Origin of the sequence: Paraburkholderia sp. MM5482-R2, from assembly GCF_050436125.1 — a bacterium.
GTDB lineage: Bacteria > Pseudomonadota > Gammaproteobacteria > Burkholderiales > Burkholderiaceae > Paraburkholderia > Paraburkholderia tuberum.
Map to the genome: position 1 here is coordinate 1 of NZ_JBNDLP010000001.1, position 115,343 is coordinate 115,343.

66 protein-coding genes and 14 pseudogenes (1 of these 80 running past the window's edge) are annotated in these 115,343 nt (G+C 60.3%); 43 read left to right on the forward strand and 37 right to left on the reverse strand.

The window, feature by feature from the left end; all coding sequences use genetic code 11:
- Positions 1 to 1,805 precede the first annotated feature (1,805 nt).
- A complete protein-coding gene (locus tag OKW37_RS00005; RefSeq protein ID WP_184061688.1) occupies positions 1,806 to 2,555 on the reverse strand; it encodes a response regulator transcription factor in 750 nt (249 codons plus the stop codon).
- A gap of 303 nt (positions 2,556 to 2,858) precedes the next feature.
- Positions 2,859 to 4,721, reverse strand: a complete 1,863-nt coding sequence (locus OKW37_RS00010) for a hybrid sensor histidine kinase/response regulator (protein ID WP_429401209.1) — start codon at positions 4,719 to 4,721, stop codon at positions 2,859 to 2,861.
- 1,276 nt (positions 4,722 to 5,997) lie between these two features.
- Between OKW37_RS00010 and OKW37_RS00015 the strand changes: the two genes are divergently transcribed.
- Positions 5,998 to 6,645, forward strand: a complete 648-nt coding sequence (locus OKW37_RS00015; protein ID WP_429401211.1) for a hypothetical protein — start codon at positions 5,998 to 6,000, stop codon at positions 6,643 to 6,645.
- A 300-nt stretch (positions 6,646 to 6,945) separates the two neighbouring features.
- On the opposite strand, the pseudogene OKW37_RS00020 reads toward OKW37_RS00015, so the two are convergent.
- The 3 genes and pseudogenes from OKW37_RS00020 to OKW37_RS00030 all read right to left on the reverse strand — a co-directional run.
- A pseudogene (locus OKW37_RS00020) lies at positions 6,946 to 7,122 on the reverse strand (sigma factor); the annotation flags it as partial.
- A 28-nt stretch (positions 7,123 to 7,150) separates the two neighbouring features.
- Positions 7,151 to 7,294 (reverse strand): hypothetical protein, encoded by a 144-nt coding sequence (locus OKW37_RS00025; RefSeq protein ID WP_184052630.1) that lies wholly within the window; start codon positions 7,292 to 7,294, stop codon positions 7,151 to 7,153.
- Positions 7,295 to 8,046: 752 nt separating this feature from the next.
- A pseudogene (locus tag OKW37_RS00030) lies at positions 8,047 to 8,259 on the reverse strand (hypothetical protein); the annotation flags it as partial.
- 499 nt (positions 8,260 to 8,758) lie between these two features.
- On the opposite strand from OKW37_RS00030, the gene OKW37_RS00035 reads away from it, so the two are divergent.
- Both OKW37_RS00035 and OKW37_RS00040 read left to right on the forward strand, forming a co-directional pair.
- Positions 8,759 to 8,950 (forward strand): hypothetical protein, encoded by a 192-nt coding sequence (locus OKW37_RS00035; RefSeq protein WP_429401213.1) that lies wholly within the window; start codon positions 8,759 to 8,761, stop codon positions 8,948 to 8,950.
- A complete protein-coding gene (locus tag OKW37_RS00040) occupies positions 8,943 to 11,012 on the forward strand; it encodes a recombinase family protein (protein WP_429401215.1) in 2,070 nt (689 codons plus the stop codon). Before OKW37_RS00035 ends, OKW37_RS00040 begins: the two co-directional genes overlap by 8 nt.
- Before the next feature lie 27 nt (positions 11,013 to 11,039).
- Here OKW37_RS00040 and OKW37_RS00045 read toward each other — a convergent pair.
- Positions 11,040 to 11,825 (reverse strand): annotated as a pseudogene (locus OKW37_RS00045) (IS3 family transposase); the annotation flags it as partial.
- Between the two features lie 237 nt (positions 11,826 to 12,062).
- Here OKW37_RS00045 and OKW37_RS00050 point away from each other — a divergent pair.
- Positions 12,063 to 13,412 carry an IS110 family transposase gene (locus OKW37_RS00050; RefSeq protein WP_184056253.1) on the forward strand — a complete coding sequence of 450 codons (1,350 nt, stop codon included), beginning with the start codon at positions 12,063 to 12,065 and terminating at the stop codon, positions 13,410 to 13,412.
- A gap of 2 nt (positions 13,413 to 13,414) precedes the next feature.
- Here the strand turns inward: OKW37_RS00050 and OKW37_RS00055 are convergent.
- From OKW37_RS00055 to OKW37_RS00065, 3 genes and pseudogenes are all read right to left on the reverse strand, one after another.
- Positions 13,415 to 13,672 (reverse strand): annotated as a pseudogene (locus tag OKW37_RS00055) (transposase); the annotation flags it as partial.
- Between the two features lie 80 nt (positions 13,673 to 13,752).
- Positions 13,753 to 14,183: pseudogene (locus OKW37_RS00060) on the reverse strand (transposase); the annotation flags it as partial.
- Positions 14,184 to 14,676: 493 nt separating this feature from the next.
- Positions 14,677 to 14,895 (reverse strand): hypothetical protein, encoded by a 219-nt coding sequence (locus OKW37_RS00065; protein ID WP_429401217.1) that lies wholly within the window; start codon positions 14,893 to 14,895, stop codon positions 14,677 to 14,679.
- Positions 14,896 to 15,623: 728 nt separating this feature from the next.
- Here OKW37_RS00065 and OKW37_RS00070 point away from each other — a divergent pair.
- The gene (locus OKW37_RS00070) at positions 15,624 to 16,025 is read left to right on the forward strand and encodes a hypothetical protein (RefSeq protein ID WP_429401219.1); all 402 of its coding nucleotides are present in this window, start codon (positions 15,624 to 15,626) and stop codon (positions 16,023 to 16,025) included.
- Between the two features lie 709 nt (positions 16,026 to 16,734).
- On the forward strand, positions 16,735 to 18,750 hold the full coding sequence (gene rpoD, locus OKW37_RS00075; protein ID WP_429401221.1) for an RNA polymerase sigma factor RpoD: 2,016 nt from the start codon (positions 16,735 to 16,737) through the stop codon (positions 18,748 to 18,750).
- A gap of 154 nt (positions 18,751 to 18,904) precedes the next feature.
- Here the strand turns inward: rpoD and OKW37_RS00080 are convergent, their stop codons facing one another.
- From OKW37_RS00080 to OKW37_RS00090, 3 genes are all read right to left on the reverse strand, one after another.
- A complete protein-coding gene (locus OKW37_RS00080; RefSeq protein WP_429401223.1) occupies positions 18,905 to 20,290 on the reverse strand; it encodes a hypothetical protein in 1,386 nt (461 codons plus the stop codon).
- A gap of 394 nt (positions 20,291 to 20,684) precedes the next feature.
- Positions 20,685 to 20,921, reverse strand: coding sequence for a hypothetical protein (locus tag OKW37_RS00085; protein WP_429401225.1), 237 nt, complete (start codon positions 20,919 to 20,921; stop codon positions 20,685 to 20,687).
- Between the two features lie 269 nt (positions 20,922 to 21,190).
- Entirely contained in the window at positions 21,191 to 21,892 is a 702-nt protein-coding gene (locus OKW37_RS00090; protein WP_429401227.1) for a sel1 repeat family protein, read from the reverse strand.
- A gap of 280 nt (positions 21,893 to 22,172) precedes the next feature.
- Here OKW37_RS00090 and OKW37_RS00095 point away from each other — a divergent pair, with 280 nt between their 5' ends.
- On the forward strand, positions 22,173 to 22,577 hold the full coding sequence (locus OKW37_RS00095) for a hypothetical protein (RefSeq protein ID WP_429401229.1): 405 nt from the start codon (positions 22,173 to 22,175) through the stop codon (positions 22,575 to 22,577).
- Positions 22,578 to 23,290: 713 nt separating this feature from the next.
- On the opposite strand, the gene OKW37_RS00100 is transcribed toward OKW37_RS00095, so the two are convergent.
- On the reverse strand, positions 23,291 to 23,644 hold the full coding sequence (locus tag OKW37_RS00100; protein ID WP_429401231.1) for a DUF1428 domain-containing protein: 354 nt from the start codon (positions 23,642 to 23,644) through the stop codon (positions 23,291 to 23,293).
- Positions 23,645 to 23,817: 173 nt separating this feature from the next.
- A complete protein-coding gene (locus OKW37_RS00105) occupies positions 23,818 to 24,222 on the reverse strand; it encodes a VOC family protein (protein WP_429401233.1) in 405 nt (134 codons plus the stop codon).
- Between the two features lie 836 nt (positions 24,223 to 25,058).
- Between OKW37_RS00105 and OKW37_RS00110 the strand changes: the two genes are divergently transcribed.
- The 5 genes from OKW37_RS00110 (at position 25,059) to OKW37_RS00130 (ending at position 33,748) form a co-directional block, all read left to right on the forward strand.
- A complete protein-coding gene (locus OKW37_RS00110) occupies positions 25,059 to 25,487 on the forward strand; it encodes a VOC family protein (protein WP_429401235.1) in 429 nt (142 codons plus the stop codon).
- 619 nt (positions 25,488 to 26,106) lie between these two features.
- A complete protein-coding gene (locus OKW37_RS00115) occupies positions 26,107 to 27,720 on the forward strand; it encodes a hypothetical protein (RefSeq protein ID WP_429401237.1) in 1,614 nt (537 codons plus the stop codon).
- Positions 27,717 to 29,555, forward strand: coding sequence for a DEAD/DEAH box helicase (locus OKW37_RS00120; protein ID WP_429401239.1), 1,839 nt, complete (start codon positions 27,717 to 27,719; stop codon positions 29,553 to 29,555). The genes OKW37_RS00115 and OKW37_RS00120 overlap by 4 nt, the downstream gene beginning before the upstream one ends.
- A 334-nt stretch (positions 29,556 to 29,889) precedes the next feature.
- Positions 29,890 to 30,297: a hypothetical protein gene (locus OKW37_RS00125; RefSeq protein WP_429401241.1), complete on the forward strand. Its 408-nt coding sequence runs from the start codon at positions 29,890 to 29,892 to the stop codon at positions 30,295 to 30,297.
- On the forward strand, positions 30,290 to 33,748 hold the full coding sequence (locus OKW37_RS00130) for a WD40 repeat domain-containing protein (RefSeq protein ID WP_429401243.1): 3,459 nt from the start codon (positions 30,290 to 30,292) through the stop codon (positions 33,746 to 33,748). Before OKW37_RS00125 ends, OKW37_RS00130 begins: the two co-directional genes overlap by 8 nt.
- A gap of 880 nt (positions 33,749 to 34,628) precedes the next feature.
- Here the strand turns inward: OKW37_RS00130 and OKW37_RS00135 are convergent.
- The gene (locus OKW37_RS00135) at positions 34,629 to 35,912 is read right to left on the reverse strand and encodes a TIR domain-containing protein (RefSeq protein WP_429401245.1); all 1,284 of its coding nucleotides are present in this window, start codon (positions 35,910 to 35,912) and stop codon (positions 34,629 to 34,631) included.
- Between the two features lie 570 nt (positions 35,913 to 36,482).
- Positions 36,483 to 37,091: a hypothetical protein gene (locus tag OKW37_RS00140; protein WP_429401247.1), complete on the reverse strand. Its 609-nt coding sequence runs from the start codon at positions 37,089 to 37,091 to the stop codon at positions 36,483 to 36,485.
- 824 nt (positions 37,092 to 37,915) lie between these two features.
- On the opposite strand from OKW37_RS00140, the gene OKW37_RS00145 reads away from it, so the two are divergent.
- Positions 37,916 to 41,782, forward strand: a complete 3,867-nt coding sequence (locus OKW37_RS00145) for a DUF4062 domain-containing protein (RefSeq protein WP_429401249.1) — start codon at positions 37,916 to 37,918, stop codon at positions 41,780 to 41,782.
- Positions 41,783 to 44,446: 2,664 nt separating this feature from the next.
- Here OKW37_RS00145 and OKW37_RS00150 read toward each other — a convergent pair.
- The 4 genes and pseudogenes from OKW37_RS00150 to OKW37_RS00165 all read right to left on the reverse strand — a co-directional run.
- Positions 44,447 to 44,637: pseudogene (locus OKW37_RS00150) on the reverse strand (SOS response-associated peptidase family protein); the annotation flags it as partial.
- A 726-nt stretch (positions 44,638 to 45,363) separates the two neighbouring features.
- Positions 45,364 to 45,477 (reverse strand): annotated as a pseudogene (locus tag OKW37_RS00155) (IS110 family transposase); the annotation flags it as partial.
- A 934-nt stretch (positions 45,478 to 46,411) separates the two neighbouring features.
- Complete coding sequence (locus OKW37_RS00160) at positions 46,412 to 47,425, reverse strand: DUF3800 domain-containing protein (protein WP_429401251.1); 1,014 nt, start codon at positions 47,423 to 47,425, stop codon at positions 46,412 to 46,414.
- A gap of 609 nt (positions 47,426 to 48,034) precedes the next feature.
- Complete coding sequence (locus OKW37_RS00165; protein WP_429401253.1) at positions 48,035 to 48,481, reverse strand: hypothetical protein; 447 nt, start codon at positions 48,479 to 48,481, stop codon at positions 48,035 to 48,037.
- 94 nt (positions 48,482 to 48,575) lie between these two features.
- Here OKW37_RS00165 and gmtY point away from each other — a divergent pair, with 94 nt between their 5' ends.
- From gmtY to gmtX, 3 genes are read left to right on the forward strand one after another with little or no spacing between them, the layout of a single operon-like run.
- Entirely contained in the window at positions 48,576 to 49,553 is a 978-nt protein-coding gene (gene gmtY / locus OKW37_RS00170; protein ID WP_429401255.1) for a gamma-mobile-trio recombinase GmtY, read from the forward strand.
- A complete protein-coding gene (gene gmtZ / locus OKW37_RS00175) occupies positions 49,550 to 52,156 on the forward strand; it encodes a gamma-mobile-trio integrase GmtZ (RefSeq protein WP_429401256.1) in 2,607 nt (868 codons plus the stop codon). Before gmtY ends, gmtZ begins: the two co-directional genes overlap by 4 nt.
- Entirely contained in the window at positions 52,153 to 52,815 is a 663-nt protein-coding gene (gene gmtX / locus OKW37_RS00180; RefSeq protein WP_429401258.1) for a gamma-mobile-trio protein GmtX, read from the forward strand. Before gmtZ ends, gmtX begins: the two co-directional genes overlap by 4 nt.
- An 856-nt stretch (positions 52,816 to 53,671) precedes the next feature.
- On the opposite strand, the gene OKW37_RS00185 is transcribed toward gmtX, so the two are convergent.
- The 5 genes from OKW37_RS00185 to OKW37_RS00205 form a co-directional block, all read right to left on the reverse strand.
- Positions 53,672 to 55,513 carry a hypothetical protein gene (locus tag OKW37_RS00185; protein WP_429509730.1) on the reverse strand — a complete coding sequence of 614 codons (1,842 nt, stop codon included), beginning with the start codon at positions 55,511 to 55,513 and terminating at the stop codon, positions 53,672 to 53,674.
- A gap of 214 nt (positions 55,514 to 55,727) precedes the next feature.
- The gene (locus OKW37_RS00190) at positions 55,728 to 61,010 is read right to left on the reverse strand and encodes a neuraminidase-like domain-containing protein (RefSeq protein WP_429509731.1); all 5,283 of its coding nucleotides are present in this window, start codon (positions 61,008 to 61,010) and stop codon (positions 55,728 to 55,730) included.
- A complete protein-coding gene (locus OKW37_RS00195; protein ID WP_429509732.1) occupies positions 60,982 to 67,062 on the reverse strand; it encodes a hypothetical protein in 6,081 nt (2,026 codons plus the stop codon). Before OKW37_RS00195 ends, OKW37_RS00190 begins: the two co-directional genes overlap by 29 nt.
- Before the next feature lie 72 nt (positions 67,063 to 67,134).
- Positions 67,135 to 67,458: a hypothetical protein gene (locus tag OKW37_RS00200; protein WP_429401264.1), complete on the reverse strand. Its 324-nt coding sequence runs from the start codon at positions 67,456 to 67,458 to the stop codon at positions 67,135 to 67,137.
- Positions 67,459 to 67,628: 170 nt separating this feature from the next.
- Positions 67,629 to 75,470, reverse strand: a complete 7,842-nt coding sequence (locus tag OKW37_RS00205) for a SpvB/TcaC N-terminal domain-containing protein (RefSeq protein ID WP_429509734.1) — start codon at positions 75,468 to 75,470, stop codon at positions 67,629 to 67,631.
- Between the two features lie 1,627 nt (positions 75,471 to 77,097).
- On the opposite strand from OKW37_RS00205, the pseudogene OKW37_RS00210 reads away from it, so the two are divergent.
- Positions 77,098 to 77,274, forward strand: a pseudogene (locus tag OKW37_RS00210) (transposase domain-containing protein); the annotation flags it as partial.
- An 88-nt stretch (positions 77,275 to 77,362) separates the two neighbouring features.
- Positions 77,363 to 77,623, forward strand: a pseudogene (locus OKW37_RS00215) (IS6 family transposase); the annotation flags it as partial.
- A gap of 1,104 nt (positions 77,624 to 78,727) precedes the next feature.
- On the opposite strand, the gene OKW37_RS00220 reads toward OKW37_RS00215, so the two are convergent.
- A protein-coding gene (locus OKW37_RS00220) for an IS3 family transposase (RefSeq protein WP_429401723.1) occupies positions 78,728 to 80,298 on the reverse strand; the annotation gives its coding sequence in 2 pieces (ribosomal slippage) (positions 78,728 to 79,818 and positions 79,818 to 80,298; 1,572 coding nt in all).
- Positions 80,299 to 80,441: 143 nt separating this feature from the next.
- Here OKW37_RS00220 and OKW37_RS00225 point away from each other — a divergent pair.
- From OKW37_RS00225 to OKW37_RS00245, 5 genes and pseudogenes are all read left to right on the forward strand, one after another.
- The gene (locus OKW37_RS00225) at positions 80,442 to 81,434 is read left to right on the forward strand and encodes an IS5 family transposase (RefSeq protein WP_090812378.1); all 993 of its coding nucleotides are present in this window, start codon (positions 80,442 to 80,444) and stop codon (positions 81,432 to 81,434) included.
- Between the two features lie 492 nt (positions 81,435 to 81,926).
- Positions 81,927 to 82,370: pseudogene (locus OKW37_RS00230) on the forward strand (reverse transcriptase domain-containing protein); the annotation flags it as partial.
- Positions 82,371 to 82,455: 85 nt separating this feature from the next.
- Positions 82,456 to 83,161 (forward strand): IS6 family transposase gene (locus OKW37_RS00235; RefSeq protein WP_429401268.1). Its coding sequence is split into 2 segments (ribosomal slippage): positions 82,456 to 83,001 and positions 83,003 to 83,161, totalling 705 coding nucleotides; the frame shifts between segments, so codons are not numbered across the junction.
- Between the two features lie 123 nt (positions 83,162 to 83,284).
- The gene (locus OKW37_RS00240; protein WP_429401270.1) at positions 83,285 to 83,755 is read left to right on the forward strand and encodes an abortive infection family protein; all 471 of its coding nucleotides are present in this window, start codon (positions 83,285 to 83,287) and stop codon (positions 83,753 to 83,755) included.
- A 21-nt stretch (positions 83,756 to 83,776) separates the two neighbouring features.
- The gene (locus OKW37_RS00245; RefSeq protein ID WP_429401272.1) at positions 83,777 to 84,292 is read left to right on the forward strand and encodes a hypothetical protein; all 516 of its coding nucleotides are present in this window, start codon (positions 83,777 to 83,779) and stop codon (positions 84,290 to 84,292) included.
- A gap of 76 nt (positions 84,293 to 84,368) precedes the next feature.
- On the opposite strand, the gene OKW37_RS00250 is transcribed toward OKW37_RS00245, so the two are convergent.
- Positions 84,369 to 84,626, reverse strand: a complete 258-nt coding sequence (locus OKW37_RS00250; protein WP_429401274.1) for a hypothetical protein — start codon at positions 84,624 to 84,626, stop codon at positions 84,369 to 84,371.
- A gap of 119 nt (positions 84,627 to 84,745) precedes the next feature.
- Between OKW37_RS00250 and OKW37_RS00255 the strand changes: the two genes are divergently transcribed.
- The 4 genes from OKW37_RS00255 (at position 84,746) to OKW37_RS00270 (ending at position 87,327) form a co-directional block, all read left to right on the forward strand.
- The gene (locus tag OKW37_RS00255; protein WP_429401276.1) at positions 84,746 to 85,081 is read left to right on the forward strand and encodes a hypothetical protein; all 336 of its coding nucleotides are present in this window, start codon (positions 84,746 to 84,748) and stop codon (positions 85,079 to 85,081) included.
- Positions 85,082 to 85,149: 68 nt separating this feature from the next.
- Positions 85,150 to 85,833, forward strand: coding sequence for an AlbA family DNA-binding domain-containing protein (locus OKW37_RS00260; protein WP_429401278.1), 684 nt, complete (start codon positions 85,150 to 85,152; stop codon positions 85,831 to 85,833).
- Positions 85,834 to 85,854: 21 nt separating this feature from the next.
- Positions 85,855 to 86,238: a hypothetical protein gene (locus OKW37_RS00265; RefSeq protein ID WP_429401280.1), complete on the forward strand. Its 384-nt coding sequence runs from the start codon at positions 85,855 to 85,857 to the stop codon at positions 86,236 to 86,238.
- 429 nt (positions 86,239 to 86,667) lie between these two features.
- A complete protein-coding gene (locus tag OKW37_RS00270) occupies positions 86,668 to 87,327 on the forward strand; it encodes a TolB family protein (protein ID WP_429401282.1) in 660 nt (219 codons plus the stop codon).
- A gap of 93 nt (positions 87,328 to 87,420) precedes the next feature.
- Here OKW37_RS00270 and OKW37_RS00275 read toward each other — a convergent pair.
- Positions 87,421 to 87,516: pseudogene (locus OKW37_RS00275) on the reverse strand (IS6 family transposase); the annotation flags it as partial.
- Positions 87,517 to 87,575: 59 nt separating this feature from the next.
- On the opposite strand from OKW37_RS00275, the gene OKW37_RS00280 reads away from it, so the two are divergent.
- The 6 genes from OKW37_RS00280 to OKW37_RS00305 all read left to right on the forward strand — a co-directional run bounded on the left by OKW37_RS00280 (position 87,576) and on the right by OKW37_RS00305 (position 96,413).
- Positions 87,576 to 88,277, forward strand: coding sequence for an IS6 family transposase (locus OKW37_RS00280; RefSeq protein WP_429401284.1), 702 nt, complete (start codon positions 87,576 to 87,578; stop codon positions 88,275 to 88,277).
- 65 nt (positions 88,278 to 88,342) lie between these two features.
- Positions 88,343 to 89,650 (forward strand): MFS transporter, encoded by a 1,308-nt coding sequence (locus OKW37_RS00285; RefSeq protein WP_429401286.1) that lies wholly within the window; start codon positions 88,343 to 88,345, stop codon positions 89,648 to 89,650.
- A gap of 2 nt (positions 89,651 to 89,652) precedes the next feature.
- Positions 89,653 to 90,585: an amidohydrolase family protein gene (locus OKW37_RS00290; RefSeq protein WP_429401288.1), complete on the forward strand. Its 933-nt coding sequence runs from the start codon at positions 89,653 to 89,655 to the stop codon at positions 90,583 to 90,585.
- Between the two features lie 194 nt (positions 90,586 to 90,779).
- The gene (locus OKW37_RS00295; protein ID WP_429356463.1) at positions 90,780 to 91,940 is read left to right on the forward strand and encodes an IS30 family transposase; all 1,161 of its coding nucleotides are present in this window, start codon (positions 90,780 to 90,782) and stop codon (positions 91,938 to 91,940) included.
- Between the two features lie 578 nt (positions 91,941 to 92,518).
- On the forward strand, positions 92,519 to 95,698 hold the full coding sequence (locus tag OKW37_RS00300) for a bifunctional diguanylate cyclase/phosphodiesterase (protein ID WP_090812208.1): 3,180 nt from the start codon (positions 92,519 to 92,521) through the stop codon (positions 95,696 to 95,698).
- Positions 95,699 to 96,224: 526 nt separating this feature from the next.
- Complete coding sequence (locus tag OKW37_RS00305) at positions 96,225 to 96,413, forward strand: hypothetical protein (protein WP_429401291.1); 189 nt, start codon at positions 96,225 to 96,227, stop codon at positions 96,411 to 96,413.
- A 217-nt stretch (positions 96,414 to 96,630) separates the two neighbouring features.
- On the opposite strand, the pseudogene OKW37_RS00310 reads toward OKW37_RS00305, so the two are convergent.
- Positions 96,631 to 96,866, reverse strand: a pseudogene (locus OKW37_RS00310) (integrase); the annotation flags it as partial.
- Positions 96,867 to 97,020: 154 nt separating this feature from the next.
- On the opposite strand from OKW37_RS00310, the gene OKW37_RS00315 reads away from it, so the two are divergent.
- The gene (locus OKW37_RS00315; protein ID WP_429401293.1) at positions 97,021 to 98,133 is read left to right on the forward strand and encodes a CapA family protein; all 1,113 of its coding nucleotides are present in this window, start codon (positions 97,021 to 97,023) and stop codon (positions 98,131 to 98,133) included.
- Here the strand turns inward: OKW37_RS00315 and OKW37_RS00320 are convergent.
- The gene (locus OKW37_RS00320) at positions 98,130 to 98,777 is read right to left on the reverse strand and encodes a dienelactone hydrolase family protein (protein WP_184041157.1); all 648 of its coding nucleotides are present in this window, start codon (positions 98,775 to 98,777) and stop codon (positions 98,130 to 98,132) included. The two genes, OKW37_RS00315 and OKW37_RS00320, sit on opposite strands and share 4 nt — an antisense overlap.
- A gap of 84 nt (positions 98,778 to 98,861) precedes the next feature.
- Positions 98,862 to 99,185, reverse strand: coding sequence for a four-helix bundle copper-binding protein (locus tag OKW37_RS00325; protein WP_184041155.1), 324 nt, complete (start codon positions 99,183 to 99,185; stop codon positions 98,862 to 98,864).
- Positions 99,186 to 99,842: 657 nt separating this feature from the next.
- Between OKW37_RS00325 and OKW37_RS00330 the strand changes: the two genes are divergently transcribed.
- The gene (locus tag OKW37_RS00330; RefSeq protein WP_429401295.1) at positions 99,843 to 100,547 is read left to right on the forward strand and encodes a hypothetical protein; all 705 of its coding nucleotides are present in this window, start codon (positions 99,843 to 99,845) and stop codon (positions 100,545 to 100,547) included.
- A gap of 229 nt (positions 100,548 to 100,776) precedes the next feature.
- On the opposite strand, the pseudogene OKW37_RS00335 reads toward OKW37_RS00330, so the two are convergent.
- Positions 100,777 to 100,960: pseudogene (locus OKW37_RS00335) on the reverse strand (EamA family transporter); the annotation flags it as partial.
- Between the two features lie 111 nt (positions 100,961 to 101,071).
- Here OKW37_RS00335 and OKW37_RS00340 point away from each other — a divergent pair.
- The gene (locus tag OKW37_RS00340; protein ID WP_260335711.1) at positions 101,072 to 101,206 is read left to right on the forward strand and encodes a hypothetical protein; all 135 of its coding nucleotides are present in this window, start codon (positions 101,072 to 101,074) and stop codon (positions 101,204 to 101,206) included.
- A gap of 141 nt (positions 101,207 to 101,347) precedes the next feature.
- Here OKW37_RS00340 and OKW37_RS00345 read toward each other — a convergent pair.
- A pseudogene (locus OKW37_RS00345) lies at positions 101,348 to 101,576 on the reverse strand (DUF1488 domain-containing protein).
- On the reverse strand, positions 101,577 to 101,864 hold the full coding sequence (locus tag OKW37_RS00350) for a hypothetical protein (protein WP_429401297.1): 288 nt from the start codon (positions 101,862 to 101,864) through the stop codon (positions 101,577 to 101,579).
- Between the two features lie 708 nt (positions 101,865 to 102,572).
- On the opposite strand from OKW37_RS00350, the gene OKW37_RS00355 reads away from it, so the two are divergent.
- A complete protein-coding gene (locus OKW37_RS00355) occupies positions 102,573 to 103,445 on the forward strand; it encodes a transglutaminase family protein (RefSeq protein ID WP_429401299.1) in 873 nt (290 codons plus the stop codon).
- A gap of 42 nt (positions 103,446 to 103,487) precedes the next feature.
- Positions 103,488 to 104,291 (forward strand): transglutaminase-like domain-containing protein, encoded by an 804-nt coding sequence (locus OKW37_RS00360; RefSeq protein ID WP_090812139.1) that lies wholly within the window; start codon positions 103,488 to 103,490, stop codon positions 104,289 to 104,291.
- Positions 104,292 to 104,507: 216 nt separating this feature from the next.
- Here the strand turns inward: OKW37_RS00360 and OKW37_RS00365 are convergent, their stop codons facing one another.
- Positions 104,508 to 105,425, reverse strand: a complete 918-nt coding sequence (locus OKW37_RS00365; protein ID WP_429401301.1) for an AraC family transcriptional regulator — start codon at positions 105,423 to 105,425, stop codon at positions 104,508 to 104,510.
- Between the two features lie 94 nt (positions 105,426 to 105,519).
- On the opposite strand from OKW37_RS00365, the gene OKW37_RS00370 reads away from it, so the two are divergent.
- Positions 105,520 to 106,269, forward strand: coding sequence for an SDR family oxidoreductase (locus OKW37_RS00370; protein ID WP_429401303.1), 750 nt, complete (start codon positions 105,520 to 105,522; stop codon positions 106,267 to 106,269).
- An 84-nt stretch (positions 106,270 to 106,353) separates the two neighbouring features.
- Entirely contained in the window at positions 106,354 to 107,112 is a 759-nt protein-coding gene (locus OKW37_RS00375) for an SDR family oxidoreductase (RefSeq protein ID WP_429401305.1), read from the forward strand.
- Between the two features lie 385 nt (positions 107,113 to 107,497).
- Here the strand turns inward: OKW37_RS00375 and OKW37_RS00380 are convergent, their stop codons facing one another.
- Both OKW37_RS00380 and OKW37_RS00385 read right to left on the reverse strand, forming a co-directional pair.
- Positions 107,498 to 109,900 carry a filamentous hemagglutinin N-terminal domain-containing protein gene (locus OKW37_RS00380; RefSeq protein ID WP_429401307.1) on the reverse strand — a complete coding sequence of 801 codons (2,403 nt, stop codon included), beginning with the start codon at positions 109,898 to 109,900 and terminating at the stop codon, positions 107,498 to 107,500.
- 951 nt (positions 109,901 to 110,851) lie between these two features.
- Positions 110,852 to 112,075 (reverse strand): ROK family protein, encoded by a 1,224-nt coding sequence (locus tag OKW37_RS00385; RefSeq protein WP_429401309.1) that lies wholly within the window; start codon positions 112,073 to 112,075, stop codon positions 110,852 to 110,854.
- Between the two features lie 179 nt (positions 112,076 to 112,254).
- On the opposite strand from OKW37_RS00385, the gene OKW37_RS00390 reads away from it, so the two are divergent.
- From OKW37_RS00390 to OKW37_RS00400, 3 genes are all read left to right on the forward strand, one after another.
- Complete coding sequence (locus OKW37_RS00390; RefSeq protein ID WP_429401312.1) at positions 112,255 to 113,397, forward strand: Gfo/Idh/MocA family protein; 1,143 nt, start codon at positions 112,255 to 112,257, stop codon at positions 113,395 to 113,397.
- Between the two features lie 260 nt (positions 113,398 to 113,657).
- Entirely contained in the window at positions 113,658 to 114,695 is a 1,038-nt protein-coding gene (locus OKW37_RS00395) for a hydroxyacid dehydrogenase (RefSeq protein ID WP_429401314.1), read from the forward strand.
- Positions 114,696 to 114,704: 9 nt separating this feature from the next.
- A protein-coding gene (locus OKW37_RS00400; protein ID WP_429401316.1) for a hypothetical protein crosses the window boundary here: on the forward strand, positions 114,705 to 115,343 show its 5' portion. Its footprint extends 321 nt past the window's final position; only the first 639 of its 960 coding nucleotides appear in the window; the start codon lies at positions 114,705 to 114,707; the stop codon falls past the right edge of the window.

Genomic DNA, 115,343 nt, shown 5'->3' on the forward strand with positions numbered 1-115,343 from the left:
GGCGGCCAGGAAGCGTCATTCGCCCGTCGCGTCGCTCGGACGTTCAGACGTCGGGTCCGCCCAGTAAACAGTCATTCGACTGGCGAAGGCGAATGTTGCTTCGTCGGCCATAGCCGACGTGGGACCGGGGTTCGGTTCTGCGTCAGCTAGGGGCATTGCCGTCAGCGGCGGCGTTGAGCAGTCCGACGGCAGCTTCCGCGACCGGTGCCCTTGCACTTTCGACCCATTCGGCATCTCTTTTATCAATCGTATCGGTCGTCCCGGTCGTTTCAGAGAGCGAGTTGGCTTATCGCGACACAGCCGCCAAGTTAACTACCCTGATAGATATCGCACGACAGGCCGACCACGCACGGTTGACCGTCTCGGGCTTTGCCGTAACCATCTCGTCCGCCAGGTTGGGCTCCATGGTCCCACGGACTGTCGCCGTCCGTCGGCATCGCCCGCTGCGATGAATTTATTGCTTGCTGGCTGGAGGAGTGGCTAGTGGCGTCTAACGGTTGCATTTCCTGAGAGTAGGCAGCGCCGGCCGCGGTGAGCAGGAATAGCACGATGGTTACGGCCGAGGGTTTCACTTTCATTTCTTCACCTTTCGTCATCAATGGATTGCGTTAGCGACGCCGAACTCGCGGCCGGGGAAGGAATTCCAGAAATGCGCGGCCCAGACGTCGTCTTAAGTGAGCGTTCCCGCGAAGGTTGAATTGACGCGAAGAAGAGTTGGCCGTGGCCCGCACCACGCTGACGTCCTGCCAGCTGCAACTGGCGCGGCGATTTCGAACTCAAGCTTCGCGACCGCCCAAATGCTCGTTATGACGCCCCTTTCACTTGCTCCTGAAGCGCCGTCGGGCCTCTCGCGTGTCGTGGCGCCTCCCCTCTCAGGAGGCGCCACCTGAAAGAGTGACAGCGAACTCGGTAAGCCGGACCACTTTCCAGTCATGGCTCGCGCGCCGTCAGATCGGTGTTAGCTCCCTCCAAAAAAAACGTTGCATTGTGGATCCATCCGGCACGGTCTGGCATGTTTTGCACCGGCTTGTACCCGTGTGTCGGGCGTACCGCCGTATGCTTCCATCCCCGCACTCGGGTCAGCGGCTTGTGTTGCGGCGCTTTCTTGCGGGGCGGGTTGAGAGGCTTCCGGTGTGCCTTGCGAATGGGCAACACCGGCCACGGCAAACAGCACGACGGCGGATGCGACTATCAGTGGTGATTTCATGCTGGTTCCTTTGTGTACGTTGAGTTTTCCATTCATGCGATTCGTTATTTGCGTGCCCCGAGCTCGAAGTCCACGCGCATCGAGCGTGTCGCGCACGAGCCGCAACACCGGTGGTGATTGATTGATAAGGTTTCGTGAGAGGGCTCGTTGGAGTTAAAGCAATCAGCCTGTTCACTTCATGTCGACCTGCAGCAGTCGTCGCACGAGCCAAGGCCGGTTCAGCTCTTCACGACGACCAACCGCTCTGGGTACACTCGGCGAATGCACCCTCTGCGCTGCTGTCATACTCATTCTTGGTCAGGCGAAACGCCGTCGCAACGCACATGCGTAGGCGGTCGACAGCAATCGTCGGCGAAAGATGTATGCACTGTTATCGTCCGATCCCGGTGACATGTCGGATACTCGCCTCCCGACGCAGCTCGTTCCTGAAGTGGTCAGGCGCTGGGCGAGCGCGCGTCACCTGGCTGATACATTTGTGGCTGTTAGTAGGGATAGCGACCTGTTATTTTGCTTTTTTTTCGCGCTGCGGCCACGCACGAGGCGTTGTGCATCGTGCTGTTAAGCAAGTCTTCCACTCCAGAAAGCACGCTGCCTGAAGTCAGTCGGTTGATTGTCCCCCAGCAGCCGGTAGTCTTCGGTCAAGCGCCGGATCCGTGACCGGCGGGACGCCGAGCTTGATCCCGCTATTCGCCAGCATGACGATGAGTTCCGTACGGCGCCGGAGATTGAAATGCGCAAGCAGATGACTGATGTATTTCCGTACCGTAATGTCCTCGAGGCCCATTCTCAGGGCAATGGCCTTGGACGGAAGTCCGCGCACCAGCCACGCCAACGTTTCGAACTCTCTCGGTGTGAGTCCCAGCTCGGATGCATTGCTCGTTTCCGATTTAACGCGCGGCTCACGATCCTCAGGTCCATTTGCCGGAGTCTCATCAGTGTCCATCTCACGACTGAGGCTGGCGATGCTGGAGGCTGGTAGGAATACGCCCCCCGCAAGCACCGCGCTTATCGCCGCACGAAGCGCTTCAGGCGGCGACGATTTGGGCACGTATCCCATGGCGCGAAGTTGGATGCATCGACTGATGGTTTCCACTCGCTCATCGGCCGATATCACGATCACCGGTAAGGACGGTCGCGATTCCTTCAATTCGGCAAGCGCGTTGCAACCGTTGCCATCGGGCAGGTCGAGATCGAGAAAAACGATGTTCAGGAGGTCACAAAGCGCATGATTCAAACCCTGCGACAACGTGCTCGCGTGCAGCAACTCGATGTTCGGAAAGAGTTCCGTCAGTAGAAGCGCCAATCCGGCTCTGAACAGCTCATGGTCGTCGACGATCAGTACGCGCATTCCATCGTCTCCCGGAATCGTATTCGAGCCAGGCTGCGATTACACATCGGAGGAGGGTTCAATCGACAGTGATCGTCCGATGTCCCAGGTCAGATAGTACACACTAGCGGTGGATCTACATGGCGCCGCCTGAAAAGTGGCGGTTTTCATCCACCATTAGACGAATCGAGCGTATCAAGGGGACCACCGGGCCTTGCATGGGCCAATACATCAGTCATCTGTTCGCATACTTCAAGTTGCGGCGCCGTGCAGCACTCACCGTGATGCTGGCAGAGAAGGGCGTTACGCTCGGGACGCTTTCAGTCACTGATCGTTCGCGAGATCGAGATTCACCTTCCGTCGAGCGGTCACGAACCGGCTAATCTCGGCCAGCAGGTCTTTCGGGGCGGAGGACTTGCGCAATAGCACGAACGGTTCGGGAAAGTCGCGAAGGATGTGATCGGACAGCAGCTCGCCGGTGATAAATGCGACGGGAATCACGCCGGCCCACGCGAAATGACGCCTGAGCCGATCAGCAACCTCCTTGCCGGTTACTCCCTCGCGCAGACGAATATCGGCGACGATGAGATCGGGAATGCGGCTGTCATCGGCAAGGACGGCTTCGAATCCAGCCATCGACTCGGCGGCGTGCACGAGCGCGCCCGCGCTCGAGAAAAGACGCCTCAGGCCTTCGAGCACGGTAGGTTCATCGTCGCACAGGAGCATGAACGTGCCAGCGAGATCGGGCATGCAGACGTCGCCATCCTGAGCATTTTCGCCGACTGTCGGGGCGGATGCCGAAACCGTCGCGTAAAGCGAAAATCGGGATCCGCGCCCTTCCACGGACGCGAGACTCATGCCATGTCCCGGCAGGATATGGATCGCACGCTGCACGATCGACAGCCCCAGTCCCAGTCCTTTCGAACGGTCGCGCCCCGGATTGTTGATCTGATAGTACTCGGAGAAGATCGCGTCGCGATGTGCGGGCGCAATGCCGATGCCGGTATCCCATACATCGATGCGCAGCCGTTCATTCAGTTGCACCCAGCCAAGCACAACGCCACCCGATGATGTGTTCTTGATCGCGTTCGATACGAGATTCGATACAGCCCGCTTGAAGAGCGACCGGTCGGTCGCGATAGACGGGGGGTAGCCTCGCCGTCCCGCGATCCTTAGATCGATGCCACGCAATCGGGCCGTCTCCCGGTACTGCTCGAAGACCTCGGTCAACAGGCCGTGGGTGTCGACCGGTACGACATGGGGAACATATGAGCCCAGCTCGCTGTAGTCCTGAATGTCCTTGAACATGTCGAGGATGTCGGACGCGGTCTCCTCGACGACATCGAGCTCGCGATCCACGGCGTATCCGTCCCTGATCCTCGTCCGGGCGCTTCGGATGAAAAGGTTGATTGCGGCCAGAGGCTGCTGGATGTCGTGATACGCCGATGAAAAGAATCGCTCTTTCTCCCTGACGAGCTCTTGCATGCGTCGGTTCTGCTCGTTGACCACACGCGAAGCCGCTTCGACGCGCGCCTTGGCCGCGCGCAAGGTGCGCCGGTACATGAATTCGCGCCTCGCGGCACGTTCCAGCGGGATACTGACGAGCAAACCGACGATATACATCATCGGCACCATCGTGGCGTGCGCGATCACCGACTCCATGCGCGCGCCGACGCTCTGGCCATCGGGCTTGAGATAGAGCATCACCAGATAACTGACGACGCATAGGCCGACCAGCCACGCCGCCGTAATTACTCGAAGCCGGAAGGCCATGAATATCATGAAAAGGGCAAACGTGAGGATCGGATAGGCCTCCCGCCAGGCCAGGTCGCCCGGATAGATCTGTACCATTCTCAGGACCGCGAACCAGCAACTGAGCGTCCAGACACTGAGCAGCCCGACGCTCCAGCGCTCGTCGAGTGCGTGTCGGCTCCACAACAGAACGGGCACCGTCATGCCGATCGTCCCGGCGATTCTCAGGACACAGAGTTCTTTGTGGTGCAAGTGGGCGGGATCGAGTATGTCTAATCGCCCGAGGTCGTGGACGGAAAACACGACCCACAGCACGGTGAAGATTGTGATGGCGAGCCTGCGCTGTCCGAAGAAGCGCCGCGCATAGTCCATCCGGAACGCGCGTTCCTGAGCCGCCGATCTGAACCTGCGCACCGTGAGGCCTGACGATCTCATGACGACGCTCGATCAGGAAATTCGCCGTCCGCGGATAGGGCAGCGTGCAATTCAAACAGAATAGCAGGCCGCCATCCAGAGTCATACACACAAATGTAGCGGTCTCGATGCGCCTGCCCGCCCAGGAACGCCTACGTTTCCAGACTCGGTTCCGGGCCGGCAAACGAGAAATGCGCTTTCTTCGTAACTGTCATCGCCTCGGTACGGCCTCTTCTTCCGGACTTTCATTCGCATTATTTTTGTTCTTGAGGCGGTTCGGGCGTTTGCCTCGCCTCATCGCAACCGGACGTTACGGCAACGCTCGTTAAAGGAGATTCTCGTGAAAACAGGGGCTCAATACCACCACCGTCAGCAATCTGCCACATTGCTGACGTAGAGCCCAACGGTCCCAGTGGCAGCAATGCCGATCGACCTGCCGTGCGACCCGCGAGATTGAGCGGCCGTTGCACCTCGCAAACGGCCATTGGGGGCGTGTCGAGCCGACAGGCAGTTGTGGGTCGATCACGGCCTTCGGCATCGGGCAGTAGTCGGTCATGAGCGCTCGTCCGGACAGGTGCCACGATCGCCAATAACATGTAACCTCGGCTAGCCCACCTACACTGCCAAGGAGTTGTTGGGCTCGGTGCGGACATACGGGCGCAGATCACTTCATGAAACAGTTGAGGAACACCTCGGTCGTCGTGCAGGCGGATCCACCGCGCGCGTTACGCGTCTGTTGCGCATCACTCGCTGACTGTGCGCAGTGAAGGCGAGGAGTGGCAGATGGATTTCGCCAGCGAAATTGACGACCTTGCCAAGGCGCTGGAACGGCTCGGGATCGATACAGGCCAGGGGCTCATTACTCCGATGAAACGAGACGATGAAGACGACGAATGATGCTCTTGACGTGTCGCCTGTGGCGCTTCCGGATGTCCATGATGGGCTCACCAAGGGACTGTTCAAACGTACAGTAGCGGGCGCTTCACGTAACGGCCTAGACTTAACACGTGGACAAGAACGCGGAGTGAGTTATGGTCACCAGGACTGTCCGACGGACACTTTCCGGTCTGACTTCAGCGATTGCGCAAGCGCCGAAGAGTAAGCATCGGATCGAACATACCGTGAAATCGGCTCAGCAAATGGCCGACGAGGCCTGGAGACGGACGACTCACGGACTGCACAACTCCCTGATGCGTAAGGATCCGAAAGGGTGATTTTCGCAAGCCAGACGCGAGACTGAGCTCGCCGGGTTGGACGCATATGCTGTTTCTCCCAGAACCGGATGCGGAGGCACACTATGTCGAGCAAAAGCGATAGGGACAACAGATCCAATCAATTGAATCCCAACAATCCAGCGTACGCGAGTTCTCGCGCGGGCAACTTCCGCGATGATGATGACGATTGGGAACCCGTCTCTTATGTCGATCGATACTTTTATACTCCGCCTCGCGCGGCCACGTTTCAGGCGATAGGGCAGTACGGAGTTGGGGTGGTTTCGCAAGAAGGGGAAGCGAGGTTCGTTACATTTCGTCTGGAAGCCACCACTAGCGCGACCCTCCTTTATACCCACGCAAGCTTGCAGTCGCGCGTAGAGGACTATTTCGAGCGTTTCGCGATCCATGTACATGGGCTGTTCCACACGCACTTCAAAGCTCCGCCGGTCTTGTATGTCCAGTTTGATGGAACATCTGGCCGGCTACCGTGGCACGTTCCGCTCAACCTGGAACAACCCGAGACGATGCAGACGTTTCTGATGTCGCACAAGCCGCACATGAACTGTGCACCCGCTCCGGATGCAGTTATCGAACTGTTATGTGACCGCCTCAGTGAACCAAGCGAGGATTGGGGTACTTTCGAAGCCCTGGATCGAGACACTTCGGATCTGACATTCGTCTACGCCAGGCGCTGCAACGCTGAGATTCAGAGAAATTCCAAAGGATTGTGACAAAGCAGCAGGTGCGCTCAATCGGCCTAATGCCCTACATCCTGTCGCGCGATGCACCGTGCGCTTCTAGCCGGAACCCCGGGATCGGTCGTCTTCTGTCGAGTGCGGTCGGGCCGATTGACAGCCGCCGTCGTCGGTTCAGGATCGGACCGTGTGCGGGCCACCTACGGTCGTTCGCCCTTGCGCTTAGATGGTCATTCAACCGGCTGCTCTGCTAAAGAAGCGGCCCGAAAGCCAGATTCGTCCCAGAAGAAGATGTCGGCATTTTCCTCACGAGCCTGTCAGACAATGTGTCGCAGGGATCGTCAGCAGCCACGCACGCAGATTGCAGTTGGGCCAAAAGCCTTTCCAGCGCGCGAGCGCCCGCTCGGCCGTATCGTGAACCAGATGGTCAGCCCGGACTGAGTCGCCCGTCAGCGCACGCGCATAGCGCCGTGGCTGCGGGAGCCGCGATATCACTTCCGCTTCGAAGTTCACGCGGCGCTGACGGCCGCGCGAGCGCGCATCAATAGCCGCTGCTGCTGCTGGTGCCGCTGCTGCTGCCCGACGAGCTCGTGTCGCCCGTGGACTGGCACGCGGCCAACGACAACGATGCGACTCCTAGCGCGATGATCACGAATACGGCCGATAGCAGTCTTGATACTTTCATGTAGAACTCTCCTGCACGGCCAACGCGACTGACTTGTCGCGCGGCCACGCGTTGAGCCGGCGAGTCGCGGATCGCTCGCGGCAAGTGCCGCGACGCCGGTGAACTTTTACAAAAAGGACAGACAAACCCCCTGCAAAACGGGGACGCAAGCGCTGTGCGCGGCCGACGATTCCGTTTCGCGGCTTCGCGGTCTTGCACGCAACGCCTAATCTACAAACGCCCACGGCGCGGCATTATTCCACCGCATTGATTATTTGTGACACGTATCGCCTCGGGACGATGCACGCTCGACGCGGCACGGATTTTGCGCAAGCTCCGCGACCGTTGGCTGGCATAGCCCCGCATCGCTAGAACGGTGTTCGCGCGTTGCCGACGATACCTTGTTCGTGAAGCGCGGCGGATGTCCGAAGCCCCAGGAAGCGGCCGATGGTATCGCAGTATCGCAACCCCATGACCGGCTGATGCGGGTCGTTCAGCGCCCGTCGACGGCGGTAGTGTGGAAGCTGAGACTGCGGCACGGCCATTGGAGCACCGGACGTTCATTGCTTGTGGCGCCACCGGAGGGCATCAGGCTTCGAAAGCCTATACGCAAGTAAGGCATTCCTGCTCGCACCAGCCAAACGTCGCGATCGGCATCGTGTTCGACGCGGGGAAGAACTGCGTGAAATATTGGCGGCGGGGCCGATCAGCGTGAATGTCCCCGCCGCAGGTCGCTCACGCACGCGGCGACCGCTCACATGACGTGAATGAGATTAATGTAGCTGTTTCTTTAGATCGCTCAGTTCGGCGTGAACCGAACTGACTGCTTTCCTGATCCTGGCATTGACATTCGCAGCGCGTTCGCACGCTTTTTCCGCGCTGTCGCCGATCCGCTCAAGATCGTCCACCCATTGGCGCATGCGATCCTGATCGTTCGAAGCCATCACTTTCTTTGCCGACGCGGATTGTTGATCTAGCTCATCAACAGAGGTGGCCTCGTTCGTTCGGACAGGATCAGCGAGTTTTTAAGTGGAATCGCTGAGGCAATCAAGCTGCCGATTTTATCGCTGGCAGCGTGGCGAAGTATGCTTCATCCGGTGTCTGATCGGCCAGCCTGGAATGAGGCCGGTTCTGGTTATACAAGCCGTCAACACAACGCCCATATCAGCGAATCAAAGGAGGTTCTCTACCGCTGGCATCCGTGGTACGGGCACACGGTATGGATTTTCACCACGATAGAGAGGAAGAACGCCGAGTCAGTGTTGCGCTGTGGGCGAGAGCCGTTCGATACGGCAGGCTTGCTGGAGGTGCCGCAATGGATGTTCGATCCCGTTGCCTGCTGTCGCATTACCTCGGCAACGTCTCCCGCCGTCAGCTGTGAAGCATTGAGGGAACTGAAGTACCTGCTGGCGCAGGCGCCTGCTGCCAAGCCGCGCGGTATGGTACAAGCCGAGCACCATCCTTTGCTCCGTACAGGAGGTGCTGATGCGACGCCAGACAAACCCCCAACCGGGCGGTCAACTCGACCTGTTCCGTCCCTTTCCGAAGACACCACAATGGGCGCGCCTGCCGCAGGAGGTCCGGCAGCAGACGGTGCGTTTGCTGGCGCAACTGCTGCGGCAACACCGTCGCGGGCTGCTCGCCGCCGTACACGAGCCGGAGGTGCGCGATGAGTGACAAGATTCGGGCGCAGCATCTGGCGCGCAAGGCCATGCTGTACGTGCGCCAGTCGTCGGCCTATCAGGTCAGCCACAATCTGGAGAGCCAGAAGCTGCAGTATGCGATGCAGGATCGTCTGCATCAGTTGGGCTGGAACGAGATCGAGGTGATCGACGAGGATCTGGGACGCTCTGCGGCCGGAACGCAAACGCGCACGGGCTTCGAACGGATGGTCGCAGAGGTCTGTCTTGGGCACGTCGGCGCAGTTGCCGCTCGCGAGGTTTCACGATTCGCGCGCAACAGTCGCGAGTGGCAGCAACTGGTTGAGGTGTGCCGCGTCGTCGACACGGTGCTCGTCGATCAGGAGACCGTCTACTCACCACGGCAGAGCAACGATCGTTTGCTGCTCGGCTTGAAGGGCAGCCTGAACGAATACGAGCTGGATCTCTTGCGTCAGCGTTCGCTCGAAGCTCGTCGGGAGAAGGCCAAACGGGGCGAACTCATTGTCGCGGCGCCGGTGGGTTACTGCAAGACCGAAGACCAGCGCCTGGAGAAGGATCCGGATTTGCGCGTGCAGGACGCCATCCGCTCGGTATTCCGCCAGTTCGGCGCGATTGGTTCGGTGCGTCAGACGTTGTTATGGTTCCTGGAGCACGGCCTGCAGTTGCCGGCATGCATGCCGCGCGGCGAAATCCAATGGAAACGGCCGAGCTACGGCACGGTGTACCGGATCCTGACCAACCCGATCTACGGTGGCACGTATGCCTACGGCAAGACCGAATGCGCGATCCATTACGAGGCTGGGGAACCACGCAAACGTGATCGCCGCAAACCACGGGATCAGTGGCTTGCGCTCATTCCGAATGCCCACGAAGGGTACGTTGACTGGGACGAATTCGAACGGATCCAGTGTGCCATTAGCGGCAACCTGCGTCTGGCCGGACACGCTGGCGCCCCGAAGAACGGTGAGGCCCTGCTGGCGGGACTGTTGCGCTGCAGGCGCTGCGCGAGCAAGCTGACGCTACACTACACGGGTAACAGGCACGACGCCTTGCGCTATAGCTGTCATCGCGGCTGGATGGACAAGGGGCAACCGCGTTGTATTGCGTTCGGTGGCACACGCGCGGACGCGGCCATCGCCGAGGCGGTCTTGCAGGTCGTTCAACCGGCGGCAATTGAGGCAGCAATCGTGGCGCGCGAAGAAGAGACCCTGAAGCAGGACGAAGTGCTGGCCGCGTTGCAGCGGGATCTTCAGGCTGCACGCTACGCCGCGCAACGCGCGCAGAAACAGTACGATGCTGCTGACCCCGAGAACCGGCTTGTCGCCGACGAACTGGAGCGGCGCTGGAATCATGCGCTACTACGCGTAGAGGAACTGCAATCGCGTATCGAGCAACAGTCGGGCACATCCGGCCAGATACCGCCTACCCAGCCAGAGGAGTTTGCCGATCTTGCCACTGCATTGGAATCGATCTGGCCGCAGGCCGACGCCCGCCTGAAGAAGCGCATAGTGCGCACCCTGATCCACGAAGTCGTCGTTGACGTTGACGACGCAACGAGCGAAATCGTGCTCGTCATTCACTGGAAGGGCGGAGTACATACCGAGATTCGCGTGCCGCGGCGGCGCCGCGGAGAGAACACTACGCATACGTCACGTGAAGCAATTGATGCCGTGCGCCAGCTTGTCCGTATCTGTCCGGATCTGGTGATCGCCGGCGTACTCAATCGCAATGACCTGCGAACCGGCCGGGGTAACTTCTGGACCCAGGAGCGAGTCACCGCGTTGCGCAGCCACCATCAGATCCCGGTCTATTCGAGCGAACGACGTGCTGCTGAAGGATGGATGACGTTGACCGAGGCATCGGCGTTCATCGGTGTGAGCCCCGGAACGCTCAGGCTCGCAGTTGAGCGCAACAAGATCCCCGCCGAACATCCGTTACCCAACGGGCCATGGATCTTCAATCGCAATTCGCTTACCGGGGACGCAGTTACCGAACTCGTCGGACGGGCTCGCGCACGGCGTGGACACCCCACAATACCAACGACACAACAGGGCTCTCTAGATTTATCAACAACATAGCGAGGTTGGGCAGTATGAAACGCACTTGTACCAGTTCAGGTAATTGCCGATTGAGCGGCGGGCGTGGCTGACCGAGTCGTAGGCTTTCAGATAGACCTCTTCATATTTGACGCTTCGCCACACCCGTTCGACGAACACGTTGTCACGCCAGGCGCCCTTTCCATCCATGGACAGAAGAACGTTCCGGCTGAGCACCGCGTCGGTGAATTCGGTTGCGGTGAACTGGCTGCCTTGATCCGTGTTGACGATCTCAGGCAGGCCGTATTTCGCAAACGCTTCCTCCAGCGCCTCGACGGCATGGCAGCTCTCCAGCGTGATCGCCACCCGGTGTGCTAGCACCCGACGGCTCGCCCAGTCCACTACGGCCGTCAGATATACGAAGCCGCGCGCCATCGGGATATAGCTCGTATCGAGCGCCCAGACCTGATTGGCCCGTTCGATCTTGCGATGGCGCAGCAGGTACGGCCAGATCCTGTGGGCTGCATGCTTGCGGCTCGTGTTTGGCTTGCGATACAACGCCTCGACGCCCATGCGCTTCATCAAGGTGCTGACGTGTCTGCGCCCGACCTTGATGCCTTCGCGACGCAGCAGCCTTGCCAGCATTCGTGCCCCTGCAAATGGATGCTCGAGATGAAGCTCGTCAATCCGGCGCATCAATTTCAGATCCGCTTCGCTGACCCCACGCGATTGGTAATAGGCACTCGAGCGGCTGATGCCTACCAGCCGGGCCTGCTGTGTCACCGGTAGAGCGTGATCACGATCGATCATCGCTTTACGCCCAGCAGTCCCGCCTTGCTGAGCGCGCTTTCTAAAAACGACCATCGCGACCCGTCGCGGCCCCATGGATAGAAACGCACAGTGGCATAGACTGAAGTGCGCATGGACAGTGGCCGCTACGATTTTGGAGGCTGTACGATCCCGTCAAAAAACCTGGCCCAGGGGGAAGCTGCGGACCCGCTTGTGGTGGCGCTTCGTTGCGACCCCGTTTAGGAATGTGATCTCATCCGAGTCCCCCGTCCGGCGCGCCCACAACCTGCAGGAGGCGCGATCATGCCTAAACCCCGTCGCAAGTTGTCAGGCCTGCCCGTCATCAACGACCGGGCTGCGGCCATTGACATTGGATCCCGCTTCCATGTCGTTGCCGTGCCGCCCGACCTGTGCGACCAGCCTGTACAGACTTTCCAGGCCTTCACCGGCGACCTTCAACGTATGGCCGACTGGCTCGTGTCGCTGGGGATCAAAACCGTGGCGATGGAATCGACCGGCGTGTACTGGATCCCGGCCTACGAGATCCTCGAAGGCCGTGGTCTCGAAGTAATCGTTGCCAACGCACGCGAGTCTCGCGCCGTCCCAGGTCGGAAGAGCGACGTCAACGACGCGCAGTGGCTGCAGCGGCTCCATGCCTGCGGTCTGTTGCGCCCAAGCTTCAAACCCAGCGGCGACATCGCGGCGCTTCGCGCCTACCTGCGGCTTCGGGAACGACATCTGGACTACGCGGCCGCCCACATCCAGCATATGCAGAAGGCGCTGACCTTCATGAACCTTCAACTGCACCATGTCGTCACTGACGTGACGGGAGCGACAGGGATGCGCATCATACGCGCTATCGTGGCCGGCGAGCGTGATCCCGGCGTGCTGGCTGCGATGCGTGATCGCAACTGCAGGTCCAGCGTCGAGACGATCCGTGCCGCTCTGGTGGGCAACTACCTGCCCGAACACGTCTTCGCGCTGCAACAGGCCCTGGCACTCTATGACTTCTACCAGGCGCGCGTTGACGAATGCGATGCCCAGATCGAGCGCACACTGGCCGTGCTTGCCGCCGATAAGCCGGTACCGCAACAGCCATTGGGAAAGATGCGCAGCCGGACCCAACAGCCCAACGCGCTAAGCTTCGACGTGCGTACTCTCATGTACCAACTTGCTGGCGTCGACCTCACCCAGATCCATGGAATCGGCTCCTACCTGGCTGTGCGTCTCGTCGCCGAATGCGGCACCGATCTCAGCCGATGGCCGACTGCCAAGCACTTCACCTCCTGGCTGACCCTGTCGCCGGGGTGCAAGGTGAGCGGCGGAAAAGTCCTCTCCTCACATACGCGCAAGACAACCAATCGGGTGGCTGCCCTGCTGCGGCTGGCTGCTGTCACGGTGGGAAAAACGAGCACGGCGCTGGGTGCGTTCTACCGCCGGCTGGCGGCTCGTATTGGCAAGGCCAAAGCCGTAACCGCCACGGCGCGCAAGATCGCCGTGCTGTTCTACAACGCCATGCGCTTCGGCATGCAATACGTCGACCCGGGAGCCGACCACTACGAACAGCACTACAAGGAGCGTGTCCTCAAGCAGTTGCACAGGCGGGCAGCCGAGTTCGGCTTCTGCCTCCAACCCACGGAGGGCGTTTCTTAGGAATCATTCTCCAACGTCAATTGCCCGATCTTCGCGTGCAGCACCTTCACGTCAACTCGCGGTGCCGCCGACACCGCATCGCCCGCTTCGAACACATCGGCAACCCGCTCCTGCAGTTGCTTCTTCCAGTCCGTGATCTGGTTTGGATGGACATCAAACTGCTGGGCCAGCTCTGCCAGCGTCTTGTCGCCCTTGAGCGCCGCGAGTGCCACCTTTGCCTTGAACGCCGGTGAGTGGGTCCGTCGGTTTCGTTTCGTCATCTTCTGGTTCCTTGTCGCCGGCCATTATGACCGACTCACGCCCCAGCTTTTCCACTCAACGAACTGTCCGGATTCTCGAAGCCACTTCTGAGCTTCAGGCCGCTGGCCTGCAGCACCCGGCCGACTTCGGCAAACAATTGCTCGCCCAGTTTGTGCGTCTCAGCAGGCGCCGGAATTTGAGCAGCGTCGTCGCGTCCGGTACGGCTTCACAACCCAGGTCAATTCCGGCAAAGCGACGCAGGCTGGCGCTGTCGTAGAGTGCCTCTTCGCAAGCGAAGTCGGCCAGATTGAACCAGTGCTGCACGAAGTGGATCCGCAGCATGCGCTCCAGACCGATTGGCGGGCGGCCATTGCCGCGCTTCGGATAATGCGGCTCGATCACCGCGCACAACTGCGGCCATGGCACGATCGCATTCATCGTGTCGAGAAACTCGTCGCGCCGCGTGCGTTTGCGGTGCGTCTCGAAACCCGCACCTTGATCGGCTGCCATCGCCAGCGTCTGCTGCTTCATCCTGTTCTGCCTGCCTCTTTAAACACGATCTCTATAACGCATGAAGTACCAACTCGGTGGACTTGATCAGCATTGCCTTAATAGGGCATATGCGAATTGACACTTTTATGCCGATTCAAAGGGGAACAAAAGTGTCACCTCGCGCGCGTTCTGGATCGCGGCTATTGGCGAGTGCCGGTGACAGATTTATTACGTCCTACGGGGCTGAAGGCTTCAAATCGATGTGAGACGCGTGGACGGCCAAGCGCGATCGGCCTGGTTGCCTGAAGGGTATCCGCCATGAGGTCAGCCTCCTAAGGACGGGATTCGAAGTCTAGGAGGTGAGTTGGCAAATCTAATACGGACATATGCGAGTTGACACTTTTATGCCGATTCGAAGGGGCATAAAAGTGTCAACTTGCGCGCGTTCTGGCCGCGATTACTGGCGACGGCGGGTGACAGATTTATTACGTTCTAGGAAAGGTGAATCATGCAGACGAGCACCGGCTTCGATTCAATCGACACTGTCCAGACACGCACGTGCCCATTGAATACCCGCCAGCTCCGCCTCTGCCCCGGTGTCAAATTTGCCGAGTACGCCGGACGCTTCAACGACCCTGTTGTCTTTCTTGATGGTGCCGCTTGCGGCGTAGCGTTCGGGGTGCAGGATTTCCTTTTGCTGCAGAATGGCATGGCCCCACAGCATACAGCCCTTATATTGCTCGCTTTGCATCAGCGTTCGACCTCGACCTCTGCGCGACGCCCACCTACGCGAAGTACATTGCCCTCAGGCGTGATCTGACGGGGAATGTCGTCATAGATGGCTCTCCCGTGCGGTGCCCGACCGCGGCGACTGATGCCTTTGGGCCGGGCGCAGCCGCAACGATGCGGTGCGGCAACCGGCTACGCCCGGTGCGCATACTCGCGCGTCGACGCTTCGGTGCGTTGCGCACCGGTTGTACCCGCTGCGTGTCGCCTCGTGCCTCAGGCGGATTCCACACTTCCACGTACCGGGCGCCGGCAAACGCGGGAAAAGCGATCGCCAGAAGGAACATGCCGCACCTGACTACAGTGGTCATCCTTTCTCCGTTTCAAAGACGCTGCCATGCGCTACGTCGTGCGAGCCCGCCGACGCAGACCCACAGGAAGCCCGTTCGAGGTGTCCGCGTATTTTCTCACGGCTCGATTACACGGCCGTGCGCTGCAGCGCTGTCGCTCCATTCAGTCGCCACGCCCAGCGCCGTCCCCGGATAAGGTCTGCTCCAGTAGCACGGACTATCGCGGAAAGCCGACGGAGGGGGAGGGCTCGCGACGCCAGAATCGCCGATCGCGGTGAAGACCTCGTTAGAATAGTCGCACTGTCACACACACATTTACATTTCAGACAACATGAGTTCCAGGCGAGGCGGGGCAGGTGTTTCTCGGCCACGAAAGCCCCTCACAAAAGCGATGTTATTGCCGATGGACCAGGCGTCGGTGCGGAAGCAATCGTTGGCGTCCCACCTTGCCCTCGTTGCCTGCCGCGACGGTCATGGCAACGGGCATCTGCTTAACGAGCTGATGCGAACCGTGTACCTCGCATGGTTTCTCCAGCAGGACGGTTATGGAAGCGAACCGGCAGGACGCTTCAAGGCGGCGGAATACGCCGTGGAAGCAGCGCTCGAACTGGCCCATGCTGCAGACAGGTGGGTGCTAGGGGAAGATGCTGTTCCCGTTTTCGAGAGCCTGCTGGCGTTGCACGATGCGCAGCTAGCCACCGTACCCGTGCACAAGATAACCAGCGCAGAACGCCGCCTCAGGCAATTCCTCGCCGGCACTGCAAGTTCGCCTGTTCCGGACGTCGATCCGCACGGAATGGGATAGCAGACTCTGCCAGCGGTCGCAAACAGATGGTAGAGATCAAGTGAGGATAACTGATCGTCCGTCCAGGGTCGTCTTCACCGCGGAGTGCGGTGCGCATGCTTTCCCTACCTGTCGCGATCGATGAGGCGCCCGATGCGCTGCCGCCGCGTGAGCGGAGGTGCGACGGATGCGGTCCGGGAGAAATACCGCCTCCGACTATCCGCTCGTGGGAGCTGCGCACACAGTTCGACCTGACACGCGAACGGATCCGGCAGATCGGAGGGAGGGCGATGGGAAACTGATGCACCCGGGTCGAGCCGACAGGCAGGCCAAGGCATTTTGCCGACCATTAAGCCACGGTCTGCCGTTGATCAGGATGCGCAGGCGAGACATCACGATATCAACGCCGACGTTGCGCCGAACCGTATGAGCGCAGTACGGCGAGGAAAGGTTCTCAATCCTGTTCCAGGGTGCGCCCTGCCTGTTCAATCGGGCGACTCGGCCTGTTGGTGCAATGCAGCAATTTCTGTTACAATTCAGGTGTACTTTCCATGCGCTGTTTTCTCGCGCTATTCCAACCGGCCAGCTTATCCAAGCAGGCCGCGCCCATTGCTCGTTGCGATCTGCAACTCATGCCCGCCCGCAGCCGTGAATGTCGTCGCGCGCTCGCCGCGATTCGGCTGGCCGCTGGTCTGGCCATCGCTGGGCAAATCTGTTCAGGGGAGAATGTATGGCACGTTTTGATCGGGAACATCCGGGGCTAGACACGCCTGCATCCGCGCCGAAGGCTGCGGGGCGCCACGCATCGAAGGGCGAGGCTACCGCAGCCCTGCTCCCGATGAACGCAGTGTCCACGGCGTTGCAGGACGAAGAGCGGCAGCGCCAGATGCGCGCACTCATCCAGTTGGGGAAGGCGCGCGGCTACCTGACGCACGCCGAAATCAACGATCATTTGCCGGACAATTTCGCGCACACCGCTGCCATCGAAACCATTGTCAGCACCTTTAATGACATGGGCGTAGCGGTCTACGAGCAGGCGCCTAACGCGGAGACGCTGCTATTGAATGACACCGCGCCGGCAGCCGTGTCGGACGACCAGGCCGACGAGGAAGCGGAAGTCGCGCTTTCGACGGTCGATTCCGAATTCGGGCGTACGACCGATCCGGTGCGGATGTACATGCGTGAAATGGGGGCGACGGGATTGCTGACTCGCGCGGGCGAGGTTGAGATCGCGAAGCGCATCGAAGACGGCCTTCATGAAATGATCCAGGCGGTTGCAGCCTGCCCGGCGACTGTTTCCACGATCCTTGCGAGCGTGGAGCAGATCGAGGCCGGTGACCTGCGCATCGACGAACTGGTCGACGGTCTCAATGAAGACTCCGGAGCGGCCGGACATTCGGCCCCGGACTCTGCTGACATAAACGACATCGACGCCGACATCGACGCGGACACCGACGATGACGGCGATGAAGACAGCGATGAAGACAGCGGGACGGGAGACGAAGATCGCGCGAAGGCGAACGCAGCGCGGCTGAAACAGCTCACGAGCGATAGCCTCGAGATATTTGCGCGAGTGCGCGAACTGTTCGATCAGCTTGCGCGTGCCGATGCCGCGCAAGGCAAAGGTCGCACGACCTTCACACAGACAGGCGAAGCGATCCAGCGCGAACTGGCGCCCATCCGTTTCACGGCGCGAACCATAGACCGGCTGTGTACCGACGTGCAGCAACAGGTCGCGCAGGTGCGCGCGGTGGAGCGACGTATTCTGCAGATTGCCGTCGACCGGTGCGGGATGCCCCGCGAGAAGTTCGTCGAGTCGTTTCCGGGGCACGAAACCGATCCGGGATGGACCGAACGCACGGCCGCGGGGTCGCGCGATTATGGCGCCGCGCTCGAACGCAGTCTGCCCGCGATTCAGGCGGAACAGCAGAAGCTGATCGATATCGAAGCGAACGCCGGACTGCCGCTGCAACAGTTGAAGAAGATCAACCGGCAGATGATGGCGGCCGAGTCGAAAATGCGGCAGGCGAAGCGCGAGATGATCGAGGCCAACCTGCGCCTCGTGATCTCCATTGCGAAGAAGTACGTGAACCGCGGCATGCATTTTCTGGATCTGATCCAGGAAGGCAATATTGGCCTGATGAAAGCCGTCGACAAATTCGAATATCGGCGCGGCTGGAAGTTTTCGACCTATGCAACGTGGTGGGTGCGGCAAGCTGTCACGCGGTCGCTTGCGGATCAGGCACGCACGATCCGCGTGCCAGTGCATATGATCGAGTCGATCAACAAGCTCAACCGGATTTCCCGCGAGATCCTGCAGCAGACCGGGCAGGAGGCTCATCCTGCGGCACTGGCGCAGCGCATGGAATTGCCGGAAGAGAAGGTTCGCGGCATGTTGAAGGTCGCGAGGCAACCCGTTTCGCTCGAGACGCCGGTGGGCGAGGACGCCGACGCGACGCTTGGCGACATGATTGAAGATCCGATGGCGGCATCGCCCGCGGATGCCGCCGTGCAGGCGAACCTGCGCGCCGCGATCGATGAGGCGCTCGATGCGCTGTCGCCGCGTGAGGCGAAGGTGCTGCGGATGCGTTTCGGGATCGATACCGCGTCCGAGTATACGCTCGAGGAACTGGGTAAACAGTTTGACCTGACGCGGGAGCGGATCCGGCAGATCGAAAGCAAGGCGATGCGAAAACTGATGCACCCGGGTCGGGCCGACAAGCTGCGGCAATTTCTCGATCGTTGAGCCACAAGCGCGGGCGTCGGCGCGTTGCGTTGTCGAGGAGGACGGGATCTCACCGCGGGTCAGAGGGCAGGGCGATGCTTCGCGCGCACTGGGGCCAGGCTACCCGATGCGCTTCATGCGTCATTGCAGAACAGGTCGTCGCACCACCACCGACTCACAGGAGGACTGCCTGCTGCAAAAGCTCCAGCGCCTTCAGTTCGTCCAGTCGACCCGTGCGTGCCTTGGCTGCCAGCGTCTTGAGCAACGCTTCGGCAATGGGCGCGATACCGTGAAGATTGTCCAGGCTGGTCACGGAAGCGGGGAGCGACACGGGGGATTGCTGCGGGATTGCAGCGGCCGGAAGCGCCTCAGGGAGTGCCGGTGTGGCTGCCGACGCTTCGCCGCCATCCCCTTCTTCTGGTGAGCGACCCGCGCGCACGTCAGGGGCATCACTGACATGATCATCCTGGCGGACGACGACCGTTTGTTTCTCTTCTGCGACATCCGTCGAAACAGGTGACGGGCTTTCCGGACCGGTCCGGACGCCCGCCCGCGCGCGCCCCGTGTGCGCCTTCGCATCGGTGGGTTTCACTGACACACCATCTTTCGTTGCGGCCGCGAGCGGCTCGGGTTGTTCGACGGACGCACGGCCGCGCGAAGCGGGCATAAGCAAATGCGACACAGCCGCCGGGATCTCGGCTTCCGAGCGCGGCGTGTCCAGCCAGCCAGCTGGCAGACCAAGTCGCTCGGTGAAGCGGTTCGCTTCGACACTATCCAGCCGTTTCTTGCCATACAGCCGATGGGCCATGTTGGATCCGCTCATCGCCATGACGGCACCCAGTCTTGCTTTCGATCCCTTGCGACCCGTGAGAACGTGGAGATTCGCGCGCCGAATTTTTTCTACGTCGCCGCTGTCGTTTAGCGCCAGCGCCTGCTGTTGGACTGTTGCAGGCGATGTCCTGTCTTTCGAGGGCGCACCTTTTCGCGGCGCAGGAGGAGTGGGCTGTTCGGCCGTCTGGCTTCGACTGTTCCTGACGGCCCTGGGCGACCCGCCCGTTGTTTTCTTCGGCATCTGCGCTTCCCCGGACAAACTGTCTTCAGGATATCGTTGCTGGCCGCCGTCCAGGACGGAAGGCGGCATGGGTGTTTCCGATGCTACGTCTGGTTCGTCGTCGGTTTGAACGAAGTCGAGCGGTGCTTTCAGGCGGGCGATGGTTTCGGGCGCGAGCGCAGGATGGGGCTGGTCAAAGAAACCGTGAGGCAATCCAAGCGTGGTTTCCATGTGAAAGGCGGTCTCCGGCGTGAACTTCTCGCCCTTCGTCAGTTCGGCCACTCGCGCCATGTTTGATCCAAGCCCCAGGGCGATATTCTCTGCGCCCACCGTATCGACCAGAAACTGGAACGATCGTGTCTTGAAAATGGAGGCAGTCTGGGCGGTGTCACGGGCTGGTGCATTCACGTACGGTGGTCTCTGCCGGCTGGACGGAGATTGCTTTACGTGACGAGGTTGGCGCTGGCCGCTGTCCCGAGGTCCCGCATATCGTCCGCGGGGTTGACTCATATAGTAGGGCTCCATGCGATCATTGGTTTGCTGACCGTTTGATTATAAATGACGCGATGCTGGCATTGGACGCGTCAACGACGCCGTCGGGCGAAAACGCACGCGGGGAACCAAGCATAGCGCGGTATTGAGTCAGTGTCGGCATTTCCCAGTCGCGATCTGGTTAAGCTCGACCTGTAAAGCAACGCATAGTCTCCCTTCCACCGGTCAAAAGAAAACTTTCCAATATCAGGCAGGCGATGGAAGATCGATTCGCCGGCGCTATCACGTTCAGCGCAAAGGCTCCCGCCGGCGGTTGATCCGTCGGTGGTCAGGAAAGGGGCCACTTGCGCAGTCAGCCGCGCAAAAGTCTGGCCGGATTTCTTCAGGTCGAAATGATTCGGATTGCCAGGCATTATACGCGCTCACATCGCCGACGACGCATGAGCCTGTTGACCTCCGAAGTGCTACGGAAGCGCACGCAGCTCGTTTGCTGAATCGCATCGCTGGTATCGATCAGGAAAGCCTGCTCGCCAATTGACGCCGTGATCCCTTCAACTTGCATTTCGCGAGGACCTGCATTCGAACGATGCGGCGCCCCCGCATCACGAAGGACGGCGAGTCTTTTCTTCGTTACCTCGCCGGTATCCATTGACGAAAGCGTCCGTCGGGTGCCAGATGTCGCCAATCCCTTAGTGCAAGTCTCAAGGGGGAGGGCGCCGATAGTGGCTCTGCTTGTGTCATTACGAATGCGCCTGGCGAAGCGTGAGGTTCTGACGACACACGGATCTGACGGGTTCAATTCGGGCGCCGGCGAATGCGGCATCAGTTTGCCTGCCGGCGCATATCTGCGACCACGCCCAACGCGTTTGCACCTCTTGACCTCGTCCCCCGGCTCGATTGGCAGGCGGTAGGGCTGCTTCACCGCAGCGCTGCCAGACGGCGTTGGCAACGTATGTCATCTCCACCGCGCCGATAGCTCTGTATGGCCTTCGTGCGGTCCGGGATAACCCTGTTGTCTTCTGCACCCCATGCGCCCTCCCAGAAGAGCCCGAGATTGTGTGCTGAAGCCTTGTGTCCCAGTTTGATCGCCTGCTCATAGAGCGAGAGCGCGCGGCTCACATCCGCCTGCACGCCCCGCCCGAGCCGTGCGCTATCGGCCAGCGCGGCGGCGGCCATGCCGCGAAGATGGCCGTCCGCGGTCTCATCCTTCATCACATCGTCAAAGATCGCATTACCTCTCTCAAGGTCCGCCTCGCCTCCCGTTGGTGTGACGAGAGAAATGGCCATTGCCATCCGCCAGGCTGGGTGCCGGTTCGCGCCGATGCGCTCGAGCAACCAGCGGCCCAGGTGCGGCGCACGATTGAGCGTGCTGGTAAGAATAGCATTGGCGATGGCGGCAAGCGACTCGGGCGACAGGAAGCCAGTCCTGTTTGCTGCAATGACGTGACGGGAAAACTTTTCAACATCCAGGGTAGGGTCGGCGCGGCGCAACTGATGCCATTCATGCTCAATCGTTCCTACCCAGCTTTGCATTTGCACGGTGAGCGATCCTTTGGTGAAGAATGCACCTGATTCTAGCTCACCTTTTGCCCGCTGCAACCTTCGGATCTGGTTCGTCACATCGCATGGGTTCGCCAGATGGAGGGCTAGCATTATTGCCACGTCCCGATCAGGTCGCGAAGTCGGGTAACGCCTTGATCCTGTTGCCGTCGTCCAGCGCGGGGCACGGTCGTGCACGGAGTCAGAAAGCGACTGCAGCATTGGCGCCTCCTGCAACATCAAGGCGGTGGTGCAAACCATAGTGAATGGTCGGGCATGGATACCGGAGATATTCCTGTCGCGACTTGTGGCAAGATTCGAACCGGATGGCAGATACGGGCTCCTGAGCCCGCAGGCAGCAGTGTTCGCCGGTCTGCTTCGCACGAAGTCGGAGAAGGAGCGCTGTCCCACGATGGCTGATGCATTTGAACTCGTTGCCCTGGCGTTGCCCGGCGACGTCGCCCCCGAGTCACTGCCCGCCACCGTCCGCCAGTTCGTAGCTGATTGCTGGCCCGGCATGAGCCGCAGCCAGTTAATCGCCCGCGCCCGGCGCCTTTCACTGCGGCCGTCGCTGCGCGCATATCTTCCAGGCGCGCCGGGCGACGTCGGACACTTCGCACTCACGCTCACAGCTGGCGTGCAGACCGTGTCCCTGATCGTGCATTTGCGCCGCATCGCACAGCGGCGCGCGTCCGCGCGCAGTCGCAAGGCGGTTACCGCCTCGCGACCACCTGCGCGCGATCCGCGACAGGCGTCGCTGTTCTGAAAGAGGTGTCCAATCGGACGACCCGTATCGAATGGAGTGCCCCACGCAGGTGCGCGCGATCATGAGCGCGGTTGCGGCGCTCGACCGGGACTTCCTGGCGAGAACGCACGCTTTCTGGACGGGCTCTTCGCGGCAGTGCGCGGGACGATGGGCCGGGTCTACGGCGCAATGAGCTATGGCCGGATGCTGCGCGATGGCGCGCCACGGGCGCGCGGCACGCGACGCTCGAGCACGCCGACGATCCGGACTGTGGACGCTTTCCGCAATTTATCAAAAGGCAATTGATTGCCGGGATTCGCCGTCAGTCACGAGAGGTAAATCGGCCATGAACCGCCGTTCAGAGGCGGGAACCCCTGTCGCTGGAACGGCCGCAATGCTCCGGAACCTGACGGGCGTGCTATGCACGCAACTCGGCCAATGCCGACATTGAGGCAGGCTGGGTTCTACGTCAGCAAGGCGGCGGATTGCAGACAGCGGCGGAGTCGCGCAGACGGGCGGCAGGTTCCTGCATCGCGAACTCACACTCCCGACCCGTTGGAGTCACTTATGCGTCACGCGCGACCGTCCGCTGCTAACCAGATACCTGACTTCACAGCTTGCCCTGAGTAGCGTAAGTCCGACAGGAGATTCACGCGTTGCATCGCGGATGTTCAATGCCAGGCCGCGGCGTCGGTTCGCGTCTCAACGCGAACCGACGCCATGTTTTTCTGCCATCACGCGTCGACAATCACTTCGAAACCGCCATAGATTAGCCGCTGGCCGTCAAAAGGCATCGGATTTTTATCTGGTTGCAGCCGCGGGTCGGCCATTACCGCTTTCATTCCTTCGTCTCGCGACTGATGCGACGGCCAGACAACCCAGGAGAACACCACCGTCTCATCATCCTTGCGCTTGATCGCCATTGGAAACGACGTCACCTTGCCCTCCGGCACGTCATCTCCCCAGCATTCGACCACCTTCAACGCGCCGTGTTCCTTGAAGACGGCCGCCGCTCTTTCGGCGAACTGTTTGTAAACTTCGCGGTTGGCTGTAGGCACGGGGACAACAAATCCATCGACGTAAGTCATTCGCAATCTCCTTTTTCCCATACGGACTATAGGTGCCGGTCGGCAGCGCATCGCAACACGACCGCCCATACGTACGACGAGCGGGGAGTCAAGAAATCGACAATAGTCGATTCCCTTGCACCGATAGCCTGCTTTGACCCTAAGCGGCGCTTTGAGGCATGGCGTCGGCCTGCTCACTTAAGCGGTTGCCCAATGCCGAGCAGGTTGCCCTCGCTATCTCGGAACCAAGCAGCTCGTTCGCCGACCCCACCCTTGGACGCGTAATTCCCTTCTATATCAGCGATCCCGTTTATCGTTTTGAGGCCGGGAAGATCGTATTCTTCGAACGCGACTCCACGCTGTCGCAGCTCACTAACGGTCGCCTGGATGTCATCGACCTCCCAGGCCATTTGTGTGTGAGTACCTGAGGCCGACCCAGACGACTGAAAGAGTGTGAAGTAGCCCCTGCCGCATTTGTAGCGGAGGCCACCGGCCCGTTCTTCCACCGGCTCAAGGCCGAGCTTGCTCGAGTAGAAAGATCTTGCGCGAGCGAGGTCTTGCGCTGGGATCCGAGTTGCGACGTCGCTGTCTTGAAGCATGGAATACCTCTGAGGTCAAGAAAGCCCAAAGACTTTGTTCGCTCCGTGCCGCGCAACGCTTCCGCTTTGCGGCCACGGAGTTTCTCTTCAGGAACCAGTTAGTCAGACGGGAACGCACTCATCGCCTTGATCTATCGTAGACCATGCGGTACACAAAACAGTTGACCCCCGAATCCGCTTGGCGTCGGGCCACCCGCCGTTTCTAGGCGACGCGATTTGGAAGTACACGTGCACCCGACCTTGTTCGATGAAATCGAACCTTCCTATGAATCACGTTCAACGACATTCGGTACCACGTGGTCCACAGTCCCGAACATGGTTCCGAACCGAGGCTCAAGTGCTCGAGGACGCGCCACGCCTTGTGGGCCCGGGAGTGAGTCAGCGACGGGTCGTCAGTCGCCGCGCCTCGAAGGTCCGCTCGCCGCGAGCAAGCGGACGCTCGCGACCTGATCGGGAAGGACCGTTCCTGGCCGAGAGCATCAGTTCGAGGAAGGTCCCAAAGAACTATCGTTGAAATCTTCAGCGGCAGCTTAGAGGCGGCTTCTGTGGATGAGTACATTCGGCGATCTACGGCCGCTCGACCGAAGTCGGAAAGGGACAATCGAGCGTCAGCAGTACGGCTGTGACGTGACGCACACAGTCGATGCCGCGAGCGCTACCGAACCCGCCCGATCGCCGGTCGCTGCCGGGTGGAGATGCCTGCCGGCCACCTGAAACAAGCCTACACTCATCCATGCCCCGCGCTACCTGAATACTGGCCGCCACATCAGTTCGACGGGCGCGGGCGGACATGTTCGTTCCTCATGGCGCTGCTCATTCGCGGCAAAGGAGAAGCCATGGAAAAGATCCCAAAAACCACCGCCTTGTTCATCGCAGGCTTTGGCCCGATTGTGATTGAAGCCCAGGCAAGCCGCGAGCTCTACAGTCGGACCTTCGGTATCCCCTTCAAGGAAGAGAAAGGCGGCTACCTCCATACGGAGAGTCTGAAAGGCGCAAACACTTTCGCCTTGTGGCCGCTTTCTCAGGCCGCTCAGTCGTGCTTCGGCACGGATTCGTGGCCTCGTGACGTACCCATCCCGCAAGCCTGGATTGAGTTTGATGTCGACAACGTCGAAGCGGCTACGGCAGAACTTGAATCACGAGGGTATCGGATGCTGGTCAGGAACCGGAATGAGCCGTGGGGCCAGACCGTCAGTCGCTTCATCGGGCCGGAAGGATTGCTGGTAGGAATCACCTTTACGCCATCGATGCGGGAAGAGAAATGATGACGGCCACAGTGCCAGTCCTGCGTGCGGTGACTGATCTGGCCGGCGCGCAGCACACGCTCCCCAGGTTACTGGCTGATGAAGTACTGAGAACGGTCCTCGCCGTCCTTGTGGACCGGGTGGCGGCAATGGGTCGCAAGTACTCATTCACTCACATCGGCATCTGACACTCGAGGCTACGACGGCGCAAACGGCGGCAAAGTGTCGATCAGCTGCCTCACGGTCGCCGATACTCCAACGTCGGCAATGGCCGACTACCGCGCCTTCAAGATCGACGGTCCGCCAATGAGCAATCGGAAGGGTTGGAGAAACTGTAGCTTGCCGGTTAGAACGCATTAACAGAAACTGTTGATTAATCCGGCCGCCATCGCGCGTTGCCCCACAAGGGTTTCATCGATCATCCCACATATTGTCGCCCGATTTTTGGTCGTCCCTCCGAGTGCCGGTTACCTCGACAAGCGTTCGCCCTCGCATTTTTCGCGTCAATCGTTCCTTGCAATTCGAAGACGTCGCACAAAGCGTGACCTAAACTGCTCAACGGGCCGCGATCACGCGCACTAACGGTGAGATATTGGGGCGCGAACGTTATTGCATTTTGGCCGCCGCTGCGCATCAATGTATGAGCGCCAAGGCGTTCAGGCAACATCTTGCGGCTTTCGAACCCGACATCTTCTTCAAAAGTCGCTGCAAAGCCGAACGAACCCATCGCGGCGCCCGCGAAGAACATCCGTTTAGCGCAAGGAATCGTGCCTCGGCTCTGATCGCCTACGTGCCCTACATACCCATTCGACGGCAACGACCCATGCTAGAAATCGAATACACGCGTACGCAGGTAGAGGAGTGGATCGGTAGCGACCGTCTCGCAGCGGTCTCTCTGCTCAACGGGTACTGCGTAGATCGCCTAAGGTTCGGCGATCAAAGTCTGACTGCTCAAGTGGTCGACGCGTCACGTCACACCTATTCGGTACGCGTGTCTTTCTACGGCACCGGCCGCTCACTGCAACAGCGGGCGGTTTGCAGTTGCCCAGCGCAAACCGGGTGCGACCACGCGGCGTTGACGTTGCTGGCCGGTGCCGACGCGTCTGCAACACTCACTCGGGCGGTGCGGCCAGACCTTCAGAACTGGCTCATGGCAACGCGCAAGCAACTCACAGCCGCACCTACAAGGCAAAAAGCAGCGACGCTGCGTACAGGCGATGCATTGCTCTACCTGATTTATTTTATCGACCGTGAGGCATTTGCGGTCGCAGCGACGTTCGGGACGTTAGGCACGAACGGCAATATCGCGACAATGCACTCTGAAACCTACCCGTTAGGGAACCTGCCGCGATCGCTCCATTACGCACTCGACGACGACGATATCGATGTCATCCGGTATGTCCTTTACGCAACAGAGTCGACAGGAAGCAACCGACGCCTTCTCGCGGGCAAGAAAGGATCCGTAGCGCTAAGTTTGATGGTTGCGACCGGTCGCCTTTGGTTTTGTACGAGCGATGGTGGGCTTCGCCTTGTGGGCAGAGTATCGCGCGGCACTGAACGTATCGGGAAGATCAAGTGGGAGCTCGACGATGAGGGAAAGATGTTCCCGCATCTCTGCGTCGATCCGGCTACAGCCGTCATACTGCCGGCCGACCCGCCATGGTTCGTCGACATGACGTGCAATCAAATCGGACCTGTCGCGCTGCCAATGGCGCCAGACGCGCTTCGACTTCTGCTCGCCATTCCGCCTGTCAGCGCTTCAGAAGTTGAATACGTAACTGCTGCGATGGCCCCCCACATGCCCGGTCTGGCTCCGATATCGTCACCGGTTGCAAGACCGGTGCGAACGGTTGACGTCGAGCCCACCCCGGTGCTAACGCTACAGACGACGCACCGCTCGTATTACCCGACTAGCAGCTGGATGGAAGGCGGCGACGACCATGCACTATTCTCGTTCGACTACGACGGAATAGACGTAAGCGCCGGCACCGATTCTGTCTTTTTCCGCGCTGGTAGTCATCCCATAGAGATCAAGCGAAAGCCACGAGTGGAATCTCGCCGGCGAAAGGAACTCAAGCCGTTTGGCTTTCATGAGGCAACCGCGAACCGGTGGCCGCAAGAAATAAACGGCAAAGACAAGGGAAAACTGCTACTCGACCCCGACGACTGGGAAAGGTTTGTCAAAGACGGAATTCCGTTACTTCGGTCACAGGGGTGGCGTATCCCCCCCCCCCGGAATTCAGGCTCAATGTGATCGACATTGATGAGATCGACGGAGCCGTCCGTTATACCGCCGAGGGCTGGTTCGACCTCGAGATGGGCGTCTTGATCGACCAACGAGTCGTCCGCCTCGAACCCTTGCTCGCGGAGCTTTGTCGAACTGATAAACGGTGGCTGGGGGGCGATCTGGAGGGCATTCCGGACGAGGAGTCAATCGTCCTTCGAATGGAAGACGGCCAGCGCCTTCGGGTTCTGGCAAGCAGGCTAAAGCCGATAGTACGCGTCCTGATTGATCTTCTGACAACCGAAGGCAACACAACGTTGCGCGTCCATCGTTACGACTTTGGACGACTTTCCGGCCTGACCGACACAGCTAGATGGAGCTTTCATGGCGATCAGTGGATACACAGCCTTGCGGAAAGGATCCACAAAGGTACATCGGTCGCCGATGTGACCGTGCCTGCAACGCTGAAAACTGAACTCCGTGACTACCAGTTGTACGGGCTTGCCTGGATGCAATTCCTGAGAGCCAATGATCTCGGCGGCATCCTTGCGGATGACATGGGCCTTGGAAAGACCGTTCAGGCTATCGCCCATCTACTGATAGAGAAAGAAGCCGGCCGGATGGACCACCCTTCGCTCATCGTGGTGCCGACGACGCTGGTCCACAACTGGAAAGAGGAGATCGCGAAATTTGCGCCATCGCTACGAACGTTGGCGCTCAGTGGGAGCAACCGGAAACTCCATTTCGATCATATCGATAGCGTAGATGTTGTCGTCACAACGTACCCGCTGCTATGGCGCGATGAAGCGATCGTTCGACACGAATATCACCTACTGATCATTGATGAGGCCCAATACGTAAAGAATGCCACCAGCAAAACGGGCGTTGCTTTACGTGGAGTAACCGCGAGGCATCGAATGTGCCTCACCGGCACCCCGGTCGAAAACAACCTGACCGAACTGTGGGCGCGGTTCGATTTTCTGCTGCCAAGGTTTCTCTCTAGCCGCCGAGACTTTACTTCGCGCTGGCGTGGGCCGATCGAAAAACATGGCGATGAAGTGTGTCGCGCTCTGCTCGGTCGCCGTATCAAACCCTTCGTGTTGCGCCGAAAGAAGGAGGAGGTCGCCACCGAGCTGCCCAAAAAAACTATCGTCATCTCAAAGGTCGAATTGTCGGGCGAACAGCGAGATCTCTACGAATCGGTGCGGATCGCGATGCAGGTGCAAGTTCAAGCTGCAATCAGCGAGTCGGGACCGCACCGCAGCCATATCATTGTGCTTGCCGCAATCCTCAAATTGCGACAGGTCTGCTGTGACCCTCGACTCCTCAAAAACGGGTCAACACGAACGGCTGCCGGGTCCGCCAAGCTTGATCTCGCGGTGTCGATGATCTGCGAACTCGTCGAGGCAGGCAGACATGTGCTTGTCTACTCTCAGTTCACCGAGATGCTGGACCTCCTTGCTGAGTCCTTAGACGCTGCAGGCGTTTTGTACGTGATGCTCACCGGACAGACCGGCGACCGTGTAACTCCCGTGGATCAGTTCCAAAGCGGTCGGGTACCGCTATTTCTCATCAGTCTGAAAGCCGGTGGAGTGGGCGTGAACCTCACGGCTGCGGACACAGTGATTCATTACGATCCTTGGTGGAACCCGGCAGCAGAGAACCAAGCGACCAGCCGCGCCCATCGCATAGGCCAGAATAAGCCAGTGTTTGCCTACAAGTTGATCGTCGCCGGCAGCATCGAGGAAAAGATCCTGGAGTTGCAGGGAAAAAGTCGGCGCTCGCCGAGAGCATACTTGGCACGGATGGGGCAAAACAGCCTAAGTTCACCGAGGAAGATCTTTCAGCGCTATTCGCGCCCCTGAAGACTAGTGCAGCATCCCGTAAAAAGCTCGATGCACGATTTAAGTGGACTTTCACGTTCCGGCCACCTTCTTCTTTCGATGACAATTATTAAGGCACTTTACGGAATGTCATACTAGCCTAATGCGGTTTCCAAAATTGCCTCGCCCGAGTACCGGCCGTCTCGCCGACAGGCCGATTCGACGCAGTGGGCAAAGTGTCTACTGGTGGTGACCCCCAAGCCACCTGCGCGTTTAAACCTCACGACTTTCGCGTCCTATAGTGATAGCCAGATGCTCGCCCTTCGCGAGTGCCGCGGCACCGGCTGTGGACGCATCACGCCCGAAAGGAGCTGCAATGGACCCCGTGACGACCGCCATCACCGCTGCGCTTTCGGCTGCCGCAAGCGGTGCGACGACCGAGGTAGCCAAGAAGGCGATTTCGGACAGTTATGAAGGCCTGAAGGGCCTGCTGAAGAAAAAGTACGGCAGCGAAAGTGATGTCGCGGAGGCGCTGGACAAGCTCGATGACAAGCCTGACGCAAAGGGGCGCCGGCAAACCGTGGAAGACGAACTGGAAGCGGTAAATGCGGGGGCGGACCCGGAACTGCTCGCGGCCGCCCGGGCGCTCCTTCAACAGATCAACGCAGTCCCAAAAGCAGAGCAGAACGTACAGATCGCGCACGGCACGGGCATCGCACAGGCCGCTCATGGCAGCAACGCGAGCGTCAAATTCGACGGTCCGCCGCCTGCGAAAGATGAGTGATCCGGGGAACGGGTGGCAGTCCGCCCAGGGCGAGGGCATCGCCCAAGCATACGGTCCCGGTGCCAGCGCGTCTGTCGAAGTCCACCACCATCACTATCCTGCGTCGCCGCCAGAGTCCTTCCAATGGCCGAGACCCTGGGACTTCTCCGGTTACATCAGCGAAAAGCGCCACGGCTTCGTAGGACGTGACTGGCTGTTCGACGAGGTTCGCGAATGGTACGAAGACAGTGGCGCTCAGGCGATGCTGATCTGCGCGGATTTCGGCGTCGGCAAGTCGGCCTTCATGGCTGAGCTCGCGTCTGGTGCGCACGGCCTGCAGATCGCTGCGTCCCACTTCTGCCATCACGACACGATTGAAACGCTCAATCCGGCGACGTTCGTCCGCAGCGTCGCGGCACAGTTATCTGCCTCACTGCCGGAATACAGGTCGGCCGTCGAGGCCGATCCGGACGCGCGCCGCTGGCTTGACGACGTGCAGCTCGATCCGGCGAGTGCGTTCGAGCGCGCGGTCATTGGCCCTCTGAAAGCGATCAACCCTCCGGCTGCGCCCCAGCTGTTGCTCGTCGACGCGCTGGACGAGGCGTTGGACTTCGAGACCGCCGCGGGCAGCAGTCGTCCCACGACGATCGTGCGTCTGCTCGCGGCCCGCGCGAGACGGCTGCCTGCCTGGCTGCGAATTCTTGCCACAAGTCGCCGGCGACAGGAGGTCCTGCAGCCGATCCAGAGCGCGTTCCGGTGCGCGACGCTGGACGGCGAGGATGCCCGCAATCTCGACGATATATATAGCTACGGTCTCGGTCGCTGCGCGAGTACGGCGCTCGCGCGCATGCTGGAAAAAGAGAACAAAAGCGCAGGCGATATCGCGGCGTTGCTGTCGGGCGCGCAGCAGAGTGGCGGCAAATTCCTGTACGCCGTGAGGGTGCTCAACGACGTCGAGTCCGGCGCGCTACCGCTGGACCGCCTCGACGACCTGCCGCCCGGCATGGACGGGTTCTATCTGGACGCCTTCGAGCGGCGCTTTCCGGAAAGCGAGGACTATGCCCCTGTCGGCGCGCTGCTGGGCGTGCTGTGTGTCAAGCGCGAACCGATGTCCCGAGCAGAACTGGCGGCCATCCTCTGCACGACCGAGGCGCAGGTCGGGACCATGCTGAGGCGGCTCGAAGACTTCCTGCAAGTGCGCGCCCGGCACTACGCCTTCGACCATCTCTCCCTCGCGCAATGGCTCAGTGAGGAGAACGACGACGGTTTCCCGCGCGCAGGCCGGTTTTCGATTGAGCCGAAATACGCCGAGAATTTGATCGCCGGTTGGGCGCGGCGAGAGCTCATTGCGGACCGCGCGCATGAAACGCCGTATCTGGCGCGGCACCTTGCTGCGTACCTCAGCCCGCAGGAGCGCAAGGCCCATTTTGCGAAGCTGCTGCTCGACTTTCGCTGGCTTGACGCTCGGCTGCGCGCCGCGGGCATCAACGCGCTGCTCATCGACTGGGCGGACGTGGACCGGACGCCCGCGCTCGAGGCGCTCGAGCGTGCGCTCCGACACAGCGCTCACGTGCTCGGACACGACGGCAGTGACTGGGCAGGGGCTGATTTCCTTGCGTCGCAGATACTTGGCCGCCTGCAGGCTAAGGCCGGGCAGGAGATCCACGCCTTGTGCGCGGCGGCGGCCGGACAAATCGCGAGCAACGCGGGATGGCGACCGCTGACCGGCAGCCTTCGATCGGCCGAGGCGTTGATACGCACGCTCGAAGGACACACGAGATGGGTATCCGCGCTCGCGGTGCTGGCCGACGGGCGGCTCGCGTCTGGGTCGGGGGACCATACGATCGGGCTGTGGGCCCCGGCGAGCGGCGTGTGCGAGGCGACGCTCAAGGGACACACGGGACCGGTCGCCGCGCTGGCGGTGCTGGCCGATGGGCGGCTCGCGTCGGGGTCCTATGACGGCACGGTCAGGCTGTGGAATCGGGCGAGCGGCGTGTGCGAGGCGACGCTCGAAGGACACACGGGGCCGGTATCCGCGCTCGCGGTGCTGGCCGACGGGCGGCTCGCGTCGGGGGCACGGGACCACACAATCAGGCTATGGAATCCGGCGAGCGGCGTGTGCGAGGCGACGCTCGAAGGGCACAGCGATACGGTATCCGCACTCGCGGTGCTGGCCGACGGGCGGCTCGCGTCGGCGGCGCCGGCTGACCACACGATCAGGCTGTGGAACCTGGCGAGTGGCGTCTGCGAGGCGACGCTCGAAGGATCCGAAGACTGGGTATACGCGCTCGCGGTGCTGGCCGACGGGCGGCTCGCGTCGGGGGCGATCTATACGATCAAACTGTGGAACCCGGCGACTGGCGTCTGCGAGGCGTCGCTCGACGGACACACGCGTGCGATAACTGCGCTCGCGGTGCTTGGCGACGGGCGGCTCGCGTCGGGCTCGGTGGACCGCACAATCAGGCTGTGGAACCCGGCGAACGGCAAGTGCGAGACCACACTTGAAGGGCATAGCCATACGGTAATCGCCCTCGCGGTGCTGGCCGACGGGCGGCTCGCGTCGGGGTCGGGGGACAACACGATCAGGCTGTGGAGCCCGGCGGGCGGCGTCTGCGGGGCTACGCCCGAAGGGCACGCGGACTCGGTGTCCGCGCTTGCCGTGCTGGCGGACGGGCGGCTGGCTTCGGGGTCGGCAGGGGACGACACGATCAGGCTGTGGAATCCGGCGACCGGCGTCTGCGAGACGACGCTCGAACTATTACCGCACACGGTATCCGCATTGGCGGTGCTTGCCGATGGGCGGCTCGTAGCGGGGTTGGACAACACGATCAGGCTGTGGAACCCGGCGAGCGGCATGTGGGAGGAGACGCTCGAAGGACACATCGACTCGGTATCCGCACTCGCGGTGCTGGCCGGCGGGCGGATCGTGTCGGGGTCAGCGGACAGCACGAGGCTGTGGTGGGGCGGCTTTTGGGAGGCGATTGAAGGGCGCACGGGTCGTGTATTCGCGCTCGCTGTGCTGGCCGACGGGCGGCTCGCGTCGGGGTCGCGGGACGGCACGATCAGGCTGTGGGACCTGGCGTTCGGCGCGTGCGAGGCCACGACGCTCGACGGGCACACGAAGACCGTAACCGCACTCAGGGTTCTGGCCGACGGGCGGCTCGCGTCGGGCTCGGCGGACAGCACGATCAGGCTGTGGAATCCGGCGAGCGGCGCGTGCGAGGAGATGCTCGAAGGACACGCGGATGGAGTATCCGCGCTCGCCGTGCTGGCCGACGGGCGGCTGGCGTCGGGATCACGGGACAGGACGATCCGGGTCTGGGAGGACCGCAACGGACGCTGGACGGGAACGGTGCGATTCGTCGCTGACACAGATATCACGTCTCTAGCCTTTGCAGCCCGCACAGGGGTTCTGGCGGCAGGAGACGGCATCGGGCGCGTCCACTTCCTGAAAGTGGTTGCAGCGCATTAACCGAAACTGTCGTGAAAAGCCGCTTCGTCAACGGTTTCTGTTAATGGTCAACGCGCCTGGCGGCCATCCGCCACCTGCATAAGACCGGAGTGCTTGTAGAGATGCGGGCGGCTCTGCGGCGAGCCCCGTATCACCGCATTTTACGACCCGCGTCACGCCGTCCGCTAGCTGGGTGCCGCGCCATAGACTTATTCCCCCCGATCCTCGAGACATACTTTCGTCGAGAAGAGCATCGATCGAACACTTCCGCTCGTCGGAAGTGCGTAACGGCGAAGAAACTGTCGCGACGGAGGTCACTGGGCGCGCTCCGAATACTGTATAAATATACAGGTATTCTAGCGCAAGTTTTCAAACCATGTGGCGCGCCCACGTTCCGTCTGAGGTGAGAGGGGGCATGCGGTACGATCGAGCCTTGGACGTATCCGGGCGTCTCTGACCGACCCACTACGGCCAGACGATCCGTCCAAAGCGGTCAGTCAGCCGAATCAGGGATTTGCGCACTGGAGCACCTTAAAGCGGCCGTTGGTGATCTCACCCTGTCGGCCACGAGCCGCCGGTCGAGGTCGCCATCCAATTTGAATAGCCAAGGTCTCGTCCACCGCCGCTCAATGGCCGGTTTCCGGCGAGCAAATTACCGGTCGTACTGCCTCAACGCGGCCCAGTTTCGGACGTTCGGCGCTGACGAACAGACGGCTGCCTGTTGCCTAATATTGCGCCGTTTCGATCGCCGGTTGAGAGGCTGAAATCAAGCGGCCAACGCTGTAGTTCCCTGGCTGTCCAAATGAGTGGGCTATACGGATACAAAACCGACCCCGTCGACTATTAATTACACGAAGAAATCTGGGCGGCAACCGCTTCACGTCGAATCAATGTCGTTACTTCAATCCATTTTCGATTCGACTCGCAGCAGTTGACAACTTCTTTTAAGGTTGGGAAACGTATCTCCCGTCGAATTAACCAGCTGCTCAAAAGACGAGGTCGCAGATCTCAAAACTTGTGAAATATCTTTATTCTCGCGCTCAGATAAATTAGACAAGACCGCCGGCATACTTTTGGCTAACGAACGCCCAAGCCGTGCACGATTCCGCACTAATTTTAGCAACTGTAGCGACCGGCCAAACGAATCGTGCCGCTCAACATCGTTCCACAAAGCATAAATTTCAATGAAACGATGAAGCTCCGACGCCGACGGCGACGTTTGTATTGGGACTGTGTACGACGTGTTAAGAAGAGAATCTAGACCTCGTTTGACAGCGGAACACTGCTCGTCCGTCAGCCCGTTGCGCTCGCATGCACTCAGGTCCTGCACAAGCGCAGATAAAACTCGTCCATAAAGATGGCGAGCGGTCCATGCGGCGCCTCCACGGCGGAAGATGTCGCCCCGAACGCGATCACGGTTCCGTGGCAAATCCCTAGGACCGACGACCTGTTTATCGCCATATAAGACTGTACCTTGACTCCGAATCTCGCGGATTCTGACACTCTGACCGCCGTGTCCTAACACACCTTTTTTCGCAGCTTGAATCAATTCTTCGCGCTGGTCGACATTCAATAATATTGTAAGGATTACGCTTCCGCGTCGCTTCGACAATATTCTTACGTTAGAATCGGCGAGCAAAGCACGTATTATTTTGGTGATTCGATCAATGCTTCCTTCATCGAAGGATTCAAAATCTTCGTCAAGCACAATCTCAACTACTTCTTTGGACGAAAGAGATGCTTCTCTAAGCTCCACTCTTTTTACGATTAGCTCGGCTGCTTCAAATGCTGATCGATTGCCGATCCTTATATATCCGTCGATCGAAAGGAAGCCATCAATTGAAAGGTCAAAATTCCCAAAGACGAATGGCATTATGTCAGCTGTTTGCCTTGCCTTGATCATGTCGCGCACCGCGCGCCATTCCAACCCGCACCATTCTTTAGCCGCGTAGTTTTCGCAAAGAAACACGACAATTAATTCGGAATCACTTCGGTAAATGCGGAGGAGGTAGGTGTCTAGGTTCGGTCTTGCAAGCTCGTGAATATAAAAGTTGTCATAGAAAACGGACGAGGCGCCCAGCATCTGTTGGAGACATACGGCAACTTGCTCAACAAACGCTCTGTGTTCGCCAGCGAAGGAAAGAGCGACCATGAATCGTTTTGGGACAGACAGAGAGACGTCCACCGTTCTCCTCCTTCCGTTTGTAGTCCGTCTGCGAGGGATGTAGGAAAAGGAGTCGCCCAACACTCCCACAGACACATGATCCAAACATCGGTGAGTTTACCAAAACTGTCAATGCAAACCGCAAAAAAAGCACGCCGGTGCCAATGGCCGAGTCGGCTCGGTAGTACGCACTGGCGACTGACCGCTTCCGGGAAGCGGATTTCCAGTGACCGCTTTCCGGCGACGAACTTGGAGAGCGGATTGACGCTGCCCGACCCGAAGCGGTCTTCCGTTCCACCGCGCCAGCAATGACCGGTCCCAAGGGTAATGCGGACATGTATTGGATGAGGGTTTATCTGCAGGGGGGTACGTCAAACACGACACCGGAGTTTGCGGAGAGAGCTGCCGAAGTTCTTGAGGGTTCTTTCGGTGCCCCACATTCACTGGACCGTGACCACGCCAAGTGCGTGCCGCTAAGCATCGAACAATCTTTCGTGAACAACCTTAACAGCTTTAGCCGCCCGAATGGAAATTTTCGGACGTCCGCTCGCCGATCGCGCGAAAGCTGTCCGGAGCTTAGTACATGTTGCCTCATGACAAACGAGCATATGCCGTGAAGAAGAGGATCGTCGGAATAGCAAGTGCGACATCGGCCACGCCGATCATGTAATTGCCGTGCGAAAAATCCGCGAAGATGTGCGCGCCCAGAAATGAAGCTAATAAAGCGCCCAACATGCCGACATAGGTAATCGCCACGAGACGGCCGAATGGCGCCTCATGTTGCCGGTAGAACGTACTTTCACGTGTGAATGCGACGGCCTCCGGCTTCAAATGAAGACTGGTCTTGATCTCTGGCTCCATGGCACCAAGGTAGGCATAACAGCGCCTGATAAGCGCGGTGCGGTGGTAGAGGATCGCCATCAGATAGAGGATGACCATGAGCAGAATGCTCTGGATCAACCCGTATGGAAAACCCCGCCGCAGGTCTCGAAGCCCCGATTCACCCGATATCCCAGCCACCTTGGCAATTAGGCCAACGAGAAGCGGCTGGGCCTGGGGAACATTGAGCGTCAGGAGCGCCGCAACTCCCACCACGGCCAGCAGCTGCATGAAGGTGGTGTTCCGTTGCTCCCACATCTGCAGCGTCAGTTCGTATGTTTTCTGATAATGCTCCGCAACTATCTGCGCACTTTCGTGCATGACGTGCTCCTAGGATTCTCTCAATCAATTGGGGCTCGCCGTTCTGGAATGCAACAGCGAGTAGGGAGTTTCATCGGATGAACGGATGCTGCCAACCTAAAGCGGAATGCATTCCTGTAACGGAGTTCTCGTGCCCACGCGAATCTGACGCACCTGCAACGGCTTGACCTCTATTCCTTGTGACGACGACTGAACGGTACATAGGACACAAATTTCTCGCCGTGCACCGAGACGGTGCGCTGAATTCGCACCTGCGCATCCATGGCGAATTTTGTCTGGCGTGCCTTTACCTGGCTGAGCAACATTTCACGAAGACTCGCGTGTTTTCAAAATGGTCACATCCCCTCGTTCTAAATTCACGAGGCTCCATTGTCTTGCTGTTGTCCACTGGCTTTGCCGGTGGTATTTGACTATTTCAATCGGCGCAAGCGCGAAGGTGGTTTGGTGGCGGGGAAATCTTTGGATTATTCGAATCGCTTGAACTATCTTAACCAGTAGCTGGGCAACAACGAAACCGCCGCAAGGGGACTCTCATGAGCCACGCTGAGATCGGTCCGAAGAAGCATATGCTGCCTCCCGTCGCGAGGCCTACTCTGCTCAGCGAGCAGACCGCGAGATCGCTGGTTGCAAACATCGCATTCGTCTACCAGTACTACATTGGCGTGCTTTCCTCTGTGACATGCTGCCGATGACTCGTTAATGCTTCTATGGGTCAAAGTGCGCGTTTCGCACCTACGGGCTTACCGCGGACTCCCAATGCGCCCACGAAAAGAGCATGCCTCACGCAGAGACAACGCCTTCAGCAACGGACCGAAAAACAGAGTATGGCACTTATCTACGTGTCCTCGACGTTCAAGGATCTTGCGGACTATCGCAGCGCCGTTGGAGTGGCGCTGCGTCGACTGAACCATCAGGACGTAGCCATGGAATACTACGTCGCCGAAGACATGCGTCCTGTCGAACGCTGTCTTTCTGACGTGGCGTCGTGCGATTTGTATGTCGGCATATTCGCCTTCCGCTATGGCCATGTTCCTACGAAGAACAATCCCGAGGGCCGCTCGATCACCGAGATGGAGTATCAAAAGGCAGGCGAGACGGGCAAAGACCGCCTGATTTTCCTGCTAGACGAAGATGCGCCGTGGCCCATGAGCAGAAGTGACCATGGCGCTGCGATGGAACAGATCCTCACCTTCCGCAAGCAGCTTAGTGAGGATTCTGTCCACGATCACTTCAGCAGCGTCGACGAACTGACGCGCAAGGTCAACGAGGCGGTGATCAACTGGGAAAAGAAGAGCGGACTAGCGCGGGCGCGGGCGCGGGAACTGTATGACTGGGATGCCTACCGGGAGGCCGTGTGCAACAAGCATCAGTGGGTCCGGCTGCAAGTCATCGCAGGTGTCAGCAAAGACCGTGAGCCCCTCCGGATCCCTTTGGACGACGTGTTCGAACCCCAGTTGGTCGCAATCGGCGTGTCCGGGATAGATATTCCCGACGAGGTCCGCAAGCTCCAGCAGGCGATCTATAGCCCCGGGCAGCACGCACCCTCCGGTGAAGCGTTCGCCATCGAGCAGTTGGAAGAACCCGTGCGCGAGGGCGGTGTCAATGAGGAGGGGCTGATCGACCCGCAGGATTCGAATCCGGAACTCGTGCTGAGCATAGTCGGCCGTGAAGCCACCCAGGTGATCCTAGGCGGCCCAGGTACAGGCAAGAGCACGATCCTACACTACGTGATGCTGCGCCTGTGCCAGCCGCGGACGGCGAACGAATCGCTGCCTGAGCACCTGGGTAAGGCGACAATCCCCTTCCTGATCGACCTTCGCAACTACGTGCTGGAGAAGTCCAACGACTTTCTTGAGTACCTTGTGCGCAGGGCCGAGGACTTCTATGGCGCGAGCTTCGACGTCGAAAGCCTGAAAGCAGTGCTCGGCAACGAAGGGCAAGCCCTGGTCTTCTTCGATGGCCTGGACGAGGTGTTCGACCCCGACCAGAGGCGCAAGGTTATCGACCAGTTTCAGATCTTCGCTCGCCGTTACTCTAATGCGCACATCGTTGTCACCTCGCGCATTGCCGGTTATGACCGCACCGCCCTAGGATTGGCTGGCTTCAAGCACTACACGCTGCTTCCCCTCACGCTCGCTCAGATCCGCCACTTCGCAGGCCGGTGGTATCGCTACTACAGTTTGGAGGGTACGGAGCGTACCGCACAGGGCCTGGCGCTGCGCATCGTCGACAACCCGCGCCTGCTTGACCTCGCAGGCAACCCGATGCTCTTGACGATGATGGCCGTAATCTACCGGGATCGCGACCTGCCAACGGAGCGATGGAAGCTGTACGACCGCTGCACCGAGACGCTGCTCGAAGCCTGGGATCTGGGCAAGGGATTCGAAGAAGAGGACTTCAGACTGGCCGTGTCAGTGAAAACTCGCGGAAAGTCCGAGATTCTGCAGCGCGTATCGATGTACATGCTGGAGCATGGCCAGCGAGACAGGGAACTGAACGCCATTGCCTACGATCCCCTGCTCAAGATCGTCTCGGATTACCTGCACGAGCAGCACCAGAAATCCCCGGGTGACGCCGCCGCGATCGCGGTCGACATCCTGCGCCACCTCATGGAGCGCACTTATGTGCTGGCTGGCGTCGGCGAACGGGTGTTCGGCTTCGTGCATCGGACGTTCATGGAGTACTTTGCGGCCTGCTGGTGCAAGGGTCACTTCAATTCGAGCAAAACCGGACTCTACTGGTTGACGAAAGAGGTCTTCGGCAAGCACTGGCGGGGCGACGATTGGCGTGAGGTGTTGCTGCTGCTGACCGCCATGCTGCGTGACCAAGGTACGCAGGTGCACGAGGTGGTGGAGATCATTCGCGCCAAGCGCCCCAAGTCCGGGCCACCGTTCAACGTGGCGTTCGCCGCGCTCTGCCTCGCGGAAGCGGGAGACATCCAAGATCTTAGCTATGGGCAGGCGCTGCTGGTAGAGCTGACACAGGCCATCGAAGTGCATGCCTCCAAGTTGCAGAAAACCGACTCGCGAAGTTTCGTCAACGCGGCCTTGAAAGCGTTCGCGGCACTGGCGACCCTCATGTCCCCTCCGTCTCCGGTGCGAGAGGTAATTGAGCACCTAAACCAGGTCTCGAACACACGGGTTACGGCGTGGCAGATGGACTTTGCCCTACGATCGCGCAAGGAGCGACTGGACTATGCGCGCGCGGCGTTGACTGATCCCGAAGAAGTCGTGCGCCGCGGCGCAATAGCAGCTCTTGAGCGCGAGTGGCCCGGCCGCGCTGACATCGCCTCCGCGTTGGCCGACGTAGTGAGGAATGACCGCAACGGGCGCGTCCGCCAGGCCGCACTGGCGTCGATGCAGCGTTCATGGCGCCATGACCCTGTGATACTGAACGCGATCGAGAGCCGCGTGGAAGAGGAGACCGGCCACCGCGGCGTCATCGGACTCATCAAGTATTTGGGCGAGACTTGGGAGGGCAATGCCAGAGCCCGGGACCTAGTGATGAAGCTTGCCGCCCCGAAAGAGGAAGAACGCTACGACAACGCCAGCGTCGTGATCGCAGCCGGCAAGGTGCTCGCCGCGGGATGGCGAGGTGATACGACAGCCTTGGCATTCGTGCAACGCGAGGCCGAAAGCAACCCCAAGCCCTCGGTGCGCAGCGAGCTACTCGGTTCGTTGGCAAGAGGGTGGGGGGGGCATTCTCAGGCGCTGGCCTTCATGCAGGAACGAGTCGGTAGTGAGCAGGAAGGGGAAGTTCGCACGGCCCTGTTCCACGCAATGGCAGAGGGCTGGCGCGGCGATTCGCAGGCCTCGGTATTTTTGCAGCAATTGATCGTGTGCGCTCAAGACCGTGCTGCGCTCGTCGATGTTTACAGTGCGCTCGCGCAGGGATGGGCAACGGATTCCAGCGTCCTGGCCTTGTTGCGCAGCACCGCCAAGGACCCGGACAGTAGGACGCGCATCGCCGTGCTTCAGGGTTGTCAGGCAACGTTAAAAAGGATGTTATTCGAATTTGATGGAGGTGCTAGTGAGCGGTTGATCCATATCCTGCTCGACGCTGGCACAAACGACGCGCAATCGGACATCCGCTTGAATATCATTGAATTTATCATTGAGTTCATTTTTTGGTCAATGCCGGTTCTTTATCTGAGCTATAGCAAATCGCCGGGTCTTTATCTGAGCTATAGCGGATCGCCGGCGCTGCTACTCATCCGTGATCGAGCCGTGAATGATGAAGATGAGGAGGTTCGAGTGGCCGCGCTAGAGGGTCTCTGGTACTTGCTGCGTTCGCGCTTCCATGGTCGCCTTTTAGGAGAGTTTGATCAAGGGACGGCGGATGAGTGCGACGAGGACTGGAATCTTCTGCTGGAGAATCGGCCGTTCCTGACACGTCAGGCCGAGGAGCATGCAAAGCCTGCGACGCGTGCAAAGGCGTGCCGGGCCCTCGCTCTAGCGGCCGCGGACCGCCCGGACGCCCTTCGCTTCCTCCTGGACAGAGCAGCCATGGATCCGGATCCACGCACCCGCTTGAGCGTCGTGCAAGCAATTCTGGGGTCCTTTGACCTCGATCGCCAGGCCCTGGAGCAGCTGCAAGATCGGATGAACCATGACGTGGATTTGGACAATCGGAGCATCATGGAGAACCTGCTCGCAGAGTACAGTAAAGGATCGCGGGTACTCCAGCGTTAGTTGTGAGCGCGCTCGCGTCCGGCGGCCTCTCGCCCAGAAGGGGCCCGAATAGTGCATAGAACTAACTTCCCGGTACCGGACAGATCCCGTCTACTGCGCTGGGCACGTCAGGTGTCGAGAAATATCGACACGCTTCATCCGGCGTGCCGAATCCTGTCAACCGAAGATATTCGGCATATCGGCAGTGCGGCTTAGGTCCATGCTTTTTAACGAGATCGACCAAGTCCGTGATAGATACGCCGGGATATTCAACGGGAAGTATTGGTGCGGCCGCACCGGAGGTGACGGAGGGATCGGTCATTGCTCAATTGAACAAATCTTAGTTCTGAGACTTGCGGCCCCGCGACGAGATCGCGACATGGGCGTGCGTCGCTCAAAGCGCAGTCCGTGGGGTTCAGCAATCAGCAATGCGATACAAATGCTCGTAAAGGCCGACGACCGGGGCCGACATGATCTCCGACCACGAAGGTCCGGTGTCTGAGCACAACGGCCATTTCCTGGTCGGGTGCCGTTGGGCGAGGCCACCGATATGAAAGTGGCGTTTCGACCGAGGCGCCCAGCGACTTATGTTCGGAGACCATCCACCATGGCCCCGGCCGCCCGAACATCTCTCGCAAGATAAGTGCGGTAGGTAACATAGGCACGTCGCACTTTCGAAATCGTAACCTATCATTTTCTGACCGAATCACTTTCGAAAACGAACCAGCCTGCTTCATTCTGCAGTGTTCAACGTGACCTCGCCGTGCGAAAAATCTTCGGCGAGTAGCGCGTGCATCGACTTTTGTGTTGGCCGAGGAAATCCAGACGGTATGTCTGCCGCGACTAACGAAATCAGACATGAAAGGAAAGGATGTCAAGACAGGGGCGGCGTTGTTTCCCGTTCAAGGAGTTATTTTCGAAAACGAGCGTCGTTTTAAGGCAGCAAAAATCAGCCAATGGCTTCGCTGTCGGACAGTATGCAGATCCACCATTGGGACCACGTGTTATTAACCGTTAGGGGACCTGCACCGCTGAACCCTAGCTGCGTTGCTCGTTTCCCATTAAACGATACCACAGCAGGACGGAGCCTTCGTGTATGGCACATGGTCGCCCATTTGTGTTGATCTCTGTTCCAGCACGGCAAATGATGAGACTTTATGCTACCGGAGCGCAGGTTGAAATCTCGCGACGCGATCGTTCAGCAGGTATACGCCGTTCTAAGACTGAACCTTTTGCTCCGATCACGAATTATCACGCCGCGCTCTTGGCTACGGCAGAGCGTGATCGCGGGGGTGAAATAGAAGTAGTAAAGCTAATGAATACAGTTGTAGATTCATTTCTATCAACTCTTGATTTTCTTCCTTAGCAGCCATCGCTCTATGAAGAAGCTGGTGCAAAGGATTTCATCATTCGGAGAATGCCATGGCAGGGGCGAGTGGAAGCGACGAAGATATGGTGACAGGGCGCGTAAATCGAGCAGAAGGCCTGACAAGACTTTGGGCGCAGGTGCCCCCCGGGCAGCCAAACTTTGGCGGACCTGCGATCTTTGTCGTGGAGGTGGCACGCAACAAAGACGACGATGCCGATTACGGCGACGGAGAGACTTTCACCCCCGCTAACGCATGCGACGGACTTGTGGCCGTGGGTTGGAGCGGGATCGGTGCACCGGGGACCGGTGCGGGGGTGGTAGGCAAAGGGGGGGCAAACCAGGGTGCCGGCGTGATCGGATTCGGCAGCGGCACCAAAGATGAAGGCGGGTCTGGCGGTATCGGTGTCCAGGGTGTCGGTGGCTCGTCGAACCAGGCTTATCCTGGACCAATCGTTCCACCCGGTGCCGGCGTTGTCGGGCTAGGGGGGGCGAACGCCACACTCCAAAATCGCGCCCGTCTTCCGCACGCTCCCGGCGTCATTGCAATGGGTGGCGCGCAGGGGCCAGTGCCTGAGCTCACAGAGACTGGTGGTGTAGGCGTGTGGGCAAAGGGGGCGGATGCGGACGCGGCTATGCAGACGCCGCTCGATGCAGACGGAATTGTGACGCCTGGCCCTGACGTGGTGGTCGGACCTCTTGGGCCGGAGGCTGGCGTATTTGCGCGTGGTGGTGTGTCAACCAACCCGGCCATTTCCAATCTCGCTGCGGCGGGGGTGATTGGGCTGTCAGGGGGCGTGGTGCCCAACTCGAGTATCGGCGAAACCGGGGGCATTGGCGTCTTCGGCGCTGGGCCGACCGGAGTGCGTGGTCAGGGCGACGTCGGCGCCGGAGTCCATGGTGTTGGTCACGGAAACGAATGTCGCGGCGGACAGTTCGAATCGGCTCATGCGGCCCAGTTGCGGCTCACTCCGCAAAAGTCGAAGGGCCCATATCCAGCCACTATTACAAATCATCAAACCGAGGCCATCGCTAACGGACTACGGGGGACTATGCGACTACCGAGGGACGGACAAGGCGGCGACCTGCTCGCCCTGACGAACGACACGGGATTATGCACACTCTGGTTTTGTGTGAAAGGTGGGAACGGCACCCCAGCGCGATGGGCTCAGGTGCTACTCGGCGACCCTTTTGATGGCATCGCCTAGACACTAAGCTTGCTCGATAAGTCTCGCGCTTTTTTACACGCTCATCGGGCGCGAAAGAAAGCGAGAAGCCACTTCGGGACGGTTCGCGTCGGTCGCATAGTCCGCACGTCGTTAAGTCGCCACCCGATGCTCGTAGAAGGGCCGATAGCGATCATCCAGAAATTCGCAGGGTCCGGATTCAGCCACGCACCAACATTTTTCGGCTTGATCGGGACGATGCAGCGGTCGTGGCCAGACGCGACGATCTCCTCGGGCGGCTCGTCGGTGATGTCCGCAAAGGACCGAAAGTCCGAAACACGGGGAATGGACGTACAGGCATTCAAATCGTCGATCCAATCGCCGAGTTAACTTCCGCTAAAAGTTGAACACTTGTTCGTCAAAACCTGAGCCGCCGGTGGCACTGAGAGGCTTCGGACGTCTTTGCTTGGGAGCGAGAGCAAGCCGACGTCCCAAGTGGACATCCGGTCCGCGACAGAATATTGTTGTTTGTAAATGGATAATCCAAGGGAAGGGGTAGCCGAGAGAACTCCCTCCTACGACGCGCGGATGGGCCGTTGTTCGACTCTAGGCGACGCTCGAACGTCCGGACTGCGGCGCGGGTGAATGACCGCAGATGGCGTGCGCCGTGCAAAGGCGGCGCTTTCCCAGTGGGTGCAAGCCCCACCCGGCAACCGCTCCAGCCGGAAGCAACCTATAAGATCTTTCCCCTTTTTGCAAGCTTGAGGTTCATTCGGTCATTGATTGATTCCGATGTTGTGGCGGACGCGATGGCAGATCGGCGGCGGGGCAGACTGCATACCTATAAACGGCCTCGTTGGGGGCACTGTCGCTTCTGTGCCCGGGCCCGGATAGTAACCGCGCAGCAGGACTCCATCCGGAGCGCGGCGCCACGCATCAGATGCGTCGCCTGGAGCTTCCTCGAGTTCGCCTGCTGCCGGTCTGACCTGTCGCTATCCATGCCTGTTGCGTCCTTTGGGGTGCTGTACGGTGGTGTCCTGCGTTTCAGGGATCGTGGTGCGGCTCACGAGTCACGACGGACGGATTGGGGTATGGGAGGGATCGAAGCGCTCGCCTTTGGCGAGGATCGCCCAGAGGATTCGCGCGTGCTTGTTGACGATGGCGACCAGCGTTCGATACCAGCCTATCGTTGAGAAACACGGAGACGATGCGCGTGCACTGCTCGACGCCCTGCTTGTTGGTGTGGCGGGGCAAATCGCTCACCCAGGTTATCGAGGCTGCCCGTTCCTGAATACTGCTACGGAGTTTCCGGACGATGCGCATCCTGGACGCGTAGTCGCGCGAGCGAACAAGGACGAGTTGCAAACCCGCCTCACGGCGCTATGCACCCGCATCGGCGTATCGAATCCCGTACGGGTTGGAGCACAGCTCTTTCTGCTGATCAATGGGGCATATGCTGCAGGCCTGATGGCGAGCAACCCTGACCTCCCCAGCGTCCTCGTGGACGCTGCGCGTGGTCTGATCGACAGTGCAAAGCGAACCTGAACGGGAAGCGAGCAGTTCGCCACGACGACATCCATTTCCTGCCTGTGCATTAGTACCTGTCCTGCGCGATTGCAGGGCATCGCTGTCGTCTACACGCTATGGCCGACGAGCTTCCATCGGGCGTGCGGCAGGTTCCGAAGTGAACCGGCCATTCGAATGACGACTTTGTGTGTTGCGCGAACGGCAACTATTGGCCGATTGCGTGAGTTCGCCAACGGCCGGTTTTAGGTGCTCCAGTTTGCGAAACCCTGATTTCACTGACTGACCGCTTTCGAGACGGTCATCAGGCCGTAGTGGGTCGGGCTGCGTCAGTCCGCTCCCCGAACTCATCGCTCGGAAGCGGTCACTGGAATTCAGCGGCCCGCAAGCGGCCGGTCGGCATTGCGTACCCCCGACCCACAACTACCGTTCGTCGCCGTTCGCCAGCAAGGACCGCTTACGAGGTACAACGGCCGTTCTATTTCCCGATTCGTCCGAGCGGTCGTCGGTCAAAGCCGACGTTCATGTTCCGCCTGAGACCTCCCGCAGACAATCGACGAGCAGCTTAGGCCACTGGCCAGTTAGTGCGTCAACCTACTTCGCCAACATTGGTCGCGAGTATCTGCCCATGAGTCGAACACACCTCGCCGCCTTCTCGTCGACGCGCCCAGTCTGGTCGAGCGAAAGCAAACGAACCGTCGTATCGCCCTTTGGAGCCTGAAGCATGTTCATACCCAATGCCAACGCAACTCTTTCTGGGGAATCGAAGTTTGACCGAAGGACGCGACGAACGCCCGAGGCGATCAAATCTGCAACCTGGACGCCCGAGAACTTCTGCGAGTCTACGTAGCGGAAATCGTCGTTGATCATTTTCCCAACATTCAAACTGTTCCCGTCGCTCACGTCGACATCCAATCCATATGTTTCTTTGAGAAAGTTTGGCGCGGTGCCCGGTTCATACTCGAACCGCCTAAAGTGACTGTAATCCTCGCCTTTGAGAAAAATCATGGGGTCGCGTAGAGATTTAGTCTGCAAGAGTCCGGGCAAGATTTTCAGAAACGCCTTCTCGTATCGATTGAGCATTCGATTCTTCTGATCTACGCGCCACCGAAAGTTGGCCAAGGCGACCGGCTCTCGTTGTACATAGTACAGGGGCGCGTACTGCAACACGGTGTACACGAGTTCAACTTGCAGAATGAGTTGCGTGTAGAGCTGCAACGGCAACTCACTGATTTCGTCCGCGAGGTCCGCGACCCCACGCCGGCCTCCTTCGTACTTCATCCGATCGATGTTCTGCCTGATCTTGTCGACCTGGATTTGCTGATGACGCTGGATTTCGTCGCGACGATGCAGGCTGACATCAACGGCTACCGCGAATGCCATTCCGCCTAACTTACTCAGATCGGCAAGGAACTTCACAAAGTCGTCTTCAGGGATGACTCCGAGTTTGACCTCCAGACCAGCGCCATGCCTGAGACGCAATTCAGCGACGAGCGCATCCAATGCGCGCCGCTTCCTTTCGGGCAAGACGAAGGCGGCGATCGTGCACCACGCATTCTCCTTATCGGTGAGCGTGAACGTTCCTGATTCGTCAACAAATATACACATATGTCATAGAGCAAGGGGCAGGTGCGAGGTGCGAAATTATCGCATTCTCACACGCCGCGCCCTATCGTCGAAGACCACACCTCATTGGCTCTTGCATAGCAACGGCAATCGACCTCTTTGTCGAGCTACTCGGCTAAGACGATCAGTAGCCAGCTACCAGTTTCAAACTCTAACAGGACACTTATCCGCCGTCTGGCGCAGCGACGAATATCCACAATGGCGGATGAAGCAACGTTCAACATTGCGAATTGAACGGCCGCTACTTGGGTGGAACCGCCGCCTGAATGTCCCGGAAACGGTCCCGGCGAACGACTTTTCCTGGCCGCATCGAGGCAGTGCCCTCTGTAATTTGCCCGCTGCAAACCGGCCATTGAGCGAGGCCGGATGAAACCTCGGCAAGCCTAACTGGAAGACGACCTCGACCGGCCGTTCATGGCCGCAGTCGGACCATCCAACGGCACTCGCGAGCGAGCATCGCTCGCGTGAGACCCCGATGCGCCGCAGTGGCAGCTGTTAGTCGTCCAGGTTATATCTGCCTCTGCCGCTCGCGTCTATGCCTTCCGAAGTCTGCTTCTTGCGGCTGCGACGTTGTCCCCGGCGGGAGCTGGTTCATTGGTTCATTAATGAATCGATCATGGGGCGCCGGAAGTCATAACCTTCAACATAATGACTTAATCCAAGGGTAGGGTATTCGCTTTTTTCTATCGAGCGATGTTCGTCAGCATCAGAGCAAAGGTCCTCACGGACGAAACCGGTGTCTACTCCGAAATTCCCGCGATACTCACCGCGTCGGGGATTCTCGAACCGCTCATCGACTATTTTCTGCATCGCAGTCATGACCGGAGTCTGGAGTGGATGCGGAAGGTAACGCGATCTGTTCGGCTCTTTCTCGAATACATTCAGGTCAATCCGGTTGAGCGGGATCCCCACCAACTGTTTCAGAACTTCGCACAGCGTCTGTACACAGGAACCTTCAATCGCGAAACCGGAATCGACGCGACCGGCCTTTGCTGGCCCCCTCGGTCGCCACACGACGCAGCGCGCATCATCACCCACCTGAGCGACTTCTTCAATTGGTTGGGCGAGATCCGCCCGGAAGCCTCCACCGTCAATCCTCGGTATGTTGGCAGCGCTTTCGACCGACAGACTGATGAAGCAAGCCTACCAGTACCGCAGAAACAACGCCTTTCTGGGACATATATGGGCGTCGAACGCGACTCCGGGCTCAACGGGGTACCGGCTTCGTTATCGTGGGTTGCCGAAGGTCGCGCACGGAGAGCCACCGACTTTTCCGGAGCGTCACTTTGAGGCGTTGCTATTCAAGGGCTTTCGCAACGGTGATCGCTACGATTATCGCGGCATCTTGATCACATTACTGCTCCATGGTGCGGGATTTCGAGAGTCGGAACCCTTTCACCTTTACGTTCAGGATGTGTTTTCGGATCCACAGAGCCCCCGCCAGGCGAAGGTCCTTATACACCATCCGCGCTACGGAAGCGCACCTGCCGACTGGCGTGACGAGCGAGGCAGGCCGCGCAAGTCGAACCGAGGGGATTACCTTGGTCAACGCTTTGGCCTCGTGCCGCGCACGGACTTGATGGACCGTCGGCATGCCGGCTGGAAGGGCGGCATGCACGATGGTCCTTACTACAAGCAGGCTTACTGGTTCGTGCCGGAATATGGCGAGTGGTTCCTCGAGTTATGGCATTCCTATCTCAAGCAGCTCGCCGGCTTTGAGCGAGATCATCCTTTCGCCTTCGTGAATCTCTCGCGGGCGCCGCACGGCGCGATGTACACGCTGACGCAATATAACAAGGCTCACGCGGCCGCGTGCAAACGCATAGGGCTGGAGGTGGGGAAGGCGCGGGGCACGACACCTCATGGGCACCGACACGCCTATGGGCAGCGCCTGAAGCATGCGGGGGTCGAGAAGTCAATGATCCGCCGTTTCATGCATCACGCGTCCATTGACAGCCAGGAGGTCTACACGCAGGCAAGCTTCAGCGAAGCCAGAAAGGCGCTCGAAGAAGCTGCGCGCCGGCTGGACGGAGAGCAAGCCAAGCTCTCTTCAGGTTTTGGCCGGTTCGTTGGACCGGCCGTATCTCCAGTGACTAACCATTACCCATGACTAAGAACTCTCCGACTACACCCCTGGGCCGCCGCAAGGCAGCGAGGGGTGAACGCAGCATTCGGCGCGATTCCGATGCAACGCTGGCCTGGGTGGACAAGCGTTATCCGGAACTCGGTGCTTGGCGAGCTCTCGCCTTGGAGTGGCTGAGTGGGGAAACCCATGGTCTCAGCCAGCGACTCCAGGCGCTGTCGAACTTCTTCGAGCGTTACCTCGTTGCTCAGGGACTGCCTCTCGATCCAAACCTGTTACTGGCGCAGACGACCTCGCTTCCCGATTTTCACCAAACGGCGTGCCCAGATACTGCGTGGGGCATCGACGCAAACAATCTCATCCATACCTTCCTGCAATTTGTTTTGCTGCGGCGCTTCAGTCAGATTGCCAAAGATGGCAGAGCTATGGTGTTGCATGGCTATCGCAATCCGGTACCTCGCATGTCGAAAACAGCTTTACCGAAGCGGCGCGAGAGCGTCTATTCGCCGCTTCCGTACGGCTATATCGATCAACTTCGGCAGATGCTCGCAGCGGGACCTCATTTTCGTGATTGGGAATGGGCTCAGGGTGCGCTCGGGAGCAAGATCGGTCATATGGGTCCGAGCGCCCCTGACTGGTTCGAAGTGACCGAAGACCAGATTGATCGTGACGATCCGGATTGCGTCTGGCGCATACGTAAGCTGAGCCGGAACTACCGCGGTGGTCAACTGTTGCAGATGTGGAGCCCGGTACGATGGGTGGCGTTGCTTGTTAAGCTAATCCTGCCGCTGCGCACCAGCCAGGTCCGTGTACTGGACTCTGGAGAGGCGGATACCTGGCGCTATACGGCGGGCCGTTGGGAGCCGAACAGTAGCGAGATTGCACAGGGTAGCGAATCTCGACCGCTGCAACAGGGTGTGTTCCGGCGCGACTACGATCGCAGCGACAATGATAGCGCACTGACCGTCCTCTATATCAACACGAACAAGACCGCGGACATATCGAAGTCAGGGCCAGAGAAAGGCTATCTGCTGCCGTGGGCTCACGGCGGAGCGGTCCACCAGAACGTTTTCTACTGGCTCGAGAAGCTGCGCAATTGGCAAGAGAAATACAACGGCATTACGCGTCGGACGTCATGGGCAGAACTGGATCGTCGGCATATCATTGCTAAGACTGACTTTCAGTTGGCACGCTATCCCGACGCGTGCTTTCTCTTCCGATTGCCAGAGTACCCGACTGCACAGATGCGTAACTATCCGCTTCAGGATCAGGCGCTCAACGTGTGCTGGTTCCATTTGCTAAAGGCACTCGAATCGCGGCTCGCCGGGCGAGATGAGACCCATCAAAATGGGACCCCGATTCGACTGCTGGCACCCCAGTCCAAAAAGAGAACTTTATTCCCTCTACACAGCTTGCGAGTCTCGCTTATAACTGCGTTGGCCCTGGAAGGTCAGGTGCCGTTCCCTGTGCTACAGAAGCTGGTCGGTCATAGCCGTTTAGTTATGACGTTGTATTACACCAAGCCAGGAGCTACCCATATTCGCGATGTGCTCGTTGATGCGAAGGCGCGCCTGGATGCAAACAAGAACGCAAGCATTCAGAACTTCCTCCTCGACACCGCGCACGACGAGCTTGTACAAAGAGCGATTTGCAGCAGTGTGGCGAGTGTTGCAGATGCAATTCCAGAACATTCCGCGGCAAGAAACGCACTGGGCTGGATGCCTATGCATCATGGCTTGTGCCTTGCTGGAGGAAATACCAGCGATTCCGTGGAGAACCGCGCCATTGGTGGATGTCACAACGGAGGCCCGTTAATTCTGTCGGGGAATATTGTCGGCAATGCAAAGCACGCTCCTGTTCCTGGAGGGAATCGCAACTGCATTCGATGCCGCTGGTTTATAACCGAGCCTCACTATCTGCCGGCGCTTGTCGCGCACTTCAACACGATCGCCTACCATTTTGACGAGTCACGCAATGCTTGCCTCGTGAATGAGCGTGTGCTTCTTGACCTGAAGAAGCAAAAGGCTGACGCAGAAGAGGCGGGACAAGTGTTTCTCCATCTCGATACCTTTCGCCAGGCGGAACGCGTGTGGGAAGGAACGATGAAGCGATTCAACGACTTCGCGGAGGATCTTGCCGCCTGTTGGCGGCTAATTGAACGCTGCAAGACCGCGCTCGACAGTCCAGCCGAAGATTCTACCCAGTTAGTGGCCGTGGGTACTGCAAGTGATGTACACATTGGGTTTGAAGAGACCGAATCGGAACTGCTGCAACTTGCCGGCGTCTGCGAGGACGTCGAGCTTTATCCGGATCTCGATGCCGGCAAGGCCATATTCCGTCGTAGTCAGTTGCTCGACGCTGCGCTTTATCGCGATAACACGTCACCTGTCTTCATGATGCTGAGCGAGGAGGAACAACTTCGCGCAGGCAACGCTTTCATGCGCAATCTCGCGCGACGGATGAACCCGACCAATCCAGTGCTGGGTAGATTGCAAGTCATCAATCTGATGGACGCCGGTCGAAGTTTGAGCGAGCGATTTGGCGTGGACTTCACCGCGCTTTTGCCGACATGCGATTCCACCGGAATTGTCACGCGTAAATCTCAATCAATCGAAGAGTCCCAAGCATGAATGGTGTGAAAGCCGGACACCCAAACGTTGTTCTTGACGCGCTGCTCGCCAAAGGTGGCCGGTCTCATCGGCTCGCCAGACTGACAGCGCTGCATGAGATTTGCCGAAACCATCACGAGTCTGGCTCGCGTGATTTTTCGCTCCCAACCATTGGTCGCCTCGTTGAGGCGGCCGGAATCCTGAAGGGGCGCGTTCTCTACAACACGCAATCGGCCGATTACCGCGAGCTGATATCAGCTTGGGCCACTTATGCCGGGCCGCAGATACTTCAGTCGTCGAAGCCGCTGGCAAGCCACGAGTACCTCATGCGTATTCATGACCCCGCGATCCGCTCCATCATGCAAACGATCATCGGAGAGCGTGACAAGCTCAGGGCCGAAGTGAACCTTTTGAAGGCAAACGCCCAGGTTGTGGTGGACCGGCGTCCAATCCGCGGCCGCATGTCAGCGGTTGCCACGGTGTTGCCAACGACGACAAGTGTTCACAAAGCAGAGCTCACGCCTTCGGAACGGGAAGCGTTGGAAAAGGCGATCTGCGCCGGGCACCTCGAAAAACAGGGATTACGGGAGGGCACCCACGGTGAGATCGTGAACGAGCACGGCCGCACGATCCTGGATATCGGTTTCGCTCGCGCGATTCGCAAAATTCTCGGGGACTGACCGGCCATTGAACAATGTATTTCGATGTACGCATACATCGAAAAGAAGTCTCCGCTGGATTCAAGCTGCAAGCGGCGTCTTACCCGTCAGCCTACGAAGTATGTACTTCTCGGGTATAGGTCCATAAATTCGGGTGAATCGCCTCGATAGCGTGCCTCGCTGCGTTCATCGCCCCCCCAATAATGACTGTATATACGTACAGCATTGTGGGGCAAAGCCGTCGCGTCTGCGAGCAACGCGTGTCTGGATACGGAATCGCTGATGAAAGCACGCTACCGGCAACGTCCCGCTGAGGCTTTGTATGGAAAGGGCGCGAGGCTATTGACTCACCGACAATTCCCGGACCAAGCTCAATACCGGGCCCGCTACAAGGCGCCCCCAGACGTCGTGATCTCGCACCAAAGATAAGCCGTCACTACAAGTCGCGCAGCGAGCCCGCGAAGAAGACCTTCGGCCAGAAAGCTCGATGGCTCCGGCTCTCGCCTCATCGAAAGGGTTATTACGACGTCGTCCGTAGTAGTCTCCAACGGATATTCCTCGAGCACAACGGCAAACCTCCATTGCACGTCCGCGAGCCCTGGAAGGAATGGCTCAAGGCTCTGTGGCGTCGCGTAGTCGCCTTCACGCAGCGAAAGCAAGATGTCAGGGGGACGCGAGGCGTCAACGGCCCGCAACGATAGGATCGCGGCCGGAATAGCGACGCGCGCGAAGCTGGCGCCGGGGTTGCTCCCCGTCGCAGGGCCGTCGCGATAGCGACGGGGAGCCCATGAGCCGTCGATGCCGCCGACCATCGAGTTTGTGAGGCATCTAGCTCGAAGCGGGCGCGTTTCGCTGCGCGCCCGCGTGAGCCGATCGCTCACGGCCGCTGAGCCGACTGGGTCGTGTCCGCGTTGGCTATCGGCTTCAAACAGTCCTGCACTGCATTTTGCGCATCAGCAATCACCTTCGAATCGAGCTCGCGCCCTTTGTCAGTCTCGGCGTATGGGCGTGCGTAGGTTTCAGTCAGCGCCCACAACAGACGGCCCATCGGAAGCCTGTAGATATCGCTATGGGCGCCACCGCCCGTGTCGGGCGTGTTGTATGTCGTGATCCCGTCGGTCGTGTTCACGTAGAGGACACGTTTATCTTCCGCGTTCCTCGGAAACGTCAGTTCCGGCACGCACTTGCCTTCGGTCCCGGCGGGGCACACCGTGAAGTCGCCGCTCGCGATCCTGCCGTCCTGCCCATATCTGATCGCGTCGGATGCGTACCAGCACTGGAACAAGTCCTTCGCGCTATCGCAGACCTTTTTCCACGTGTGCGTGGAACCCGAGGGCTCATACCATACCGGCGCGTTGATCGCTTCGTCCTTGTCAGATGCAGTAAGCACAATCTTCGTGCCAATTTCTGCAAAGTCGCGATAAGGCGCGCCCTCGGAGCTTTTGTCCTTTATGAAGCGATTGACGCTGACCGCACCTTCGAGGCCCACTGCGAGATCGACCATGGGATCCGGCACCGGCGTGGCCACGGCTGCGGACGCCATCTTGACCGCGGGCGGGTCCAGGACCGGCCCGCTGAACAATGCCCGCATGGCGGCTCGCGCGCCGAAACTATGCCCGATGAGCACGACGCGCAGTTTGCTTCCTGGTGCCCGATTGCCGTTCGGATCCTTCTGTGCCTGCGCGACCACGAGCGGAATGGTCCGATTCACGAGGACATTCAGCCAGGTGAGTCCGAGTTCGTCCGCATCGTCGGCCTTGTCGAAATAGCTGAAGATATCCAGCTTGGACTTGTTCCAGTACGACGGCCATGTGACACCAAGCACCAAGGGTCTGAATGGGTCGTGCCCGTCGTCCCGTGCCCCATTGAAACGAGCCGAGAACGGCATCTCGTCGGCGGCGTCCATCATGTTGCCAACGATGTCGTTGAAGTTTCGAATGGCCTCGTCCTGTGATGTGTTCCACCCCATCACGATGATGACGAAGTGCGTAAAATTCCCGGCATTGACCTGCGCCACGAGCCCGCATTCGAGCTTTTTCAACGCAGCGCGATCGTCGATATAGATGTGGTCTGTCTCGCCGGCCTGCTGAAATTGTTCTTTTGTGATGTCCTTCCCCACCGAAGGGCCGCCAGAAGAGCTCAACAAGTGGACGGACTCAGCCGGCTCGGACGGTCTGGCACCGCAATGTGGCCATGCGACGACACTACCCAACAGCGTGGGCTTTCCGGATGCATCGACGGGCTCCGATTCGAACGCGTTATAGACGAAGCATTGATCGATGAAACGGGGCAGCGGAATGTCTTTCGAAGCGGTTTGCTGTCTCCGCCGCGACGACGATTGGGGCTGGTCGTACTTGATGATATGCGACACGAACAGTGATTTGCGACCATCCTCATAGCGGTTGATCAACTCCTTGGTCGACTTGGCGAGGCCTTTGCTTTGCTCTCCCCGGATGTACGCCGCATTCGGATCCGCTATTCTGTTCGCAGCGACCGGTCCGCCGACGATGCTCCTCGGGCTTTTCTCAATGGCCAGCAGATAGCCGGGATAATGCAAGGCTTCCCCTTTCGGGAAATAGAGCGTGGAGTGGAACTGCCGTTCGTAGAGGCCGCCTACATCGAGATTCTTTTCCTGTGGGTCGAGGACCGTGTGAATGTCGCTGCACGATGCTGCGAACAACAATGTGGACGCTGCCACAATGAGCCGATGGATAACCATTGCGAACTCCGGTCTTCAATATTGACTTGCGGATCAGCTGATCAGCACATACAGGGCCCCGAAAACCACTCCTTTAATCAGGTATGCTTATTGACACGCGGGGTGAGCCAGTACCAGCGCGTCGCGCATCTCTGAACCAACAACAATAACTTGACGCATCCTTCGGGGTGCGCGCTATCTCCCGCATTGGCGACCGGGATGCCGGGCGCCGCGTTCAGCGATCCAGTCGCTCGATGCTTCCCGACCGATCGAGGACCGAATCAGGCCGCAGACCTGCGCAGCGCTCCGTCCGATAGCGGCAGAGCAGGAAGACCGACCCTATGCCGCGGGCTCCGTCACCAAACCGGATATCAAATTCCGCCGGCCGGCGCCTGCCACCGAGCGCGGCTTCGGCCTCGAAGACGCCGCAGTACAGGTCCGGCCATTCGTCGCTCATGTGGCAAAGAACGGACTCAGCGTCCCTGTGTTCGTCGTCGCAGTGCCGGACTTCGATTCGGCGCGTGGCACGGCGCCGCGGTTCTGGACAGGGGCAACCTGCGAATTCCACGCAATCGTCGTCGTCCTGGTCCACGTCGAAAGCGATGATCATGCCTTCGACGGTGATCTCGCCGCCGTGTGGGATGAAAGGGAACATCTTGCGTTCAAGGCAAAGCCGCAGCCGCGCGTGCCCGCATTCTTCGCGCGCGGCGCCGCGCAGGTGCTGCCAGGCGTCAGCGAAATCGTGGCGTAGATCGAAGAAGCGCCAGCCGTTGCCCGGCAGGTGTCGACGCGCTGCGGCGAAGGCGGCCTCGCGCAGCGGCTCGCCGCCCTCCCGCGCCGTGTAGCCGAGACGGAGGACGAGGTCGGTCAGCGTATCGATGTCGAAGTAATTGTTTTCGGGCGGCAACTCGATCCGCCAGCGGCTGACCGCACCCATGTACTCGAACGGCAGATAGCGCTGGTCGTTGAAGTCGAGCTGGAACATGCCGGAGTCGTCGCGGCCGCCGGACGTCGCGATCGCCTCGCGGGCGCCATACTGCCGGACGATCCGCGGGTCGTCGGCACACGGCATGTATTCGCGGGCGAGCTTTTCGTCGTCGCCACATTCATCGCAGCAAGGCCTTGGGCAGCAGCATTCGTGAGCCGGTGCGGTGCGCCGCGGGTCGATACGGGTCATGCTGGCGAGCAAAGTGAGCCGGCAGTGCACACCGTGGAACGGTCCGGTGAGACAGGGCAACGTCACGGTCAGGTTGCGGATGCGACGCATGAAGTGGCCGGGGTAATCGAGGTCGAACATCCATTCCGGGATGTCGATCTCGCAGCAGCCGGTCGCCCGCAGCTTGAGGAATGCGATGGGGAAGTGCAGGGACAGCGACAAGTGCTTGGTCAGCTCGTGCTCCCGGACGTTCTCGTCCATATACGCCTTCTCCATGTGGCGCAGCGCAAGCCCGAGGCGCTCGCCGGCGAGCAGTCCCCGGTGCAGGTCATCCCACGCGCAGTCGGGCAGGAAGTGGCGAGTCGTGTGCCCTCGCTCGAGATTAAAGGCGTGCTGCGCCTGGCGTGCAGCGTTAAGCGCGAGCTCATACATGCGACGATGCAGTGCCGCGGTCTCCCTCTGCAGATAGAGGTACAACTCGGGGGCGGTGAATTTGTCGCGCAGGAAAGTCTGTATCTCGACCGCGTGCTCGATCTGTCGCTGATGCAAATCAAGATCCTTCAGCGCCTTGCCGCGTCGACGCTGCGCCGCAAGGATCTGGCGCTCGATCTGCTGGATCTCGATGTTCAGGACGTCGACCTGATGATTCCACTCCAGCAGCCGCCGCTTCCAGCCGGCTTCGGTGAGATTGAGGCCGGCGGTGCTGCCAAGCACATCCGATACGGCGATCAGGATCCGCGCGACTGCGGCAAAAGCACCCGCCAACGGAGAGCCTGGGGGCAATTGGGCATAGATCATCGGAGTGCCCCCGAACCCGGCAACCCCTGTGAAGTAATTGCCGATGGCACTCGCCACGCCGCTCGACGCATCCATCGTTTCGCCAATGCCACGGGTCAGCGTCGAACCCTCAGTCAGGCCCTTGTATGCGGCCTCCTCGCCGATCGGGTCGGTCTGGATCAGGTACAGATAGTAGTTAAGGTTGGTCTGGCTGATCGCCTTGGTCTTCCGCAGCGCTTCGATCGCCCAGTCGGCGTCGCGCCAGGTGTCCTCCTGTGCGGCGATTCCAAGCGAGAGGATTTCCCGTTCCTGCCCGGCGCGGAGCGCGGCCAGAAACTCGGCGTCACCCTTCTCGACGGCAGCCTGGAATGCGCTCCCGAATTCCTGGACGCGGGCCGCATAGTCCTGTGCCTTCTGGATCAGGACCGCGAAGCGGTAGGGGCTGCGCAGAGCGCACCAATCCTCGGCGTCGCCGCAGTAATCCGCAAGGCCGCGCCAGCCCTCGCGCACCGGATCGTCGCCGAAATACGGAAACTCGCGGCCGTCGGCGAGGCGATCCGGCAGCCGCCGGGCGGACTGGCCGGTGCGGATCAGCGCCAGGCGATCGGCGACCGTCTCATACAGATTGACGAGCCGGGGGTTCAGCTGCGCTAAAGTGGAGTCTGGGAAGAAGGCGGCTATGGTCGGCGGCGCGGCCGGCGGACCGAGCCTGACCGGGCGCGGCGGGCGCCCGAGGATCCGTTGAGCGACGTCGAGCAGCGCCCAGGCCTGCTGGAAGACCTCGGGCGAATTGCCGCGATGGCGCAGCGCGTCACTCCACTCGACCAGGGTTTCAAGATAGTGCAAGAGAACGGCGCGGTTGCGTGCCTCATCGCAAGTAACGTCAGTGGCGTCGCAGCAGGGGCCAGGGGATGGCGAGCCCACCTCGCAATCGACCCACGTGCAATTCCGTTGCAGCGGATCGAACGCCTCTCGATACCATGCCAGCCCCGCCTCGAAGCGGCAATGCGCGCGCAATGCGGTCGCGATCAGCAGCGATGGACTGAACGGCGACAGCGGGTAAAGCGGCGCGCCCGGGGCGAAGAACAGGAAATGGGGGTAGGCCGGTAATGCGAGCGGCTTCAGGAACGTCGGCGGAGTCTCCGGGACCTGGACCAGCGGCAGCACGACGGCGTCATCGTTGGCGATGTCATACCGGAAGCCCGGTGCCGACGGATCGGCGTGCCCCGACGGCGTGACGGCGTTTGTCACCTTGAAGGTCAGCGAGTCACCGGTGCGACCGAGAAACTGCAGGTCGTCGTCGCCTTTCAGGTCGACGCGAACGGCAAAGGTCGAGCGCCGTAGCTGGCCGAACTGCCCGTTATGGACTCGGCACCAGGCGAGGCGCACGGTCGGCGTGGCGGGCCAGGCAAGGAGTTGCGCCAACTGCGTCGGATCCTGCCAGACCGTCGAGGTCTGCTGCACCGGGTCGTAGAAATCGTCCTGGTAGCCGTCCTGGTAATTGCCGGAAGCGGTGACGCCGGTGGGAGCGGGGATTGTTGTTTTCTTCGGATCGTAGATGGCCCCGGGAACGAGCCAGAAATAGTACTCGTCGAGGTACGGCGGGTGTTCGCATCCGCACGCCTCGCAGCAGGAGACGCAGTCGTCGGCGCCGGGCTGCACATGCGGCGCAAATTCGGCGGCGCCGGGTGGCGTGCCGCCTGCGGCAATTCGCCAAAAGCGTGTTCCTAGGCGAACCGCCGCTTCCATCCACAGCGGCAATCGGCCAACGGCATTGTCGCCCGCGTCGTCGGATGGGGTGGAATTGCCGCCGCCTGCTCCTGCCTCGGCCGGAACCAGCGCCAGCCAGGACGGCCGGGCCGCATGGTCGGGCGTGCCGAGAAGGTCGAGCCCCTCATGCGGGGCCGGCAGCAGCGCCATCCGTGAGGGTTCGCGGACCTGCAACAGATCAGGGTCGCGGCGGACCAACGCCGGCTCGCCGGGCCACCAGTCGCCACCGCCCGGTGCGGCGATCGCCAGCTCAGACTGGCACAGCTTCGCTTCTAGGGTGCGGAAAGCCTCGACGCCGCGCGCACGGCGCAGGTCGTCCCATTCGATCCAGTTCTCTTTGTACAGGAGCCGCTCGTTGCAGGCCCGCCAAACCTCAAACGTCGCAAATTGGGTGTCCCAGAGATGTGCGAAGGCGCGGGACACGACCCAGTCCGGTTCCAGATGCAGACGTGCACGGCGGACGAAGGCCTGCACGGCGCTGATCGCTTCCTCGATGCGGCTTGCACGCTCGCATAGCCCTGTCTCGACATCAAGCAGCAACAGGTCGCTCAGATCGCGCGCAGACTGGGCTGCCTCGCCCTGCGCCCAAGGCAGCGCCACCCGATCCATCGCGCAAAGCCAGGCCAGGAGCGCGTCGCGCCCGCGTTGCCGGAGGCCATCGTTGAGGCGCCGCAGCTCGTCGTAGCGCCGCAGCTTGCCGTGCTCGATGCAGCCGTCGACGACGAACGTGGTGAGATTGGCGTTCCCAGTCTGCTTCTCGCCGTCAACGCCGGCAGCCGGATCGTCCGAGGCCCAGAGGTCTGGCCGCGCCGCACCGATCTCTTTGGTGGCAAAGCGGCATTCGAGGGCAGCGAGCCAATGCTCCGCATGCCAGACGCGGATGCCCCAGCGCTCGTCCTCTAGGTCGGTGGCGGTAACGGGATAGACGGGCGACGTCTGGTCGGCGAAGTATTGCATACCAGGTCGCCAGTACTGCGGCGCGATCCCGAGCTTGGCGAGCAGCGGCTCCGCGTTTGCCGGCTTCGTTTTTTCAGCTTCGGCGAAGAGATGCCAGAATGCGCGGTCATGTCGGTGGCGGATATCGTCGCGGGCGACGGTGTAGTCGAACAGCCGCTCCCACCAGTCGAACATCGCCTGAGTCCGCTGCGGCGACGGCTTGGCGCGCGCATCCGCGCTGGCGATGGGAGGGAGGTAGTCGTCAGCGATCGGCAGGAAATTGAAGTCGAAATCGGCGAGATGCTGTTTGTACCCGCCGCCGCTTTGAAAATAGGAGGCGCCGGCGAAATTCGCCCCGTTCTGCAGCATGAAGCCGAGTTCCGAAGCGCCCTCGTCAGCGCTGCCCCCCCTGAGACCGAGTCGGTGGGCAAAGAGGAGCGCCTTGAACGCCCGCTGGTAGGTACGGCGGATGTCGCGCAGCGAACTCGTGTAAAGCGTCGCGAGATAGGATGCCGCCCCGGCGCCCTGGGTGGGGATGATGCCACTGCTTTTGTCACCGCCCAGCGGGTGATCCTTGCGGATCGAAAACAGGCGGTGGCGGGGCAAGGCGATCCGCTCGCCGCAGGTATCGGGGCCGGCATATTTGATTTCGAGCCCGGCATGCACCCGGCGTACGCGATCGGCGGAGGTGAAGTCGGGGTCCGGCCGCACGATCTCGACCGTCAGTTCGTAGGCGCCACACCGCAGGAGCCGGGCGCCGACCGGACGCTCTTCCTCGCCCGGCCATTGATGGCTGAGGATCACCCAGCTGCGCGAGCCGCGCTTGAGTACCGCCCGCCATCTGCTTTGCTCAACCGCTTCCCAATCCGCGCTTCTCACCGCAGGGAGTCGGCGCGCCGGCCCAGAATTCGTAGTTGCCTTCCTCCTCGACCAGCAGCGCGCCGGACCAGGTGACGTCGAAACCCTGTGCGCCGCCGACCAGGTCGCCGTCGTTCGGCCGCAGCAGAAAGCCGTTGCGAATGTCGAGAAAAGCGGATTCCGCTGCTGGCAGCTTTGCCGCCAGCGACGGCAGCACGGTCGGCAACGGTGCGTTGTCGTGATCGCGAAGCCTCCCGAAGCCATCGAGCGCCCCCGAGATGTCGCGCCAGACGAGTGCGCCGGTGGTGCCGGTGACCCTGTATTCGGTGACAAGGCCGGTCCCGACCAGACCCAGAAGGGCGGCAAAGGCGCCGCTGTTCGGCCCGTTCCAGGTGACCGTCGGCCGAGTGCCATTATCGTTCTCCCAACTCGCCATCCCTGCGTTCTGCACAGCGTTCTCATCGGCCAACAACTCTCGCAGGATCAGGAGCGCCGTATGATGGTCCTCCGGGCATTCCTGCCGGGTTGCATACGCGACATGCCGCGACAGATGCACGGCGATGATATGGCACCGGCGGTGGCACAGCGCGACATGCCGACGGAAGTAATGCCAGCGGCGCTCGCCTTCGCGTTCCTCGATCAGGTGCCTCTGCGCCTCCGGAGAGTCGGGGAAGAGGAGGGCGAAGCGGGCGAGCATTGCCCGCGGCTGGAAATACAGGTCCTGAATCGCAGCCTGTTCCTCCGGGAATTTGAACGCCTGCAGGGCCGTAAGCTGTTCGATGACCTCCTGGTCCGGGATAGGGATGCGGGCCCACAGCTGGCCGCCACCGGCGGTCGCATCATACTGGAATGGCGAACCGGCGCGCCCAGCCCACATCGCCGGCGTGGTGTTGGCGACGGGAAGGTTGCTGATATACCGCGTCGCGGCTGCGTCCACTGGATGGCCGGCTCGTTCGAGGACATGTGGAAAGAAGTGCTGCGCCAACGCGAGGACATCGCCCGATGCGAAGCCCAGCTGCTCCTCCAGGACGGTGGCCACACGCCGCCAGTCCCAATCTCTGCAATTCGGGTCGACCTCGACTTCAATCTCGAGATCACGATCCTGACGATGCTGTTCGCCAACCTCCGCGGGATCGCATCGATCGGATTCGTCGGCCCGACTCGAAATTCGCCATACGAGAGCGCCGTCAGGCGAGATGTCGTCGTCGGCTGCGGCCAGCAGCTCGCGCCGCAGGCGCCAGAGCGAAAACCGGGTCTCGTCGTCGGGCAGGCCGAGCGGCAGCTCCTGCGCCTCGCACTCCTCCTGCATTGGGAACGGTCCGCAGTCGCTTGGGTCATCAGTCGCCGTGAACAGATAGGGGAGTTCGGCAATGCGGAAGCGGGATTCGGTGACCTTGGCCAGAATCTCGGCAAACCGCAGCGTATGGGTTGGCAGCGCATGCCAGTTGCAGTTGTTGGTGGTCGACGCGGGGTCAAAGCCGGCAAGTTTGGAGAGAGCGTCGAGATGCGAGGCCAGCATCGCGGCGAAGTCGCCGGCGCGATCCTCGCAGCCTCTTCGACGCCTCGCGTAGAGAACGATTTTGTCGCATAGCTCATGGATGGCCCATCCCCATTTCTTCGCCGTCGGGCCAACCCATAGCGCCAGGATGTGCGTCCGGTGGTCATCGACAGCAGTCGGGGGCGGCCGGTCGCGGCGGTCGTAGAGTTCGAGGTGGAACTGCTCGCGCAGCATCTGGAAGGCGGCGAGCTCGCGCACGAAGTCAGGGTTGGGCACGCTGCCGTTGAACAGCTGGAGCACGTCGCAGACGTCACGCAGCTCGGCGAAGGTCAGGCACAGGCAGCACGATTCCTTCAGCTTGCGCCACAGCCGGATGAAGACCGCGAGCCGCGCCAGGCTCTCCTCGGGCGACGATCGCTCCGTATCCGGAAAGCGCAGCGAAAAGGCATCGAGGCAGCACGGTTCGCATTGCGGAAACGCGCCGTTCTGGCCCTCGTCGTTGCTGAGGAAGCGCACGAACTCCGATTGCCACAGTTCATAGAACTCGCAGTAGGTGAGACAGGTGCGGGCCAGAAACTCAGGCAGCTGGACGACCGTCCTGATCCAGGAATTGTTCTCGCCGCCAGGCGAGGCGAACCCGAAGAGCTGCCAGGGCCCTCCGGCGCCGATCGTGGCCGGCAGCGTCGGCAAGTCGTCGTCGACTGGTTTGCTGCAACGCGGAGCCTGCGCGCCAGCAAAGAGCTGCGCGTATTCCTCCGGGGTGATGCCGAGATACTCGCGGGCTATGTCGATTCGTACCGGGTAGCGCCACAGGTAGTCGGCGAAGCCCTGCGGCTCATTGTCCGGTTTGAGAACGAATTCGGTGATGCACTTGCGGAAGGTCCGCATCTCCTCAAAGCGGCAACTGCCGAAATGCCGTAGATAGCTGCGCGACACGTCAAGCGCCTGCGAATAAGGCAGCCGGCACGCGGAGAAGTCGGATTTGAGCGTGTTCCAGACGCGCGGCTCGACCGTCTCATTAGCGGAGACCGGAACAGCGGGAGTGGAATATTCAGGGAGTGCGGCGAAGAGCCGCGCCGGATCATGGCAGCCGGATATTGCCTCGTCAGGGCAGGGTTCATGTTGACATAGCACATGGTCGGCGAGCTTGTCGTCGGACGTTTCGTATACCTGGCCGTGCACAGGCCTTGTCCCGATCACCTGCGAGGCCATGTATTCGAGGCATTCGTTGGCGATGTCGATCAGTGGCAGCGGCGTTCCGAGGTTGGCGCAACTCGCCACGAGATCGGCAAGAGGCCCGCGGCGCCCGCCGAGCGCCGACGCCAGCGTCGGAGCAGTGAAGTTTATGGTGGTGTTGTCCGGGACGTCGCCCGTGACCGGCGGCTGCAATGTCACCGAAGTCGGCGTTACGCTCGCGACCGTTGTACCGTCAACGGTGCTGGTTCCGTTCACCGACATGCCTTTAATCACACCGGTGGTCGAGACGAAGTGCAGCAAGGGCAGCGTCGCCTTGCCCTTGGTCTTCAGCGCCAGCCCCTCGGCAAACGGTGACTCGCAGGTTGAGATCGCTGACAGATTCAGGAGCCCACTCAGATAGGCGACGGGACCAAGCGGCGAGGAGCAGGGTGGCGGGATGCAATTGGTCAGCGCCCCATCTGGGTTCACGGGCTGGAAGGTGCCGCCCGAGGATGTCGCCGACGCTGGCGAGGTCTGGATATCCCCGGCCAGGTCGTAGGCGACCGTGCCCGCAAGCGCCTGCTTGAACTCCGCGGCCGTGAGCTCGTTGATGCGGGCGGGCGAAGTGAAACCGCGTGCATAGAGCGCCTCGACGACCGAGAACCTGTAGGCTTCCGCATCGGCCACCGTAATCGACACCGGCAGCATGACCTTGTAAAGCGCATCGAGGGTGTTAAGCGCCTCAACGAGCCAGGCCTGGGCAGACCGATCGCCGCGGAAGATCTGTTCCGCGGCGGCCTGCAATTTCGGCTGGTCGTCGAAACCGTTCCCAAGGATATAAGCAGGCGGGACGGCGTCGTATGCCGAGATGCAATCGGTGAACCAATCCTTCGCCAGCGGCAGCGCCGGCGTACCGGCACCGGGACCGGAGACGACGGTGAGGCTGAACGTAACGTTCGTGTGGGCCGGCAACGGCACGGTGCCGGTGACCTTCTGGGTCAGTTCGACATCGGTGTCGCCCGTAGCTGAAGGCGGTAGGTTCTTGACCGTGGTACCGGACGGGATTCTCTGGCCGCTCACCGACATGCCGGCGACGATTGCCTTCGTCGGCAGGAAGTGGAGCACATTGTTACCACCGTCGGTGGCAGCGCTGGTCGCGAGCACGAATGGGCTCGACGGGCCGCTCAAGTCGACGTCAAAAAATTTCTGTACGGTGCGGATGAAGGCGGCGATGCGGGCGGTGGTGTCGCCGGGCTGCGTGAAGTCCGGCAGCCAGGTCGGGTTGTCCTGGAAGAACTGCGTCCATTGCTGGACGGTCACCTTCGCCAGTTCTGCGACCGTCTTCGGGGCACCAAGGGTTGTGCTCTTGACGATCGCGTCGCCGAGCGCGCCCGTGAACGGCGCTGGCAGCATCGCGCCTTGCGTCAGGGCGCACAGCACCAGGTTGAGGACCGCCCCGGCCGTGGGCGGCGCGTTCGCGTTATTTGCCGCGCCCGGCCAGAATTGACTGTCGTCATCCCCCGGCTGGTAGGAGAGGCTGCTGATCGCGCCGCCCGGCGGAGTCGGCGGAAAAGCAAGCCAGAACTGGACGAGCGACTGCAACTCCGTCGACCAGAACGGCGTGAAGACAATGCTGGACCTGGCCGGTACTTTGTTCAGGATTGGCGCGCTCAATGTGACCGACCGGGTCGCTGGGTCAAAGCTTTTGACCGTAGTGCCGGGCACGATGTTCGCGCCACCAATGGACATCCCGTTGCTCACGCCGGCAACCGACACGAAGGTTAGGGTGCTGCCCGAATCGGCGTCAACGGAAGTTGGCAGCGCGATCGTATCGAGAGGCGCGAGTGGCGTCGCCGCGCCGGCCGAAATATTGAGCGCGGTCAGCCGTCGTGCCGCCTGCGCCGCGTTGGGCTTCCCAGCGGCAGGGGAGGGGCCCAGGACCGCTGCTGTGAAGCTCTCGGAAGCGGTGACGATGCCGGCGTTGATGGCGGTGGTCAGGTCGGAAAGCAGACCCGTCAGCGATTCGCGCGTCGCCAGCGCGTAGCGCTGCTGCGCCGCCATTTGCGGCGGCATAGACGTGGCGAGCGCGTAGAAGTAGGCGGCCGGGACGCCGAAATTTGCGGGGGCGGCCTGGCCGACGCCGCTGAGGACCACTGCCACGTCGTTCGCCGAACCAGCGGCTGGATCAGCCGGGAACTCGATGAGCACCTGCGTCGCCGCAAGGCTTCGCTGCTGGCAGGCGATGGCGGCCGACAGCGTAAAGACAAAGCTGGTCAGGCGGTCCGCCGTCGCATTGGCGATCGTGTAATAGCTTTTGAGCTGCGCCTCGAATTGCTGGCGATCACCCTCGTGCGGATTCGGGGTGGAGCCAGTGAGCATCGGGCCGGTGTTCGGCGGGTCCGTATAGAGATCTTCAGGCGGTTCAGGAGGGCTCGGCAGTTGCGGCGGCTGCTGGCTCCAGACGATTTCGTAAGCGACGTTCTTGCATTGAGCGAGACTTAACGCGCCGAGGTCCGGAGTAAAGGTGATCGCCGTAGTGCTGTCCACCGTGGCCGACAACTCCTGGTTCAGCGTAACCACCAGGTGGGTCGGGTCAGTGTTATCGATGCCGAGAACTGTGGTGCCGGCAGGGATCCCTGCGGCTGAGACGTTCATCCCGGTGCCGATGCCGGCGGAGTCCGGCGCGAACTGCAGTTTCGTGTCGCCGGCAGTGGCGGTGACGTTGGGCTGCACGGTCACCGATATCCCAGGATCGCCTTGCAGCACTTTCTGCACGGCCGCGAGCAGATCCGCGAACGCCGGTGGCGTGCCGTCGGCGGACAGTTGCAATGTCGACGCGCTTCCGGAAGGCAGCGAGGCCGGCAACTGCAGATAGATGCTCGGCGCGAGTGCGCCCCAGGCGTCGGGCGTGTCCGGGCCCGAAGAAGACGTGCCGAAACCTGCCGGGTCCGGCGTCGTGCCGGCAACCAGCGGTACGTCAAAATATTCGGCGGTCACCGGCACCGTCTGCCCGCCCAACGTCACCGCCAATCGCAGATTTTCGAAGGTCGCTGGCTGGTCGACTTCGATCACGCAGATCCCTACCGCTTCGAGCTGGTAATGGTCGGGAAGCGGAAGCAACTGAACGAGATCGATCTGCTGGATTATTCCGTTCTTGATGGGGGGGGCTCCAGGCGAAACATAGAAAGGTGGCGTCGCGGACTCTAGCCCCGAAGAACCAAGCGTCAAGCCCTTTGCGTCAACGAACAATGCCTTGCCAACGCTCTGTCCCGGCGGCTGTTTATCAACATTGGTGAACGAGACGTCGAACGCCTCGATAGTCAGCTTCGCCAGGACGTCTTTAAACGAGACAGGATTTGTCGCGACTTGCGGCACGATGCGAATAACGATCAGCGACATTTGACCTCCCGATCGGCCCCATCGGAGCCCTTGGTGTTGCGGTTACGCTATCGCTTTCGCGCAGTGGCGCCGTCATCCTTTACGCGTATGGGTTCTCTTGTGTCGGGCGGCATCGGACGACACATTTTCCGGCTGTTGCTGATCCGGAGCTGGGCCCGTGGCGACGAGCACGCCGGCAATCTGCGCAAAAGGCACGAAGACCACCATCGATGCCTTCGTCACGAGATCGCGCTTTTCCTCCGGCAGCAGTCGGTCCGTCAGCTCGTCCGATTGCAGCCACAGACCGTGCAACTCGACGCCCAACAGCGTGAACGGTCGACAGACCCTGTCTTCGAACAACGCGGGAATGGAGACGAAGACGGTTTTGTTGACGTAGCGCGCGACATTCGGAACCATGACACCTCCTTTCTCATCACAAGTCCGCCGCTAGTTTCTTGCCTACAGGCGCTTGCTTCCGACAAATCCGAGTAAATCCCACGTCATGACCTCATGGCGCGCACGAATTTCCGGATCCTTCGGAGCGTTGCGCGCGGCCTGTGTTACTTTCGTGCCGACGATAAGTCCGTTCACGGAAAGGGGACATACCGTCTTTGCCCATATATACCCTTGATTGCCCCCTCAAATCCCCAGCCCGTAGGCCATCTAACACTGCTCGGCGGAACCATGAATCCTTGGCCAGAATTTGGATACGCGAATTCATTCGTTGGCAGCGGATCCCACTTGAATGATTTGATGTAGTTCGGGAAAGTCGGGGGACCTGGCACCACCCAGTCGCCCGGTCGCAACCCTGGTCGCCCCCAACGTGAAATCGGAGTTAGGGTCTCCGGTGCATTTCCCGCTTCGGTAACATCGACTGGAGTACGGTAGTAATGGGTCGACGTGCTCTTTTCTATGTAGTTATCAATCTCTTCTGCTGTTAGGCTGGCAAGAGGATTCTCGGGTGGCGGCATCCGGCCGCCGCCGATCGCGCCAGTTTCGAAGGGGGGCGGAGCGTTTAGCCTTATAGGTCCAGCGGCCAACTTAACGGACGCACCAGCGGCAGCGATATTTCCGGATACGTCGCCGAGTACGCCTACGGCGTGTGCCAACTTCGGGTCGGCACCTACGCCTGCAGCAATGCCCGACGAGAGCTGATACTTGAAAGACGGAACAGATTTGCCCGTCAGAAGCATTCTTGCTCCGGCCTGCGAAGTGTCTGCGGCATTAAAGAGAACAACCGTCGCAAGTCCGGCAGATTCTGGTTCAGCGTATAACGCTCCCGCGGCCTCGAGCGCTCCCGCAGTGAGTTGTAGCCCTCCCATCACTCTTGTGACGGAAGGTGGATACGTGTATGTCGGTTGCAGCCGTTCCGCTACTGCCTTCAGGCTCTCCATGGATTCGGCATCAGACTTCTTGGAGGCAGAAGGAGTTGGCGACGTCTTCGGTTTCGGAGTTGATGGCGATGGCGATGGCGATGGCGATTTGGAACCTACACGGGCCGGACCTGACAAACTTGGAGTCGGCAATCCATTTGATCCCGAACCATTCTCCGGGATTGCCCAGGCACGAACGTTTGGATCGCTCGAGTTAGCAAGCATTTCGTATGTTTCATTGCTTTGAGAATCCTGACCTAGCGGATCAATAAGCTTGAGTGGATTGCCTCGAACATACGCATAGACATTGATCCCGTCTCTAAGACCTAGCGGATCTGAACTTGTCCATCTTCCTAGCCACGGGGCACAGTACCTCGCACCGTGGTAAGTGAACCCATTCTCCTCATCCCGCTCCTTGCCCGTGTAACGGTAGCGTTTGAGACCCATCTCGGCCGCGCTTCGCCCCGCTTGATACACCGTGCCGCCATACGGCGCATACTCCTCATATGACATTACTGCTGCTGCCTCATCCAGTTCTAAGCTGGCGGATCCGAGACGGTTTGCGAGTTGATACCGCTGCACGGGTTCGAGAGTGAGAAACGCATTCTCCCGATCGATCGTCACCGTGTCGATCAGCGCTATGCGTTGTTTGTCGTCCATGATATGCAGCGTCTCGCGTTCCAAGACGATTTCCGCGCCACTTCCGTCATACTCCCGAAAAACCTCGACCCCCCCGACGTACAGCCGCTCGTTCTTGCGCGTCCCGTTCTGGCGTTCCGTCACCTTCCGCGCGCGCTGTCCGGCCGCGTCGTAAGCATAAAAAGTCGTCTCCGGCGTGCTGCAATTTACTGCCTGCCTCGCGCTCGTGGCGAGACGATCCATGAAATCCCATTGCATCACCGGCAGATGCGGCATCTGGGTGACGTTGCCGTGAGCATCATAGAGATAGGGCTCGTAGGCCGGGTTGCCGCCGGTGTGCAAATGAGTCCGGCTCAGTCGATTGCTCGGCCTGCCCGGCTCGATCAGACTGTCCTCGTGATAGGTGTAGTGCCGGGTCCAGTTGCCGTGTACTGCCTGATGAACTATCCGGAGGAAATTCCCGGCCGGATCGTAATCGTAGCGTTCGATGTAGTTCCGCAAGGCGTCAAGATTGCCTAGTTGCGCGGCGCCGACAAACGGATAATCGCGGCAAATTCCGTCAGGCGCCGAGAACTGAAAAGCCGACTGCGCAATATTCTCTCGGCCGGCGGCTTCGACCAGGCGATAGAGCGGATCGTAGGTATAGCGGCAAGCCGCATCGACCTTTTGGTTGTCGTGAAACACCGTTCGCAGAGCGCGATCGCCGATCTGCGTGACGTTACCGGCAGGATCATAAGCGTAGCGGAGATCCTGGATGGTGGCGGCGTCCGTAAATATCCGCGTCGCCAATCCGTTGCGGTCCCGCGGACGAACCGTGTGGAGATGAGTAAGTCGGAAAGTCTCCTCGTCATAATCGTAGGTCGTGGTCGCGCCATTGGAATAGGCGATGCGGACGCGCTGGCCTTTGGCGTTGTAATTGATGTGTGTGACGTAGGACGTCCAGACTAAGTGTCCGGTTTGCTGCGCGTTTCTCAGCAGAACATCAACCTTTTTCAGGAGATTGGCCTCGTTGTAGGTTGGCCGGTAGACGCTCCGGTCCGGGTTCGTCATCGTCACTACCCGGTTGAGAGCGTCGTAGGTGGTGCTGGCGAAAATTTTCACTGGATCGAGCGCGAGTTCCTGCGACCCGTTGGGCCAATTCTTGTAGTCATTGGCGAATTGCCGAAAACTCCGAAGGAGATTGCCCTTGAAGTCATAGCGGTCAGTGGTGACCGCGCCCGCAGTATCGAAATTTCGGTAGGGGTTGCCGCGGAGATTGGCCTCCCGTTGTCGTTGCTCGGTCAATCCGGTGCCGGTGCTGTCGCCATAAACGGTCCGCTCGAACAGGATTTCGCAAGGAAAAGGGCTGGCATTGCGCTCGTAGGCATCCCCGCCCTGCACGAAGGAGCGGGTCGGCCGGCGCAGGGCGTCGTATTCAGTTCGGAACGTATATAAGCGGCTGTTCCAGGCGCGGATCGGCTTTCCCACAACATCGCTCAGCATCCAGCGCTCGCCAGCCTCCATGCTTGCCTGATGTATGTGCGCGCCGAGCATGTCATATTCGTAACGCATTACTATTCGATCAATAGCATCGATCACCGCGCGCTGACTGCCTTCGATATCGATAAGGGTCCGCGTCGCAAGTTTATGGTGTTTGGCCGCCTCGTCCCAACCGTTGTCCGCGACGGAAAGAAAGGTTCTGCCGAGGCTGTCGAAGTAGCCAGTGGTCGGCGTATCCGCGTGTCTCGCAGCCTTCTTCGCGGCGTCCGTCTCCGCCGGGCCCAGTGCACCCGTGATGCGCCGCTGGTACCATGTCGGTAAATAGTCGGTGCAGGGAAGGCGCACGAAAAACTCGGAGGCGTCGGGATCGACTTCTGGATCGAAAATGACAGTGTCATTGACGTCCCAGCTCACCCCCCGCCACGGATCGAAGACCACCTTCTCATAAGTGTGGTTTGGGTTAAGCGTGGCGACGACCCGCTCGACCGGATCGTAGAAAATGATCGGGCTGACGCCGGTAATTGCAGCAAACTCAAAGTCGTCCGAGGCGCTGAAGAACGGCTCGTATTGCCGGACCGGGTGGCCCTTGTTGTTGAAGATCGTCCAGCCGCCGCCGATCCATCTCGGATCGACCATGGGACCGCCCTCCGTTACCGGACCGGGCTCCGCTTGAAGCTTCTTCTGGATCTCGCGGCCGAAGCCGTCGGAATAGCTGAGGCCGAGTTGCGTTTTGGATCGCTCGCCCGGTCGAAGATCGCTTACATGTGTCTCTCGCGCGATCGTCGCGGCAAAGACGGGCCTCTCCGACGTGTAATATCGCTCGACATCGTAGACAATGCGAGTCGATGCATTGTGTAGCAGTTGCAAAGCAGAGCCATGTGGATTGGCGAGGAATGCCTCCAATTGCGGCAGGGAGAGGTCGGGTTCGAATGCATCCAGGGAATCGCCGAGTTTCTCTCCGATTTTTCCCATCACCGCCGCCCCTGCGACGAGTCCGAGTGCATCGAAGGCCACCGCGGAGCGGTTACCGTTCGGATCGATGAGAAGCTGGGGCGCAAGCACGCGGTAATCTAGCTCAGCATAGACAGTGTTCCCGACAGCATCTGTTGTCTCGGTCGGCGCCAGATCGTGCCTGTCATAGGCAACTCTCGTCACATTGCCGAAGGGGTCGCGGCAGCGGTGCAAGAGAAAGAAATGCCGCATTGCATAGAGCAATTCATCCCCAGCACCACAGCCTTGCTCCGGAGAGTAGAAGATGCGTCCGGATGGAGTCCACCAATTTCCGTCCTCGTCGAGATCGACATAACCGCCTTCATCCCGCAGTACCGTTTCGCGATCAGTAAGCAAATTCTGCGTCGGCTCGCCGCGACGATACACTTCACTTAGCAGACCGGGTGTCAAGGCGAGTCGGTAGCTCTGCGCGGGCAAGGCGAGGGCTTCCAGCATGCCGAGCGGCAGGAGATCGTCTAGGTGATTACCGCGGTAGAGCGAGCGGCTTTTTTTCAGGAGGCGCCGATAGGGTGCGTCCTCGACGGCGCCGATTGCCCTCCAATCCTCGAAGGACAGGTCGTGGTATCCGTCCGCCGCCTGCGCCACCTTGCCCGCGAGTTCGCGGAAGCGGAAGAGATTGGTGATTCCGGGAAGATCGGCGCTGGCGGCAATATTGACTAACTCGAACAGCCGCTGCTCTGCGGGCATCGGTGTGCGGAAGGCATCCGCCTGTTCGACCGCGTGCGTGTAATCGTTTTCGGTCAGCGTCAGCAGAATCCGCGCCTGCTTCTCGCGATCCTCAGCGGTGATGACAGGGGACGGGTCCGGGAATCGCCGCCCGTAGCCGATTGCCACGGATTTCAGCACGTTGCCGTAATTATCGACCGCCAGCGTGACGCTGTGAGAGACTCTCGGATCGGCGCGCTGGCGACCATTGATGTCGTAGAGCTTGCGCTCGTAATGAAAGCCCACGTTCTCGCGGGGATGAGTGAAAAAGACCGTGTGCCGGTTCGGTCCGCGCTTCTGCAGCATCCGGATCGTGCGATTGCTCTCGGTGACCGAATACGGCCGGCTCGATTCCTCCTTTCCATCCAGCGCATAGACCTCCTGCCGCAGAATCGAGCCTTTGAGCGAGCGGGCGGCCTCGCGCGCTTCTTCGGGTGTCAGGTGCTCCGGCAAGATGGTGTCGTCAAGCAGCATCGCCTGAATCTGCTCATGGGATAGCCTGGATTCACCATGACGAGCCGCGCCTTCCTGAAAGTATTCATGCGCCAGATGCCGGGATATGCGGCGGGCTCCGAGGTATGCGCCCGTGTGGAACCATGTGCGGGTGAGCACCGGCGGAACGCTCGAGGCAGCATCGATATTATCGCCGGTCGGGAATTCGCAGCTCTGCATTAGTGCGGCGAGTTCCTCGGTATCGACCTGATCCACCCGGCCGAAGCCGCGGAACTCACGTTCCACCCCATCATAGAAACCGTGATGGTAGGTATAGCGCGTCACGAAGCGATTGCGGCTGACCCGGTCGTGCGTCTCTATGCGTTCGACCACATGCACAGGGAACGGCAGCCGCGTCACCCAGGGCGTTCGCGCCGCCTTGTCGGCAAGGTAGAACTGGGTCGAGGAGGCATAGTCGATCCGCGTCTCCGCGCCCAGATTGTTGACCGTGCGCTCGAGCAGATGTGGCTTGAGCCCGCACATCAGATCGAGATAGCGCAGTTGCCGGCCAGCATCGCCCGGGAGCGGCGACGACAGGACGAGGCAGGCGGTGCCGCGGCCGAGGAGGTCGGCGACGGTGATCGAAGCGACGTCGTCGACGACCGGAAACGGCCGGATCTGCCGGGCGGAGCTCCAACCGTTGCCGCTCTCGTTAAGATAAATCGCCACCCCGTCGCGCCCGAGATAGACGATGTCGGTGGTGCCCGAGCCGTCCGTGTCGGCGAGCCGGATGCGCGCGCGGTCGAACAGGCCAGGTTCTTCGAACCACGGCGCGCTGTCCATCGCGACTTTGGCGCCGAACCGGCCGTACCCACGATTGGGCCAATAGCAGATCTCGTGGTTGCGGATGCGCACAAGGTCGGTTAGCCCGTCGCCGGTCATGTCAGCGAGATAGAGCGATTGCGTGTTGTCGGAGAAAACGGCGCGCGGCCCGCGCTCCTCGTCTAGCGGCACCGGGATGCGGTGGCTGCGGCCAAAGCCTTCTGCCAGGAGCGACGGATGCCAGGTGAAGGCGTCGTCCTCGGTGACGAGGATGTCGGCGATGCCGTCGCCAGTGAGATCGACAAACCGCAAATTCGGATCCGTCCATTCCCGCACCGGCAGTGCGCGGAATGGGCGAAATCCCTCCCATGCCGCATCCGGATTGCGTTCATAAAACCCCGGATCGGACGGCGCGAAATCGACGAGGTCCAGGACGCCGTCACCGCTCAGGTCCATGAACTGCTGGCGCCCCTCATTTAGCGCCGCTAAAGACGGCCGGTGAGCAACGGTGTGAATGGGGCCGAACCGGCCGTCGCCGAGATTGGGCTTGTAGAACCACGCTTCTGCTTGTTCACTCAGGACGCCAGCAATTCCCTCGCCGTCGAGGTCGAGCAGGCGATACTGCGCGTCGTCGAAACCGGCGGGCATGTTGGCGAGGTCCTCCGGGTCGACATCCGCAAGCCGATATCCGGCGCAATGCGCATCCTCAAGTGGGCTCGCCGTGTATTGGAGGTCGAGCGGCGGCAGCGAGCGGGTCAGATAGCGCCCGTCCTCGCGGCACCGGTGACCGGACTGCACGACTCGCTCGAGAAAGGAACCAATCGGCGACTCGCGATATTCGAACGTAGTCGAGCGGACGAGGCAGTGTTCGGTGCCCAGCTCCTCGGGAAAACGATGAAACATCAGCACCCGTCGGCAGAGCCGATAGGTCCGTATCTCGAAGCTAGAACGGTAGGCGGAGAACGGGTCGCGCCGGACCTGCCAGGAGGCGGTGGCGCAGGGTGAGGCATCCGCGAAGACCCGCCCTTCGGCGTCCGGCGGCGCCTCGCAGTAATGTCCTTCACCGTAATCGAAGACAACCTCGAACATCCAGGACGCCGCTTCGAGGTCGTGAGGTTCGAGATGCGAGCGACGGAAGCTTGGCGTTTCGGGATCAAGGAGAAGCGGCAGCCGGTTGCCGTAGCGGATCCGCTTCGGGTAGCGGTTAGCCTCACGTACACGGTGCCGCTCGCTCGGCCGCGTCAGATCGATCCCGCGGTCGTCCTCGGCGACATAGTCGTAGACAATGGCATTCCCGGTATCGTCGTAGCTGCGGCAGATAAGCCAACTGAACACGTGCTCGGGGTTCTCGGGATCGGAGATGCGGGAGGCCGCATCGAGGCCATAGACGGTCAGCACGTTGTCTTTCGACAGCGAGCGCCAATGGATGTCGCCGCTTTCAATGCAGGTCCACCGCTCAATTCGGGCGAACAGGCCTTCGACGCGCGGCCGGTAGCGTTTGATCCGATAGCCGTCGCGTTCGAATTCGTCGAGGCGGGGGCGTGCGTCATCCTCGCAGAGCAGGACTGGGACTAGATCTTCTGCCCCTGACAGTATGAAGATGTCGGATTCGACGCGATCGCTGAAGATGTCGGCTTCGACGCAGTCGCGAAATTGTGGCAGCCCCTTGTCGGTGCGTCGGGTGATGGACGGGAGCGACAGCTTCCAGCCGATGCCAAAGACGCCATTGCCGTTGCCCGAATCGTATTCGACGGAAAGTTTTGGCCCAAACCCGGAACGCCCGGGGCTGAGCGCCAGCGCCACACTCAGCGAGCCGGTACCGGTCACCGGGTTGGCGGCAAACTTCTCGTCGATTCCCCGGATTGCGCCACCGCCCTTCGGTAGGGAAATTTGCGGCGCCGAGAATGGCGAGGCATCTCCGCCTGATGGATTCTCTCCTGCACCGTTCTTGGTCCCGTTTTCCGCCATCACGCGCTCCTGCGGACGATGCCGTCACACATTGACTTGCTGAAAATTATGCTAACTGTCAGCCAGGCAAGCCAAGCCCATCAACGTTTGTATTCCCGACGTCAACGAAACGCTCCATAAACCTGGACGCTGTGCTTAGTCGCGACGGAAAGACCAAGAAAGAGAAAGAAGCCGAGGGGTACTGCGACGTCTGGAATCCTGCGCCCTGGCCGGGCTGAACCACAACACTAGCGCCAGCAGCGTCAGCAAACCGACCCGGCGCGAAGCCTGTCATGGCAATTCTCCTTTCAGTCTTACCGGCAATTGAACCGTGCGGAACTCATCGGGTAGCAACCGCGTCAGCCTCACTGACTTGCTAGCCATGCCTTTCCCGGCGTCGTCGTCTTCTCGCCTCCTTGCAGCCATACTTAGCAAAATGGGCTTCATTGATGGCATATTCACGTAGTATTACTATGTAACCCCATGCACTGACATCGTGCAGATATGGTTAAACTGCGTTTCACGCTGTCCGTACGGGAAGTATCTGCGCTCAGAATCGCGCAGATGGAGGCAGGCGCCTATCGTAATCGCCCTCTATCCTGATTATGTCCGACTGTCCCCTAGGCACAACAACGGACTCAGGTGACGAGTACTTCTCTTTTTATTGAGTAAACATAGGCGCGCTTTTGAAAGATTACAAGGCGCTTTTCTTTGCATAACAGTGGACGAAGCCCTAACCGAAATGCGGATCTGCCAGGTCGGTACTTTTTGCGAATGAGAGCGCTTTGCATGGGCGTTGCCAGCGAGTACGTAACTGGACGCACCACCGCGCCGCGCCAAGATTCCGGTAGCAAAATGCTGCATGCTGCTACCTCGCTGTCGGCATTCCCGCCTAATCAACAGCGAGCAATTGCGCTGACACACAAATTTCACAAATCGACCTATACGCGCATGACGGACCCTGGCTGGGCGTTGCCAGCGGGACGGGAATTTAGTCCAATGCGGCTCGATGAGTGTCGACGAAGCCGGACGCCTTCCCTCGAACCATTGGATCGACCGGTGAAATCCGCCGTTTTGTACGCGGGGTGGCGCTTGCAGCCAGCCGCCGTTTTCATGAAGGAAGCTTGTCGAATCTGGTGCGCGCGGCCTATGAAGTAACAGCGCTATAGTCCCGCCGTGATCATCGGCTGCTAGCAGATTGAAATGATTCGATCTTTGCTGCTCGCCTAACCGAGATGCCTCAAGGGGAAGGTGCGTCGACGTGTCTGCTTAGCGGCTATCCTTGTCCATAACATCAGGGATAGACCGGTGGTCGAAGGGTTTATGTTCAAGATCGTTTGATCGTGGAGAGTGCTTTGAATGCATCGGCCAGCCGCCACGTTTCTTAATCAACAGTAAAGGCAAATTACTCTAGAGAAAGGCATGGCCAGTCCAGAGGACAAGCCTCAGTCCTCTTCGTGGCAAAAATCTGCCGAGACGATCTCGACAGTGGTGCGGTCGCTCGCTCTTGTCCTAATTCTGATATTTGTAGGCTGGCATTGGACTTATTTCTCCGTGTGGCTGAACAACACTACGCATCTAGAGGTAGGCCAATTCAAGGTCGATCATTTTGTTCAGGCGCAGCAGCAAATTGAAAGATACGCAAAAGCTGCGCGCTGGCCAACGTGCGGCCGCAGTCATGAGCCTCATCCGCTCAGCGCAACTCAACGGTCACGAACCCCACGCATATCTGAAAGATTTCCTGACACGGCTGCCCACCCACAGGGCAAGCGACATCGCGGCATTGCTACCACATAACTGGCGGCCTCTTACCCCTCTCGCCTGATTCACCGTTCGTCAAGGCGGGTTCGCCGGCTTTGTCGCAGTAAGCGTCGGGTATCATGCGCCTGATAATACGAACGATGGGGCGCTTGATGACGACTCTGAATCCAGCCTTGGCACGAGTGCTCAAGCGTTTGCACTATCCGCTCGACGTGATTCTGACGTGTGTCCGCTGGTATGTGGCGTATCCGCTGAGCCTTCGACACCTGGAAGAGATGATGGCGGAGCGCGGAATCTCAGTCGACCATTCAACTGTGCACCGCTGGGCCATCAAGGTGTTGCCGGTACTGGAGAAGACCTTTCGTCGCCACAAGAAAACCGTCGGTCGGAGCTGGCGAATGGACGAAACGTATAGTACGCCCAGCCAACGTAGCCCGCCTGCACGGGGGCGAAGTTGCTTGAGCATGTTTGGAATGCAAAAACCCGGAGAAGTTGTCGTTGCAGTACCGGGGTATGCCCTTTCTCTGCTGTGAGAGAAAGTGAGCCGAAGCGGCGGTGACTTGCCGACACTGGCAAGGTGACGAAGTCCGTGGGAAACGGGGCTTGCGGCGAAGCGGTTACGCCAAGATGAGCCTCCAGGCTGAGCATGGGACGGTTGAGGAACACGAACCTGTTTGAACGCATCTGAGGGTTGAATCGTCACCCCTGCCTACACCGCTTAACAGGCAGGACGCGGATCGTTGCCGATCATATGTACGGCCCGGCAACGCGAATGCTGATTGGATATGTAGGCCCATCAGCAGGGAGCCATGGAGAGCGCGCAGCTAGGCCGTGGTATTCGCGACGACTTGCGGCAAGCAAGGATAAAGACTGCGACAGGCAACCTCGCCCGTGCGTTTTGAGTCCAGCATGTGAACTGGGGAAGGCTTGCACAGATGTTAAGGGAGTGTGCCCCCGATGATGTGCAAGCTGGCGGAGCCTCCGTAGTAGTCCGAGGCCGGGAAAGCCGGCTACATGGCGAAGGGAGGCAGTTGAAGTGGTTTGCCTGGTTGATTAACTGACTGTAGTGAGGTGAAGACCTTTGATAATCAGTGAAATGCAAAGCAAACTGGTGGCACGGTGGCATGGTGTCGCCTTCGATTGGACCGACACTTCAGCGGAGAGCCGGATGCGCTGAGAGGCGCACGTCCGGTTGTGTGTCCAGCTAAGGCTGGCGTGTTCAGCAGGAGGTAGACCTGCCGGAGTAGAAGTCAGAAGCTCCGTAGCTTGGATAGCAGGGTGGCGGGAAACCAAGACTCTGAAGCCTATCGACGACCGTCTCCTTGGGGGACGTGCGAGTCATCGGGCCGTAATGAAGATGAACGTGGATGTGGCCTCGAAAGTGAAGAGACCCGAAGGCCGAGCCTGCAACCGTGAGGGCGAAGGCAGCATGGGTAGCCGAAATCTGACCGATACGGCTATTCCACTTCGGCGGGGTCGGCCGTTGTCAATGTAGATGTCGCCTCGACGATTAAATTTCAGGCTGCTTTTCGCCCCTGGTTATGGTGTTCTGGAATGACACCCTGATCGTCGGCACGATCGGGATTCAGATGCACCGCACGGATGCGCTCCCAGTTGCGCGTAGGGCCTTTCCAGCGCAGCGGATTGCGCTGGCGTGCGCTTTCATAAAGCACTGCGCGTCGATCCAGGATGTCCTGATCAATGTTCGCATGGCGCTGCGCAGGCGTCACGAAACGGATCGCACTGTGACGATGTTCGTGGTTGTACCAGCGCACCAGTTCTGCGACCCAGGTACGCGCGGCGAACAGGGTGTCGAACGCCTGCAGCGGGTAGGCGGGCCGGTACTTCAGCGTTTTGAACAGCGACTCCGAGAACGGGTTGTCGTTGCTCACGGCTGGGCGACTCAATGACGGCATGACGCCCAGGGCCTGCAAGGTGGCCAGCATCGTGGCGCCCTTCATCGGCCCGCCGTTATCGGAATGTAGAATCACCTGATCGGGCTGTATCGCTTCACGCGCGCAGAGATCCTTGAGGACCTCGCTGGCGAGGGCGCTGCTCTCTTCGGCATAGACCTGCCAGCCGACAATTTTTCGGCTGAACACGTCCATAAACAGATACAGATAGAAATACTGGCCACGAATCGTCGCTGGCAGGTAAGTGATGTCCCAGCTGTACAGCTGGTTCGGCGCGTAGGCACAGACCGCGCGGGGCTTGCTGCGCGTGTTGGCCGGCCGCTCGCTGCGCCGGTGTGCGAGCTGCTTTTCCTCGCGCAGCACCCGGTAGAACGTCGATTCCGAGGCAATGTAGCGCTGCTGGTCAGCAAGACGTGGAACGATCTGGCTGGGCGGCAAGTGACCAAACTCGGCCGAGTTTGCGACCGCCAGCAGCTCGGCACGTTCGGCAGCGCTCAGCTTGTGAGGCGGCTCATGGCACCGTAAAGAGCGCCCATCCGCTGCGTCAGGCTCGCCGCCCTGCCAGCGCTGAAGGGTACGGGCACTCAGCCCGAGCACCTCACACGCGCGCGCCTGGCGAGCACCACCCGTGCTCGCCTCGCTGATCAGACCGATCAATGTCTTGCGCTCTTCGAGGGGCGTCATTCGACCTCGTCCCCGAACAGCGCACGATACTTTTTTTGCAGCACCAGCAACGCGGCCGCCTCCGCCAGTGCCTTCTCCTTACGGTTCAGTTCGCGCTGAAGCTGCGTGTTCGCGTGCTTGAGCTCACGTACTTCCTGGGCGTTCTCACGCCGGCCCCCGGTCGCGCCAACGGCGCAGAAGTCCACGCGCCACTGCGCGAGATGATGAGCAAACAGACCCCGTTCACGACACCACGCGTTCAGTGCTTCGTCGAGTAGCCCATGGCTCTGCTGCAAGGCCAGCAGACGCTCTTCCAGTGACCAGTCCTCCGGTCGTCTTGCGTGCCCGGAGCCCTCACTCCGAGCTGATGCCGCGGCACCTTTCATCCAGTTCTTCAAGGTCATCACATTCATGTTCAATTCATCTGCCACGGATCCAATGGTGCGACTTCCGCGGTGTAAGACCTTCAACAGCGCCTGTTCTCTGAACTCGACAGAATACGTTTGTTTCACCTTCAACTTGCACCTCTGATCTCTTGAAATTAAGAAAATTCAGAGGCGACATCTAGGGAAGCGCTGATTTATTCAGCTCGGTGGTCATCGTTGGCGTAGCTGAGGACGTTATAGAAGGCAACTCACGGAACAGACTCACACTGATGAAGAGGCAGATCGGCTTCGCCGAAGCGGAAATTGCAGGCAAGAAGCGAGTGACGAGGCGCCAACGCTTCCTCGCCGAGATGGAGAAGGTCGTTCCGTGGCAGCGCTTGCTGTCGGCAATCGAGCCGCACTATCCGAAGGGCACGCGAGGCCGCCCGCCGATTGGCCTGGAGCGAATGCTGCGAATCTACTTCCTGCAACAGTGGTACGGGCTGTCGGACGAAGGACTGGAAGACGCGCTGTATGACAGCATCGCGCTGCGAGCCTTCGCCGGCATCGATCTGGCAGTTGAGAACGTGCCTGATGCGACCACGCTGTTGAAATTCCGGCGCCTGCTGATCGAACACGAACTGACACGGAAGTTGTTCGACGAGATTGGCATCTCGCTGTGCGAGCGTGGGCTGATGATGAAGGAAGGCACGCTGGTTGACGCAACGATCATTGAAGCGCCGCCGTCGACCAAGAACGCCGGGAAGAGTCGTGACCCGGAAATGCATCAGACGAAGAAGGGAAACGAATGGCACTTTGGAATGAAAGCCCACATTGGCGTCGATGCCGATTCGGGCCTGATCCACAGTGTGGTTGGCACATCGGCCAACGTGTCGGATGTATCGCAAGCGCATGCCCTGCTGCACGGACATGAAGAGCAGGCGTTCGCCGACGCGGGCTACATTGGCGTAGACAAGCGCGAGGAAATGGCGGGCAAGACCGTGAAGTGGCACGTCGCTGCCAAGCGGGGAAAGATCAAGGCGATGCAGGACGGGGCGCTGAAGAACCTGGTGATCGCGGTCGAGCGAACCAAGGCGCAGATCCGGTCGCGGGTTGAGCATCCATTCCATATCGTCAAGAACCTGTTTCACCATCGCAAGACGCGATACAAGGGCTTGGCCAAGAACACCGCGCAACTGTTCAGCCTGTTCGCTCTTGCGAATCTGGTGATTGCGCGAAATCTGTCGCGATCGGTCCATGGGAGCAATCCGTCATGCGTATAAAAAATGCGAGCAGGGAGCCTCGTTTGCGCGTCCAATTCACCGAGTTGAGCATCGATTCGCTTCGTCATCCGGAAAATTCGACGGCATCTCGTCTGCAACTTGGGCAGTTGGTCCATTGATCAGCGCTTCCCTAGTGTGACGCCGGGGGGGGTGGAAGCGACGGCACGATGACAAGGACATGCTGAGCAACTGGAGAAACCCTCCTCACCCCAGCGCGAAATCGCGGGAGCAAGGTAGGTCCTATAACCGGCGAACCCGGGAAGTGGACCGAAGGCGAGAGGGTGGCGGATGGGTCCGTAGTAGCTGTGAAGCCGGGTAACGCTGGTGGAGCGAAGGGGCCCTGCTGTTTGTAACTTCCTCGACAACATGGGAGGCAAGGACGAGATGACAAAGGCGTCCAGCAGTTTGCAGGACCTGAGGCGGGGAATATACGTCAAGGCGAAGGCTGAACCGTCCTGGCGTTTCTGGGGGTTGTACGTCCATGTCTGCAAGATGGAAACGCTGCGCGAAGCGTATGCGCTGGCCAGAAAGAACAACGGCGCACCGGGCATCGACGGGGTGACGTTTGAGGTCATCGAGGCGCAAGGCGTGGAGGCGTTCCTCGAGCGGATACGGGACGAACTGATCGGGCGTGCCTACGTACCGCTACGATCGCGGCGGCAGGAAATACCGAAGGACGGGGGCAAGGTCCGTGTCCTTTCGATTCCGGCAATCCGTGACCGGGTGGTCCAGGGTGCGCTCAAGCTCATATTGGAGCCGATCTTCGAGGCAGACTTCCAACCGGGGTCGTATGGTTATCGTCCGAAGCGTACCGCGCATGAAGCGGTGCATCGGGTGGCGACGGCGATTGTTCAGTGCAAGACCCGCGTCATAGACCTTGATTTGCGCGCCTACTTTGACACAGTTCGGCATCATCTACTGCTTGAAAAAGTGGCGCGTCGGATCAAGGACGACGACGTAAGGTTCCGTCGCAATAAGGCGTTCGGTTATGCTGTCGGTTCCGAGCGGAGCGATGTGAGCGATGAAGGAAAAGCTGAATGGGGCGGTGGCAAAAGTGCTCAAGCGCCTGCACTACCCACTGGACGTGATGTTGCTGTGTGTGCGGTGGTATGTGGCGTATCCGTTGAGCTTGCGCCAGCTCGGGGAAATGATGGCCGAGCGCGGTATCCCGGTCGATCATTCGACCGTGCACCGCTGGGCCATCAAGTTGCTGCCGGTGCTTGAAAAAGCGTTTCGCCGCTGCAAGCGCGCTGTGGGCAGGAGCTGGCGGATGGACGAAACCTATGTCAGGGTCCGGGGCGAATGGCGGTATCTTTACCGCGCGGTGGACAAGGCCGGCCAGACGGTCGATTTCCTGCTGCGGGCCCATCGTGACAAGGCGGCAGCACGACGGTACTTTGAAAAATCGATCGACCAGAACGGCGAGCCCGAAACCGTGACGGTCGATAAAAGTGGGGCCAATCGGGCCGCGCTGCAGGCCCTGAATGCTGAGCGCGAAACACCTATCCAGATCCGCCAGAACAAGTATCTGAACAACCTGATCGAACAGGACCATCGGGCGATCAAGGCGTCGCACGCGGCCCATGCTGGGGTTCAAGAATTTTCGCTGCGCCCGCATTCTTCTGGGTGGCATTGAGGTCATGCATATGATCAAGAAAGGGCAGATGAAAAGCGCAGGAAAAATCTGTCCTTCTGTTGCGCAGCAGTTCTACTCGCTTGCAACGTAAGCACTACTCGATATTTCGCTTTCGCTCATCTCGATTCTCTTATCGCGACAAAACCAGATTCGCAAGGTACTTGCCCAGTGCAAATTTCAATACTTCGATGGAGGAAGGGTCACGAGCGCTGTGATGCCGTTGAGTGCGCCATCCCGCACCCTCGAAACAATGCTTTCGACGTTTGACTACGCGGCGGTAGACGAGGAATTCAACCGTGCGCTCTCAAATCTAGAATCAGAGCCTCGGGAGGCTGTCTCCGCCGCGAGTAATATTCTCGAGTCATTTTGCAAGGTCTACATCGCCGACAACGGGCTGGAGATGCCAGCGAAGCAAGACCTCAAGGCGGTATGGAGCGTCGTTCGAAAGCATCTCGGGTTTGACGCCAGTTTGGTTGCGGATCAAGACCTTCAGACGATCCTTACCGGCTTGCTGGCCGTTGTCGAAGGAATCGGTGCCCTAAGGACGCACGCGAGTTCGGCCCATGGGGCGGGTAAAACCGGATATCGACTTGAGCCGCGCCACGCACGTCTTGCAATTCATGCGGCTCATACCGTAGTGCTGTTTGGTCTTGAGACTTGGGACAAGCGCCGCAAGGCGTCGTAGTTCAAATAATCGGAAAAGCGAATGATCGAGCCAATGGGTGAACGACAGCGCGCCAGACAACAGCGCGAAGTCGCGGCCCGGAAATACCTTCCGGATTCCGTCGAACTGTTGTTGGTCGCCGAAGCACCGCCCGTCGCAGACGATCGGTACTTCTACTTCGAGAACGTTGCCTCGCACGATCACCTGTTTCGTCACGTTGCTGAAGTGCTCCTAGGCGAGACTCCCAGTCGACTGTCCAAAGGACAGGCGCTCGAAGAGCTAAAGCAGCGTGGCGTGTTCCTGGTGGATCTCAAACTTGATCCCATTGACGGCTCAGATCTGACCGCCTACGTCGACGATCTCATTGAGCGCTGCAAAGCATTGAAACCGCGCCGAATTGTCTTAATCAAGTCCAGTGTCTACGACGTCGCTTACCAACGGCTGCGAGTGGTCGGGCTCCCTGTGGTGGACGAGAAGGTTTACTTTCCGTCGAGCGGTCGACAGAATGATTTCAGAAGGCAGTTCCGGGAAGCGCTGGATGCTGCCGCCTTCGAATAGGAAAACCAAGGAAAGAATATGAATCAAACCGTTAAAGAAGCCCAAGATGCGCTGGCAGCAGCGAACGCCGCCTATCTCAGTGAGTTGGAACGAGATAGCGAACGCGGGGAAGGAAGCGGCGGCCCAGGAACGCCGCCGCGAGGAACATCAGCAGTCGTTGCGTGACGACATAGCCCAGTGCGAGCGCGATCTTGAAGTGGCAAAAAGCAAAGCGGTTGCTGATGACCTCGCAAACCGATTGAGGAAGCTGCACCTCGCTCTGGAAGATCGTGGCGACCGAGGCACGGAGTGGTCCCTCGCGCGTGCGTTGGAGGACCGCATCGGTGCCTACCAACCCGTCTCAGGAGACTTAGACAGTGCGAAACAGTTGTTAAAGAAGCACGCCTGCTGAACTAGGAAATCAGTGAACCAATCCAAGTCCAGGCAGGAAGAAACAACGAAGACGGAGAGAAAATGACCCAGCGTTACACGATTGAAGAGGTCCGCGGCATGACATTCACCCAGCTCGGCGCAATCGAAGATCCGTTTGAGCTAATGGACAAGCTCACGGTTTCCCCGATGCTGGTCCGCTACCTGGTACGAACCGACCAGTTGGAGAAGCGTTATCCGGGCGTGGAGTTACCCAACCTGCTCGATGCAATCGACATCGCGGCGGCTGTGGTCCAATGGCCGATCTTCACGGTGGGCCAGACGCTCCATCTCGCCAAACAAGATCCCGAGGTCGACAAGTATCTCGACGAGATTCAGCCGCGCGTGGAGAAAGCGCTGAAGGATGGCAGGGGATGGTGAGCTGCGCTGTCGATCGCGGTTGAGCCAAGGGAAAACTACGTGCGTCCAAATTATTCGAGGACTGAAGGATGACCGACGACGAGCTTCGGCAACGCCTAGCTGACCATGAGGATCAGCTGGTCGAGCGCAAATCAGAGGGTGTCAAGCGAGACGAATTGCGCCAGACCCTCAGTGCGTTTGCTAACGCGCTACTACCCGCTAACGTCGGCGTGCTTTTCATTGGTGTCGCGGACAAGGACGGGGCGATCACGGGCGTTGCTAACTCCGATGGCGTCCAGCAGCGTGTCCGCGAGGCGGCAGAGGGTTGCTTTCCACCGATTCGCAACTATGAAGCGCATGCGCTCACGATCGATGAGAAGACGGTCGTGGCTATCGTCATCAACCCGAGCGACGAGCGCCCCCATTTCACGGGTGCGGCTTACGTTCGCGTCGGGTCCGAATCGGTCAACGCGTCAGCCGCGCAGTACGAGATGTTAATCGCGGGCCGCAACACCAAGACGGGCGCGATTCTTCGCATGGGGAATCAGCCGATCACTCTAGAGGCTGTCGGCCGACGAATCGAAAATCCGATGCCCGCGCCGGGAGCCCGGTATCAGAGCGAGGGTCGCATTGAGGGTTGTGACGCTCACAGCGTGCGTATCACCGTCTCCCCGGACGGAATGCCGGGCTGGTTGATTGCCGAGCCGCTCGATCGCGTTACAGTTTCCTGCGACGTCCGGCGAAACCGCCCAATGCTCATTCTCAACCCATAGGAAAGCGGAGAAATAACAGGAATGGAATCTATTAATGTACCGGGGAAGATCCTCTCTCAGTCGCACGATGGATGCACCGCGACTATCGGGCCGGTCGAGGCGGCGATGAGCCGCGCAACGCTGCAAGCGATGGTGAGCGCGGTGGAAGAGATCGAAGGCAAGATAGGTTCTTCCCCTCTTGCAGTCGTCGGCCCAAGTTTCGAGCTTCGTAACGGATGGGTTGCACTTTGCTGGGATAGAGATCGGAAGTGCTACCTGTTTAACCTACGCGGAGTGGCGTGGGACGTGTCGCGCAATGACGTTGCTTCGTTCATTCGCGATGCCGCGATCCCGTTTCTCGCCCGTGGAACGACCAGCAAGCTACTCCAACGCGTCGAAGGCTTAATCGACACGGGTAACGACTGAAATATCCGCAGCCGGGGAAAGCCCTGGTGCCGGTCGCGCGGGATCACACAGGAAAACGGCGATGAAGGTACATGACAACGCTGATAAATTGGTTCGTTGGCTGCGGCAGCATCAGCCAGCCACCGTCGCGCAAATCGCCGCTAACCGGGTGATGACTTCTCGCGATGCATCGGATGCAATGCAGTACGGCGTGCGTCATGGTGTTTTCGAGCGTGTGAAGCGGCTCGGTGCGAGCGCGAACGAGCGTGTTCAGTATCGTTTGACGGGGCATCCGTTGCCGCCGCTGAAATCCACGCCCGGTCCTTCGTTCGATGGACTGCTTCAAGCGTGGGGAATCGCACGCAATCCCCCGCTCCTGGAAGCGCCTACGTCGCGCAAATTGCAGCTAACCGACTAGACAACGGAAAACAAGAAAAGGTGGGAAAGAGCATGAAGATCAGATATCCGGGGCTTGTCATCATGTTGTGCGTGGCGCTTGGCTTTCACATCTCGTACGCCGCCGACGGGCGCGGTACGGCTTCTGTCCAGCAGGGAAACGTCGTCTACACAGCCCCGGGCGGCGCAACTCAGGTGCTTACGGAGACAGGCGCTGACGACAACCCGGTGTTGTCGCCGGACGGCAGGTTGATCGCCTTCACACGGCTCACGCGCGAAGGCAATGACCAGGACGGCGATCCGCCAGTGCGCGACCTATGGGTAATCGGTGTGGAGGGCCAGAAGGCCACGAAGCTCGTCACCGGCAAGCCGGAAGGCAACGAAGATCCCGAACAGGTGCTCGCTGGCATCGACCATCCTGTCTTTTCGCCTGAGGGGTCGACGGTCTACTTCATGACGACGGCATGGACGACGTCCTCAGCGATCCACGCGGTGCCGTCGGCGGGTGGCCCTCAGCGTTACGTGACCAGCGGTAACTCGCTGTCCGTTGTTCGGCGCGGCAAGTACGCGGGCGCCCTGATGGTCGCGCAGCACCGATACATGGACAGCCACGGTTCTTGGAATCCGCAAGTGCTTGTCTCCCCGGCCGGGAAGAAGATCAAGGTCGTTGGAGAAGGCCCCCGCGCACTGCAGAACGTCGAAGCCGAGCACTAACAGTTACCACGGATAACGGGACCATGAATACGATAAGAGGTTTTGTCGCGATAAGAGAATCGAGATGAGCGAAAGCGAAATATCGAGTAGTGCTTACGTTGCAAGCGAGTAGAACTGCTGCGCAACAGAAGGACAGATTTTTCCTGCGCTTTTCATCTGCCCTTTCTTGATCATATGCATGACCTGGTTCTGTTGCAGTAAGGCGGTCGGCTATGATGGGCGGAACGACACGAACGACTGAAAGCTCGATGAAGACTATGAATCCGGCGGTGGCCCGAGTGCTCAAACGCCTGCATTATCCGCTCGACGTGATTCTGACCTGCGTGCGCTGGTACGTGGCCTATCCGCTGAGCCTACGGCACCTTGAAGACATGATGGCTGAGCGTGGCGTTTCGGTCGATCATTCGACTGTGCACCGCTGGGCCATCAAGCTGCTGCCGGTGCTGGAGAAAGCGTTTCGCCGCCGCAAACGGCCGGTGGGTAAGAGCTGGCGGATGGACGAAACATACATCCGTGTCAAGGGGGAATGGCGGTATCTTTACCGGGCCGTCGACAAGGACGGCAACACCATTGACTTTCTGCTGCGCGCCCATCGGGACAAGACTGCGGCCCGGCGTTACTTTGAGAAATCGATCGCCCAGAACGGTATGCCCGAGACGGTAACCATCGACAAAAGCGGCGCCAATCTCGCCGCGCTCGAGGCGATCAATGCCGATCGTGAAGCGCCCATCAGGATCCGCCAGTCCAAATATCTCAATAACCTGGTCGAGCAGGATCATCGGGCGATCAAGCGACGAACGCGGCCCATGCTGGGGTTCAAGACCTTTCGCTGTGCCCGGATCCTTCTGGCCGGCATTGAGATTATGCACATGATCGCCAAAGGACAGATGAAGTGTGTTCGCGGAGCCCATCCGTCCGCCGCTGATCAATTCTACGAGCTCGCAATGTAAGCAGTACTTCGCGAATCGATCTCGCTCGCTCTTTGATCCTTACTGCGACAAAGCCAACTGGATTCATGGACGAGTCCGCGATCGAGCGCCGGACGATACGAAAGGTCGTCTGGCGACTCATTCCCTTTCTGATGGTGTGTTATCTGCTTGCCTTTATCGACCGGGGCAACGTGGGCATGGCGTCCCTGCAGATGAATCACGACCTTGGCATGTCGGCGAAGGTGTTCGGCTTCGGCAGCAGCCTGTTCTTCATTTCCTACTTCTTTTGCGAAGTGCCGAGCAATCTCGCGCTGCAAAAGTACGGCGCGCGGATCTGGATCGCGCGGATCATGATCACATGGGGCATCGTGTCGGCGGCGACCGCGCTAGTGCATAACGCGACGTCGTTCTATGTCCTTCGCTTTCTGCTCGGCGCCGCCGAAGCGGGCTTCTTTCCCGGCGTGCTGCTGTACCTGTCGTACTGGATTCCGGCGTCGTATCGCGCTCGCATCGTCGCGACGTTCATGGTTGCGATTCCGGCCGCAAGCTTCATCGGCTCGCCGATTTCGGCGCTGCTCTTGCAGATGGACGGCTTCTGGGGGCTGCGCGGATGGCAATGGCTGTTCATTCTCGAAGGCATTCCGACCGTGCTGCTCGGCGTTGTGTGTCTGTTCGTGCTGTCCAACAAGCCCGAAAACGCGAAGTGGCTCGGCAACGACGAGCGCACGTGGCTCGTCGATGAGCTCGCTACCGGGCACAAGGCGCCGAAGAAGGTGCCGTCGCTGCCGCTCGCGCAACTGTTCCGCAATCGCTATGTGCTGTGTCTCGCGCTCGTCGATACGTGTGCGTCGGCGGCGGGCAGCACGCTGTCCGTGTGGCAGCCGCAACTGCTCAAGTCCTTTGGTTTGTCTGTCATGCAGACGGGCTTGGTGAACTCCGTGCCGTACGCGGTTGCTTCCGTCCTGATGGTCTACTGGGGACGTCGTTCGGATCGGCTGGGCGAACGCCGCTGGCACACCGTCGTGCCGATGCTGCTGATCGGCGTGGGTCTGTTCGCGACGTCGCTGAGCGGCTTGCTCCTCCCGACGATCTGCATGCTGTGCGCAGTGCTCGTCGGCGCCTACTCGTTCAAAGGTCCGTTCTGGGCGCTCGCCACGGACATGCTGTCGAATAGCGCCGTGGCAGCGGGTCTCGCGACGGTCAATGCGATCGCGAATCTGCTCGGCGGCGGACTGATGGTGAACGTCTACGGATGGGTGAAAGAGGCTACGGGTAGCTACGCGCTGGCACTCATGCCGCTCGCCATTCTTACGCTCGTGAGCGTCATGACGTTGCTGCTGCTGACGCGCAATCGATCGGCCGACCGTCTCGCCGGCAAGACGGAGACCATCTGAGCATGACGACCACGACGAGACGCGAATTTCTCCAGTTCACCGGCGCTGTGCTGACGTCGGCCGCGCTGCCGAAGCTGGCCGCTGCCGAAGAAACCTGGTCGAGCGGTACGGAACGGCCGGCGTTCAGGGTGCCGGAAGACACCATCGACTGTCACATGCATATCTACGACGACCGCTTCCCGATTGCGCCGGGCACGACGCTGCGTCCGCCGAATGCGACGGTCGCGCAATACCGGCTGCTGCAGACGCGCCTCGTCGTGAAGCGCAACGTGGTCGTCACGCCGTCGACGTACGGCACGGATAACCGCTGCACGCTGGAGGCCATCCGGAAGTTCGGCGGCAACGCGCGCGGCGTTGCCGTCATCGACAGCTCCGTGAGCGATGCGGAACTACAGAACCTGCATGAGGGCGGCATTCGCGCAATTCGCTTCAACCTGAGTTATCCGGGCGCGACGACACTCGACATGCTTGCGCCGCTCGCCGCACGCATTGCGAATCTCGGCTGGCATATCGAACTGGTGGTCCAGGGCGCGCGCTTGCCGGAACTCGAACGTCATCTGTCGGCGCTGCCTTGTCCGCTTGTCATCGACCATATCGCGCATGTTCCGCAACCCGGCGGGTTGTCGTCGGACGCGTTGCGCATCGCGCAGCGCCTGGTAGAAAAGGGCAAGACATGGATCACGTTGTCGGGGCCGTACGTCGACAGCAAGACGGGCGCGCCCGCTTACGAAGACGTCGCGCCTGTTGCGAAAGCGCTGATCGATATGGCGCCGGAGCGGATGCTATGGGGCACCGACTGGCCCCACCCGACGGAGAAGACTCACAAGCCGGATGACGCGAACCTGTTGGACATCATCGCGGGTTGGATTGGGCGGCGTGATTGGCAGCATCTGATATTCATCACTAACCCTACGAAGTTGTACGGATTCGTATAGCGCTCAGAAGACGCTGCGAACACGAGATCAACGTCGATACAACTTGTCGCAGCACGCATCGCTTGAGCGACCGCCGATGGTTTTCCCCCCTGTAGTTTGACGGCGGATCTCCTGTGAACGTCTGCTTGACACCGGCGGATTCAACCGGTCGATGCAACACACTGAAGACTGCGCAAGCGGCAGGGGTGTTGCACATGAAGCAGAGACGCCGGATTTATTACAGTGAGACGCAGAAAGCGCTGATGTGGGAACGTTGGCGCAACGGCGAATCTCTGCAGAAGATCGCCCAGCTCTTTGATCGTAACCACTCGTCGGTTCAGGGGATTCTGGCTGAGACAGGCGGGATCCAGCCGCCACAAAGGCACCGCTCTGGATTGGCGTTGACGCTGGAGGAGCGCGAAGAGATCTCGCGAGGGCTTGTGGCTGACGATTCGATCCAGTCAATTGCAAAACGACTTTCGCGAGCGCCTTCCACCATCTGTCGTGAGATCAAACGTAACAGCGGACCAGACGGTTACCGGGCGACCTACGCCGATCAGCTTGCATGGGATCGGGCACAGCGTCCCAAAGCCTGTAAACTGGTTGAGCACCGGATGCTGGCGCACATCGTGGCAGGCAAGCTCCAACTGCAGTGGTCACCGCAGCAGATTGCCGGATGGCTCAGGCGTGCATACCCAGACGACGAGGACTACCACGTGTCCCACGAGACCATCTATCGCAGTCTCTTCATACAGGCTCGTGGTGCCTTGAAGAAGGAATTGCTGGAACACTTGCGGCGCACCCGGGCCATGCGTCGTTCGCGCCACCATACGCAGAAAACTGACGATCACGGGAGAATTCGGGACACGGTATCGATCAGCGAACGCCCTGCGACCGTTGAAGACCGGGCGGTACCGGGCCACTGGGAAGGTGATCTGCTGTGCGGCAGCGGGAGCAGCCAGATTGCGACGCTGGTTGAGCGTCAGACACGCTATGTCATGCTGGTCAAGATAGCCAGCAAGGATAGCGAAACGGTCATCAATGCGCTCATCAAACATGCCAGTAAGTTGCCGCAGGAACTCTACAAATCGCTGACATGGGACCGGGGAACGGAAATGGCTGGGCACAAACGTTTCACCGTCGCCACTGATATCCAGGTCTACTTCTGCGACCCCCAGCATCCATGGCAACGTGGATCGAACGAAAATACAAACGGGCTGTTAAGGCAGTACTTCCCGAAAGGCACCGACCTGTCAGCGTATTCGCAGGCTAAGCTCAATGCCGTGGCAAGACGATTGAACGAGCGTCCGAGAAAGACACTGGGCTACGAAACGCCTGCCGAACGGTTCCAGCAAACCATTGCATCGACCGGTTGAATCCGCCACCCAGATCTTGTCGTTGCATCTGGCCACGCGCGAGCGGCTGTTCAGGGTCGCAAGTACTCGTTCGCTTTCCGTGGGACGAGTCATTCGCGACCACCGACCTGTGAATGACAGGAAAGCGCCCCATACCCGTCTGACCAGCACCGATCCTCGAATGACGGCATTGGCCGATGAAGGACCGTCCGTCTTTCACAATCGAACGTCCGGAAGCAGAGGCGGATTCAACGTCCGAATGGTCGCCCCCTTGGCCGCGGAAGCGAAAAAATTCGCATATTGACTGCTGGCCTCCCAAAGGCGCTCGCCATGACAAAGTCCTGGCACCATTGTACGACTGCCCAAAAAGGCACCCTCCTTCGAAATGTTCGCACCGTGTTGTCGCTTTTCTAGCACCGTTATGGGGCGTTTTAAGCAAAGACTAAAGAAGTTCTTCAACCGGTCGATAGCTTGATCAGGGGCTCTTCCCGCCGTGGGACCTGAACCAGAGGTCCGACGTTCCCTGCACGGAGAAACTCAGTGAAACGCCTGGCTTGCCGCACGTGGGACGAAAACTTTGCGATAGAGCGACCACGCCCATGAAACGCAACCTGTTCTTCCGGTTTCTCGGACGTCTCCGCGTCGGCCGAAAGCTGCTGCTGATTTATCTGCTCGACTTGAGCGCAGTCCTTTACATCAGCGGCATCCTGATCCGCGAAAAGTACATCGCAATTGACTTCTCCGACAAGGAGCTGATCGGGAATGCCTACGTCGCGGCCGTGCATGACGCGCTTATCGACTTCGCACTCGCGGGGGCTGGGCAGCCGCAGACTGCGGTCCAATTGAAGAGCACTGCTAGCAGACTCGACGACGCAGAGCGCCGCTTTGGCGCGAACATGCAAAGCGCAGTTATTAACGAACGGGTCCGCGATGCACTCGAAGCAAGTTCGGCGCCGCATGCGAGCGCATCGACGGTGGACCTCGGCCTCGACGCGACGCGCGCACTGGTGACACGGGTCGGTAACCAGTCGAACCTGATTCTGGATCCGGACCTGGACAGCTACTATTCAATGTCACTGTCGATTCTGCGCTACCCGGAGCTGCTCGGCGACGTCAACCGGATCGGCCGCCATCTGCACGATGCCGGCGCGAACCCTCACGCCGCATCGATGAGCCACGATGAGATGCGTACCCGCTACCTCGTGCTGGAGGGACAGCTCGACGCAGTATTGCAGGGGCTGCGCTCGGACTATGCGGAAGCTTCGGCCGCGAACGGCACACTGACCGGCACGATTGGACCGTCGGTCGAACGCATGCTCGCCGCCGTCGAAACGTATCGCCGCATGGCTGGAGCCGCAGTTGACGCTGGCGCGGATGCGGCCGCGCTGAACCGGCTCGATTCCGCACAGCAGCGCCTGGTAACGAGCGTAAGCGACGCGTGGAGTAACACCGGCAGCCAACTCGAAAGTCTTCTGCATAAGCGCGTGCGCGGCCTCTTTGAGCGAATGTGGCTGCACCTTGGAACGGCATTCTTTCTGCTATGCGCGATCCTGAGCATGGTGTACTTCGTCGCGCAGCAGATTTCCCGCCCCTTGCGCCAGCTGGCGCGCGTGATGGATACCGTGCGCCGCACAGGAGACCACTCGCTGCGCGCCAGGTGGCATAGTCAGGACGAGATCGGCCAGCTCGTGAGCGGCTTCAACGACATGCTCGCGCAGCTTGACCGCGAGCGCGTCGTGCAGAAGGAGCTTGCCGCGACAGCGCGTGCGTCGGCCGCGCAATACGCTCTTGTAGAGGCGACTCCAGTGCCGATGGTCGTGACGTCAATCCCGGGGCATGAGATCCTGCACGCAAACCGGCCAGCGCTTGCCTGGCTCAACGGCTGCACGGTAGACCCCTGGGGCTTCGGTCTCGACTCGGAGGTACGCGCGCGGTTTTTCCAGCAACTCTCGGACCGAGATGCCGTAGACGAATTCGAGGTGCGCTGGAAGGCCGGCAGCGAACCTACGTGGGCCATGCTGTCGGCGCGACGCCTCGACTTCCAGGGGCGCGACGCAGTATTGACTGCATTCACTCCAATCAACCAGATCAAGCTGATGGAGCAACGCCTCGAATTGTGGGGCAAGGTGTTCGAGGCATCATCCGAGGCGATTCTGATTCTGGATGAGCAACGACGGCTCGTCACTGCCAATGCATCGTTCTATCGAGCGACTGGATATTGCGCTGACGACGTGGCGGGCAAGAAGCCTGCTTTCCTCTTTGGAACGCAGGAGCAAGATGACATTTTTCCGGCCGTTATCGATTCTGTCGATCGCCTCAGCGCGTGGCATGGCGAAGCGCAGGTGCGAAGGCGGGCCGGCAACGACTATCCGGCATGGCTAATGGTGAGCGCGGTGCGCGACCGGCGGGCGAACCTGTCGCACTATATCTGCACGTTGATCGACATCACGGACCGCAAGAAGAGCGAGGCGCGCATTCAGTTTCTCGCCGAACATGACGTGCTAACGGAACTGCCGAACCGCGAGCTGTTCATCAAGCGCCTTGGCGTCGCACTCGGCAATGCGCGCCACTCCGGCCAACGCGTCGGCGTGCTCTTCATTGATCTGGACCGGTTCAAGAACATCAATGATTCGCTTGGCCATCACATCGGCGACAACCTGTTGCGCTCGGTCGCGCGGCGCCTTCTGCAAGCCGTGCGCAGCAATGACACCGTCAGCCGCCTCGGTGGCGACGAGTTCACGGTAATCCTCAACGGTGTCAGCAATGTGGCGGATGTTACCCGTGCGATCGAGGATCGTCTGTTGCCGCTCGTTCGTCAGCCGCATGAACTAGGCGGCGCCGCATTGCCGGTGTCATGCAGTGTCGGCGTGGCACTTTTCCCGGACGATGGCGAGGACATCGATACCCTGATGCAGAACGCCGACGCCGCGATGTACCAGGCGAAGGCCGCGGGACGTAACCTCGTCAAGTTCTTCGCACCTGATATGGCCGAACGCGCGCGCTACCGGTTGACGCTCGAAGCGTGCCTGCGCACGGCGATCACCAGGCAGGAGTTCCGGCTTGCGTACCAGCCGTGTGTCGATGCCCGCACGGGCGAACCGGTTGCCGTTGAGGGGCTCTTGCGCTGGAACAGCCCGCAGATCGGCACGGTGTCGCCTGCGCAGTTTATTCCGGTCGCCGAAGACACACGACTCATCATTCCGATCGGTGCCTGGGTAATCGACGAAGCATGCCGACAGGTCGCCGCGTGGGACGCTGGCGGGCTGATGCATTTGCGCGTCTCGATCAACGTGTCTGCGATCCAGCTGCGCGATCCAGACTTGATAAGCTCGCTCGCAGACAGTCTCGAGCGGTACGGCGTGGCTCCCGATCGGCTCGAACTCGAGATCACTGAGACGGTGTTGATGGACAACGCGGAGAACTATCTCACCACGATCCAGGCGATCCGCAAGCTTGGAGTAAAGCTATCCCTCGACGATTTCGGTATCGGTTACTCAAGCCTCAGCTATCTGAACCGATTTCCGCTTGATCGCCTCAAGATCGACCGCGCGTTCGTGCAAGACATGCTCGATGCGCCGGCCGACCTCGCAATTATTCGGGCAATCATCGAGCTCGGCCACGAACTGGGCCTCCGAGTGGTCGCCGAAGGAGTCGAGAGCGAGCATCAGGCTCAGATCCTGCGAAACATTGGTTGCGACGAACTGCAAGGTTTCCTCTTCTCGAAAGCATTGTCGCCTACCGAATTGCGGTCCTGGAGTAGCGTACGCAAGGTGGCTTGAGCGCCGCAGTAGCTTTCTTTCGCGCGATAGTATTCTCCGGGGCTGGAGCGGCCGAGCATGATCATAACTGGCTGCACTCGGACCCTCAAGCGACCTCCGAAAAACCTCGACCAACGGCGGAAATTAACGGATGAACCGTCATTCATTGGATACCGTCGACCGTCCTTCTGTGGCCGGTTGCACTCACAAGGCTGCGACGCCGCTAAACTGCCTTAGGCGCAGCGAATGCTTCTGAACGTCGGCTTATGGTGCTGACGGGTGAACGCGTACAGTCGGCCATCATCAGCCTTTCGTCCGTGCGTGAGAAGAGACATACGAAGGTCGGCTTCATATCCGACAACGGCCCGTTGCGCTCGAGAGGCTACCGCTGCATCGCGAGTCTAATCGAACATCTCGGCTAAAGATCGAGCACCAGTACCTTGCTTCTCGCGCGCGATACGCAGGCCGTCAGGAATTCGGCAGCGATACGTGTGCAACCCATCCGGCCTGCTAGACTGGAAGTTCCCCTGCAGCCATGGAGAGAGACATGACGACCGTCTACGTTGTGAAGACTGGCGAGAACTTCCTCTGCACCGCAGAGGACGGCGATATCGGCATGGCACCGGAGATTAAGGAAGCCACGTCCTTTCTCTCGTATGAGGATGCGAACAAAGTCGCGAACGAGCACGCCGACCCCGGATACGAAATCGTGGCCGTCAACATCACGAGACGCTGATGAGGAGTCCGCTCCCAGGCGCTCAGTGAACGAGGGCTAGCAATTCAGGAGGCGCCATGCGATATGGTGCCCCGGCCCGCTGCGTCCAAAATCACCTGAGAATGGGCTGCACTGTGCATCAAGATTCGCACGACGCGGTCGATGCGCACATTGAACGTTCGGCGTTAGCATGGACCGCAATCCCGTTTTCCACGAACGCTCAAGAGTTCGGAGTGTCGCCGCGCACCATGACGCCGGCAAACGGATTGATGATCACGTAGTGCTGGCCGACGAGCCACGCAAAGAGCGCGCGCAGCACGGCGAGCGCATACGCGGCGAGCGGACCGTCTGGCCGCGTGCGAACGCCCGCTATTCGGCGGAATCGCGCGGCTGTGGCCGGCCCGGCCGGCGCGGCCGTCGCAGCAACGCCCGGTACGCGATCGCATCGTCGGTCGTGAGCGAGAGAGCGGGACGATTGTAGAAACTGCGTCGCGGGTGCGAAGCAGTGATTGCACGCGGCAGGCGCTTCTGTACAGCCCCGAACGCTAGACGCCGAAGTGCCAGCAAACTATCTTGAAGGCGTTCTGGGCGGCTTACCGCACCGGGAACATTGGTTTTTTCCAGAAGGATGAACTGCATCAAGCTGTTTCTGTGCGGGGACGTGATGTTGGGACGCGGTATCGATCAGATACTGCCGCATCCGAACCTGCCTCATCTCTTCGAACCCCATATGCGTTCGGCGAGAGGCTATGTGCGCCTCGCTGAAGCGAAAACCGGCTCGTTACCGGAGTGTGTCCCGTTCAGCTACGTGTGGGGCGATGCGCTGCTCGAACTGGAGCGCATGAGTCCTGCCACGCGCCTCATCAACCTCGAGACGGCCGTCACATCCAGCGAGGACGCATGGCCCGGAAAGGGCATCCACTACCGCATGCATCCCGCCAACGCGCCCGTCTTGAGCGCCGCGAAAATCGACTGCTGCGCGCTCGCGAATAATCATGTGCTCGATTGGGGCTTTCGCGGGTTGACGGAAACTCTGAATGCCTTGCGTTCAGCCGGCATTCATACGGCTGGCGCGGGGCAGGACGACGTCGAGGCCGCCGCGCCTGCCTTGATCGAACTGGCGGGCGGCGGCAGAGTGATGATCTTCGCCTTTGCCACGGAATGCAGCGGCGTGGGCGCGGACTGGGCCGCCGGTTGGGGCCGAGCCGGCGTGAACCGGCTCCCTGATCTTTCGGCTGACACCGTATGCACGATCGCGGCGCAGGTGCGAGCGGTCAGGCAGGCAGCCGACATTGTCATCGTCTCGATCCATTGGGGCGAGAACTTCGATTTCGACATACCTGCTTCGCAGCGATACTTCGCGCACGAACTCATCGATTCGGCGGGCGTGGATCTCGTACACGGCCATTCGTCGCATCACGTGAAGGGCATCGAGCTGTATCGAGGCAAACTCGTCCTGTACGGCGCCGGGGACTTCATCAACGACTATGAAGGTATCGGCGGTCAGGTAGCGTTTCGCAGCGACCTTGCGCTGATGTATTTTCCAACGCTCGACCTTGAAACGGGCACGCTGACCGAACTGTCGATGACGCCGACGCAGACACGCCACTTCCAGATCAACCGGGCGCCTGAAGAAGGCATTCGATGGTTACACGAAACGCTGAATCGGGAGAGTCAGCCATTGGGCGCCACTGTGGAGCGCCGCGCTAACGACACGCTCGTGCTGCGTTCGGGCGCTTAGGCGCCGAGATAACGCTTGAACCACTGCACCGCGTACCGTGAAACGGCTTCCAGTGTGCCGGGTTCTTCGAACAGGTGGGTGGCGCCGGGGACGATCACAAGATCCTTCGGACATTCGAGCAGAGCGAAGGCCTCCCGGTTGACTTCGATGACATTGACGTCGAGCCCGCCTACCACGAGCAACGTAGGCGCCTGCGCCGCGGCGAGGACGTCGCGTCCGGCGAGATCGGGCCTGCCGCCTCGCGAAACGATCGCCTCAACCGGGACCGACGACACGTGCGCCGCGCGGATCGCCGCAGCCGCGCCCGTGCTCGCGCCGAAGTAGCCGAAAGAGAGGCGTGTCGTCTGCTTCGCCGCGATCCAGGCCGTTGCTTGCGCGAGACGCATCGCCAGCAGCTTGATGTCGAAGCGGGCAGCGGGACCGGTGTCTTCCTGCTCGGAGAGCAAGTCCATCAGCAGCGTTCCGATCTTGGCCCGATTGAGTTCGGTGGCCACGTACTGGTTACGAGGGCTGAATCGTGAACTGCCGCTGCCGTGCGCGAGTAGAACCAGTGATTGAGCGTCCTGTGGCAGCGCGAGTGTGCCCATCAGGGAGGCGTCCTCCACCGGAATGGTGACTTCCTGCAATTGGAGCCTAGGTTCCATGACATCCTCAAACCGGGTGGGGCATTTCCGACCCGATACGCGACGCGCTGGCCGTCGGCGGGCGCGCTGTTGCTGAGCAAGACACTAGATTGCGCGGCAGGCTTCCGCGCATCTCCGGCACGCATCGCTGCATGTTCCGCAGTGCTCGGGTACGTGCCGCGCACATTCATCGGCGCACTCGTCACAGATCCGTGCGCAGAGTTCGCAAAACTCGGGTGCGAAATGGCTTTGTCGAGCCAAGGCCGCAGATGTGAGGCGGCATAGCGAAGCGCAATCGGCGTTGAGGCGAATACATTTGGCCATGTTAACCCGGCCCGGTTCATCGAGGCAGGCGGATGCGCAGCGATCGCAGGCAGCGGCACAAGCATCGCAGGCTTCAATAGACGGCTGATAGATTTCGGGGTTCATCGACGAAGCTCCAGCTTGAATAGAGTTGTTCGGCGTCCGCCGCGTGCTCTCCTCGAAGGCAAGGCGCAACGTGTTGCGATAACTTCAGGGCCGACCAGCGCGGCTCTCATAGCAGCGTAGTCGCTCGTGTCGGTGCCGTAAAGCGAAGCTACGAGCCGGATTCCTCGCGAATAGCTTCGTTAAACGTTTCGAGTTTGATTCGCTGTACCGGTTCGCCGCGGTTCCGGAAGAGATTCTTCGAGACAAGGTGAAAACTGAGGCACTAATCTCCCAGGTCGACGCTTTCCGCGATGGCCGCTCGGTGATCGACATTCGTCTCAACCGAAGCGGTCCCAGTGCGGCCAACTTTCCTTGGACCAACGGCGATAGCAAATGAGTGCAACCATCGCAACGGTTGCCGCCTGCTCCAGTGGAGCGGTGGCCGTTCTATCCTTGAAAGCTGCCGCTCAGTCTGCGCCTGCTCGAGGGGCGGCTCAGGGTCGTGAGATGCCCGTGGTTCAAGTCCAGTTCTGACGGCGCTCTGCACCGTCGCAAGCGGAGCGTTGTGCCGGTCTCCGCGCTCGCACGACCGTGCTACGATCGCACGAAAGAACGCCGATGGCTGCCGCAGTGACCGAAGAGCGTTGGACGGCGTTCCGTGACCCACCGGAGAGAAGAATGAGTACGGGGAGCGGTTCTATGGGGTTCTGGGGGTTTTCGATCGAGGTCTGGGATCGCCTGTGCGTGATCGGATTCTGGGTGACCGCGATAACGGGCGGAGTCGCGGTTTTCGGCGGCCTGTTCACAGCCGTCATCGGTCACAAGATATCGGACGTGACGCAGGCCCAGTCTCAGGCACAAATCGCGGCGGCAAACGCCCGTAGCGCGGAAGCGCACGCTCGAAGCAGCGAAGCCGAACTCAAATTAGAGGAGTTGCGCCGGCAGGTGGGTCACCGGCAACTCCAACGTGACGCGTTTCTAGAAGAGCTTCGAGGGCAACCGTCCGAACCCGTTGAAATTATGTACCTCCGGGACGACCCTGAATGCTTCGACGTGGCTCAGCAGATAGCGAGAGCGCTTGAGGCTGCCGGGTGGAGGATAACCGGCCTGGCGCCGATCCCGGTCCCAAGGTCCAACACGGACCCCATCGCGATGTCCGTGGATGGTCAGCCGTCGGGCGTGACGATCGTCACGGCGTCGATGACCGAAGCCGAATTGCAGGCTATGGAGATGCAGGCAATGAGGCAAGCGGGTTGGGCCCACACGCCGTTCACGGTTCTGGCCTCGGCTGTACTTCGTGGTCTGGGTGCAGTTTCCTCGAGCGCAGCCGGTCCGCATGCTCCAAGCGCCGGCACGTTGCGCGTGGTCGTCGCGCCTCGATGAGTCGAACCAACGCCGATCTGATGCGTGGGTTTTAGTATGGGTAACTGAACGGCAGCTTTGCGCAAATTCGAATGGCGGCAACGGGTCGGGCGCTGCCGATCGCGGGCGCGCGGCGTTCGGGTTGCGGATACCGTTCGGATCGGGCAGCACGCGGCCATTAGGAGTCGATCAAAGCGATAGAGTGAGCGACCGATAATCGCGCTGCTGCGGACATTGAAATCACGCGAAGTCAATGACGATGGTGGCGATGCTTGTGTGTTACGGGTTCACGCTTATGTGGGGGTATGTGGTTCCTGCCCGTCCCACGGGAAGTCATGAACGTGCTGATGGTGCTCGTCATGGCGACCTCGGTGGTTTGGTTCCGGTGTCTCGTGCGTGTGAGCGTGCTCGTGGCGCTCCCGCAAATGTAGCCAGGTCGCTCCGAACACCGCTTCCACTTCGCGGCCGCGTTGCGGGACTGCTACTCAGGTGAGCTTTTTACCCCAGGGCGCCGACCGCCTATGTATTGTGTCACGACATCGCGAGTGTCGCTCGGCCCGGATCAGGCGACAGGCAAGATTGTCGATCGCACCGTGGAGTTTGGCCAGTCTTCAGCGGTTGCGCTTTTTCGTGAAGCGGTGTACCAGGCGCTGGGCGATCTGCTGCCTGCTTCATATTGAACGTATGGGGGCGTTCGGGCCGAGTAATATTGGCTGCGTGTTCGAACCCTGCTCGCGCCTCGCATCCCCGCAACTAAAAAGTGATCGCGCCCGATCTTCGATTCAGGAGATCGTGTACCTGATCTGCGGGCCACCCTTATATCACGTTTTGGCCAGTTCCAGTATCCGGTCGCGATTACGATCGAACGCCGCGAGCAGGTCGGTTTCCTCCCTACGGATTCCGGGGTTGAGCTTCGTCAGCATTTGACCATCGACGAGAAACGCGATCTCGCGAGAATTGTCGTAGCCCCAGAAACATACACGATGCCTGGGAGGTGTCATAAGAGCGACTGGGATTTGGGAAGCTGAGCACGATCTTGCTTTTTGCCATCTAATCTCTCGAAGAGACGTAGCGCCACTTCGCGGCGTTGATATCGATGCGCGCATCATCGTCGAGCCGCTTCTGGGCGCGGTCGGACTCCGCCTGCCGCAAGGCTTCGACGCGAGCTTTCTGGGTCGCCACATAGTCTTGCGGTCTGGCCGACATGATCGGGCTCATTGGGGTTCGCTTCAGCATCTGGACGCCTGCAAAAAGAGCGTGCAACTTCAAGGCAGTGGCCTGAGGCCAGAAAGCACGCTTGAGCACGGCGACGCGCCACATCAAGGTCGCAATGCTCATTCGCGTGCGAGATTCAACGCGTATTCCCGCCGGTACTGGCGAGCCGGACACGAGTGGCGAGTCGATGAAAGCCGCTTGCGCGCTCAAGTTGGCTATCCGAGAGTGCGCCGCATGGCGCGACAAAGCAAGAACAATCGGCAAACCGGCGGCTGGGTGCATGAAGAGAGCAGGCACTATCAGCAAACTTGCGCAATATCAGCAAACTTGTGCACTTACCCCTTAAGGTGTGTGATCGGGTCTTTTAAATAGATCGCGACAGTAATTAAAAATGCGCCCAGAATGAGTCGCAGAGCGGCCCCTTCCGTGGGCGCCTAAATGGGGAGCGAAATGGCAAAAGGTCAACTGCGTAGTAATCGCGAGGCAAAGAAGCCTAAACAACCTAAAAATTTACCATCTCCCGGAGCAGGTCTGTTCAAGACGTCTACCCCGAAGACTTCTGTGTCGAGCGGCGTGACGAAGAAGTAACCGACACGCGCATGTGAGGCGCGGTCGTTTCACTTTGCTTGTGCGCACTTTCGACGAAGGTGTAGCAGCGGCCCGGTAGAAAGAGCGTCATTGCAATTCGGGCTGCACCTTGTTGCCTCTAATTGCTGATCGTTTTCAGCGCGTGTCTGAGTCGTGACCGATTGCCGCCCCGGTTCGTGCTGTCGCGGTGGGCTTTCCTTTTGGGGGCGAAATGGTGAGCAAGTTTGTTCGCGGCGAAACGCAATGAGCGCGCCGCAACGTTTAACCGTGCGGCACCAGAGCGTCTACCACTACTGGGAGCCAGTGCGCTTCGGCGAGCATCGCATGATGTTCCGCCCGCGTGCGAGTCATGATCTGCGGCTTCTCACCGCGCAGTTGCTGATCACGCCCACACCTGAACGGCTGTATTGGTTGCACGATGTCTTCGACAACTCGGTCGCAGTCGCCACGTTTTCGGTCGAAGCATCCGAGCTGCTCTTCAGAAGCGAGGTGACGCTCGAACATTACGAGGCGCCGCTGCCTGACTATTCGCTGGAAGCCTATGCGTCGACCTGGCCCTTCGCGTATACGAGCGAGGAAGCCTCTGATCTGGTGAACGCGCGAAGCCGACAGTTTCCGAACGACGATGTCGACCTGTGGGCGCGACGCTTTATCGACCCCGGCGGCACGACGGGCACGATGACGTTGTTGCGCAGCATGACGCTCGAGATCAAGAACAACTTCATGTACGTGCGGCGCGTCGAGAAGGGCGTCAATCGTCCTGCCGACACGCTACGCCTGCGCAGCGGCAGTTGCCGCGATTTCGCGGTGCTGATGATGGATGCCGTCCGCTCGCTTGGCCTCGCGGCCCGGTTCGTCAGTGGCTATATCTTCGTGCCGGACCACGACACCACCCTGGGCGGCGGCGCGACCCACGCATGGCTGCAGATCTATCTTCCCGGTGCAGGCTGGGTCGATTTCGATCCGACCAACAGCATCGTCGGCAACCGGCATCTGATTCGTGTGGCGGTAGCGTGGAATCACGATCAGGCGCTGCCGCTCTGGGGCACATGGCACGGCGCGATGCATTCGTTCCGCAGTCTTGAGGTCGACGTGAGCGTGACCGAAGACGCCTGAGCGCTCAGCGCGTTACGACTTTATCAATGGAAGGATGGTCAGATGAAACTTCGCGTGGGCTATGAACTGATCTACGAGTGCGCGCAGCCGACACCAATGATGTTGATGTTGAACACGCATTTTTCCCGCGTGCAGGATGTCCTGTCTGCCGATCTGCTGGTGGTCGATCCGCCGGTGGCGATCACGCAGTATCGCGATAGCTTCGGCAATCTGTGCAGCCGCATCGTCGCGCCGCAGGGGCTGATTTCGCTCTCCACCACCGCGCTGCTCAACGTCTCCGATCAACCCGAGACGCGCGAGCCGTTCGACTATCAGCATGCCGTCGAAACGCTTCCGGATGAATGTCTGGTGTTCCTGCTCGGCAGCCGCTATTGCGAAACCGATCTGCTGTCCGACATTGCCTGGAAACTGTTTTCCAATACGCCTCCGGGCCGCCACCGGGTGCAGGCGATTTGCGACTACGTGCATCGCCATGTCACGTTCGGATACGAATTTGCACGGCCGACCAAGACCGCGTTTCAGGCGTGGCAGGAACGCAAGGGCGTGTGTCGCGACTTCGCTCATCTGGCCGTGGCGCTATGCCGCGCGATGAATATTCCGGCGCGCTACTGCACGGGCTACATCAGTGACGTCGGTGTGCCGCCGCCGTGGAGCACGATGGATTTCGCGGCATGGTTCGAAGCCTATGTGGGCGGCTCCTGGCAGACCTTCGATCCGCGCAACAACGTGCCGCGTATCGGTCGTGTGCTGATGGCGCGCGGCCGCGATGCCGCCGACGTTGCGATCAGCAACACATTCGGTCCGACGAAGCTCATCAAATTTGACGTCCACTGCGCGCCTGAATGATGACGAGTGGTCATTCGTTGGTGGTGTCGTAGAGGACGGGTTTGGGTCGGGATGCATCAGATGCATCAGGCAGCGGTCGGCCACCTGCGGTCATACATCGGCCGTAGACGCCAGACATTCGATGGGCTGTAGCGGTCTCGATAACGGACATTCCTGGTGAGTGCGGATCGCATAGGGACGCGCGTCCACATCTGAGAACAGCCGATTTGAGCCGCCTCATGCGCCGTTCGCGACCGCCTGCACCTCGCGCGCATACTGCGTGGGCGGCCGACCGACGTGCCGCGTGAAGGCGACGCTGAAGGTGCTGGCTGAACTGTAGCCGATGCGCTGCGCAATCTCGGCGATGCGGCCTTCATTGCGACGCAGCAGGTCCTTCGCGAGTGCCATGCGCCAAGTGAGCAGGTATTCCATCGGCGCGATGCCGACCGTGCGACTGAAGCGCTCGAAAAAGGCCGAGCGCGAGAGTGCGGCCTCCTTCGCGAGTTCAGCAACGGTCCAGGCGCGTGTCGGATGTTCGTGCATCCCGCGGATCGCGGCCGCGAGGCGGCCATCGGAAAGCCCGCGCACCAGGCCCGGCGACGCATTAGTCTGTGCCGCGGACCGCAGCGCTTCGATGAGCAGCACTTCCAGCAGTCGTGCGAGCACGACCTCGCGCGCGGGCCGCTGCTCCCGTGTTTCCTCTCGCACCAGTTGCACGAGCGTGGCCAGCCGCTGTTCGCCGCGCACATGCACGAGTTGCGGGAGCAGCGAGACCAGCAGCGATGCATCCGGTGAGCCGAAACTGCAGTGGCCGGCCACCATGCGCGCGTCGATGGGGCGATCGGGGTCGCCGATTCTGAATTCGCCGTCGCCCAGCGCGGCGGGCGGCCGCGTCTCGACGCCCGGCGATGGCGGCTCGAGGCTCGACATCGCTACGCCGTAAGCCGCCGGAATCAGGACAAAGTCGCCTGACAGGAGCTCGATGGCCTCATGTCCGTCGATCGCGATGCGGCAGCCGCCCTCGAGAATCACGCAATAGAACGGCTGGCCGGCGACCGAGCGGCAAATGTGCCAGGGACTTGCGCCGTGGACGAGCTTGGAGAACCGGGCGCCCGGCTGCAGCAGCGTCACGACTTCGGCCAACGGGTCGATCACCGCCGGACTCCTGCAAATGAAATTCGGATGATCGATTGTAGCAAGTACGGCCTTGGCGATCTATCGTACGGACACCTTGCCCACAGGAGTCCCCATGAAAACCGTACTGATCACCGGCTGCTCTTCCGGATTCGGCCTTGAGATCGCCCGTTACTTCCTCGCGCGCGACTGGCACGTCATCGCCACAATGCGCATGCCGCGCGCGGATGTGCTGCCGCCCGCCGACGGTCTGCGCGTGCTTGCGCTCGACATCACGGACCCGGACAGCATTCGCGCGACTGTCGAGGCCGCAGGGCCGATCGACGTCCTCGTCAACAACGCGGGGTTCGGCGCGGCGTCCCCGGCCGAATTAACCCCGATCGCCACGGTACGCGAAATTTTTGAAACCAACGCTTTCGGCACGATCGCATTGACGCAAGCGGTGCTGCCCCAATTCCGCCAGCGCAGGGCCGGTGTGATCGTGAACGTCACGTCGAGCGTGACGCTGAAGGCCCTGCCCCTGATTGCCGCATACCGTGCGAGCAAGGCGGCGGTGAACGCATTCACCGAATCGATGGCGCTGGAACTCGAGCAGTTCGGCGTACGGGTGCGGCTGGTGCTGCCGGGACGTGCGCCCGAAACCCGCTTCGGAGACAACGCGCGCGCCCACATGCATGGCCTCGACCACGAAGCCTATGCGGACCTTGTCAAGGACGTTTTCGCGCGGATGCTGGATGCGTCTGCCCCGACCACCCGGGCGCAGGACGTCGCCGAAGCGGTGTGGCGCGCAGCGACCGATCCGTCGGCGCCGATGCGCCTCCCGGCCGGCGCCGATGCCGAAGCCTGGGCGGCCGAGACTCACTAACCCGCCAGCTGCATCGCGCTGAGCTGAACTGAAAAACGGAACTGGCTTTTGCGCGCTAAAGCGCAACACCACAAGGAGATTGCCATGCAGGACAAACCCGTCGCCCTGGTCACCGGGGCCAATCAAGGCATCGGCCTTCAGATCGCCAAGGATCTCGCGGCACACGGCTTCACTGTGCTGGTCGGGTCGCGCAATCTCGAGCGCGGCGAGGCTGCGGCCAAGGAGGTGGGGCCGGACGGCCACGCGCTCCAGCTCGACGTGACGGATCAGGCTTCGGTCACAGCCGCGGCGGAGCGCGTAAGCAACGCGTTCGGCCGCCTCGACGTGCTCATCCAGAACGCCGCCATTTCGAACACGAAAAAGCGATCCGGTCAGTCCGTCGAGGAGTACGCGAAAACGACCCGCCCGGGCAACGTGTCCCTCGATGAGATGCGCGCGGTGTGGGACACCAACGTGTTCGGCGTGCTCGCCGTTTATCAGGCGATGCTGCCGCTTCTGCGCGCGACGCCGGGCGCCCGCATCGTCAACGTGTCGAGCGGCGTTGGGTCGCTAACGACGAACTCGGACCCGGCCTTCGCCTACCGTGCGATCTTCGGCCCCGTCTATCCGGCGTCCAAAACGGCTCTCAATGCCTTGACGGTCGCCATGGCGATCGAGCTGGAACCGCACGGGATCAAGGTCAACGCTGTCTCCCCGGGCTTTACCAAAACGAACCTCAACGGCTATTTGGGCACCGAGACCATCGAGGAAGGCGCTCGCGAAGCGGTGCGCGTCGCGCTGCTGGGCCCGGACAGCCCAACAGGGACGTTCACGCGCTGGGAGAATGAAACGATCCCGTGGTGAGGGAGTCGCGGGCGATCGGAGGGATGGATGGATCAGGCCAGGGCGGTTGCAAATCGGCCGTTCGCCTGAACAATCGGTCACTGCGCTGCGTTTGGCCGTCATCGGATTGATGTCGGCTGAGGGCCACTCGGCAAATTCGATGAGGCGACTGGCAGTTGCACCTCGGAAGCAGCCGTTGCTGTGGCGCGAGTTCGAGCGGCGGCTCGGGGTCGAACTGAGCCGCCCACTGAGGGAGCGGGTGCGGCAATACTGGTCATCCGGCGTGCCGTCGCCACTCTTCGACAATTCAGGGAGACGCTGCAGGCGCCGAACACGTCGGCTGCCGAAGACGGCGCAGAGGTCGCGACGCCGCCAAAGAATCCACGCCGCCACTTCCCTGTCGCGCTTACGGGCCTAGTTGCCAGCGCAGGAGTGGGTGGGTCGCGCCGGCAGGCATGACCCATACTCCATTCGGCCCGAAGTCGTAGCCCACGAAACTGGACGGCACTCCCATCTGCGCGGTGGTGAGACCTTGTGCAAAGCCTACCGTGCCACCGTAGCCGACACTCACGACCGGGATCGTGGTACCGGTAGTTTGCGTATCCCAGAAGACGTCGCTCGCGATGAAGTTGGACAGGATGTTTACGGCCGCGACGCCGCCTCTCCCGTCGGGCGCCTGGAGATGGCCGGTAGCGAAGGACTGTTCGATATAGCCCAGATTTTCGCCGACGAGCCCGCCGACCGCGCCTTGCTGGGCGGTGACGGACCCTGTTGCATACGATTGGGAAACGAATCCGTCAAGTTGACCGACCAGGCCGCCCGCTGTACCGCCGTTCGCCGCTACGTTACCCGTCGCGAACGACTGCCGGATGTTCCCAGAGTCTGCCCCGATGAGGCCGCCGGTATAGGCAGAAAGCGTACTGATATCGGTGCTGCTCGATGAGCGATAGGTCAAGCCTCGCGAGTTCCCGATCAAACCGCCCGCGTTTACGCTGATCCCGGCAAGCGGAAGGTCAATCAGACCGCTGCTGTGAACCGACGCAACGATGCCAAGACTGCTGCCCGCGAGGATTCCGTAGTAGCCCAGGGTCGCAGGGCCAGCGATCGTCCCTTGCACATTCAGGTCGCGCACGATGCCCGTCGTCCCAATAGCAGAGAAAAGCCCGCCAGGCGGCGCGAAGTCGGAAAAGGGTGCGTTGAGCAAAAGGTTCGATATCGTGTGTCCGAGCCCGTCGAATTGTCCGTTGAAGTAGCTGTACGTTAGAGCGTTGGAAGGAAAACCCCCTATCGGTGCATTGAACGTCCCGGGCGGCGGCGCCGCGTTCAGGTCTTTGCCTAGCGCGTAGTTCCCCGAGAGATCGAGGTTTATGTTGTCGAGATCCGCTAGCGAGTTGGCAAGCTTGTAAGGTGTGTACTGACTGACAGGGCCGCCAAACGCCGATGCTACCCAGTCCGGATTTGTCATCACAACCCCGGGACGGTTGCCGCCATTCATGTCGAAATACGTGCTGACCAGACCTTTGCTACCCGACCAGTCGATGACGCCCTCGTTCGCGACGCTGCCCTGGTTATCGATGCCCGACGCGTCCGCTCTCAGGCTTAGATTGCCGCTGCCGGTGTTGCGAATCGTCGTTTGCGGACCGATGGCCACGTGGCGAAAAGCGACCAGCGAAAGCGACGCGGAACTATTCCAGTCGAGGTTCGATAGCACGCTCATGTCGCCGCTCGCGCCATCCGTGCCGGTCGCGCTTGCGTAGACCGATGTGCCATTGTTCAGACTGCGCATGAAAGCGCGCGCCGTGGTGTGATCGACGGTGAAGCCTGGTGTGGCGACGTTCCACAGCCCCGCCTGAACCGCTGCATCGTGCCCGAACGTCAGGGCGGCGGCGAGCGTATCGACGGTGCCGCCGCTGCCATCAACGTTCGTTGCAGCGACGGTTCCCTGCTGCGTGACGTGACCCTTGTCGGCAACCAGCCAGATGTGACCATCGCGCGTGGCCGTGCCCGTTGCGCGGATGCGCGAGCCGCCGCCTGCAAGGGCATAGATATTGCCGTCGGCCGCTTCGAGATTGATCTGCGCGGCCAGCGTCGTGCCCCGATCGATCACGGTGCCCGTGTTGCCTGTCTGCACGAATAGCTGCCTGGCGCTCGACGAATCGGACAGCAGCACCTCTTTCCCGACCACGTATTCGGCGGTGCCGTTCGGTGCGCTTACCACGCCGTCATTCAGCACGACGTCGCGTGCGATCAGGAAAACATCGCTACCGCTGGAACTGATCTTGCCAAGATTCACCACCTTGCCATTCGACGTACCGGAGAACGTGAGCGTCCCACCGTTCATGAAAGCGGTATCCGGCAGATCGAGCGTCGAAGCCACGAAACGTCCGCCCGTGCTGATGACGCCGCTGCGGCCCACCACGATGCCCTGCGGGTTGATCAGATACACACTGCCCGTTGCATTCAGACTGCCGAGAAGCACGGAAGGCGCACTGGCCGTCACGCGATTGAGCGTTGCGCCCGAACCGTTGTTGAACGTGACGGTGTTGCCTCTGCCGATCGAGAAGCTGGTCCAGTCGATCACGCCGCGAGTCGAGCCTGGTTGCGTGACGGTGAGCGCATCGCACTGACTGGCGATAGTTCCCGTGCCGGCGACATAGTGGCCACCCTTCGGCAGAACGCCACTGGCAGACGCTGCATGCGGCAAAGACAATCCGGCGAGCAACACAGCGATGAGCGGCGCGACATGCTGAGACGGTTGCCGGCGACGGAGCACGCGAAGTACCGGACAACCTGATGACAAAAGTGTCATATGTCCCCCTTTCGCGGATCAATCAGCGCAGCCCGAAAAACCGGTCGACATCAGCACCGACGACTGGCGCCTCGCCGCTCGGCGCAGGTTCAGCGTCAAGCCCGAGCCGTTATCGAACCCCACGACCTGAACCGCATTAGTCGTATCGCGGACGCATGCCGATATCTCCGCGTTTCGCGACATAATTTCTGTGCGCTTGTGGCCACATTTCGCGATGGTGAATAAGCGCGATGCGCACGTCTCCTGCTCCGTTCTGGCCGGGGCGGGCCTGGCGAAGGCGGTGCAGGCCGCGCCCAAAATCGGCGCGCGTCACTCTGCCACGGCTATCGTAAGACCGAGTGCGGCCAATAATTGCCATTCGCGCAACACAGACTGCCGTCATTCCAATGGCTGGTTCACTTCGTTAGCCGCCGTTGGGACTGCGGCGCGATCAGCGACATTCGCAACGATGGTTCAGGATGCCTAGTCGGGCAGTGCTGGAGCTGGCGCGGGCATCGCGCGACCTCTTGCGCCTGTATGCGGGAACCGATCCTGGCGCGCACCACGTCAAAGCGGACGCCCGGCACGTCCTAACTCCGTCCGAGGCGTTGAACTGCTGGGCACGCCATTAATTTCTGTCCTTGTGATTCCGTATCGCCGCTAGAAGTTTGAACCGCGAAGAAGTCGAAAGCCGACGGGGGTCGGGCGCTGCGCGCCCGCCAAACCACGAAAGGAAGGACGGGAAAAAGACAATACGACAATATCCGTCGGGTAACATTCCTTCCTGAGGCAACACGACATGACGCAATCATTGTCGGCGTTCAATGCGGCAGTGGCGACGCCTGGCTCCAGGCGACTGGATGTCAACGCGGCGGTGCGGACCGCCGTTTGTCAAAGTCCGACGGGTTAGCATTTCGAGCGCGTTCCCTCGGCGGAGGGAGCTGAGATTGGCGTGTGAGCACACCGAAGCCATCAGTCGCCATGCAGGATCGCGGCGATGCCTTGCGGCGCGAGTGCGCGTTCTATCGCTAGCACGCCGCCGCCGATTGCGCCGGCGTACTGGTTGAGTGCCGTGTTTTCGATCAACAGACTGCGGGTCGCAAGCGGCAGCGCCCGTCGATACACGACTGCTCGCACGCCGGCCAGCAGGTCGTCGCTGATACGAGCCATTCGTCCTCCCAATACGATCGCGGCGGGGTTGAACATATGGACGACCATTGCGATCACTTCACCTATTTCTGCTGCTGCGCCGCGGATCAGTCTCACCGCCTGAGGGTTGCCCGCGCGCACGAGGCGTACCAGATCGTCGACGTTTTCCGCACCCGTGTCCGGTAATTCGCGGAGGCTGCGCAATACGGCGGTCGTGGACGCTACTGCTTCCACGCAACCAATGTTGCCGCACCGGCAGATGACATCGTCGCGGCCCGGCACGCGAATATGACCGATGTCGCCAGCCGAACCATCGGCGCCGCGATGCAGACTGCCGTCGGCTGTAACGATGCCGCACCCGATACCCGTCGATACCTTGGCGAACAGCAGTGGCGACTGGTTAGGCGGACGGGTACGTGCCTCACCGAGCGCCATCAGGTTCACGTCGTTATCGACCAGGACCGGCGCCTTGAGACGGGCCTCAAGATACTCTGACACCGGGAATTCATCCCAGCCCGGCATGATCGGAGGCCGGACGCACACACCTCGGCCAAAGTCGACGGGACTTGGCAAACCCACCACCACGCTGCGCACTGATAGCTCTGCGATGTGATGCTCCGCAAGCATCTGTCGAAATCGCTCGATGACAAGATCGAGAACCGGTTCCGGACCAAGCGCGATGTCAACGCTGAAGACGTCCTCTGCCAGCCGGCGTTGACCAAGCTCCGAGATGACTAGCCGTCCATGGGTCGCGCCCATATCGGCGACCAGCACCAGCCCTGCGCGCGGATTCAGCATGAGCTTCGCACCTGGCCGACCCCGCCCGTTTGCCCCGACTCCATGTTCGTTGATGAGTCCCGCGTCGATCAATGGTTGCGTCAGTTGCGAGATCGTTGACCGCGCGAAGCCGGTCATGCGGGCCAGATCGGCACGGCTGACGCCTTGGGACGACGCAATCAGCCGCGCGACCTTGCTTTGCACCTCGTATTCCTCGAGCCGGAAGGCCCGGTCGAAGGTGGCGAGTCTCGATAAAGGCGTGGGAATCATGCGGTCAGGACGCCGGTGATGGGTGTCTGGTGAGCTTACTTTCTTCGGCAGGCAGCCGCAATGCTGCACTGCGGCAGCGATAGGCGCTGCATTTACGTCGCGAATCGAATTAAATAATACAAATTATCGTCTCCAGCAGTTGGTCGCTATCGTTGTTCCGATCGACAAAGGAGCAACGAATGATGGACACGACACTCGGCATCGCGATCATCGGTGCGGGCATGATGGGCGCGGTACACGCGCGAGCGGCAAGGCTAGCCGGCGCGACCGTACGCGGCATTGCGGCTTCCAGTGAAGCAAGCGCGCAGGCGGCCGCGGAGCGCATCGGAATCCCGGGGGTCTACGCTTCGGCGCGACAAGCGATTGAGGATCGTGCCGTGGACGTAGTGCACATCTGCACGCCGAATGCTAGCCATTACCCGCTGGCGCTTGCTGCGCTCGAAGCAGGCAAACACGTTGTCTGCGAAAAGCCGCTTGCGACCACGTCGCAGGATGCGGCGACACTGGCGGGGGCCGCGCGTAAATCCGGCCTGGTTGCCGCCGTGCCTTTTGTTTACCGCTATCACCCGATGGTTCGCGAAGCACGTGCACTGGTGCAGGACGGCAGCGTAGGTGCGCTACAACTGATCCACGGCAGCTATCTCCAGGACTGGCTGCTCGGCGCGTCGGATACCAATTGGCGCGTTGACGCGGCGCTGGGCGGTGCCTCGCGTGCGTTTGCGGACATTGGCTCGCACTGGTGCGACCTCGTTGAGTGGGTGAGCGGCGAGCGCTTCGAATCGGTGGTGGCGACGTTGCAGACCATGGTCGCCGCGCGCCCCGTGCATGCGGCGCAAACTTTCGCCGCTGGTTCGGACGATACGCTTCCGCCGTCCGCCGCGCGCCAGAGCGTCAGTACCGAGGACGTCGCCGGTGCGCTGCTACGTACGGCCGGTGGCGTACTCGCCACGTTGACCGTCAGCCAGGTTTCCGCGGGCCGCAAGAACCGGCTCTGGTTCGAAATCGACGGTGCGCGATCGAGCGTGACCTTCGACCAGGAAGACCCCGAACGGCTCTGGATTGGGTCCCGCGACGAGACGCGTCTGCTAGTCCGCGATCCGTCTCGCGGTAGCGCTGAACAGCGGCGGCTGGCGACCTTGCCAGCCGGTCACGCGCAGGGTTACGCGCAGTGCTTCGAGGCCTTCATTGCCGATACCTACGCGACGATCCATGGCCAATCGCCAGAAGGCCTGCCGACCTTCGACGATGGCTGGCGTTCGGCGCGCGTTGTCGACGCGGTGCTGGCTTCATCGCAAGCGGGACGCTGGTTACCCATCGAATAGCAAGGCAAACGAGCAGTGATCGGCATCCCGCGGGCCGCGTGCCAGGCGTGCCCGTACCAATCATCACCGTGGCTGCGGTAGCTGGCTTTCTGGTCTTCGTCACCAGCAGATCGTAATGGGCGTGCTGATCATCGCAGTTGTCGCGGCGGACAAACTCTTCACTCGGCGCTCGCGCTGACCCCCTCTACCTATTCCTGCGTCCGCCTCCATCCGTATGTAGCGGAACGACGGATGTAGATAAAGCAGCTCTTGGAGTCTCTATGAATCAACCAGTCAATTCCTTGCGGCTTTTCATCGCACCGGCACCGCGCGCCGTCGCCGATATTTTCAGTGCCGATGACCTCGCGCGTCTTAACGCGCTGGGCGAAGTCCACATCCACGAAAATGGCCCGGTCACGGATGAGATCTTCGATGCGCATGTCATGCATGCGGACATTGTTGTTGGACAGATTGATCTGCCGGCCGAGCGCTTGGCCCGGGCCTCGCAACTGCGGGCGATCGTCAACGTCGAAGGTAACTTCCTGCCGAACGTCGATTACGCTCAATGTTTCCGGCAGGGCATCCGCGTACTGAATGTCAGCCCGGTCTTTGCGGAACCGGTGGCAGAAGCGGCGTTGGGCATGGCGATCGACCTCGCCCGCGGTATCAGCGCCGCGGATCGCGGATTTCGCAATGGCCATGAGCTATATGGCCTTGATGCGAATCGCGATGCGTTCTCGATCTACGATGCGCCAATTGGCTTTGTCGGGATGGGCGATCTGGGCCGCGCGATCCTGCCACTCGTGGCACCGTTTCGCGGTACCGTGCGCGCATTCGACCCATGGTTGCCGTCGGCCTATGTGGAGTCGCTCGGCTGCAAGCCGGCGACGCTCGAAGAAGTGTTGCGCGAGTCGCGCGTGGTCTTCGTAGTGGCGGGCGTCACGTCTCAAAACCAGGGCTTCCTGACCCGTGAACAGTTCGACTCGATGCCACAAGGTGCCGCACTGGTGCTGGTGAGTCGGGCTGGTGTGGTCGATTTCGACGCCATGCTCGATGCCGCGGCACAAGGCCATATCCGCGTGGCTACCGACGTGTTTCCAGAAGAACCGCTACCGAAAGGGCACCGTGCGCGTTCAATCGACAACGTCCTGCTTTCACCCCATCAGGCGGGAGCGCTCGACGCGGTACTGCGTGAGATTGGTCGCCACGCGCTCGCGGACATCGAACTGATCGCCCGTGGCCTGCCACCCGTGATGTGCAAGGTTGCGCAACCGGAGACAGTTGGCCTCATGCGCAGCAAGCCGATCGACAAGAGTTGAGCAGCGAAAATGATTGGCGACATTTCCCATTTTAAGGGCACCCCGGACGAAAGCGGGCGCACAACGAGGTCGCTGGAGTGGGCCATGTTTCGTGGCTGGCGGGCGCTGATTTTGACGCAGGCGGATATCGAACTGACAATTGTCCCGTCAATAGGAGGGCGGTTGATGAGTATCCGGCATCGCGGCGTGGAACTCGCGTACGTCAATGAGGAATTGGCCGGGCGTACGCCGGATGGAAGTGCGGACCAGTGGCAGGCGCTTTGCGGTGAATGGGGTTTCCCGCTTTGGGGAGGTGGCAAGACATGGGTAGCGCCAGAGTCGCAATGGCCAGACGGCGCGCCGCAGCGTGACCTGGACAGTGGGCCGTACGATGTGTTGAAAACCTGGTGCGACGCAGACTCCATCGGAATTGAAATACAAAGTCACGTTTGCGAACAGACCGGCTTGCAGATATTCAGACGCGTCTCGCTTTCCCCCGCTGGCCAATGGACGACGGTGCATCGGCTCATCAATCGGTCACTGGAGGTCCGCGAATGCGGCATCTGGGACGTGCTGATGTTGCGACGGCCGGGGATCGTAAGTGTGCCACTCAACATGGACGTGGATTGGCGGGACCATGTCGTGCCGTTTCCCCACAAGGGGCCAATC

What these genes read in the sequence shown, in the direction of transcription:
- OKW37_RS00265 (WP_429401280.1), top strand. Translation starts at nt 85,855, where the DNA reads ATGGAATCTATTAATGTACCGGGGAAGATCCTCTCTCAGTCGCACGAT.
- OKW37_RS00100 (WP_429401231.1), bottom strand. Translation starts at nt 23,644, where the DNA reads ATGACTTACGTCGATGGATTTGTTGTCCCCGTGCCTACAGCCAACCGC.
- OKW37_RS00005 (WP_184061688.1), bottom strand. Translation starts at nt 2,555, where the DNA reads ATGCGCGTACTGATCGTCGACGACCATGAGCTGTTCAGAGCCGGATTG.
- OKW37_RS00395 (WP_429401314.1), top strand. Translation starts at nt 113,658, where the DNA reads ATGAATCAACCAGTCAATTCCTTGCGGCTTTTCATCGCACCGGCACCG.
- OKW37_RS00035 (WP_429401213.1), top strand. Translation starts at nt 8,759, where the DNA reads ATGCGACGCCAGACAAACCCCCAACCGGGCGGTCAACTCGACCTGTTC.
- OKW37_RS00080 (WP_429401223.1), bottom strand. Translation starts at nt 20,290, where the DNA reads ATGAGTCAACCCCGCGGACGATATGCGGGACCTCGGGACAGCGGCCAG.
- OKW37_RS00025 (WP_184052630.1), bottom strand. Translation starts at nt 7,294, where the DNA reads ATGAAAGTATCAAGACTGCTATCGGCCGTATTCGTGATCATCGCGCTA.
- OKW37_RS00315 (WP_429401293.1), top strand. Translation starts at nt 97,021, where the DNA reads ATGAACTGCATCAAGCTGTTTCTGTGCGGGGACGTGATGTTGGGACGC.
- OKW37_RS00015 (WP_429401211.1), top strand. Translation starts at nt 5,998, where the DNA reads ATGTCGAGCAAAAGCGATAGGGACAACAGATCCAATCAATTGAATCCC.
- OKW37_RS00085 (WP_429401225.1), bottom strand. Translation starts at nt 20,921, where the DNA reads ATGGATACCGGCGAGGTAACGAAGAAAAGACTCGCCGTCCTTCGTGAT.
- OKW37_RS00385 (WP_429401309.1), bottom strand. Translation starts at nt 112,075, where the DNA reads ATGATTCCCACGCCTTTATCGAGACTCGCCACCTTCGACCGGGCCTTC.
- OKW37_RS00370 (WP_429401303.1), top strand. Translation starts at nt 105,520, where the DNA reads ATGAAAACCGTACTGATCACCGGCTGCTCTTCCGGATTCGGCCTTGAG.
- OKW37_RS00065 (WP_429401217.1), bottom strand. Translation starts at nt 14,895, where the DNA reads ATGCAAAGCGAGCAATATAAGGGCTGTATGCTGTGGGGCCATGCCATT.
- OKW37_RS00040 (WP_429401215.1), top strand. Translation starts at nt 8,943, where the DNA reads ATGAGTGACAAGATTCGGGCGCAGCATCTGGCGCGCAAGGCCATGCTG.
- OKW37_RS00205 (WP_429509734.1), bottom strand. Translation starts at nt 75,470, where the DNA reads ATGGCGGAAAACGGGACCAAGAACGGTGCAGGAGAGAATCCATCAGGC.
- OKW37_RS00295 (WP_429356463.1), top strand. Translation starts at nt 90,780, where the DNA reads ATGAAGCAGAGACGCCGGATTTATTACAGTGAGACGCAGAAAGCGCTG.
- OKW37_RS00300 (WP_090812208.1), top strand. Translation starts at nt 92,519, where the DNA reads ATGAAACGCAACCTGTTCTTCCGGTTTCTCGGACGTCTCCGCGTCGGC.
- OKW37_RS00140 (WP_429401247.1), bottom strand. Translation starts at nt 37,091, where the DNA reads ATGCACGAAAGTGCGCAGATAGTTGCGGAGCATTATCAGAAAACATAC.
- OKW37_RS00325 (WP_184041155.1), bottom strand. Translation starts at nt 99,185, where the DNA reads ATGAACCCCGAAATCTATCAGCCGTCTATTGAAGCCTGCGATGCTTGT.
- OKW37_RS00280 (WP_429401284.1), top strand. Translation starts at nt 87,576, where the DNA reads ATGAAGACTATGAATCCGGCGGTGGCCCGAGTGCTCAAACGCCTGCAT.
- OKW37_RS00285 (WP_429401286.1), top strand. Translation starts at nt 88,343, where the DNA reads ATGGACGAGTCCGCGATCGAGCGCCGGACGATACGAAAGGTCGTCTGG.
- OKW37_RS00245 (WP_429401272.1), top strand. Translation starts at nt 83,777, where the DNA reads ATGATCGAGCCAATGGGTGAACGACAGCGCGCCAGACAACAGCGCGAA.
- gmtY (WP_429401255.1), top strand. Translation starts at nt 48,576, where the DNA reads ATGAAGCAAGCCTACCAGTACCGCAGAAACAACGCCTTTCTGGGACAT.
- OKW37_RS00255 (WP_429401276.1), top strand. Translation starts at nt 84,746, where the DNA reads ATGACCCAGCGTTACACGATTGAAGAGGTCCGCGGCATGACATTCACC.
- gmtX (WP_429401258.1), top strand. Translation starts at nt 52,153, where the DNA reads ATGAATGGTGTGAAAGCCGGACACCCAAACGTTGTTCTTGACGCGCTG.
- OKW37_RS00160 (WP_429401251.1), bottom strand. Translation starts at nt 47,425, where the DNA reads ATGTGTATATTTGTTGACGAATCAGGAACGTTCACGCTCACCGATAAG.
- OKW37_RS00350 (WP_429401297.1), bottom strand. Translation starts at nt 101,864, where the DNA reads ATGAGCATTGCGACCTTGATGTGGCGCGTCGCCGTGCTCAAGCGTGCT.
- OKW37_RS00375 (WP_429401305.1), top strand. Translation starts at nt 106,354, where the DNA reads ATGCAGGACAAACCCGTCGCCCTGGTCACCGGGGCCAATCAAGGCATC.
- OKW37_RS00105 (WP_429401233.1), bottom strand. Translation starts at nt 24,222, where the DNA reads ATGCTTCAAGACAGCGACGTCGCAACTCGGATCCCAGCGCAAGACCTC.
- gmtZ (WP_429401256.1), top strand. Translation starts at nt 49,550, where the DNA reads ATGACTAAGAACTCTCCGACTACACCCCTGGGCCGCCGCAAGGCAGCG.
- OKW37_RS00360 (WP_090812139.1), top strand. Translation starts at nt 103,488, where the DNA reads ATGAAACTTCGCGTGGGCTATGAACTGATCTACGAGTGCGCGCAGCCG.
- OKW37_RS00225 (WP_090812378.1), top strand. Translation starts at nt 80,442, where the DNA reads ATGAAGAGGCAGATCGGCTTCGCCGAAGCGGAAATTGCAGGCAAGAAG.
- OKW37_RS00070 (WP_429401219.1), top strand. Translation starts at nt 15,624, where the DNA reads ATGGACCAGGCGTCGGTGCGGAAGCAATCGTTGGCGTCCCACCTTGCC.
- OKW37_RS00290 (WP_429401288.1), top strand. Translation starts at nt 89,653, where the DNA reads ATGACGACCACGACGAGACGCGAATTTCTCCAGTTCACCGGCGCTGTG.
- OKW37_RS00010 (WP_429401209.1), bottom strand. Translation starts at nt 4,721, where the DNA reads ATGAGATCGTCAGGCCTCACGGTGCGCAGGTTCAGATCGGCGGCTCAG.
- OKW37_RS00200 (WP_429401264.1), bottom strand. Translation starts at nt 67,458, where the DNA reads ATGGTTCCGAATGTCGCGCGCTACGTCAACAAAACCGTCTTCGTCTCC.
- OKW37_RS00390 (WP_429401312.1), top strand. Translation starts at nt 112,255, where the DNA reads ATGATGGACACGACACTCGGCATCGCGATCATCGGTGCGGGCATGATG.
- OKW37_RS00115 (WP_429401237.1), top strand. Translation starts at nt 26,107, where the DNA reads ATGAGCGCCAAGGCGTTCAGGCAACATCTTGCGGCTTTCGAACCCGAC.
- OKW37_RS00380 (WP_429401307.1), bottom strand. Translation starts at nt 109,900, where the DNA reads ATGACACTTTTGTCATCAGGTTGTCCGGTACTTCGCGTGCTCCGTCGC.
- OKW37_RS00330 (WP_429401295.1), top strand. Translation starts at nt 99,843, where the DNA reads ATGAGTACGGGGAGCGGTTCTATGGGGTTCTGGGGGTTTTCGATCGAG.
- OKW37_RS00305 (WP_429401291.1), top strand. Translation starts at nt 96,225, where the DNA reads ATGACGACCGTCTACGTTGTGAAGACTGGCGAGAACTTCCTCTGCACC.
- OKW37_RS00260 (WP_429401278.1), top strand. Translation starts at nt 85,150, where the DNA reads ATGACCGACGACGAGCTTCGGCAACGCCTAGCTGACCATGAGGATCAG.
- OKW37_RS00145 (WP_429401249.1), top strand. Translation starts at nt 37,916, where the DNA reads ATGGCACTTATCTACGTGTCCTCGACGTTCAAGGATCTTGCGGACTAT.
- OKW37_RS00185 (WP_429509730.1), bottom strand. Translation starts at nt 55,513, where the DNA reads ATGGTTATCCATCGGCTCATTGTGGCAGCGTCCACATTGTTGTTCGCA.
- OKW37_RS00050 (WP_184056253.1), top strand. Translation starts at nt 12,063, where the DNA reads ATGCCTAAACCCCGTCGCAAGTTGTCAGGCCTGCCCGTCATCAACGAC.
- OKW37_RS00110 (WP_429401235.1), top strand. Translation starts at nt 25,059, where the DNA reads ATGGAAAAGATCCCAAAAACCACCGCCTTGTTCATCGCAGGCTTTGGC.
- OKW37_RS00130 (WP_429401243.1), top strand. Translation starts at nt 30,290, where the DNA reads ATGAGTGATCCGGGGAACGGGTGGCAGTCCGCCCAGGGCGAGGGCATC.
- OKW37_RS00355 (WP_429401299.1), top strand. Translation starts at nt 102,573, where the DNA reads ATGAGCGCGCCGCAACGTTTAACCGTGCGGCACCAGAGCGTCTACCAC.
- OKW37_RS00320 (WP_184041157.1), bottom strand. Translation starts at nt 98,777, where the DNA reads ATGGAACCTAGGCTCCAATTGCAGGAAGTCACCATTCCGGTGGAGGAC.
- OKW37_RS00240 (WP_429401270.1), top strand. Translation starts at nt 83,285, where the DNA reads ATGCCGTTGAGTGCGCCATCCCGCACCCTCGAAACAATGCTTTCGACG.
- OKW37_RS00195 (WP_429509732.1), bottom strand. Translation starts at nt 67,062, where the DNA reads ATGTCGCTGATCGTTATTCGCATCGTGCCGCAAGTCGCGACAAATCCT.
- OKW37_RS00125 (WP_429401241.1), top strand. Translation starts at nt 29,890, where the DNA reads ATGGACCCCGTGACGACCGCCATCACCGCTGCGCTTTCGGCTGCCGCA.
- OKW37_RS00270 (WP_429401282.1), top strand. Translation starts at nt 86,668, where the DNA reads ATGAAGATCAGATATCCGGGGCTTGTCATCATGTTGTGCGTGGCGCTT.
- rpoD (WP_429401221.1), top strand. Translation starts at nt 16,735, where the DNA reads ATGGCACGTTTTGATCGGGAACATCCGGGGCTAGACACGCCTGCATCC.